General features: G+C 39.0%; 101 protein-coding genes and 1 pseudogene (1 of these 102 running past the window's edge). 49 read left to right on the top strand and 53 right to left on the bottom strand.

From position 1 onward, the window contains the following. The 11 genes from GSF09_RS11935 to GSF09_RS11885 all read right to left on the bottom strand — a co-directional run. On the bottom strand, positions 1-920 hold the 5' portion of the coding sequence (locus GSF09_RS11935; RefSeq protein ID WP_159801715.1) for a restriction endonuclease subunit S. 397 nt of this gene lie to the left of the window's left edge; the window shows 920 of its 1,317 coding nt (coding positions 1-920); it begins with the start codon at positions 918-920; its stop codon lies beyond the left edge, outside the window. Continuing rightward, on the bottom strand, positions 913-2,529 hold the full coding sequence (locus GSF09_RS11930; protein WP_159801713.1) for a class I SAM-dependent DNA methyltransferase: 1,617 nt from the start codon (positions 2,527-2,529) through the stop codon (positions 913-915). Before GSF09_RS11930 ends, GSF09_RS11935 begins: the two co-directional genes overlap by 8 nt. A 5-nt stretch (positions 2,530-2,534) precedes the next feature. After that, positions 2,535-5,609, bottom strand: a complete 3,075-nt coding sequence (locus tag GSF09_RS11925; RefSeq protein WP_159801711.1) for a type I restriction endonuclease — start codon at positions 5,607-5,609, stop codon at positions 2,535-2,537. 97 nt (positions 5,610-5,706) lie between these two features. Next, complete coding sequence (locus tag GSF09_RS11920) at positions 5,707-6,450, bottom strand: hypothetical protein (RefSeq protein WP_159801709.1); 744 nt, start codon at positions 6,448-6,450, stop codon at positions 5,707-5,709. Between the two features lie 107 nt (positions 6,451-6,557). Next, complete coding sequence (locus GSF09_RS11915; RefSeq protein WP_159801707.1) at positions 6,558-7,442, bottom strand: type I restriction enzyme HsdR N-terminal domain-containing protein; 885 nt, start codon at positions 7,440-7,442, stop codon at positions 6,558-6,560. A gap of 168 nt (positions 7,443-7,610) precedes the next feature. Continuing rightward, on the bottom strand, positions 7,611-7,790 hold the full coding sequence (locus GSF09_RS11910) for a hypothetical protein (RefSeq protein ID WP_159801705.1): 180 nt from the start codon (positions 7,788-7,790) through the stop codon (positions 7,611-7,613). A gap of 23 nt (positions 7,791-7,813) precedes the next feature. Continuing rightward, positions 7,814-8,521: a hypothetical protein gene (locus GSF09_RS11905; RefSeq protein WP_159801703.1), complete on the bottom strand. Its 708-nt coding sequence runs from the start codon at positions 8,519-8,521 to the stop codon at positions 7,814-7,816. Continuing rightward, the gene (locus tag GSF09_RS11900) at positions 8,511-8,753 is read right to left on the bottom strand and encodes a hypothetical protein (protein ID WP_159801701.1); all 243 of its coding nucleotides are present in this window, start codon (positions 8,751-8,753) and stop codon (positions 8,511-8,513) included. Before GSF09_RS11900 ends, GSF09_RS11905 begins: the two co-directional genes overlap by 11 nt. Before the next feature lie 26 nt (positions 8,754-8,779). After that, a complete protein-coding gene (locus tag GSF09_RS11895; RefSeq protein ID WP_159801699.1) occupies positions 8,780-8,971 on the bottom strand; it encodes a hypothetical protein in 192 nt (63 codons plus the stop codon). A gap of 169 nt (positions 8,972-9,140) precedes the next feature. Continuing rightward, entirely contained in the window at positions 9,141-9,404 is a 264-nt protein-coding gene (locus GSF09_RS11890; RefSeq protein WP_159801697.1) for a hypothetical protein, read from the bottom strand. Positions 9,405-9,728: 324 nt separating this feature from the next. Then, a complete protein-coding gene (locus tag GSF09_RS11885) occupies positions 9,729-10,013 on the bottom strand; it encodes a hypothetical protein (protein WP_159801695.1) in 285 nt (94 codons plus the stop codon). Positions 10,014-10,030: 17 nt separating this feature from the next. On the opposite strand from GSF09_RS11885, the gene GSF09_RS11880 reads away from it, so the two are divergent. Genes GSF09_RS11880 through GSF09_RS11870 form a run of 3 tightly spaced genes read left to right on the top strand, consistent with a single transcriptional unit; the run spans position 10,031 to position 17,072 of the window. After that, on the top strand, positions 10,031-13,054 hold the full coding sequence (locus GSF09_RS11880) for a TonB-dependent receptor (protein WP_159801693.1): 3,024 nt from the start codon (positions 10,031-10,033) through the stop codon (positions 13,052-13,054). 1 nt (position 13,055) lies between these two features. Continuing rightward, positions 13,056-14,471 carry a RagB/SusD family nutrient uptake outer membrane protein gene (locus GSF09_RS11875; RefSeq protein ID WP_159801691.1) on the top strand — a complete coding sequence of 472 codons (1,416 nt, stop codon included), beginning with the start codon at positions 13,056-13,058 and terminating at the stop codon, positions 14,469-14,471. Between the two features lie 9 nt (positions 14,472-14,480). Further along, complete coding sequence (locus tag GSF09_RS11870) at positions 14,481-17,072, top strand: prolyl oligopeptidase family serine peptidase (RefSeq protein WP_159801690.1); 2,592 nt, start codon at positions 14,481-14,483, stop codon at positions 17,070-17,072. Positions 17,073-17,114: 42 nt separating this feature from the next. Here GSF09_RS11870 and GSF09_RS13850 read toward each other — a convergent pair whose 3' ends face one another. The 4 genes from GSF09_RS13850 to GSF09_RS11855 form a co-directional block, all read right to left on the bottom strand. Then, positions 17,115-17,390 carry a DUF6520 family protein gene (locus GSF09_RS13850; protein ID WP_370516001.1) on the bottom strand — a complete coding sequence of 92 codons (276 nt, stop codon included), beginning with the start codon at positions 17,388-17,390 and terminating at the stop codon, positions 17,115-17,117. A gap of 76 nt (positions 17,391-17,466) precedes the next feature. After that, positions 17,467-18,981: a MauE/DoxX family redox-associated membrane protein gene (locus tag GSF09_RS11865; RefSeq protein WP_159801688.1), complete on the bottom strand. Its 1,515-nt coding sequence runs from the start codon at positions 18,979-18,981 to the stop codon at positions 17,467-17,469. 167 nt (positions 18,982-19,148) lie between these two features. Beyond that, on the bottom strand, positions 19,149-19,394 hold the full coding sequence (locus GSF09_RS11860) for a hypothetical protein (RefSeq protein ID WP_159801686.1): 246 nt from the start codon (positions 19,392-19,394) through the stop codon (positions 19,149-19,151). Between the two features lie 8 nt (positions 19,395-19,402). Next, complete coding sequence (locus tag GSF09_RS11855; RefSeq protein ID WP_159801684.1) at positions 19,403-20,167, bottom strand: LexA family transcriptional regulator; 765 nt, start codon at positions 20,165-20,167, stop codon at positions 19,403-19,405. A gap of 87 nt (positions 20,168-20,254) precedes the next feature. On the opposite strand from GSF09_RS11855, the gene dinB reads away from it, so the two are divergent. The 13 genes from dinB to GSF09_RS11790 all read left to right on the top strand — a co-directional run bounded on the left by dinB (position 20,255) and on the right by GSF09_RS11790 (position 36,074). Then, the gene (dinB, locus tag GSF09_RS11850) at positions 20,255-21,409 is read left to right on the top strand and encodes a DNA polymerase IV (RefSeq protein WP_159801682.1); all 1,155 of its coding nucleotides are present in this window, start codon (positions 20,255-20,257) and stop codon (positions 21,407-21,409) included. A 2-nt stretch (positions 21,410-21,411) separates the two neighbouring features. Next, the gene (locus GSF09_RS11845; protein WP_159801680.1) at positions 21,412-24,489 is read left to right on the top strand and encodes a DNA polymerase III subunit alpha; all 3,078 of its coding nucleotides are present in this window, start codon (positions 21,412-21,414) and stop codon (positions 24,487-24,489) included. 67 nt (positions 24,490-24,556) lie between these two features. Beyond that, positions 24,557-25,168, top strand: coding sequence for an alpha-ketoglutarate-dependent dioxygenase AlkB (locus tag GSF09_RS11840; protein ID WP_159801678.1), 612 nt, complete (start codon positions 24,557-24,559; stop codon positions 25,166-25,168). A 96-nt stretch (positions 25,169-25,264) separates the two neighbouring features. Further along, positions 25,265-26,776, top strand: coding sequence for an SIR2 family protein (locus GSF09_RS11835; RefSeq protein WP_159801676.1), 1,512 nt, complete (start codon positions 25,265-25,267; stop codon positions 26,774-26,776). 409 nt (positions 26,777-27,185) lie between these two features. After that, positions 27,186-28,163: a S41 family peptidase gene (locus tag GSF09_RS11830; protein ID WP_159801674.1), complete on the top strand. Its 978-nt coding sequence runs from the start codon at positions 27,186-27,188 to the stop codon at positions 28,161-28,163. Positions 28,164-28,334: 171 nt separating this feature from the next. Continuing rightward, the gene (locus GSF09_RS11825; RefSeq protein WP_159801672.1) at positions 28,335-29,462 is read left to right on the top strand and encodes a hypothetical protein; all 1,128 of its coding nucleotides are present in this window, start codon (positions 28,335-28,337) and stop codon (positions 29,460-29,462) included. 11 nt (positions 29,463-29,473) lie between these two features. Further along, positions 29,474-30,484, top strand: a complete 1,011-nt coding sequence (locus GSF09_RS11820) for a hypothetical protein (RefSeq protein WP_159801670.1) — start codon at positions 29,474-29,476, stop codon at positions 30,482-30,484. Between the two features lie 53 nt (positions 30,485-30,537). After that, entirely contained in the window at positions 30,538-31,155 is a 618-nt protein-coding gene (locus GSF09_RS11815) for a hypothetical protein (protein WP_159801668.1), read from the top strand. Positions 31,156-31,239: 84 nt separating this feature from the next. Beyond that, on the top strand, positions 31,240-32,289 hold the full coding sequence (locus tag GSF09_RS11810) for a hypothetical protein (protein WP_159801666.1): 1,050 nt from the start codon (positions 31,240-31,242) through the stop codon (positions 32,287-32,289). A gap of 60 nt (positions 32,290-32,349) precedes the next feature. Further along, the gene (locus tag GSF09_RS11805; protein WP_159801664.1) at positions 32,350-32,664 is read left to right on the top strand and encodes a hypothetical protein; all 315 of its coding nucleotides are present in this window, start codon (positions 32,350-32,352) and stop codon (positions 32,662-32,664) included. A gap of 71 nt (positions 32,665-32,735) precedes the next feature. Further along, positions 32,736-34,568: a tetratricopeptide repeat-containing sensor histidine kinase gene (locus GSF09_RS11800; protein WP_159801662.1), complete on the top strand. Its 1,833-nt coding sequence runs from the start codon at positions 32,736-32,738 to the stop codon at positions 34,566-34,568. 24 nt (positions 34,569-34,592) lie between these two features. Next, positions 34,593-35,408 carry an alpha/beta hydrolase gene (locus tag GSF09_RS11795; RefSeq protein ID WP_159801660.1) on the top strand — a complete coding sequence of 272 codons (816 nt, stop codon included), beginning with the start codon at positions 34,593-34,595 and terminating at the stop codon, positions 35,406-35,408. 12 nt (positions 35,409-35,420) lie between these two features. Continuing rightward, positions 35,421-36,074, top strand: coding sequence for a response regulator transcription factor (locus GSF09_RS11790; protein WP_159801658.1), 654 nt, complete (start codon positions 35,421-35,423; stop codon positions 36,072-36,074). A gap of 134 nt (positions 36,075-36,208) precedes the next feature. Here the strand turns inward: GSF09_RS11790 and GSF09_RS11785 are convergent, their stop codons facing one another. The 3 genes from GSF09_RS11785 to GSF09_RS11775 form a co-directional block, all read right to left on the bottom strand. Beyond that, a complete protein-coding gene (locus GSF09_RS11785; protein WP_159801656.1) occupies positions 36,209-39,688 on the bottom strand; it encodes a T9SS sorting signal type C domain-containing protein in 3,480 nt (1,159 codons plus the stop codon). Between the two features lie 396 nt (positions 39,689-40,084). After that, positions 40,085-40,570 (bottom strand): 6,7-dimethyl-8-ribityllumazine synthase, encoded by a 486-nt coding sequence (gene ribH, locus GSF09_RS11780; protein ID WP_159801654.1) that lies wholly within the window; start codon positions 40,568-40,570, stop codon positions 40,085-40,087. Beyond that, positions 40,570-41,346 carry a tol-pal system YbgF family protein gene (locus GSF09_RS11775; RefSeq protein ID WP_159801652.1) on the bottom strand — a complete coding sequence of 259 codons (777 nt, stop codon included), beginning with the start codon at positions 41,344-41,346 and terminating at the stop codon, positions 40,570-40,572. Before GSF09_RS11775 ends, ribH begins: the two co-directional genes overlap by 1 nt. Before the next feature lie 146 nt (positions 41,347-41,492). On the opposite strand from GSF09_RS11775, the gene GSF09_RS11770 reads away from it, so the two are divergent. From GSF09_RS11770 to GSF09_RS11725, 10 genes are all read left to right on the top strand, one after another. Beyond that, positions 41,493-42,572 carry a DNA replication/repair protein RecF gene (locus GSF09_RS11770; protein WP_159801650.1) on the top strand — a complete coding sequence of 360 codons (1,080 nt, stop codon included), beginning with the start codon at positions 41,493-41,495 and terminating at the stop codon, positions 42,570-42,572. 5 nt (positions 42,573-42,577) lie between these two features. Beyond that, positions 42,578-43,243 carry a DUF2461 domain-containing protein gene (locus GSF09_RS11765; protein WP_159801648.1) on the top strand — a complete coding sequence of 222 codons (666 nt, stop codon included), beginning with the start codon at positions 42,578-42,580 and terminating at the stop codon, positions 43,241-43,243. Positions 43,244-43,272: 29 nt separating this feature from the next. Further along, complete coding sequence (gene murB / locus GSF09_RS11760) at positions 43,273-44,286, top strand: UDP-N-acetylmuramate dehydrogenase (protein ID WP_159801646.1); 1,014 nt, start codon at positions 43,273-43,275, stop codon at positions 44,284-44,286. Between the two features lie 70 nt (positions 44,287-44,356). Beyond that, positions 44,357-45,463, top strand: a complete 1,107-nt coding sequence (locus GSF09_RS11755) for a glycosyltransferase (protein WP_159801644.1) — start codon at positions 44,357-44,359, stop codon at positions 45,461-45,463. After that, positions 45,454-46,026 carry an RNA polymerase sigma factor gene (locus GSF09_RS11750; protein WP_159801642.1) on the top strand — a complete coding sequence of 191 codons (573 nt, stop codon included), beginning with the start codon at positions 45,454-45,456 and terminating at the stop codon, positions 46,024-46,026. The genes GSF09_RS11755 and GSF09_RS11750 overlap by 10 nt, the downstream gene beginning before the upstream one ends. A 153-nt stretch (positions 46,027-46,179) precedes the next feature. Next, complete coding sequence (locus tag GSF09_RS11745) at positions 46,180-47,031, top strand: energy transducer TonB (protein WP_159801640.1); 852 nt, start codon at positions 46,180-46,182, stop codon at positions 47,029-47,031. A 112-nt stretch (positions 47,032-47,143) separates the two neighbouring features. Next, on the top strand, positions 47,144-48,610 hold the full coding sequence (locus GSF09_RS11740; RefSeq protein ID WP_159801638.1) for a T9SS type A sorting domain-containing protein: 1,467 nt from the start codon (positions 47,144-47,146) through the stop codon (positions 48,608-48,610). A 129-nt stretch (positions 48,611-48,739) separates the two neighbouring features. After that, positions 48,740-49,627 carry a lipoyl synthase gene (lipA, locus tag GSF09_RS11735; RefSeq protein ID WP_159801636.1) on the top strand — a complete coding sequence of 296 codons (888 nt, stop codon included), beginning with the start codon at positions 48,740-48,742 and terminating at the stop codon, positions 49,625-49,627. A 31-nt stretch (positions 49,628-49,658) separates the two neighbouring features. Then, entirely contained in the window at positions 49,659-50,657 is a 999-nt protein-coding gene (gene gap / locus GSF09_RS11730) for a type I glyceraldehyde-3-phosphate dehydrogenase (RefSeq protein WP_159801634.1), read from the top strand. A 194-nt stretch (positions 50,658-50,851) separates the two neighbouring features. Beyond that, positions 50,852-51,664, top strand: coding sequence for a GEVED domain-containing protein (locus tag GSF09_RS11725; RefSeq protein WP_159801632.1), 813 nt, complete (start codon positions 50,852-50,854; stop codon positions 51,662-51,664). Between the two features lie 62 nt (positions 51,665-51,726). Here the strand turns inward: GSF09_RS11725 and GSF09_RS11720 are convergent, their stop codons facing one another. Next, entirely contained in the window at positions 51,727-52,539 is an 813-nt protein-coding gene (locus tag GSF09_RS11720; protein ID WP_159801630.1) for a purine-nucleoside phosphorylase, read from the bottom strand. Then, a complete protein-coding gene (gene lpxK / locus GSF09_RS11715; RefSeq protein ID WP_159801628.1) occupies positions 52,496-53,530 on the bottom strand; it encodes a tetraacyldisaccharide 4'-kinase in 1,035 nt (344 codons plus the stop codon). The genes GSF09_RS11720 and lpxK overlap by 44 nt, the downstream gene beginning before the upstream one ends. A 126-nt stretch (positions 53,531-53,656) precedes the next feature. Between lpxK and GSF09_RS11710 the strand changes: the two genes are divergently transcribed. From GSF09_RS11710 to GSF09_RS11680, 7 genes and pseudogenes are all read left to right on the top strand, one after another. Next, positions 53,657-53,902, top strand: coding sequence for a hypothetical protein (locus tag GSF09_RS11710; RefSeq protein WP_159801626.1), 246 nt, complete (start codon positions 53,657-53,659; stop codon positions 53,900-53,902). A 102-nt stretch (positions 53,903-54,004) separates the two neighbouring features. After that, complete coding sequence (locus GSF09_RS11705) at positions 54,005-54,226, top strand: hypothetical protein (protein ID WP_159801624.1); 222 nt, start codon at positions 54,005-54,007, stop codon at positions 54,224-54,226. Positions 54,227-54,263: 37 nt separating this feature from the next. After that, positions 54,264-55,358, top strand: a complete 1,095-nt coding sequence (locus GSF09_RS11700) for a Nif3-like dinuclear metal center hexameric protein (protein WP_159801622.1) — start codon at positions 54,264-54,266, stop codon at positions 55,356-55,358. Positions 55,359-55,360: 2 nt separating this feature from the next. Then, positions 55,361-56,140 carry a zinc ribbon domain-containing protein gene (locus GSF09_RS11695; RefSeq protein ID WP_159801620.1) on the top strand — a complete coding sequence of 260 codons (780 nt, stop codon included), beginning with the start codon at positions 55,361-55,363 and terminating at the stop codon, positions 56,138-56,140. Between the two features lie 37 nt (positions 56,141-56,177). Beyond that, complete coding sequence (locus GSF09_RS11690; protein WP_159801618.1) at positions 56,178-57,029, top strand: alpha/beta fold hydrolase; 852 nt, start codon at positions 56,178-56,180, stop codon at positions 57,027-57,029. 24 nt (positions 57,030-57,053) lie between these two features. Beyond that, a complete protein-coding gene (gene rluF / locus GSF09_RS11685; RefSeq protein ID WP_159801616.1) occupies positions 57,054-57,881 on the top strand; it encodes a 23S rRNA pseudouridine(2604) synthase RluF in 828 nt (275 codons plus the stop codon). Next, positions 57,865-58,065: pseudogene (locus GSF09_RS11680) on the top strand (alkylphosphonate utilization protein); the annotation flags it as partial. The gene rluF and the pseudogene GSF09_RS11680, both read left to right, overlap by 17 nt. Before the next feature lie 69 nt (positions 58,066-58,134). Here the strand turns inward: GSF09_RS11680 and GSF09_RS11675 are convergent. The 3 genes from GSF09_RS11675 to GSF09_RS11665 form a co-directional block, all read right to left on the bottom strand. Continuing rightward, entirely contained in the window at positions 58,135-59,019 is an 885-nt protein-coding gene (locus GSF09_RS11675; protein WP_159801612.1) for a bifunctional 5,10-methylenetetrahydrofolate dehydrogenase/5,10-methenyltetrahydrofolate cyclohydrolase, read from the bottom strand. 73 nt (positions 59,020-59,092) lie between these two features. Then, the gene (gene ffh / locus GSF09_RS11670) at positions 59,093-60,433 is read right to left on the bottom strand and encodes a signal recognition particle protein (protein WP_159801610.1); all 1,341 of its coding nucleotides are present in this window, start codon (positions 60,431-60,433) and stop codon (positions 59,093-59,095) included. Between the two features lie 114 nt (positions 60,434-60,547). Beyond that, the gene (locus GSF09_RS11665; protein ID WP_159801608.1) at positions 60,548-61,450 is read right to left on the bottom strand and encodes a hypothetical protein; all 903 of its coding nucleotides are present in this window, start codon (positions 61,448-61,450) and stop codon (positions 60,548-60,550) included. A gap of 263 nt (positions 61,451-61,713) precedes the next feature. On the opposite strand from GSF09_RS11665, the gene GSF09_RS11660 reads away from it, so the two are divergent. The 3 genes from GSF09_RS11660 to GSF09_RS11650 are packed head-to-tail and all read left to right on the top strand — an operon-like array spanning position 61,714 to position 65,710. Continuing rightward, complete coding sequence (locus GSF09_RS11660) at positions 61,714-62,235, top strand: RNA polymerase sigma factor (protein ID WP_159801606.1); 522 nt, start codon at positions 61,714-61,716, stop codon at positions 62,233-62,235. A 44-nt stretch (positions 62,236-62,279) separates the two neighbouring features. Further along, positions 62,280-63,173, top strand: a complete 894-nt coding sequence (locus GSF09_RS11655) for a FecR family protein (RefSeq protein WP_159801604.1) — start codon at positions 62,280-62,282, stop codon at positions 63,171-63,173. Beyond that, entirely contained in the window at positions 63,170-65,710 is a 2,541-nt protein-coding gene (locus GSF09_RS11650) for a TonB-dependent receptor plug domain-containing protein (protein ID WP_159801602.1), read from the top strand. The genes GSF09_RS11655 and GSF09_RS11650 overlap by 4 nt, the downstream gene beginning before the upstream one ends. Here the strand turns inward: GSF09_RS11650 and GSF09_RS11645 are convergent. From GSF09_RS11645 to argS, 4 genes are read right to left on the bottom strand one after another with little or no spacing between them, the layout of a single operon-like run. Next, the gene (locus GSF09_RS11645; protein WP_159801837.1) at positions 65,707-67,374 is read right to left on the bottom strand and encodes an MBOAT family protein; all 1,668 of its coding nucleotides are present in this window, start codon (positions 67,372-67,374) and stop codon (positions 65,707-65,709) included. The two genes, GSF09_RS11650 and GSF09_RS11645, sit on opposite strands and share 4 nt — an antisense overlap. Next, positions 67,374-68,789 carry a LysM peptidoglycan-binding domain-containing protein gene (locus GSF09_RS11640; RefSeq protein WP_159801600.1) on the bottom strand — a complete coding sequence of 472 codons (1,416 nt, stop codon included), beginning with the start codon at positions 68,787-68,789 and terminating at the stop codon, positions 67,374-67,376. The genes GSF09_RS11645 and GSF09_RS11640 overlap by 1 nt, the downstream gene beginning before the upstream one ends. Continuing rightward, a complete protein-coding gene (locus GSF09_RS11635) occupies positions 68,779-70,251 on the bottom strand; it encodes a hypothetical protein (protein WP_201309356.1) in 1,473 nt (490 codons plus the stop codon). Before GSF09_RS11635 ends, GSF09_RS11640 begins: the two co-directional genes overlap by 11 nt. A 14-nt stretch (positions 70,252-70,265) precedes the next feature. Beyond that, positions 70,266-72,050 (bottom strand): arginine--tRNA ligase, encoded by a 1,785-nt coding sequence (gene argS / locus GSF09_RS11630; protein ID WP_159801598.1) that lies wholly within the window; start codon positions 72,048-72,050, stop codon positions 70,266-70,268. A gap of 261 nt (positions 72,051-72,311) precedes the next feature. On the opposite strand from argS, the gene GSF09_RS11625 reads away from it, so the two are divergent. Further along, on the top strand, positions 72,312-74,729 hold the full coding sequence (locus tag GSF09_RS11625; protein ID WP_159801596.1) for a TonB-dependent receptor domain-containing protein: 2,418 nt from the start codon (positions 72,312-72,314) through the stop codon (positions 74,727-74,729). A 103-nt stretch (positions 74,730-74,832) separates the two neighbouring features. On the opposite strand, the gene GSF09_RS11620 is transcribed toward GSF09_RS11625, so the two are convergent. After that, positions 74,833-75,846: a 3-oxoacyl-ACP synthase III family protein gene (locus GSF09_RS11620; protein WP_159801594.1), complete on the bottom strand. Its 1,014-nt coding sequence runs from the start codon at positions 75,844-75,846 to the stop codon at positions 74,833-74,835. Between the two features lie 79 nt (positions 75,847-75,925). Beyond that, the gene (locus GSF09_RS11615) at positions 75,926-76,885 is read right to left on the bottom strand and encodes an ABC transporter ATP-binding protein (protein ID WP_159801592.1); all 960 of its coding nucleotides are present in this window, start codon (positions 76,883-76,885) and stop codon (positions 75,926-75,928) included. A 260-nt stretch (positions 76,886-77,145) separates the two neighbouring features. Here GSF09_RS11615 and GSF09_RS11610 point away from each other — a divergent pair, with 260 nt between their 5' ends. Then, positions 77,146-77,766, top strand: coding sequence for an outer membrane beta-barrel protein (locus tag GSF09_RS11610; RefSeq protein WP_159801590.1), 621 nt, complete (start codon positions 77,146-77,148; stop codon positions 77,764-77,766). A 68-nt stretch (positions 77,767-77,834) separates the two neighbouring features. Here GSF09_RS11610 and GSF09_RS11605 read toward each other — a convergent pair whose 3' ends face one another. Together GSF09_RS11605 and GSF09_RS11600 are read right to left on the bottom strand one after the other, a co-directional pair. Continuing rightward, entirely contained in the window at positions 77,835-78,530 is a 696-nt protein-coding gene (locus GSF09_RS11605; RefSeq protein WP_159801588.1) for an OmpA family protein, read from the bottom strand. A gap of 27 nt (positions 78,531-78,557) precedes the next feature. Next, positions 78,558-79,007, bottom strand: coding sequence for a lipocalin family protein (locus GSF09_RS11600; RefSeq protein WP_159801586.1), 450 nt, complete (start codon positions 79,005-79,007; stop codon positions 78,558-78,560). Positions 79,008-79,311: 304 nt separating this feature from the next. Here GSF09_RS11600 and htpG point away from each other — a divergent pair, with 304 nt between their 5' ends. Continuing rightward, entirely contained in the window at positions 79,312-81,195 is a 1,884-nt protein-coding gene (gene htpG / locus GSF09_RS11595; RefSeq protein ID WP_159801584.1) for a molecular chaperone HtpG, read from the top strand. A 46-nt stretch (positions 81,196-81,241) separates the two neighbouring features. On the opposite strand, the gene GSF09_RS11590 is transcribed toward htpG, so the two are convergent. Further along, on the bottom strand, positions 81,242-81,649 hold the full coding sequence (locus tag GSF09_RS11590; protein ID WP_159801582.1) for a thioesterase family protein: 408 nt from the start codon (positions 81,647-81,649) through the stop codon (positions 81,242-81,244). A 190-nt stretch (positions 81,650-81,839) separates the two neighbouring features. Between GSF09_RS11590 and dnaA the strand changes: the two genes are divergently transcribed. The 3 genes from dnaA to GSF09_RS11575 are packed head-to-tail and all read left to right on the top strand — an operon-like array spanning position 81,840 to position 84,447. Further along, positions 81,840-83,267 (top strand): chromosomal replication initiator protein DnaA, encoded by a 1,428-nt coding sequence (dnaA, locus tag GSF09_RS11585; protein WP_159801580.1) that lies wholly within the window; start codon positions 81,840-81,842, stop codon positions 83,265-83,267. Beyond that, the gene (locus GSF09_RS11580; RefSeq protein ID WP_159801578.1) at positions 83,267-83,734 is read left to right on the top strand and encodes a low molecular weight protein-tyrosine-phosphatase; all 468 of its coding nucleotides are present in this window, start codon (positions 83,267-83,269) and stop codon (positions 83,732-83,734) included. Before dnaA ends, GSF09_RS11580 begins: the two co-directional genes overlap by 1 nt. After that, entirely contained in the window at positions 83,731-84,447 is a 717-nt protein-coding gene (locus GSF09_RS11575; protein ID WP_159801576.1) for an SAM-dependent methyltransferase, read from the top strand. The genes GSF09_RS11580 and GSF09_RS11575 overlap by 4 nt, the downstream gene beginning before the upstream one ends. Here GSF09_RS11575 and GSF09_RS11570 read toward each other — a convergent pair. Further along, complete coding sequence (locus GSF09_RS11570; protein ID WP_159801574.1) at positions 84,444-84,875, bottom strand: DoxX family protein; 432 nt, start codon at positions 84,873-84,875, stop codon at positions 84,444-84,446. The genes GSF09_RS11575 and GSF09_RS11570 overlap by 4 nt on opposite strands. Positions 84,876-85,023: 148 nt before the next feature. Between GSF09_RS11570 and GSF09_RS11565 the strand changes: the two genes are divergently transcribed. Further along, positions 85,024-86,556: a SulP family inorganic anion transporter gene (locus GSF09_RS11565; RefSeq protein ID WP_159801572.1), complete on the top strand. Its 1,533-nt coding sequence runs from the start codon at positions 85,024-85,026 to the stop codon at positions 86,554-86,556. On the opposite strand, the gene GSF09_RS11560 is transcribed toward GSF09_RS11565, so the two are convergent. Both GSF09_RS11560 and GSF09_RS11555 read right to left on the bottom strand, forming a co-directional pair. Next, on the bottom strand, positions 86,553-87,650 hold the full coding sequence (locus tag GSF09_RS11560; RefSeq protein WP_159801570.1) for an alanine racemase: 1,098 nt from the start codon (positions 87,648-87,650) through the stop codon (positions 86,553-86,555). The genes GSF09_RS11565 and GSF09_RS11560 overlap by 4 nt on opposite strands. Then, positions 87,650-88,084 (bottom strand): GNAT family N-acetyltransferase, encoded by a 435-nt coding sequence (locus tag GSF09_RS11555; RefSeq protein WP_159801568.1) that lies wholly within the window; start codon positions 88,082-88,084, stop codon positions 87,650-87,652. Before GSF09_RS11555 ends, GSF09_RS11560 begins: the two co-directional genes overlap by 1 nt. A gap of 143 nt (positions 88,085-88,227) precedes the next feature. Between GSF09_RS11555 and nhaA the strand changes: the two genes are divergently transcribed. Continuing rightward, positions 88,228-89,430 carry a Na+/H+ antiporter NhaA gene (gene nhaA, locus GSF09_RS11550; RefSeq protein ID WP_159801566.1) on the top strand — a complete coding sequence of 401 codons (1,203 nt, stop codon included), beginning with the start codon at positions 88,228-88,230 and terminating at the stop codon, positions 89,428-89,430. Here nhaA and GSF09_RS11545 read toward each other — a convergent pair. Then, entirely contained in the window at positions 89,414-90,766 is a 1,353-nt protein-coding gene (locus GSF09_RS11545; protein WP_159801564.1) for a TIGR00341 family protein, read from the bottom strand. The genes nhaA and GSF09_RS11545 overlap by 17 nt on opposite strands. Before the next feature lie 176 nt (positions 90,767-90,942). On the opposite strand from GSF09_RS11545, the gene GSF09_RS11540 reads away from it, so the two are divergent. After that, positions 90,943-91,374: a hypothetical protein gene (locus GSF09_RS11540; RefSeq protein ID WP_159801562.1), complete on the top strand. Its 432-nt coding sequence runs from the start codon at positions 90,943-90,945 to the stop codon at positions 91,372-91,374. On the opposite strand, the gene GSF09_RS11535 is transcribed toward GSF09_RS11540, so the two are convergent. The 4 genes from GSF09_RS11535 to dapF all read right to left on the bottom strand — a co-directional run bounded on the left by GSF09_RS11535 (position 91,352) and on the right by dapF (position 94,539). Next, on the bottom strand, positions 91,352-92,005 hold the full coding sequence (locus GSF09_RS11535; RefSeq protein WP_159801560.1) for a peptidoglycan-binding protein LysM: 654 nt from the start codon (positions 92,003-92,005) through the stop codon (positions 91,352-91,354). The two genes, GSF09_RS11540 and GSF09_RS11535, sit on opposite strands and share 23 nt — an antisense overlap. 177 nt (positions 92,006-92,182) lie before the next feature. After that, positions 92,183-93,223, bottom strand: coding sequence for an endolytic transglycosylase MltG (gene mltG, locus GSF09_RS11530; RefSeq protein WP_159801558.1), 1,041 nt, complete (start codon positions 93,221-93,223; stop codon positions 92,183-92,185). Between the two features lie 12 nt (positions 93,224-93,235). Beyond that, the gene (locus GSF09_RS11525; RefSeq protein WP_159801556.1) at positions 93,236-93,763 is read right to left on the bottom strand and encodes a GNAT family N-acetyltransferase; all 528 of its coding nucleotides are present in this window, start codon (positions 93,761-93,763) and stop codon (positions 93,236-93,238) included. After that, entirely contained in the window at positions 93,757-94,539 is a 783-nt protein-coding gene (gene dapF / locus GSF09_RS11520) for a diaminopimelate epimerase (protein ID WP_159801554.1), read from the bottom strand. Before dapF ends, GSF09_RS11525 begins: the two co-directional genes overlap by 7 nt. Before the next feature lie 114 nt (positions 94,540-94,653). On the opposite strand from dapF, the gene GSF09_RS11515 reads away from it, so the two are divergent. The 3 genes from GSF09_RS11515 to GSF09_RS11505 all read left to right on the top strand — a co-directional run bounded on the left by GSF09_RS11515 (position 94,654) and on the right by GSF09_RS11505 (position 98,224). Continuing rightward, a complete protein-coding gene (locus GSF09_RS11515; RefSeq protein ID WP_159801552.1) occupies positions 94,654-96,042 on the top strand; it encodes a S1C family serine protease in 1,389 nt (462 codons plus the stop codon). Between the two features lie 146 nt (positions 96,043-96,188). Next, positions 96,189-96,554, top strand: a complete 366-nt coding sequence (locus GSF09_RS11510) for a hypothetical protein (RefSeq protein WP_159801550.1) — start codon at positions 96,189-96,191, stop codon at positions 96,552-96,554. 224 nt (positions 96,555-96,778) lie between these two features. Then, positions 96,779-98,224: a glyceraldehyde-3-phosphate dehydrogenase gene (locus GSF09_RS11505; RefSeq protein ID WP_159801548.1), complete on the top strand. Its 1,446-nt coding sequence runs from the start codon at positions 96,779-96,781 to the stop codon at positions 98,222-98,224. Positions 98,225-98,282: 58 nt separating this feature from the next. On the opposite strand, the gene GSF09_RS11500 is transcribed toward GSF09_RS11505, so the two are convergent. From GSF09_RS11500 to GSF09_RS11445, 12 genes are all read right to left on the bottom strand, one after another. After that, a complete protein-coding gene (locus GSF09_RS11500) occupies positions 98,283-99,161 on the bottom strand; it encodes a site-specific DNA-methyltransferase (protein WP_159801546.1) in 879 nt (292 codons plus the stop codon). Continuing rightward, positions 99,161-99,427 (bottom strand): hypothetical protein, encoded by a 267-nt coding sequence (locus GSF09_RS11495; protein ID WP_159801544.1) that lies wholly within the window; start codon positions 99,425-99,427, stop codon positions 99,161-99,163. Before GSF09_RS11495 ends, GSF09_RS11500 begins: the two co-directional genes overlap by 1 nt. After that, a complete protein-coding gene (locus tag GSF09_RS11490; protein ID WP_159801542.1) occupies positions 99,417-100,325 on the bottom strand; it encodes a type II restriction endonuclease in 909 nt (302 codons plus the stop codon). The genes GSF09_RS11495 and GSF09_RS11490 overlap by 11 nt, the downstream gene beginning before the upstream one ends. Beyond that, positions 100,300-101,220 carry a DNA adenine methylase gene (locus tag GSF09_RS11485; RefSeq protein WP_159801540.1) on the bottom strand — a complete coding sequence of 307 codons (921 nt, stop codon included), beginning with the start codon at positions 101,218-101,220 and terminating at the stop codon, positions 100,300-100,302. Before GSF09_RS11485 ends, GSF09_RS11490 begins: the two co-directional genes overlap by 26 nt. 136 nt (positions 101,221-101,356) lie before the next feature. Further along, positions 101,357-103,639 (bottom strand): aconitate hydratase, encoded by a 2,283-nt coding sequence (locus tag GSF09_RS11480; protein ID WP_159801538.1) that lies wholly within the window; start codon positions 103,637-103,639, stop codon positions 101,357-101,359. A 279-nt stretch (positions 103,640-103,918) separates the two neighbouring features. Next, complete coding sequence (locus GSF09_RS11475) at positions 103,919-104,302, bottom strand: hypothetical protein (protein WP_159801536.1); 384 nt, start codon at positions 104,300-104,302, stop codon at positions 103,919-103,921. Between the two features lie 131 nt (positions 104,303-104,433). Continuing rightward, complete coding sequence (locus GSF09_RS11470) at positions 104,434-105,387, bottom strand: MoxR family ATPase (RefSeq protein ID WP_159801534.1); 954 nt, start codon at positions 105,385-105,387, stop codon at positions 104,434-104,436. A 63-nt stretch (positions 105,388-105,450) separates the two neighbouring features. Continuing rightward, the gene (locus GSF09_RS11465) at positions 105,451-106,866 is read right to left on the bottom strand and encodes a peptidylprolyl isomerase (protein WP_159801532.1); all 1,416 of its coding nucleotides are present in this window, start codon (positions 106,864-106,866) and stop codon (positions 105,451-105,453) included. Continuing rightward, positions 106,850-107,701 carry a peptidyl-prolyl cis-trans isomerase gene (locus GSF09_RS11460; protein WP_159801529.1) on the bottom strand — a complete coding sequence of 284 codons (852 nt, stop codon included), beginning with the start codon at positions 107,699-107,701 and terminating at the stop codon, positions 106,850-106,852. The genes GSF09_RS11465 and GSF09_RS11460 overlap by 17 nt, the downstream gene beginning before the upstream one ends. Next, the gene (locus tag GSF09_RS11455; protein ID WP_159801527.1) at positions 107,701-109,677 is read right to left on the bottom strand and encodes a peptidylprolyl isomerase; all 1,977 of its coding nucleotides are present in this window, start codon (positions 109,675-109,677) and stop codon (positions 107,701-107,703) included. Before GSF09_RS11455 ends, GSF09_RS11460 begins: the two co-directional genes overlap by 1 nt. A 173-nt stretch (positions 109,678-109,850) precedes the next feature. Then, positions 109,851-111,767: an OmpA family protein gene (locus GSF09_RS11450; protein ID WP_159801525.1), complete on the bottom strand. Its 1,917-nt coding sequence runs from the start codon at positions 111,765-111,767 to the stop codon at positions 109,851-109,853. An 8-nt stretch (positions 111,768-111,775) separates the two neighbouring features. Continuing rightward, positions 111,776-112,705 (bottom strand): type IX secretion system membrane protein PorP/SprF, encoded by a 930-nt coding sequence (locus GSF09_RS11445; protein ID WP_159801523.1) that lies wholly within the window; start codon positions 112,703-112,705, stop codon positions 111,776-111,778. A gap of 179 nt (positions 112,706-112,884) precedes the next feature. Between GSF09_RS11445 and GSF09_RS11440 the strand changes: the two genes are divergently transcribed. Next, entirely contained in the window at positions 112,885-114,474 is a 1,590-nt protein-coding gene (locus GSF09_RS11440; protein ID WP_159801521.1) for a peptide chain release factor 3, read from the top strand. 64 nt (positions 114,475-114,538) lie between these two features. Here GSF09_RS11440 and GSF09_RS11435 read toward each other — a convergent pair. Beyond that, on the bottom strand, positions 114,539-115,343 hold an 805-nt coding region (locus GSF09_RS11435), incomplete at its 5' end, for a T9SS type A sorting domain-containing protein (protein WP_159801519.1).

The following is a 115,343-nucleotide window of genomic DNA, read 5'->3' as shown; positions in this document are numbered from 1 at the left end:
TTACCGGCAGTTGCTCCATACATCGCCATCAAAATAGTTTTTGCAGGGAACAATTTTGCACTTGAATTATTCATCCCCAATTCCGAAATGAAATTTTCAGTTGAAACGATAAATGCATTATTCAATTCACCGCTATTAATCCATGGAATAGTACCATTTTCATAAAATGCTTTTTCAGTGGATTTAGGTGTACCTCCGGAGCCTGTCTTAGCAATATTTCTGATTTTCTTTACCTCCCACCCCACAGGAATCTCCCTCTTCAAAGTCTCATTATACACCATCTTACCGCTCGATGATTTATAAGGCATTCCATTAGTGTCAGGAAAATCAAACTGTACAAACCAATAATCGTACAGCGTTTTGGCCATTGCCTCTAGTTCTGCATTGATTTTATTGTTCAAATCTATTTTATCATCCAAAACTGAAAGGACCGAAGCGATTTTTTGTTGGGTTGGTAGGTCTCTATAAATTATATCTATTTCACCAAAATTCTTCAAGATAATTCTTGGCAGTGCACTACCAGAAACATACTTTTTTGCAACTGTTTCTTTTACAGAACTGGAATGAAGATAATATTTCAAATAGGAAGGGTCAATTTTTTTTAAGTCTGGTCTAAGAATACCTATTGAAGATAGAATTGCTTGCTTTTTATTCTCCTTTACGACAAAAACATGCTTTAAGTAACTACCGTCCTTTGCTATCAGAATGTCATTTATTAAAGGAACACAATCATTCCTTAACATTTTTTCATATTCTTCCTCATTGATATATTTACAATCATCATAAGAAAAACCATCATGCTTCATATCCTTAACTGAAAGCATTGGAATACCTTTCTCAATGCCCACTGGACTATAATGAGAACCATCAGTAATTCTTTTGCAAACTGAATTTAACTTTACAAATTTGAAATTACTCATACCTCAATCCCTTTAACTGTTCCTGAATTTCTTGGTCTAAAGCACTCCCTTCTGCAAAAAGGTTTTGCAGGCGGTTTTGAAAACCGTTCATTTTTTCGGCAAATTCCTCAGCCGTAATATCTACATACTCAATTTTAACCTCAAAATACTGCCCCGCACTAAAGCTGTAGTTTTTGGCGACAATTTCATCTTTAGTTACTACTACAGAGAGGTCGGGTATAGCCTCCTTTTTATTAAAGGCTTCAATAATACGGTTTTCCTCGTCAGAGGTAAGCACTGTACGCTGGTTTTTTCCTTCTTTTACGGTTTCACCAAGCTTAGAGGCGTCCATTAACACAATATGCTCGCTATCAGCTTTTTTATCTAAAAACAATACTGAAACGTTGGTACCCGTACTGGCAAAAATATTACTCGGCATGCTTACCACCCCACGCAGCCAGCCGTTGGTTATAAGGCGTTCACGTATTTTCTTCTCAATACCGCTTTGTGCAGTAATAAAACCAGTGGGCACTACAATAGCTGCTTTACCTGTATCACTCAGTGAGTGCATGATATGCTGAATGAACAACAAATAAATAGCCATTGATTCTTTTTTGGTTTTCGGGATGTTCGGAATTCCCGCAAAAAAGCGCATTTTAAAAGCATCTTTTTCTAAATCAGCATGAAAGTCAGAGAAATCCAGCTTAAATGGCGGATTAGAAACAATGTAGTCGAACTTTTTGTCCAAATACGTAGGTTGTGCTATCGTATTAGTTTTAATGATATTCGGGATAGAATGCGTAAGGTTATTTAATATTAAATTTAAACGAAGCATATTGCTCGATTTCTGCGAAATATCCTCTGAGTAAATGGTACAGTTTTCTTCTCCAATCTCGTGGGCTATACTCATTAATAACGTTCCTGACCCCGCCGAAGGGTCGTACACTTTTACATCTTTTACCGGCTCCGGCACCATAATTTGCGCCATGATACGGGCTACAGCATGAGGGGTGTAATACTCGGCATACTTTCCGCCGCTATCGGTGTTGTAATCTTTTATCAGATATTCAAAAATGGTAGCAAAAAAATCGTATTTCTGTTCAAACATTTCCTCAAAACTAAACTCAAACAGCTTATTGATTAGAGCTTTAGCAAACGCGTCTCGCTGCGAAGAGTCAGAGATAAACTGCGTTAAATCGTCAAACAAACTGTCTTTGGCTCCTGTAAAGGATTTTACCGAAAATACTTCGGCGTTTTCAACTGAAACCTGTCGTAGTGTGTCGTCGAACGTCTTACCAAAATCAGAATCATTCTGGATGGTAAACAAATGCGAGATGAGGTGTTGTGGCCTTAACCGCGGAATATTAGGATCTAATGAATCTACTAAATCAGAATAGTCGTCTTCATTCAGGCTGCGTAAAGCTACCGAAAAATTCTCAGCTTCATTTAATGCGGGCATTTCCTGCTTGACGGCATACCTGAATTTATCATTCAGGAATTTATACAGGAATACCTGGGTAATGATTTTAAATTCGTTCCCGTCATTTCCTAAGCCATAGTTGGCACACACACTTTTTAGGTTATCTATAAGTGTCTTGGTTTTGGTCATGAAGTTAATGTCTTGGGTCATGTGTACTATCTGTATTGATACTGTTGTAAATATTCATTTGCAATTAAATTGGAAATGCTATTTTTTAATACCTGATCCATTTCAATCTTTTCTTTTTTCTTAAATTCCTGTACCACCAGTTGCAGGAGATAGCGTTTAAAATAAGCTTCGTTTTTCACTACATCTTCTTGGCTTTCCAGTTTGTTGTCTACTTGTTGCTTTACCTGCATTAAGGCTTTATGCAGCTGCAATTCTTTAGCATTTAGGATACCTTTCTCACTAAGCCGCTTGTGCACACGGGCATACTTGTCATCATTCTCATATTTGGCTTTTAGCAGTGCGTTCTTACGGTTCAGTTCTTTGGCACGGTCATAAATCTTTTGCAACAAATGCATGTTCTCCACCATGTCCGCCTGGGAAACTTCACTTAAATTTTTCTTTTTGAAAATACGCTCCAATTCTTCGCGCAAACTTACGAATTGCGGATCAATCTGGTCAAAATTATGCTGTAAGGATTCTCTTGTTTTGCGCAAAATATTTTTAAACTCATCAGCCAACACCAGTTCGCTTTCGTCTACTTTAATAAACTGAAACACGATGTCTTCTAAAGCAGTATTCAGTAAATTAGCCGATGCTTCCTCGTTACCAATACTTTCTAAGAAATTAAGGTTATCTAAACGATTTTGTGCTTCAGACAACAGGCGGTTCCAAATTTCAAAATCAGCCACGCCATCCAGCGCTTCGTAACCATTTATGGCGATAATGTTTTTGAGTTCTTTTGCTGTACGCAATGCTTTTATTAAGCGTAGTAACTCGTTCTTATCCGTAAGTTGAGCGATTTGCTGTGAAAACAACTCCCGGTTTTGTGTATCGTAATGAAATAAAGTCTCTTTGATTTCCTGTATTTCCTTCTGGATTTCTTCCTCGGTTTTAAACAGATGGGAATACATCTCCATTTCGTCCCCTAACTGCTCCTGTAACTCATCAAAATAGAGTTTATTGGTACGGTCAAATGCTTTGGAGATATCGGCAAAATCCACCACATATCCGTACTGATATTTTTTATACGGGCGGTTCACACGGGTTAGCGTCTGTAATAAGTTATGATCCTGAATCACACGAGCTAGGTATAATTTCTTTAATCGTTTGGCATCAAAACCCGTAAGTAGCATATTGTACACAAACAATATATCTACTTTTGCTTTTTTATAGGCTTTAATCAATTCCTTACGGACAGCTTTGTCATTTTCATCATGTAAAATTAAGGCTGCGGTTAATGTTGGTTCGTCATGTAAACCGTATTTAGCCTGGGGTTCTGCTGCCATTAAAAGGCCGGCATCGGTTTCCTGCACACCATATTTTTCCTGAAATAAACGGAAAAGCTCTTTCGCCTGGTCGGCCGAATCGCAAACCACCATACCTCCCAAAGTTGTGTCTTGCTGATCCCTTCGAAACTTTATTAGGTCTTTTGTAATGTAATCTAATAGGGGAGCTGCAAATTTCTGATGAGCATAAATTTGTCGCGTAGTAATATCGCCCTGCAGCACTTTGATTTGATCCATCACTTCTTTCATCTCGATTTTGAAGTTACCTTCAATTTGCTCACGGATAAGACGAAGGGTATACCCATCGGCAATGGACATATTGTAGTAGTACTTGTGGATGTAATTGCCAAACAGCAATTTCGAATCGTAGTCTTTAGCTACTTCCTTAAGTAGTGGCGTCCCTGTTAATGCGATCATAACAGCCGAACGGTCAGAATTAATAAGATGCCCCAAATAGCTCCCTTTAGGGTTATAGCTTCGGTGTGCTTCGTCTAAAAAGTAGACCCTTTGTACATTGATATCATACATAAGGTCTTTTGCAGAAACAGCATCTTCTGAGAACTTTTGTATATTCACGACAGTGATTTCAGGTTCTCCCGAATCGTTATGTAACGCCCCTACAACCTGCAAGTCTTTAATAAATTCGTCTTTAGAATTTACCTGCTTTACCCTTAAGCCGCGATTGGCAAACTCTCCCGAAGCCTGGATTAACAAATCAAGACGGTCTACGATAAAGTAGAATTTAGGGATGACTTGCTTCTTGGCGTAATAATCGGTTAGGTATTTAACATTGTAATAGGCCAATGCTGTTTTACCGGAGCCTTGGGTGTGCCAGATGATTCCCTTATTTTGCCCGGACTCCAATTTTGCTTCGATAGCCTGGGTAGCAAACAACTGGGGATAGCGCATGATGTGCTTCTGGTATGCAACTTTGCCGTCAGTATCTTCCTGCACATAAGCAATTGCATACTTTAATAAAAATTGCAGGCGTTCTTTACTAAAAAGCGAAGTTAGGATACGATTCGTTGGCGTATTCTCCTGTTTGTTCGTCAGGTATTCAGGACTATTTTTGATAACAATCAGGTTGTTATCTTTCAGCAATTCAATCTCTGTCTTCTCATCAATTGAAAGCAGCTTTTGCTTAACAGGATAATCTTCATCTTCCCTGAAGAAATTGAAATGAACCTGATCGTAAGACGGAGTTCCGTAGAATGCCCCAAAGACAGGGTCAACAATCCCGTCTTCGTATTCCATGTTATTTGAGAATACCAGCAACTGAGTGATATTGGCAAAACGGCGGAAATGTTTATTGGCAAAACGTGTATTGATACGGTTCCGTTCAGCGATAACACCTTCTTTATTGTGTGGTTTCTTAACTTCAATAAACGCTAAGGGCATGCCATTGATTAAAACGGTAATATCAGGGCGGAACTCTTCATCACCCGTTTTACAGGTTAATTCTGTAGTGACGTGAAACTCATTATTGGAAAAATTTGCAAAGTCAATCAGTTTCATTCCAGATGTGGCTACCACGCGCTCATAAAACTTCTTACCTAAATCTTCGTAATCCAGCTCCAGATTAATTTCATCAAGCAATCGCTGGGCTTCTTGCTCAGAAATATTATTTATGGCAGCTATCTTTGGAATAAAAATAGAGGGGAAGATATTGTTTTCTTCTATCCTAATCTGCTGGTTTAACGGAATGTATCTATATCCCAGGCGCATCAAATGCAGTAAAGCAGGAATTTTTACCCGGGAATCTTCATTAAACTTCATATAATAAGGGTTGATTCCCGTAAAAATAAGCATTTACATTAAATCATTAACAGAAAGTTGGGAGGTGGTAAGGGGCAAGTATGAAACTACTTTCCAATTAATCAACAAACTTTAAAATTAGACGCGCTACGGAACTGACACAGTCCCTGCAAAACTCAGCAAGCCATTTTTCAGACTGGTTGTCAAAATGAGATTCACTAAACTCATTCCTAGCATTTGAAACGCCATTGGTTATAGTAGGTATTAAGTTAAGTATCTGCTCAGGATATGCTCTATTCTCATCGTTAAGCCGCTTCTTAAGATGATCTCTTACAAGTGTTGATAATGAATTTAATTTATCGACACTTTTATGCTCTGGCAAGTGTTGTTGTACATAAGCTTTAAAAATTCCTTCAAGGCAGGTATATGCATAAGTGATAGTAAGATTAAATCTTTCATTAGTTATAGACTTGTCCATATCACGTACAACTTCCTCCAGTTTATTATAATTCCATACATCAGAAGGCACTATTGTTTTAGGAACCTGCTGTGAAAACCTGTATGCTAACTTTTCAAGTTCCTTAATTACCTGTGCGCTTGCACCTAATAAAAGTAAGTCTTCACGAAAATCATCTATAAAAAGATCTTCCTTTTTCCAGTCACTGTAAGTAGTTAGTAAAGTAATGAAAAACGAAAAAAAATCCTTGTAATGGTTCTGGAATATAATATTTAGCGCTATGACGATTGCCTGCTCTGAATCATAGGCTTCTACGTCCATTCCTAGACTATAAAATGTCCTGGCGTCTTTTGCATCGCGATATACAGATTGCCAAAATTCATCTATTTCAAGTTTGACACACATCCTGTGAAAATTATTTGATTTGAGGAATTCGCCAAGTTCCAAAGCTTTTAAATCTTCATTGAGTGCTTTTAATTTTGAAATAGGTTCAATCATGTCAATACTGTATACTATAGAAATTTATTTACTATAAGTGGTAAAAATATTTCCTTATCATTTTCCTGTAAGTCTTTGCCAACCCGGCAGTCTATATCCAAAAAGAATAACTCGTTAGCAAACTTTACAATTGTCCTTCCTTCAGGATTCCTTTGAACAAGCTTATTAAAAGCCTCCTCGGGAATCTTACCCTTAAGCTGCGGGAGATTGTCTTTATGAAAATCAAATGTCACAACATAGGAACTATCTCCGTATTCAAGCCCCGAAGACATTGTGTACTTATTATCATCCAGTTGCCCTATATGAAATGAAGGTACATTAGGAAATAGTAAGCTTGGAAAATCATCAAAACCAAGTCTTTTAAGATGCAGGCCGAAATCTTTGCGTACGTTATTTTCTGCATTCGTAAAAACATTATCAGGAAGTAGAAATTCCTTTAACTGGCTCCAGTAGCCAGGTAGGGCTCGGGTAGGGAAATGCAGAAGTGGTTTGTCAGTATTTATGCTGTATAAAGTAAAATATACACCATTACACAGTGCAAAATAGTTTACACGTACTTCACTATGTATTGCATAAGAATAAGCCTGTTCAACATGGACCGAATTAATTGTCGGTTCTGATGGAGATTTTGCATCCATTATCCAGGCAGGTTTTCCTTTGACTTCAAAAAGATAATCAGGTATAATGTAGATATTCTTTCGTTGAGAACCTATTGACACATAGGGATGCAGCAGTTTTCTGCTCCTGATAATCTGGTTGGGCAGTCCTGCAGAATAACCTAAACCTTTAATTATAGGTACAATAATTTCTTCCCGTACTGAATCTTCCTTAAACTCAGGATGATTTAACAAATCAAAATCAAATTCCTCCAGTATATTGTCGAGCTTATGTGTCTTCATTTAACTAATATCAGCAGTATTTAAGATTTCTACTTCTGATTTACAGTGTTATAAAATAAAAGTCAATGAGTGTTGCCAAGCATTCTCATAATAAAAAAGATGCTAGACATCTTAAAATACTGGCTTACCAGTTCCTCCAATCATATTAAGTGGGAGTCCCAAATTTGCTCAAGGCATCGGAAAAACAATACTACTGGTATCATTAAATTTTTCATCTTGTTTAGCTACATAAAACCAACCATCAGTTAAGCCTTGATATACTTCTGTTTCACATTTTGGGCAATTTGCTTTTTCAAGTTTTTTTTCTTCTGAATAAAACAATGAATTTTCATTAATTTCTAGTTCCAAGTTACAGTTTTTACAATCTAATTTCATTGCAATAAATGTTTAGGTAAAAATAATCTTTTTAAGGTATTAGGATATACTTGTTTTAGATAATTATCTCTGCAGTAGCAAGCACCTGAACAAGTTGGGCGAGTTAAAAATTTATTTTTAAGTGATGTATTATCACCTAATGTCTGTTTAAGGGCCGCTACAGCCTCGTTAAAAAGATGATAGCCCTGTGTTTCAACTCTAGGATCATCAACCAAAACTTGTTTTAGATAATCAAAGAGGACGGGGTCAGTTACATTCTTGATCGTAACCATCTTCCGTTGTCTTTCGTAATTATTCCAAGTATCTCTTAGCTCTTCAACACTTGAAAAATACTTTTGTTTCATAGTCATTTCTGCGTTCCAGTATTGAGGGTTGTCTTTTGTTACCCAAATATCGAAATTTTCAGTCAAAAGAAAATCTATCGAAATTTTGAAAGAAATTGGACCGTAGACATTCTGACGAGGAAAATATCCATGTAAATCAATTGTATCAATAAAAATATCATTCCATACATCGAAAACCTTATCTGAGTCATCTGAACCTTGTTCTGTCTGATAAAGTCCATGCTGTTCTACACCCCCTCTTGAAATCAATCCATTTGCTTCTAAAAATGTAATCGAAGTAGCTACTGTATTAGCATGATGTAATATAGTTATGTTTTTTTCCAAAAACAGTTGATGTAATAAAATGTTATCAAGCTTCATTCAATCCCAAAATTTCTTTCACCAACTGTCTATTAGCTGTAGATGCCGCTTCTAATAGTCTATTTTTTACATCGGAACTTAATTCTTCCGCGCGAAGTTTTCTTGACCTATTCATACCAGATGGATAATGGTTTGCATCATACTCGTGCAATATTTCCCCATCATCAAATAAAGTATAGTCATCATCTAGCCCCTTTTTCATCATCATAGATTTTGCAAGGATATTTCTCATATGCTAATTAATTAATTTAGCCTATTCTATGATCTTTTTAGATAATCCTCTATTTCTTCTTCAGTTGCTGGAGTAACTACCCACCAACCGTTTGTCATTCTTTCAATTGTGTAGCGACAATACGGACAAGTGATAGGTTCTCTTTCTTTGGTACCGGGCATTTGCAAATTATGTTCAGCAACATGAAAAGGTTTTCCACAAGATTGACATTTTTCCATATTAGTAATTTTAAATTATAATTAACTTACTTACAAAGTAAAGAAAGTAGTACTGTAAAATATACAAGTAAAAATACCTGTTTTAAATAAATGTTTAAATACCTATTAATAGGTATTTAAACTAAACAAAAAAAGATGCTTTCGCATCCTCTAATAGTCAAAGAAAAAATTATTTTTTCAGGTGTTTTTGTAATCTTACCTTGCGACTAATTTCATCATTAATTTCCTTTTGTGAAACAGTATTGACAAGTTTGAAAAAATCCTCAATGCTTATATTGAAATAATCACAAATTAAAAATAAATTTTCCAATGTGGTGTTTGGCATAGATTCTTCTCTTCCTGAATTCCACGACTTACTATATTTTAATGAAATTTCATTATTAAGATACTGTTGAGTCATAGGTTTCCCAGCAATAAGAACTTGAATTCTCAATCTCTTGAAAATTATTCCTACTGCTACTCTATATCTTATATTTCTAATTTGAAAATTCACATAGTAAAATAATTTATAAATTTTAACCAACACAACGACGTATATGTCGTTAAAAATTATTAAGTTTGTTTTATTCCTTCCTTAGGAAATTGTAATTTTGCGATACTTCAAAATATAATATGAAGCATTCGCTTTGAATCTCGTTCTCGAAAACTGGTACTTTAAGAACATGCGAGATGATAGGTGCAAATGCTCACGCCATACGGCGTGGGCTCACTTATTCGCATGTAGGTATACCAGTACCTCGAGAACGATAAGATGAGTTTAAACCCACGCCTCCTTTTTAGGAGTTACTACTTCACTCTCAGCTTGTATTCTTAGCGTTTTCTTTATTTTTTTGTCGGGCTTCGCAAACGTTGTAGTATAACCTTTAACCCGTTTTGCGTATGGTTTAGTTTTTACATAGTTAAGTAGGCCCGGCCTGTACTGGTATTCCTCGTTGAGTTGGTTGGGGAAAGGCCGGGTATCTTTTTTAGGTTCATAAAAAAGCCCCCCGTGTAAGTTTGGCGACCCACGGAAGGCATAGACCAATAAAACCCAATGTCTCATTAATCTTAACCAATGTTATGAAATTTATTTCAGCAAACAAAGGGCTAAGGGTGCTTTTCTATTCTCTTGCTTTAGCATCCTTACCAGTCAGTGCCTTAGCCCGGGCACATGCTTCACCAATTTCCGAAGCCTATTTTCAGCAAACCATTTCAGGAACCGTCTCCGATGGCTCAGGTCCCTTGCCGGGCGCGATAATTGTCGTCAAAGGTACAACGCGCTCCGTCGCAACGGATACTGAAGGTAATTATTCCATTGCCGCTGGTGTCGGTGATGTATTGGTATTTTCCTTTACAGGCTTTAAAACCGTTGAGGTAATTGTCGGCTCGCAAAATACTCTAAACATTATCCTTGAGGAAGATACTTTACAGCTTGAGGAGGTAACCATCAATGCCGGTTACTATAATGTGAAACAGAAAGAAGCTACCGGCAGTATTACTCGAATTACCTCGAAAGATATAGAAACACAGCCTGTATCGAATGTTTTGGCTACCATGCAGGGGCGTATGGCAGGGGTAAATATTATCCAGAATACAGGTGTGCCCGGTGGCGGTTTTGACATCCAGATACGCGGGCTTAATAGTCTTCGCTCCGGAGGGAATGCACCGCTCTACATTATTGATGGTGTCCCTTATGCATCACAGGCTATCGGTAATCCCCAGACATCTACAATTTTGCCAAATTCCACTAGTCCCTTAAACAGTATTAACCCATCCGATATTGAAAGCATAGAAGTGCTTAAAGATGCCGATGCCACTGCCATATATGGCTCCCGAGGTGCAAACGGTGTGGTATTGATTACGACCAAAAAAGGAAAGATTGGGGTTACAACATATACAGCCGGTATATCAAGTGGTTTTGGCAGTGTAACGCGCTTTGCCAATATGATGAAAACTCCCGATTATCTTGCTATGCGCGAAGAAGCCTTTGCAAACGACGGTCTTTCTGTCTACCCCGATAATGCCTATGATATCAACGGGACATGGGATAGAAACCGCTACACAGACTGGCAGAAAGAAATTACAGGTGGGACAGCCAGTATTACCGAAGCCTCAGCATCAGTTTCCGGCGGCAGTGAGCAGACACAGGCACTGGTCAGTGGAAACTTCAGAAGGGAAACTACTGTTTTTCCGGGTGATTTTGAATACAATAAGGCTAATGTCCATACCAATCTGAGGCACCAGTCTACGGATGAAAAATTTAAGGTTTCCTTCTCGGCATCCTATACTATGCAGGATAATGATCTTCCATGGAAAGACCTTACGCTCGAAGCGAGAGGCCTTGCGCCTAATGCCCCGGCGCTGTACAATGATGACGGTTCGCTTAACTGGGCAGACGGTACATGGGATAACCCGCTACGGAATCTGGAGGGGAAATTTAAAGCCAGGACCTATGACCTCATTGCTAATACAATGCTTACATGGAATATCTGGAAGGGCATTTCTTTTGGTACTTCTTTAGGTTTTACAGACGTGAGGCACGATGAAAGCAGGACATTGCCTTCTACCATATATAATCCTTCCTACGGCGCCGGTGCAGAATTCTCTTCTGTGTTTTTCAACACCACAAACAGGCAGTCGTGGATTATTGAACCGCAACTCAACTGGAAGCAGGAGTTTGGAAAGCTAAAAACAGAAGTGCTTGCGGGCAGTACATTCCAAAAACAGAATTACGATCAACTGGTGGTCTCAGGGATGGGTTTTCCAAGCAATGCCATGATTTACAACCTTGCAGCCGCCACAACAAAAACAGTAGTGTCAGACGACCAGAGCACCTATAAGTATCAGGCAATATTTGCACGCGCTAATTTTAACTATGACCGTCGGTATATACTCAATCTTACCGCAAGGCGGGATGGTTCCAGCCGATTTGGGCCGGGTAACCAATTTGCTAATTTTGGTGCAGCAGGTTTAGCCTGGATTTTCTCAAATGAAGAATTTTTAAAGGACTTTGCGCCGCTTAGCTTCGGCAAGTTGCGGGCTAGTTATGGTACCACGGGTAACGACCAGATCGGCGATTACCAATATCTTAATACCTATTCCGGAACAGGTGTGGGGTATAATGGTGTTATAGGATTGATGCCCACCAGGCTTTTCAATGAAAATTTTAGTTGGGAGACCAACAATAAGTTGGAGTTGGCACTTGAGGCGGGATTTTTAAGGGACCGTATCTTCCTGATTCTGAACTATTATGATAACCGGTCTTCGAATCAGCTTGTGGGAATTCCATTGCCTGGCACTACTGGTTTCAATACTATTCAGGCTAATCTTGGCGCTACAGTCCAAAACAAAGGGATTGAAGCGACCTTAAATACGATCAATTGGCAAACGCAGGATTTTTCATGGACAACATCTTTTAATATTTCTGCCGCCAGGAATAAACTGCTTGAGTTCCCGGGATTGGAAGAATCGACCTACCGTAACCAATTTGTAATCGGGCAGCCCACAAATATTCGCCTGCTCTATGTCTACAAAGGGGTAAATCCTGACACGGGTATTTATGAATTTGAAGATCTTGATGGTGATGGTGCTATTACTGCGGCGGGAGACAGGAAATCAATTGCGGATTTTAATCCCAAATTTTTCGGAGGGCTTCAAAACACCATTACATACAGGGGCCTGACATTTGACTTTCTCTTTCAGTTTGTGAAACAAAATAACTGGAATGAAAATTATCTGAGCAGCATGCCAGGTACTATGGCCAACCAGCCCGCCGGGGTGATCCAGCGCTGGCAGGAGCCGGGAGATAATGCGCCTTTTCAGCAGTATAGTACAGGGGTACAATCCGGTGTTTTCGATGCCTTTATGCGATATTCAGAGAGCACAGCCGCATTTAGCGATGCTTCTTTCATCAGGCTTAAGAATATTTCCCTAACCTACACCTTACCTGATGAGTGGCTAAAAGGGGTTAAATGCCGCCTCCGCCTCGAAGCACAAAACTTATTGACCATTACCTCCTACAAAGGTGCGGATCCAGAGTTCGGCACAGCAGGATTTCTTCCCCCTCTTAAAATGATAACAACCGGAATTCAAATTACATATTAGGATGAAAAATATAAAAGCAAAATTTATAAACCGTAATTATAGAAAGTTACTTTTCCCGCTGCAGTGCTTTGTTTTAAGCTTATTTATCACGCAGTGCGAAAGTTTCAATGATGTGGACTTACCCAATTCCCAACTTACGGGTCAGGCAGTCTTTGAAAGCACTACCACAGCAAATGCTGCAATGGCACATATCTATGCAAGCCTCAGGGATAGTGGTTTGCTGACAGGAAACTCCAACGGCCTTTCTAATCAACTGGGACATTATACTGATGAATTGGCCTTCTATGGTGCCTCAAGCCATTTCTCGGCTGCTTTTAGCAATAACAGCCTTATTCCCTCAGACCTTAATGTCCGTAGCATCTGGAATGACAGCTATAACCAGATATACGCCTGCAACGCTATTATAGAAGGTGTCCGTAATGCGCCGCTGCTCCCTGTTGGCGATCGGGAAAGATTAGAAGGGGAAGCCTTGTTTGTACGCGCTTTGGTACACTTCTATCTTGCCAACCTCTATGGCCCTGTTCCCTATATAACCACAACGGATTATAGTGTGACAAGATCTGCCACCCGTGTCCCTGTCGATGTGGTATATCAGAATGTGACTACCGATCTTCTGGCAGCCCTGCCATTGCTTTCTGATACCTACAGCAATCCGGAGCGGGTGATCCCGAATAGGAAAGTAGTACAGGCTTTTCTCTCACGGGTATATCTTTATAGTGGCGTATACGACCAGGCCATAGCCAGTGCCTCAATACTTATCGATGATACAGCTACATTCCAATGGGAAAGCGATCTGAATGATGTTTTTCTTAAAGACGCTTCTACTACAATATGGCAATTTTCGCCCTCACTTGCAGGGTCAAATACGCTTGAGGCTACAAACTTCATTTTCAACGCTGGGCCACCGCCGCTTGTTGCGCTTAGCCCGGCGCTCATGACGGCATTTGAACCCGGTGACATCCGGAAATCAGTCTGGACAAAAGAAATATCAAACGATAACGGGACGTGGTACCATGCTTTCAAATACAAACAGAATGCTGCAACAGCTTCCTCCGTTGAATATTCTATAGTGTTGAGGCTGGCTGAGCAATACCTGATACGGGCTGAGGCGTATGCGCGGCTGGGAGCAATAGAGGCGGCGAAAAACGACCTGGATCTTATCCGTGCCACAGCGGGGCTTCCGGCTACATCGGCAGAAAGCGCCGATGATATACTCTCAGCAATTCTTCAGGAAAGGAAAATCGAATTTTTTACAGAACACGGGCATCGGTTTTTTGACCTGAAGCGGTATGGAAGGCTGGATATTGATCTTTCCCTCGTAAAGCCGGGCTGGGATACGACCGATGCCTTGTGGCCCCTACCTGAAACAGAACTATTGACCAATCCAAATCTCGGAAATCAAAATCCGGGGTATTAATAATTAATTATGAACATTGTAGTAAAAAGAATTATATCCCTAAACACGATCCTGCCGCTTATTTTATTGATAAGTGCCGTATCCTGTGCGCAGCTTTCAAAATTGCCGCTAAAGGTGGAAGATTATGGTAAATGGAGTCATATATTAATTGGTGAACTATCTGACGACGGTACTTGGGGCAGCTATACACTTGCCTATGAAAATGGGCTGGATACGCTCTTTTTAAAAAATACCCGTAATCACAAAACATTCCCCTTTCCTTCATCAGCAAGCGCAGCATTTGGTAAAAGAACGTTTTCCGCTTTAGGCCGGGATAAAGTACTGCGAACGCACTCTTTTAAAAGCGGGAAAACTTTTGAGACAGCGGATATTCGTCAGTTTGAATATGCTCTTAAAAAATCGCTTATTATAGCTATGGGAGATGATAACACTCTTGTCGTTATGGACGAACAGGCACACAAAATCTTTAGAAAGGCAAATGTTATCCGTTTCGAAATATCACCCCAAAAGGATAAGCTTGCCTTGTGGCGCGTTGAACAGGGTAAATCGGCATTCTATTGTTTGGACCTGAATACCCTCAACCTGGTTCTGGTTCATGAAGAAAGCGAACAAAATATGGGTGGCATGCTTTGGAGTCAAAAAGGAGACAAACTTTTAAGCACAGCCTTCGATCAGGCTGCCGGCAAACTGACGGTACTGGTGTACGATATTGCCAAAAATAAAAAGACGCTTTTGGATAACAGCATAAAAAAAGAATATGCAGATTGGGAACTTCAGGTGGCTCATATCGATTTTGCTCCGGATGGGACTAAAGTATATGTCCAGTTCTATCCGTCACTAGACAGTGCTAGTAGTCCTGAAAGGGCAGAAATCTGGAACGCCAACGATAAAAGGCTGTATCCGTTAAGGGCAAGTGATCAGCCTGGAAAAAGACCGGAATCACTTTTTGAATGGACACCGGGTAGTGGCAAATTCAGGATGATATCAGGAGGGCAATATGCTTATTTTAGCCTCGCGCGTGATGGGAAACATCTTTTGGAATGGGATAAATTTGATAAAGAACCTCAATCAGATAAAGAAGCAAACAGGGATATTTATTGCAGGGATCTGGAGTCGGGCAAAGTGAACCTGCTTATTGATGATATTCCGGGAAACGAGCCAATGCTCTTACAATCTCCCAAAGGAGGTTATGTAACCTGGTATAAGGATGGGGATTGGCACCTGCATTCTTATAGCCATAACAGGACGACTGCTTTAGGAAAATTGCTAAAGACAAATGTCTCCATGCCATTGTATGATGTTCTGGACGAGCTTCGTCCTGTTGATCTCCTGTATTTTTCAGAAGATGAAAAATATGTATTCGTGCGTGATGGATATGATGTATGGATGGTTGAAGCTGCGACACTAAAATACAAAAGGCTGACCTCCGGACGTGAAAGGGGATTGAAATATGAGTTTGCGGCGGCTGCTCAAAAAATGGTTCCTTATAAATATAGCGGTTATTACACCAGGGTGATCAATACCGATAGTTCGATATTTTTTTCAGTATCGGATACCGAATCGCTAGATAGCGGATATTCGGCAATTGACCTCCAGGGCAGGGAAACAGTAATAGCATATGGCCCGCATAGCTTCACACAATTACGAATGGGTAGTACAGGAGATGTTTTTTATGTCAAAGAGGATTTTTATAGGCCGCCTGCCATAATCTATAAACCATCTATCGCTAAAAGGGAGCATACTCTGGTTGAAAGCAATACCCTCCATAGCCTATTCGAATGGGGAAGCGTGGAAAAAATCGAATACTACAGAAGTAATGGTAAGAAGATGAAGGCATTGGTGTATTATCCGGCGAACTTTGATAAAAGGAAGCAATATCCGATGATTGTGTATATCTATGAAAATTTATCAAAGAACTTCCACAGTTATTTGACTCCATCAGCTTCAAGCCCTATCGGATTCAATGTGCCCGACCTGTTGGCGCAGGGATATATAGTATTCCTGCCCGATACTGAATCGGAAAAAGCAAATCCGGGGCCGGCAAATTTGGACTGTGTTATTAATGCAGTCAACACCATAATAGCCAAAGGAAATGTGGATCCCGGACGGGTGGGCCTGTATGGCCATTCCCACGGAGGATATAAAACTTTTTACATAATATCGCAAACCGATATTTTTGCGGCTGCCATAGCCGGGGACGGTATTACCAATATGGTTACCGATTATCTTAGCATGAGTATCTTCAACATACCGCTCTATTGGCGTTATGAACACCATCAATTACGGATGGGAGAGGAACTTTTTAGTAACATGCAGGCCTATATTGATAATTCGGCGATCTACCACGCTGGTAAGATTAAAACACCGCTCATGTCCTGGTCGGGTAAGGAAGATTACCATGTCCTGAAAGAGCAGACCACACAAATGTATTTTGCCCTGAGAAGACAAGGAAAAGAGCATGTAATGCTACTGTATCCAAAAGAAGGTCATTCTTTAAGTGATAGGGCCAATCAGGTTGATTTACGCAACAAAATTGTGGATTGGTTTGCCTTCCATCTAAAGGGCGAACCTGAGAAAGAATGGATGCGGCCTAAAAAATAATACAAAGCGGTTTCTTGTGAAACCGCTTTGCTTTTTATTGCACTACGGCTGGATTTTCCAAAGCGTCGTAGCACAGGTGTTCGGAGCAGTTAGCTGATACAACTGTGTGCTGCCGGAGCGGCAAAGGTCAGAAGTTACCTGGACATCACACATTATCGATGACTGCTGACAGGGATTGAATGGATTCCCTGTCTGAATATGGCCGGGAACAAATGGGGCCGCATCAGCGCTTGCCATCGATGTGGTCGTGAATGCTCCTGTAATAGCTATGGCAAACACGCCCAGGCGTGTTAAGCCTTTTACAAAATTGTTTTTCATAATTTATAAAATTAAGTTGTGATCTACTCTTTTTTCAGGTTTTCGATCTAATCCCTGATACATGGCCTTGTATGCGTTACCTCACATATTCCGATGTGATATTCTTTCCCAATCTGTACTTAACAATCGAGGTCCCGACCATTGCGTAGAAAGCGTCTTCATAAACAGCGAAAGTCCTAAGCTTTTTGCCCTGCTCATGATAAACATAAAAGCTGGCCAGGTATTTTCCCTGTTCCATGTTATAGACATCTATGGTACTGGACTCTTTTCTCATATTTGTTGGCTCGAACCGGCCAAGATTAATGGATTGAACAAATAACAGGTTTTTATATACTGTACTGTATTTATTGACGATTAAAGGCGGTGCTGATAATTGGGTAAACCCACTTTGTTTTGAAGTAGCAACTTTTATCTTGGCAATTGAATTAGTATCTATCGTATGGCCTTTATCCAGATGCTGTAGCCGGGGGTCAGTTATTAAGTATTGGTTACGATAGCGGTATACATAGATGAATTTTTTCCAGTGCTGCTCATAGAACATATCACCATCGGTATCGAATACCCCGTCTATTTGTGCAGTCAATATATTTTCGGAATTAAATGCTTTTGCTTTTTGAAGGCGCTGCCTGCTCAGGTAATTTTTACCTGTTTTGGTGCTGACATTACGGGTTATTATTGTATTGCTGTCAATTATTACGGCACTGTTGAAAAATTCAGGTGTCTTCTTAAAACTCCTGATTTTCCAATCATTCTTAAAACCATAAATAATCTCCGGGACGGTTCCGTCGTAATAATAAAAATAAGGAGGGTTAACATATAATGTCAAATAAGTGTACTTATTATCAGTTAATGGGAAAGCTACATCTTTAGTGCGGATTAGAGCAAGCGCAGTATCTATTTGGGTAATTCTTTGAAAGGCTTTACTGTTCCCTAGATAAAGTTCATTATTTTCAATACCAGCGATATAATAGGTGTTATATTTTAAGTCGAGGACTTTCCCTTTGCGTGCAGTGGCCGGAACAAATTTCCTTATGAAAGGATTGGATTTTGAAAGCTTATTCTCAGAGGCGTTATAGAACTGTAGCAATATAAATACAGAAAGAACAAAAGTAAATAACAGCCCTACCGGTATCAAAACAATTTTTCTGAATCTATTCTTACCTGCTTTTGAAGGCCAATTAAGAAGAAATACGCCAACGGCTCCAAGAAATATGAACACCATATTGAATAATAGATGTTGGCGCCATCCTAATTTCTCAAGTATACCGCCACAGGAGCAGGGTATATAAGAACTGAAATTCAGGATAATGTAGATATACGCGGTAAAAAAACACATTAGTAGAAATGCGAAGTAGAGCGCCCATATTCTTAATCTTGGTAGTAACAGGGCAATGGCTATTATAATTTCTGATATGGGAACCACCCATCTTAATAGTGAGGCATAAGCACCAATGAGAGGTGATTGTCCTAGCTGGATTGAGAAATCATCGAATTCTAAAAGCTTGCTTACTGCCGCATAAACAAATAGCAATATGTAGAGCAAACAGATAATTTCGACTGTTATTTTCCTGAAAGAAGGTATTGGTTTCATATCCTGCAAAATTTCATGCTAATAGCATCCAAAGTAAGTTTGCATTAGCAGGATTATTTAGAGCCAAGGTATGTTTTAGCTACTGATAAACACATAGCCAAAACAAGCCAAAATACTTCAGAAACAGTCATTTAAAAATAACACTGCTTATGCCATCATAGTAAGATTTACAGGATCGTCGCAACGTCAGTCAGTGCTTCTTCGCTAAGAAATGAAGAGATAAAAGTAATGGCATCATCCTTTTTCATGGAAGGTGTGGTAAAATAATGGATATAGAAATCTTCCCCATCATCATCGAAATGGATGATATCGGTGAAAGACTGTGCAATGAGGCTTCCTTTTAGCTTGCGTATTTTTCGTTCGGTAGCGGTATCAATATCTTTTGGTATCCTTAAGCGTATAGTTGTAGTCATCAATCTGATTATTGTAAATGCTTCAAAGCTTTTATCTCATTACGGAGGCTGTTAAACATATCGCGGATGTTTTGCGGCTCCAGGCTGTCCGGCTCAAATTCATTGGTGGCGATGCTGCAGGCATATTCCCATATTTCCAACACATCGGAGGCCCTGACCGAATAAGGCTCGTAGAAAGAATTGTCGGAGCTCAGTACCAGGCTGTTCTTGCCGTTCTTATTCAGGCGTTTGTATACAATGCCCTCGTTTTTGGTCAGCAGGATATAGGTTCTGCCATCGCGTACTTCCCCAAGGCTTTCCACATACTTTCCGATAATGAAGGAACCGTCCCTGTGGGGCGGCATGGAGTCCCCGGACACAGGAAAAGCCCTGAACTTTCCGTTTTTAAGGAAAGGCAATGATATTTGCTGCAAGCCTTCGATGAATTCGGGGTCACTATACCCATTCAGGTAGCCCGCCTTGGCTTTCTGGGGTATGATCTCTATTGTATTTTCCCCGCCCGTGTCTATGGTAATAGGTAGCAATATGCGGTTGTCCTCAAGTTTCAGCAGCCCATCCATATCGATCTTGCGCAGGTCGACATTCAGCAGCAGGTCGATGCTTACATGGTAAAATTTGGAAATGCGTTTCAGTATATCATAGGGGGCTTCAGAAGTCCCGGACTCATACTTTACATAGCGTGCACGCGCGATTAGGAGCGCTGTGGCAAGCTTTTCCTGAGAGATGTTCTTTTGAATCCTCAGGAACCTGATGTTGTCGGAAAATAAAGACATACGCGAATTGTTGCTATTTGGAACAGCAAATATATATTATTTTGTTCTAATCTGGTCTAATTTTGTTCTGTACTAAATGCTATGATTATGGAACGCTCGGTGGTACATATGGACCTTGATACGTTTTTTGTTTCCTGTGTAAGGCTGCAAAACAGTGCCTTAGAAGGTATCCCCCTGATTGTCGGCGGTGGTGACCGCGGCGTGGTGGCTTCCTGTTCTTATGAAGCAAGGAAGTTTGGCGTGCATTCCGCGATGCCGATAAAAATGGCCCTCAGGCTGTGCCCTGAGGCGAAAATAGTAAAGGGCGATATGGAATTGTTTTCCCGCTATTCCAATACCGTTTCACAAATTATAGAGCAGCGGGCACCGGTCATGGAAAAAGCCTCCATCGATGAATTTTACCTCGACATCACTGGTATGGATAAGTTTCATGGCTCGTACAAATGGACTAATGAACTATCTGCTACCGTCACCCGTGAAACAGGTTTACCGATCAGCTTTGCGCTCTCGGTAAATAAAACGGTATCCAAAATTGCGACCGGTGAAGGGAAACCCAAAGGCAACCTGGAAATACCACAGCCCATGGTACAGCAGTTTTTAAATCCCTTATCGATCCGTAAAATACCGATGGTCGGAGATGCTACTTTCAAGTTGCTGTCCCGTATCGCCATCCGCAACATCCAGACCCTTGCCGAAATGCCTGTAAATGTGCTGCAGGAGATGATCGGCAAGAACGGTATTGAATTATGGAAGAAAGCAAACGGTATCGACAATACCCCGGTGGAGCCGTATCGGGAACGTAAATCTTTATCGACCGAAGATACCTTCCATCAGGACACTACAGACATGGTATTCCTGCGGTCCGTGCTCTGCACCATGGTGGAAAAATTAGCCTACCAGCTCCGCAGCGAGGGCTGGCTTACCTCAAACGTGACCGTAAAGATCCGGTATTCCAATTTTGATACTGAGACAAGGCAGGTCACCTTAGCCTATACGGCATCGGACCATACGCTCACTAAAGCCGTACTCGAAGCCTTTGAGAAACTTTACCAGCGCCGTATGAGCCTGCGCCTGGTAGGGGTACGCTTCAGCAAACTGGTGCGGGGTTCCTACCAGATCAACCTGTTTGAGGACACACAGGAAATGATGTCTTTGTATCAGGCGATGGACAAAATAAAAAACCGTTTTGGTACTAATGCGGTAATGCGCGGCAGTGGTATCTTTCAATCAAAAGTGCTATAAGTATGTACCTTAACTGCCATTCTTTTCACAGCCTGCGTTATGGTACCATCCCGGTCAGCGAGCTGGTAGCCCAGGGAAAAAGCCTTGGTGTTACAGCTATGGCACTCACGGACATCAACACGGTGACCGGCATTTATGAGTTTTATAAAGCCTGTAAGGAGGCCGATATAAAGCCCTTAGTCGGTATGGAATTCCGGGAGGGGCACAAACTGCTTTATATCGCACTTGCAAAGAGCCGTCCCGGGATTGGTGAGGTCAACCGCCATCGCACCAAATACAACCTGGAAGGTTTGCCCATACCTTCCATCGCACCCGGTTTCAATGAGGTAGTTGTAATTTATCCTGTTGAGAATGTCCCGGATACGCTGCGAGAGCATGAATTTATAGGTATCCGCCCTGAAAACCTCTCGCTCCTGATCCGCCCTGAATGGAAAAGCAGGCTTTCTAAAATGGTGGTGCTGCAGCCGGTGACCTTTCGCAGCAAAACCGAGTACAACCTGCACCGGATATTGCGGGCTATTGACCTCAACACGCTGGGAAGCAAACTAACCCCTTCTGACTATTGCGGTGCGGATGAGCAGGTGGCGCCCCCGGAAGAGATCATGGTACGCTACAGCCAATACCCGCAGATAATAGAAAATACATTTGCCCTTATCAACAACTGCCATTTTGAGTACCAATTCGGCGTGCCAAGGAATAAAAAGCATTACACGGCCAACCGTGACACCGATCTCGAATTATTGACCAGCCTGGCATATCAGGGACTGGCAAAACGTTATGGCACCGATAATGTTGCGGCGCGGGAACGGGTAGAAAAGGAACTCAAAGTGATTCACCAGTTGGAATTCAGCGGTTACTTCCTGATCACCTGGGACATCATCCGCTACAGCAATACGATGGGATTCCTGCATATAGGACGTGGCAGCGGAGCCAATAGCATTATAGCGTACTGTCTGGGTATTACCGATATCTGCCCCCTGGAACTGGACCTGTATTTTGAGCGCTTTTTGAACCTGAACCGCAAAAGCCCACCGGATTTTGATATTGACTGGTCCTGGAAAGAGCGCGATGTGATACTGGACTATATCTTCAGGCGCTATGGTGCTGAACACGTGGCTTTTTGCGGCACGAATGTCGAGTTCAAATACAAATCCATTTTCAGGGAAGTGGGTAAAGTCTTTGGACTCCCAAAAGAGGAACTGGATGCCTTATCGGGTACTGCCATGGACCAACATGATAAAAATGAAGTGGTCCGGCTGGTGCACCGGTATGGGATGATGATGGAGAAATATCCCAACCAACGCTCGATGCACTCCTGTGGCATATTGATTTCTGAAGACCCGATAACGGATTTCACCGCATTGGAAATGCCGCCCAAGGGTTTTCCAATCGTACAGTTTGATATGCATGTAGCAGAAGAGATTGGCTTTGATAAGTTCGACATCCTCTCCCAAAGGGGGATTGGGCATATTGATGATACAGTCAAGCTCATCAAAAAAAACCGTGGCGTTACCGTGGATATCCGCGATACGTCCCTTTCTAAAGACGAAGCTGCGTGTAATGAGTACCTGGGCAAGGGAAAAACGATTGGGTGCTTTTATATTGAAAGCCCTGCCATGCGGGGGCTGCTCAGAAGGCTGAAATGCAACAATTACAAAGTACTGGTAGCCGCTTCGTCAATCATCCGCCCCGGCGTTGCCCAAAGCGGGATGATGAAGGAGTACATCTTCCGACATAATTATCCTGATAAGTTTGAATATTTCCACCCGGTTTTCGAGGAGCAGCTCGGTGAAACCTATGGCATTATGGTTTACCAGGAAGATGTGATCAAGATCGCCCTGCATTACGGCGGGTTGGCAGCAGCCGATGGGGATATCCTGCGCAGGGCCATGAGCGGTAAGGGACGTTCCAAAGCAGCCTTACAGAAAGTTAAGGATAACTTTTTCGCTTCGTGTGCAGCTAAAGGGCATCCTGAACAGCTGAGTACTGAGATTTACCGGCAGATAGAGTCCTTCGCAGGATACTCATTCTGCAAGGCACACTCGGCATCCTATGCCGTAGAAAGCTACCAGAGCCTGTACCTGAAAGTACATTATCCTATCGAGTTCATGGTCGCGGTTATTAACAACCAGGGTGGCTTTTACCGTACCGAAGTGTATGTCCATGAGGCGCGGATGTCAGGGGCTGCGATCCATAATCCCTGTGTAAACAAGAGCGAAGTGGAGACTATGTTGTATGGCAAAGATATTTATTTGGGCTTCATGCACCTTCAGGGGTTGCAGGGGGAGGTTGCAAAATGTATTGTGGAGGAACGTCTGGCTAACGGGCAATACGCTTCTTTGGAAGACTTCATAAAGCGTGTGCCTATCGGGATTGAAGGGCTGCAGCTTTTGATTTATATCGGGGCGTTCCGCTGTACTGGTAAAAATAAAAATGAGCTTTTGGTCACAGCCCGCCGTATCATGATGAACTTTAAGCCTGAGCACCGCCAGCCGCAGCTGCTGCCGGAACCCGTTCGCGAATACAAGCTTCCGGAACTGAAACGCTCCCCCTTTGAAGATGCTTTTGATGAGATTGAACTTTTAGGCTTTCCGGTATCGGTAACGCCCTTTAATCTTTTGAAAACCGGTTACCGTGGTGATGTTATGGCATGTGATTTGGTGCATCACCATAAGAAGCAGGTAAAGATGCTGGCGTACCTGGTCTCCCGCAAGCATGTACCTACAAAAATGGGCGCCATGTATTTCGGCACATGGATCGATGCTAACGGGGAGTTTTTCGATACAGCCCATTTTACAGGTAGCCTGAAAGAATATCCTTTTAAAGGCGGAGGCTGCTATTTACTGTTGGGTACCGTGGAAGTGGATTATCATTTTGCTACGATTACCATATCCAAAATGGAGAAAATGCCTTTTATTGCCGACCCGCGCTACAGGGAAACCGATGCCGAAAGCATGCTTACACAGGAAAGGCTTCGCGAAGACGTTTCCATGACACACCGTGCCCCATACCCGCAGGAACAGGAGATTAACCTGCCAAGGCATAAAATGAATACGACAAAGGAAAAGAAAGAAGGATGAAAAAGACAGCAGGCGATGTAGATTGATTTCAAGCCTGGAGCGACTACAACCACTAAAAATTACAGCTATGACACTTTTTAATGATACCGACCTTTTTATAGTGGGCACCAGCCCAAAGAAATACTTTGACCTGCCGGATTTAGAACTGATGCAGTATGATGGCTTTATATTAAAAGAAGATGCTGATCATTACTATACAGAGTTACTTCGCAACACGCCATGGCATCAATACCAGATGCCCATGTATGATAAGGTGGTGACGGCACCGCGAATGATTGCCTGGTATGGGGAACAGGAAGAAGCCGGTGAAGATACCCAGCCATGGACACCGGAACTTTTAGAGCTTCGGCAAAAAGTTGAACAGGAAACCGGACTTAAATTCAACGCGGTACTTTTAAATCTATACCGCGACGGGAATGACAGTGTGGCCTGGCATTCGGATAAAGAGCATAAGATCGGTAGCAACCCTAATATAGCGTCCTTAACCTTTGGTCAAACCCGTCCCTTTCGCTTTCGGCACAAGACCAATAAGGAAATTGGTCAGATTGAAATACCGCTGCATCATGGGACATTGCTTTTAATGTCTGGTACTACTAATACCTTTTGGGAGCATCATATACCAAAATCATCAAAAGAGATGTTGCCAAGGATTAACCTTACTTTTAGGCAAGTCAAATAAATACTTTATATCTCAAACTGTTCACTTTAGTTAAAGTGGGAAAATTTATCTTACTTTAAATTCTTAATTTTAGTCATTATAATTTTCCTTTCAATAATGGATAATAAATTGTTTATAAAAGAGATAGTAAATGGGATTGCTTCATTTAAAATTATACCATTTATTGGTGCAGGAATGAGCAAATCTTGTGGTGCCGCTGACTGGTCTGAAGCTATTAGCAACCTGAAAAAAGAGCTGCAAACTCCAACCGATAGCTTTTTAATGGTTGCCCAAGAATACGAAGCTAAATTTGGAAGATCAGCATTAATTTCTAAATTAGAAACTCTGTGTAGGTTAGAGATGCTGGATTCAACTTCATTAGATCTACATCTCAAAATACTGGCAATGAACCCGCCAATAGTTTATACGACCAATTATGATGAAGCTATTGAAACGGCGGCGAAATTGTTAAGGCGACAGTATAAGAAAGTCGTTTCATTAAAGGATATTATCGAAACTAAACACGGAGAAAAGCAGATTATTAAATTTCATGGGGATTTTTCTAACCCGGAGAAGATTGTTTTTACCAGAAAGGATTATGATAAAAGATTGAAGATTGAGGATGATCCTTTGGATATTCTTTTCAGAAGCCACATTCTGGGCAAAAGTGTATTGTTTTTAGGATACGGATTTGGAGATGAAAATATAAAATATATATTTAAAAAACATACGGAGTTATATGGACTTGAAAACCTCCCAAAATCATATATCATATCATTTGACCATAATCCTGAAAAAGAACAATTTCTTCGCAATCATAATGTAATTACACTGAGACTAGATTCTGTTTCTCAATTTGCCAACCTGATTACTGAAATCAACTCCGAAGTTTTTAAAGTAAGCGTTGACAATGAAATGAATGCATTCTTCAAACCGTTTCCGAGTGTCATGTTTTCTGGTTTTGACCTTGTAAACTTAAGGGATTTTGTCGATTCTTCTAATTACACAAATAACGAAAAGTATAATAAGATAAGATCCTCTCTTGAAGGCAAGTTATTTCCTCAAGACATTGATGATGATATGTATGCTTTTTTTGAGACTGTATTGTCAGGAAATTATGATAACAGTGTTAAAGAGGCAATTCTGGTGGCCAATAATCACATTAGATTCAACAATCCGGGTAACACTATAAAGTTGTGTTTCGATTTCCTTTCCTTAACCGAGAACCCGTACTTTCTGATTGATTTTAGAGACGGCAGCAACTGGATAGATGCGCTCATGAGCTTCGAGCAACTATTGAGTAATCTATATCAGGATAGTGAAGAAATTTCTAGAATCGGGAGTATGATGATTATTGGGTATCTTGAAGCGGCTAAAGGTGAAAAAAAGCAACTGTCTTACAACCAGCTTGACCGTATGCTCTCGATGCTGCGGTCTTTTAAATATGAAGAAATTGACGAACCTAAAATGGGTTTCAGCAAAGAAAATATCAATAGACTTATTAATCACTACCTTAGTATGCATGATTCTTCGCTGCGCGCGCGACATGAACACAGTTTTACTAGGGTTCATTCGTTGCAAGAAATTAAAAACAGTATCCTCGGAAACCTTCCTAAAGGCTTACTTTAATCATGTCAATAGAAGTTGTCGTCTGATTAGTTAAACTCAAGTGTGATAAAGTTTCGACTTTTTATAAATTTTACAGATAGATGTTTAACTTTGTATAAGTTACCGGTTAAAACACATTTTGAGTAAAACGGTGAGTGTTTTTCAAGTTCAGTCTATAATTTATTGATATAAAAGTATTTGTGGTGGTATGGATGCGTCCTGCCACCCCGACTAAAAGCCTTCAATGGCGAATCAAAGCTCGAAAATAGTAACTATTTTCGGGCTTTTTCTTTTAGGGTATAAATGTAATCGGCTATTAAATAATTAGGCGGTAAATTCCATTATAAAAAAGCGATACTAGTTATCAATATTTTAAAAGATTTGGTGAGTTATTTTATATTTGTAAACCATTCTAAACTTTTGTATAAAAGTGAAACATATAAGAACATTTACAATATTGATTGGCTTCATTATATTGACTATCTCTGCAAAAGCACAATCTAAGTACCAACAAAGTAAACAAGCTACTGAATTAAACAAAGAAATATTTAAAATCATCAAAAAAAACTCTCTTTTTTCTGATGACTTGAATTGGAAAGAGATAAAATCAGAAAGTACGACACTGGCATTTACTGATAATGACTCCATTAACGAGCAATTGATATTTGATTTTTACAAACAAAAATTGAGAGCAGTAGGAGACAAGCATTCTTTCTTTATTTCTTCCAGGACGATAAATGAAATCAGTAAAGCACCGATGGCCGAAATGCCGCAGGGAGAATATTTAGGTGATGGAATCGGATGGGTAAAAGTGCCAAGATTAATGACATTTGATGAGAAAAAGGATATTGAATTTGCCAATTCTATACGCACTATCATTGAAAAAATTGACACAGAAAATACAATTACAGGCTGGATTGTTGATTTACGCCATAATGGCGGCGGAAATATGTGGCCAATGATTGCGGGATTAAATGCATTAATTGATGACGGTACAGCAGGCTATTTCGTTCAGGGGAAAACCAGAACGCCCTGGCCTAATGAAAACGGCAAAATTTTAGGAAAAACCAAATCTGTCAATACTTATAAAATCAAAAATAATAAAGTGAAGATTGCAGTTTTATTTGATGCCCAAACAGGTAGTAGTGGTGAAATGACTGCTGTTTCTTTTTTAGGATTGCCAAACGTAAAATCTTTTGGGCAAACCACTTCAGGATATATTACTGCTAACCAGACTTTCCCGTTGTCTAACGGTGGGCAGCTTTTATTAGCCACAACCTATGTAACAGATAGAACAGGAAAGGGTTATAAGGGAGGAATTATACCGGATGTAACGGTAGACGATTTGTCAAATACTAAAAATGATAACGTTATTAAAACAGCTGCTAAGTGGCTTAACGAAAACTAATTTTCAATATTTGAACAAACCCTTATCTAAAACAGATTATCTTTAATCAATAATCGCTTAAGAATTTAAAAGCATTTTATACTGCCGATAACTAAAAATGGTGCATCTGCCCTATTCTTTGGCATACCTCTTATTGGGTAATATTACCAACATCAATTTAATAAGAATGGTATGAAAACAAAATTAGTTATTACAATGGCATTTTTTATGGTATTGGCAACAGTCAATGCCCAAAGTTTAGGTAATTTTAAACCAAAAGAAAACAGGGGGGCTTATGGCCCCAGAAAGTTTACCTCAAAAGATATTTATATTGCAAACTTTTCAGTCAACTTTCAACTGTATAACCTTAAAACAGCCACTACAAAAGGTGGATTTGCCGGCAGGGTGCTGTCGGGGAGTACAAAAGCTTCTTTAGCTGTTGGTTTAGATGTGCCTGCTGCAACCCTACAGCAAATTACAGACGAAGCCTATCAGCAATTTGTTGCCGACTTAAAAGCAAAAGGATTTAATGTACTTAATGGCGATGCCGCAGCTAAAACAAAATATTACGAAGGCTACCAGCGGTTTGAAAATATGGAGATGAGCCTTTCTGAGGCTCCGGGAATGGTTACTGTTTATCCATCAGGTGCCGTTTTCTTTGTGAAAGGATTTACAAATGATGGTAAAAAGAAACAAGGCGGTGTTAGCGGTTTCCTTAATCGTAGTATGAATGACGATGGGCGCAACAGCATCAGCAACGAAATCAGCACATATACAAAACTATCATCTGAATTGGATGATGCTACTATTGTAAATGCTGATATGTACATATTGTTCCTGGATGTAAAGAAACCCTATCAGGGCAATGGCGCAAATATTACAGCAAATACCAATTTACGCCTTGCAGCATACGAACATATTACAAGCCGCGTAACTAATAACTCTACAGCTTCCCGATTAGGGCTTACGGGAAAATCCAAAGAAAAAAAATACCTCTGCGTTTCTGCAATTGACTTTGTTTCCGGGCGGAATAAAATTGGGGGCTCACCTATAGGAACCTATTCAGGGATATTAAAAGACGACCTGCAAATAAATGATGTAATCGGAAAAGAAAAAATAGAAGCTTATGCCAAAACCAATCAGGATTACATAGGGACTGAAACTGCTTTTGGAAAGGTTTATCGCGCAGATAACATTTCAGTAGAAAATACTGCATTGATAAGGACTGATGCGCAAAAGTATGAAAAAGGTGTTGAGCAGGCTGTTATCAAATTTCTATCCCACCATGTTAATGAGTTTAAGACCAAATTTTTTAAGTAATTATTTATAGTATGAAATTTACCGATATAAAAATATGGTCATCTGTATTGCTTGCACAACTCCTCCTGGTATCGTGCAGTAAAAACGAGGATAATCCCGGCGGGCAGCAAACTATGCAGGCTAAAACCATTGAGTGGGAAGTTTTCCATGAGCTTGATACAGATGAAACAATCAGGAATTTTGCCATTACCGATGATGCGAAATATTTATTTTACACTAACGGGCTAAACGGCATTTACCGCATAGATTTAGCCACCGGAAGCAAAACAACATTATTTGCCCAGCCAACAGGATCATCCTATGTACACTTTATCAATGAAAAATTATATTTGCTCTACGAGAAAGGCTATAAAAGTTATTTTGCTGTTTCGGATGATTTAGGGGCAAACCTAACAGAATATGAAGTAGGCGCTTATACCAACTATGCTGCAGGATGGTACCAAGGCACTTTTATGAAACTGATTGTAAACCGTATGTTTATAACGCCCGATGGCGATTTAATACTTCCCCACATAATGGACAAGGCTAATAATGCCACTTATCTTCAAGACAACAAATTAATTGCCATTTCTACTGACGGTGGGGCAACGTGGAGCCGTAAAGACTGCGAACATTCCTATATTTCGGCCAAGCAGGGAAACCGTCTTTTTGCTATAAGCGAAGGCTGGACAGGTGTAGAAACATTTGCTTCCAAACTCTTTCATTCCGATGATGAGGGCACAAACTGGCAGGGATCTACACTTAGCTACAGCCCTCAGGCAGTGGACAGGGAAAACAACCTCATTGCAGGTTCAGGAGATAAAATTCAAAAATTAAAAGGTAATTCCTGGAGGGTTTATACCTGGGAAGGACAAACTTCATCTATGGATGGTTTGGTATTTTTAAGCGGGTTGAAATATGGCGGGGTAAGAGGGGATGACCCTAACGGCAGGCAAATGGATGATATAGAATTTGATGCCGACAATTATATATATGTTATAGGAAGGAACATGACAAACATTTGCAGGACTAAGCTGAATTAAACCGGCAGATAAAACTTATTACCTTCTTAGAATCAATACGAAAAGAAATTTACATGAAATCCATGTTTTATATGCTGAAACAGCCTGCTGCGTATTACAGGCAATGGGATTTTTTAATTTTTACATTATTAACGCTTCTTTCTGTATTGAACGGGCAAAGCAGCGTTTTTTATCTTCTTTATTTCTTTTGGTGGAATGAACTAATACGGCTGGTTGTAGATGCGTTTTGCTATAAGGGTAATAAAAATGCTGTTTATGAAAGTGGGCACGCTTTTGAAATTGGTACGGGTTTATTTTTAATGGGTATCTACTGGGTATTCCTTGTAGCATTTTTCGGTTTTATAGCCGCTTCGGGAAATTCGGAAATTATTGTTGCCAATATGGGTGTTCTGTTTCTTCAGAACAGGTTTTTTAACGCTAATCTCATTTTTGTTTTGCTTGAACGCCTGTACCTGCACAAAAAGCAGCAGCCGGTTAAAGTTTACAAGGGGGCTTTTAACCCTAATACCATAGTGCTCCATATCTCTATAATTATAGGCGCAGTATTGATGTTTTTTGTTGTAAAGAACTATCCTGAAACTTTTACTCCCCATAACCAATGGGGTTCAGCAGTTATTATTTTACCCTTTTTACTGTTACGGATGTTGGCACAAAAGCTAATTACGGATTAATCATTTTTAAGTATAATACAATCAATGGGTAGAAAATATTTATCTTCACTTTAAGGAAAAGGGAATTGTTATTAAAAGTTTTTTATGAAAAAATTATCCCGTATCATTTATGTATTCTGCACTTTGCTAGTACTGCTTTTTGCAAAAAATAGTGTTTTCGCCAATGCCGCACAGCCCGGTATATGGAATGCAGGCGGTACAGTCTTCACAATGTTATACCCCGAAGACTCTCTCACATTTAAAAAAGTGCAGATGCGGCAAGAACATATTTACATTCAGCTTTACAAAGGTTTTGCTGTAGTTAAAGGCACTTATCTTTTCCGCAATACAACTGGCGAGCAACTCAGGTTTAAAATGGGCTACCCAGTAAATGGTATCTATTCGGGTGGCGATTATAGCATTAACCAGATTACACTTGACTCTTTAAGCCAATTTAAGATTAAAGCAGGTGGAAACCGGCTCCCTTTGCTAAAAGAGCCAAATACACAATATGAAAATATCCGAAACTTTAGCAAAAACTGGATGGTATGGGAAATGACATTTGACCCTAACGAAAACCAAACGGTAGAAGTATATTTTATTGTTAACACCAATCAGGCAAAAGTAACTGAGGGGTATAAAAGCGAACGCACAAATGCTTTTATTTATCTGCTGGAAAGCGGAAGCGTATGGCATCAGTCAATCGAGGAAGGTAAATTTTATATCCAATTAATGGACGGCCTGACCCCTAAAGATGTACAGGGGCTGTCATCGGGCTTTGAGTTTCAGTATAATGAAACGCATCGGCTATACTATGGAACAAAAAACAACTTTTCGCCCACACCCATAGATAACCTGATTATAACTTATTATCAATACAATGAAAATTTTTCTTTTGAAAATGCTGTCAGCATACCTGACAACTTATTTACAGGTATTGAGAATTTAAGCCGAATGCCATTAGAAAACCTGACCTATACCAAAGCCGAAACTGGCGACCCCTACCGGGTAGGAACTACTTTTGGGGAATCTTTTTCTGCTTTGCTGACATTGTTTGTTATCTCAGCCCCATTTATTATCGGGGCTATTGCAGTAGGTATTGCTATATGGGCAGTAGTAAAATGGAATAGAATCAGAAGAAGAAAGAAAATGTAAAATCAGCATCCTCAATCATGAGTGTTTTTGTGTGGGTAGGTCACTTAATATCAATTTACTATGATACCTTTAACTTTATTATTTATAATAATTATCGGTTTGCTATGGCTGGTAGTGCAATTACTTCAAAATTTTTTTGATACATACAGTAACTTAGATGAAAACTGTTATGCCAGTGATTGGAAAAACATACGGGAGAAGCAACGTAATATGATTTACCTTGAGAAAACCAATAAAGAAGTTAGCTGCACTATAAGCAACCGGCTCGTGGAATTACAAAAATTACCTGCTTTGCAAACACAGGAAGAAAAACCTGAAATACTGATAATCAAATTAAAACAATTACTGCAGTCGTCACTAAATTTACTGAAATAATGAGAACATTGTAGTAGCCGTTACAAATAAATTTTATTTTTATAATATAAATATTTGCAATTAAACCTAATATGCATTTAAACAGGGTTATAATAATCATCTGCCTAACGGTATTTTCGTTAAATGCGTATGCCCAAGAACCGGCCTTGACAGACAGCATCAGGCAATCCGTTAAAAAGGAAAGTGATTACAAAAAGAAAATTGCTATCCTGCAAAAAAATATAGGGGAAATTTATACTAATAAATACGATGAAACCATCGAGCTTGCGCGATTAGGCTATAAGCTTGCCAACCTAAACAATGACAAAGTAAATAAAGGTGATTTTCTGCGGGTTATAGGAGTTTCATTTGCTAAGAAAGGCAGTATTGACAGTGCATCAATATATTACCATAAAGCACTGGATGAATTGCAAAATAGCGGCAACAGTGAAAAATTAGGATTGCTGTATGACGATATGGCAAGACTGTACCGCAAGCTAAGGCAGCCCAAACGCGCCCTGGGCTTTTATGAAAAAGCACTAAAGCTGTATGAAGCTGAAAATAACCTGGAAGGCATTGCGCGTATTAATAATGAAAGCGGAGTGGTTTTCAGGGATGAAGGAGATTATACTGAAGCCAATAAGCGTTTTGAAAAATCCCTGCAAATCCAGCGTCAGCGCAATGATTCGGTAGGCATTGGCTATGCATTGGAATTTATCGGCTATAACCAACTGCTGCTTAAAAATTACAAAAAGGCTGAAAGCTATTTGCAACAAGCATTGGAAATCCGAAAAAAGGGGAAGGATGATTTTGCTTTAATGCTAAGCTATACAGCCCTTGGGGAATATTATAAAGAAACAAGGCAATATTCAGTTTCCAATGAATACTTTAAAAAAAGTAATACCATAGCAAGGAAAATTAAGTTTGCCGATATACAGCAGTATAACTACCGGCAGATAATGGAAAATTATGAAGCACTCAATAATTTTAGGGAGGCTTTTTACAGCCTTAAAGCATTTAATACATTAAATGACAGCATATATAATGCTGAAAAATTAAGGAATGTAGAAGAAATTACCACTAAATATGAAACTGCCGAAAAAGAAAAACAGATCCTGCAGCACAAGGCACAGATTACAAATCGCAATTTTTGGATTTTTGGCCTTGTAGCCTTAGCTGTCATCATCGGATTGATAGGCTTTCTTCTTTATAAGCAACAGCTGCTTAAAAACATTAGGCAGCAAAAAGACAGCGAACTGAAACTGGCACTGGAAAAAATTGAAAGCCAGAACCGTTTGCAGGAACAAAGGCTGGCTATATCGCGGGATTTGCACGATAATATAGGCGCACAATTGTCATTTATTGTTTCGGCAATTGACACTATTAAATATTATATGTCAGGCAAAAATGAAAAGCTGACACACAAACTGGATACTATTGGTGCCTTTGCCAAAGAAACCATACAGGAATTGCGGGATACCATTTGGGCAATGAATAAATCAGGTATTACATTTAAAGATTTACAGGCCCGCATTGCTAACTTTATTGAAAAAGCCAAACAATCGCAACATGATATCAGCATTTCATTTACAATGGATGATAACATTTCAACAGATTTTAAATTCACTGCATTACAGGGGCTTAATATTTTTCGTATCATACAGGAGGCAACCAACAATGCCCTTAAACATGCTGAAGCCTGCCACATTATAATCCGTATTTTAAAAAAAGAAAACAGCATCTGCTTCGTGATTCAGGATGACGGGAAAGGTTTTGTGGAAAATGAAACAGAAACCGGTAACGGATTGCTGAATATGAGAAAAAGGGCCGAAGCATTGGGAGGTATGCTTGATATATCTTCAATACAAGGAAAAACGAGCATATTTTGTACTATCCCGGATTTTGAGGCGTCTGATAAATTATAAATAGTAATAATTCAAAATTAAACCATGAAAGTTATTTTAAGTTTTCTCTACATGCTTGCTGCTCTGGCAGGCTGTTCCAAGGTTTCACAACCCAACGACCCTATACCGCCACACGAAACTTTTACCATACAGTCCAAACATGTTGGTGAAGAACGTATTATTAATGTATGGACTCCGGAGGGTTATAAAACCAATACCGACTCCCTGCCTGTTATGTATATGGCAGATGGGGGAATAAAAGAAGATTTCCCGCATATAGCTAATACCCTGGCAAAATTAATAAAAGAAAAAAAGATTAGCCCTTTAATTTTAGTTGGTATTGAGAATACGCAAAGAAGAAGAGATTTAACAGGGTTTACCGAAGTGGAAAAAGACAAGGAAATAGCGCCGGTAGTGGGTGGTTCTGAAAAATTCAGGGCTTTTATACAGGAAGAACTTTTCCCCGAAATTGATAAAAGATACCGTACAACAAATGTGAAAAGTATTATTGGCGAGTCTGCATCAGGGCTTTTTGTAATGGAAACATTTTTCCTTACCCCTGAAATGTTTGACAATTATATTGCATTTGACCCTTCTTTATGGTGGAATAATCATTATCTGGTAAGAACGGCAAAGGAACATATGGCAAAGTTTCCAGAGGATAAGAAACGTTTATGGTTTGCAGGTTCCAATACTGAAGATATTGCCCCGTTCACGCAAAAATTAGCCGAAATTTTTAAAGCCGAAAACATGCCTAACCTGACATGGAAATATTCAGATGAACCAAAAGAAAAGCATTCTACCATTTTCAGAGCTGCAAAAGAGAAAGCTATAATATGGACATTAACCGGTACAGAATAACAAGGCCAATTGATGAAAGCACGCATTGCTATTATAGAAGATAATAATTTCCTCATAAAAAGTGTAAAGGAAAAACTTTCTTTTTTTGAAGGTATAAGCATTTCGTTTACGGCTAATAACGGTGTGGAATGTATGGATAAACTGGGCAGGGATAACCGAACCGATTTAATACTTATGGATATTGAAATGCCAAAAATGAATGGTATTGAAGCCACAGCTTTGGCAAAGCAAAAATACCCCCAGATAAAAATTATTATCCTCACTGTATTTGATAACGATGATAATATTTTTAAAGCTATTCAGTCCGGAGCAAGTGGTTATTTATTAAAAGATACTGCACCACAGGCCCTGTATGATGCTATCATCCAAACTTTGGAAGGCGGTGCTGCCATGACACCATCTATTGCATTAAAAACACTTAATCTTTTGCGTTCCCCGTTACCTTTGCATAATGATGAGGAAGAAGATGAAACCATAAAGTTAACAAGCAGGGAAACTGAAGTCCTGGAACAGTTATCAACTGGCTTGCCTTATACAGCTATCGCTGAAAATTTATGTGTTTCACCATCCACTGTACGGAGGCACACAGAAAATATTTACCATAAATTACAGGTACATTCCAAAACCGAAGCCATTGCGCTGGCGAAAAAGAAAAGGCTTATATAATTTTAAGCCTTCCCTACTCTTATTTTGTGATTGAATGAAACATAGTAATAAAGTATATAAAATATTTCATGCAATTATTAATATAAAAGGGTTCGATAAACGAACCCTTTTATAATTTATTTATTTAAACTTTATTAATAAATAACCTTTTTACTTACAGTACCCGCCTCTGTATTAGCCTTAACAATTAAAGGCTGTTTGGCAGGCTGTAAAGAGCTAACCGTAAGTTCAGCAGCATTTATATTATCAGCTGCGTATAATAACCTTCCTCTAAGGTCAAATACGTTTACACTTTTTAATAGCTGGCTTCCTGAATTTACCACAAGATTAGTTCCGCTTGTATATACTATAACAGTATTGGCATTAAATGATGGATTATCCGTGCCTAATGCTTCATTTACATATACTACTTCAAACCTCTCCGCATAAATACCTGCATCAGTAGTAAAACTGTAATCGCCGTTTTTAAGGTTATGCGTTACATTAAGCATGTTGTCTTTCAGGAAAATATCCTGTCCTGCAAATACACCCGCAAAGCTTTTCAGGCTTATTGTATAGTTCCCCGCTTCGGTTGCTTTAAACTCTAATGGTACAATATCTGTATCTTCAAATTGAGCACGTGCCTGTATGGCCAGCTTCACGTCATTTACCTTTGTATAAAGCCTTACTTTACCATCATTTAACAACCTTCCATCCCAGCCATAGTCAAGTCCAGTAGTTGTTACATCGGTATAGCCTATTACAGCCTGTGAAAAATCTGCTGAACTATCATTTTTGCTCATGTTCAGCTTTATGGTTGATATTCCATTGCCACTATCCTGGCCCGGCTGATGCCTGAAGAATTGGTTATTATTAACTTCCCTCCTCATACTGTTGGTAAAAATAAGGCTGGCAGCATTTTGCTTTGCCTTTACAAAAAAGCCCTGCCCAGGGTTTAACACCCAGTTTTGCTGGTTGCCGTCCTCAAAAGCATCTCCACCTGTATCACCATATTCAGGCTGTGAAGTATTAGCCGTATATGCAAGTTTAGTTATAGTGGCATAGCTTGTACCGCCGTTACCGTTTTTCTTTCTCCAAAAGTAAAGCGCACTGGCGTTATCAATTGCATTTATGTTAATATCAAAAAAGCTGTGGATATTTATTGGAGATGGAAACGGGTTACCCACCATATTATAATAATCGCCACCTTCAGTTAATGTAACGGTTACAGGTGCATTGTTAAGCTCTCCTACAAACTTACCCTGAAAAACAAGGGTAGCAGTACCGGCATCATAGCCCGCTGCCGGGTCTGTATTTGGCATACGGATCATATAACCGTTACCCGGTACAAAATTGTTAGATGGATTAATAGCTACATATTCTGAATCTATAGGGTTGTATGTGTAAAAACGGTTTGAAAGTGTTTCCTCTGAAAATTCCTGCAGGTTTTGCCCTGTAACGGGAGCCGACCATATTGTATAATCCTGCCTGAATAGGGGATTGCTGTTTTTCCATACAGTAAACTCCCCTTGGTTATCTACTTCATTTTCCTGAATTATATGTGCGTTATTCTCCACCACAAAGTTTTCTGCTCCCGTATCATTATAAATACCATTGCTAACCCTTAAGTTGGCACCTGATTTTACAGTGAATATACCGCTTGCTATCCTTAATGTCTTAGCCATAAAAATTCCATCCTCCTCTGTTCCTTCGCCAAAATTGTAATCAGCATCAATAAGAACGTCATCGGTTAATGCAGGTACATTGGAAGCAACACCATCCTGCATCCATCCATTGGATGTCCATACAACAGGATTAAGTGTAGTTGCTGAAACATCATTGGAATTATCAGAAACTGCACTGCCTGAAACTGCCCTTACCCTGTAATAGTAGGTTGTATTTGCATCAAGGCCCGTTACTTCATAAGATGTAACATTACCTACATTTAAATTGGCGTAGCCATCTACATAATACGGTACAGCTATATCAAGTGCAGTAAGTTTTAAGTCATCAATTATAGTTCTGTTACCTGAATTTACAATCTCGATATATATATCGCCTACTACATTTACTGGTACTGAAAAAATAGTTGCGTTGGTTGATGATACGGTTATATCGCCGCCATACTGTTCTCCATTAATAAATACCTGTAGTGTAGAATTACCTGTATAAGCCCTTGCATAACTAAATTCAATTTGGGCTAATCCACCTGCAATAGGAGTAATATTGGTTAATGAACCTGTCCTTATAGTTATGGCATCTCCATTTAACGCTTGGTCTGTCCTTGTATCTGAAACTTCCCAAGTAATGCTGTTTACACCCGTCCAGCTACGTGTTAAATAAGTACTTATATTCCCACCACCAATACTTGTAAAAGTTTCAGTGAAAGAATCTCCCGGTTCAGAAGTTTCAAAAGCATTGTCAGTAGCTACATCCAGCCTGTAACTTGTTGCACCTGCAGCAGCCTCCCAATTGGCAGTAAATGACGTATTGGTTGTATCAGTTGCAGCAACGGCTACAGGAGTATCAACAGCCTCGGTAGTAAACTGCATTTGTGTGCTGTATCCCATACCACCACCATTTACAGCCAATGCTTTATAGTAATAGGTTGTACCCGGAGCCAATCCTGATAATGATACAGAAAACAGGCTACCTGAAAGGTTTGTACCTATTACTATAGTACCTTCACCATCGGCAAAACCTGCCTCGGTACTGTATGCAACACCGTAATTAGTTACGGCACTACAACCAATATCACCAATCATTGCCGACAACTGTGCAGATACAGCAGTTATAGAAGAAGCTTCCAAAGCAGTAATTTCAGCAGTTGTTATTTCATTAATTACAATATCTGAACCATTATTATTTAAACTGAAAGTGGCAGGAGCACTATTTACAACCCTTACTCTATAGTTACCGGCAGCAAGTGCTGAAGGCAAGGTTGCAGTAAGTGGGCTTGATGTACCTGAAACAGTCAATAAATTAGAGGTAGCATCATTTGGAAAAATACCTGAAGCATTTGATAACTGAACACCAAAAGAACCTGTAAAACTTCCTGTTGTAGTATAAGCTACACTTATATTGTTTGGCTGGGTATTACAAAACGGTCCATAAGAAGCTTCGGTTGTAACTATACTAGGCCCTGTAATTTCATTACCGGTTATGGTAATATCATCTATACCTGCACCTACGCCATCACTTGTACCTCCCATAGTAAACCTTATTTTTACCTGGGTACCATTATAACTGCTTAAATCAAAAGCCTGTTGCGCTACAAGGCTGGTTGATGTAGGCCTTCTTGTTCCTAAAACTGTCCAGCTACTGCCATTATCTGTAGATATAGATACTGTAATAGTATTTTCCGCAGTACTATTACCTCCATACGTCCTTGCTGTAAATACCAAACTTTCACCTGTATAGGTATTAAAGTTCATTGCAGGAGTAATTGTAGAAGAGGTTGCTTTGAGTAGCTGCAAATAAGTACTTCCAGCAACGTCCGTATCTGTCCAAGTGGAAAATCCAGATACCTGATTCCTTACAGGTATAATATCAGTTTGTGCAAATGCAGCCAGACCTGTAAATAATAACAGGAAAAAAGCAAATGGCTTAAAAATTTGATGTAATGTTTTTTGCATAATTACATTAGTTATAAAATGAATATTTCAGGTGATTTATCATGCTTAAATAAAATCAGGCAAAGATATTTAATTTTATTTCAGTAAGTTATTATTTTGTAAATCATTCATTATTTAAATATTATTTTATTGTTAACAACTCATTAACTTTAAAGTTTATACAGGATATTCAATTAAAAATACACTTCGCAAACAGGCGGAATTACTGCATTTATTATCTGCCAACCCTTATTTAAAGTTTTATTAACGCCTAAAAACCTGTTAATAAATAATTTATAATAAAATAGATATTCAAAAAAAGCTTATTCAAAATAGTAATAGCAGTAGAAATATTGTTGGTATTTATCAATAAAAAAGCCTTCCAAATGGAAGGCTTTTTTATACTTATAATAACTATTACTTTTTCCTTAAATAAGCCATTTTAATGGCCGCCACAGCACCCTCGGTGCCTTTATTACCATGCTTCCCGCCACTCCTGTCTATAGCCTGCTGCATAGTATTATCAGTAAGCACACAAAATATAACAGGTACATCTGTCTGCACATTAAGGTCTTTAATCCCCTGGGAAACAGCTTCGCATACAAAATCAAAATGTTTTGTTTCCCCCTGTATAACACTGCCTATAGCAATAACCGCATCTACATTTTGGGTTTGCAGCATTTTTTTAGAGCCGTAAACAAGTTCAAAACTTCCCGGTACATGCCAGGTTACTATATCATCATTATTAACACCATTTTCCAGCAGCGCTTCAACCGCGCCTTGATGAAGCCCGGAAGTTATGGTTTCATTCCATTCAGAAACAACAATCCCAAACCGAAGGCCCTTCGCGTTTGGGATTGTGTTTTTATCATATTCGGATAAATTCCTGTTTATTGTAGCCATTATTCAGCAAGTGCTATATAAGCATCAATATTTACTCCCTGAGATGTTGTTTCATATTTCTCTTTAATCTCAGTAAAATATTTTAGTGCCTCAGCTTTTTTATTCATTGTTAGTGCAAGCTGGCCTGCTTTTAAAAGAAATCTTGGTTTTGTAAAACTATCATCGCTTATGCTTATAGCTTTGTTATAAAACTCAAGTGCATCATCATTTTGCTTAAGCTGGGCAAAGGCATCGCCTGTTGCACCCCTTGCCATAGCATTTAAAACCTCATCTTCAGAATTAAAGTTTTCAAGATGTTCTACAGCTTCTTTGTATTTACCTGTATTAAGGTATGCCATGCCTGCAAAATATTCAGCAATATTTGCAGCGTCAGTACCTGAATAGTTTTCTATAATACCTAAAAATCCAAGTTTGCCTTCTCCCCCATTTAACGAAAGGTTATATAAAGAATCGTTAGCCGACTGTGCATCTACAGCCTCAGTAAAATACTGCTGTGCCTGGAACATTTCGGTAGCAGCCTCTTCTTCTTTAGGAGTTACTAAAAATTTGTCATATAATAAATAGCCAATGGTTGCTATTGCAATAACAATAACTACCCCAAAAATAATTTTCTGGTTCTTTTCTACCCATTCTTCCGTTTTGGAAGCACCTTCATCAAGAGTGTTAAATACTTCTGCCGTGGTACTTTTACCGTCAAAATTTTCCTCTGCCGGTTCTACGTCATTTACCTCTGCGGGCTTTGGTGCTTTATATCCTCTTTTGTTATAAGTTGCCATTTATTTTATTTTAGTGAGCCGCAAAAATAAAATTTTTATTGAAAATTAAAATATCTTTTTATCGATATTTTTCAATAATTTGCAGGTCCTTTATAAAAACAGCACTTATTATACAAGGTTCTCACTATCAAGAATTCATTTTGCCAATGTACCTGAAAAACTTATCGCTGCTTAATTATAAAAACATTGCCGAGGCGGATTATGAATTTGATTCCAAGATAAACTGCTTTGTAGGTAAAAACGGTATTGGCAAAACAAATGTGCTGGATGCTATTTATCACCTGGCCTACGGTAAAAGCTACTTCAACCCGCTTGCCGTGCAGAATATAAAGCATGGTGAAGAATTTTTTGTAATAGACGGCACTTTTGAAAAAGATGGCAGGAATGAACAGGTAGTGTGCAGCCTTAAAAAGGGACAGAAAAAAGTTTTAAAAAGAAACGGGAAAATATATGATAAGTTTTCAGAGCACATAGGCTTTATCCCGCTGGTGATAATTTCACCCTCAGACAACGACCTTATTACCGAAGGCAGCGAAACAAGGCGTAAATTTATTGATAGTGTAATATCGCAACTGGACAGCATATACTTACAACAGCTTATCAATTACCAAAAAGTGGTAAACCAGCGAAATGCCCTTTTAAAATATTTTGCACTGAACCATACTTTTAACCGCGACACCTTAGATATATATAATGAGCAGCTTGATGTAATGGGCCAGGAAATTTTTGAAAAACGTAAAAGTTTCCTTCAGGAATTTATACCTATTTTTAACAGGCACCACCAGGCAATAACCGGTTTGGCAGAAAACGTGAGCCTGGATTATGAAAGCCAGCTCCACGAAAAAAGGCTTGCAGCGCTCTTGGATGAAAATCTCAATCGCGATAAAGTATTACAATACACCTCAACAGGTATCCATAAAGATGACCTGTCTTTTGAGATTGAAGGCCATCCTATTAAAAAATTCGGTTCACAGGGGCAGCAAAAATCATTTTTAATAGCACTTAAACTGGCACAGTTCGACTTTATAAAAAAACAAAGCGGCGTTTTGCCTTTACTTTTATTTGACGATATTTTTGACAAGCTGGACGAAACAAGGGTAGAAAAAATTGTGCAGATGATAAACGATAAAACCTTTGGCCAGATATTCATATCTGACACACACCCGGAACGTACTGAAAATATAGTGAAGGCAACACACCAAAGCTACCGCATTTTTAATTTATAATTATTATGGTAACACCCGAAACCCTGAAATTTTTAGAAGACCTTAAAAATAATAACAACCGGGAATGGTTCCAGGCCAACCAGGACAGGTATGAAAAATTTAAACAAAATTACAGGCAGCTAACCGAAGCTTTTATTGAAGAAATGGCTAAGGGCGATGATACATTAAAGCATCTTGAATTTAAGGACTGTACATTTCGCATAAACCGCGATATACGCTTTAGTAAGGATAAAGCCCCTTATAAAACCAACATGGGCATCTGGATGTCGGCAGGAGGTAAACGCTCATGGACTGCCGGGTATTATGTGCATATTGAAAACGGTAACGGGTTTATTGCCGGCGGTATACACCAGCCTGATGCAGAGGTATTGAAAAAAGTTCGGAGGGAAATAGACGGCTTTTATGAAGACCTTGAGGAAATACTTGCTGATAAAGATTTTAAAAAAGTTTACGGCAGCCTTGATAATGAAAATGCTCTAAAATCGGCACCAAAAGATTATGATAAAAACCACCCGGCTATTGAGTTCTTAAAGCTTAAAAGCTTTACCGCAACCGCAAAACTTGATGATAAAGATTACAATAGCAGTGATTTTGTAAAGCAAACAGCTAAAAAACTTTTAGTGCTGAAGCCTTTTACACAGTTTTTAAACCGCGCACTTGCTACAGAATAAACCTTAATTTTGCACCGTTAATTTCATTTATGGAAATCCAGACCAATTACCCATTAAAATCCTATAATACTTTTGGCATTGCTGCCTTTGCCAAAGAATTTGTAGCTGTGAATACCATACAGGAACTTGCACAGGTTTTAAAACAAAACCCGGGCAAACCTCTTTTTATTTTGGGTGGTGGCAGCAATATGCTGCTGACCAAAGATATTGATGCACTTGTTATACATATAAACCTTAAAGGCAGGAAAATAGTAACTGAAGATGAAGATACTGTACAGGTAAAGGCAATGGCAGGCGAAAACTGGCATGAATTTGTTTTATACTGCATAAGCCATGATTTCGGCGGGCTGGAAAACCTTTCCCTGATTCCGGGCAACGTTGGCACTACCCCAATCCAAAATATAGGAGCCTACGGCACAGAGATAAAAGACACCTTTATTTCATGCGAAGCTATGGACATTGCAACACAGCAGCTAAAAACGTTCACTAAAGAGGAGTGCGAATTTGCGTACCGGGAAAGCATCTTTAAAGGCAGGCTTAAAAATAAGTATATAATCACTTCGGTTACTTTCGGGCTTACAAAAACCAATCATAAAATAAACACTTCTTATGGTGATATAGCTGGCGAACTTACCAAAAAAGATATAGCGGTACCAACTATAAAAGATGTTAGCGATGCGGTAACGGCTATACGCCGCAGTAAACTGCCCGATCCTAAAGAAATAGGCAACAGTGGCAGTTTCTTTAAAAACCCTGTTATACCACGCCAGGAATTTGACAAAATTTACCTTAAGCATCCGCAGATGCCTTTTTACAATGTATCGGAAACAGAAGTAAAAATACCAGCAGGATGGCTTATTGAACAAAGCGGTTTTAAAGGCTGCCGCTATGGCGATGCAGGCGTGCATGCAAGGCAGGCACTGGTACTTGTAAACTATGGCAACGCCACCGGAAATGAACTGCTGAACCTCTCAAGGCAGATACAGGAAACGGTTTATAATAACTTTGGCATACACATAGAAGCAGAAGTAAATATTATTTAAACCTTTTTTAGTACTTCAATAAGTAATTGAATGTAAATTTGCACCACAAATATAAAACGGGTAAGCCTATATGCTCAACATTATTTTTTATGTATTTACGGGAGTTGTTTTGATACAGCTGCTATACTATTTTGGTATATTCGGCAAGTTTGCCTTTGCAAAACAGCAAACTGCTACCCCAAAAAGAATTCCGGTTTCTGTTATTGTATGCGCCAAAAATGAAGCAGAAAATGTAAAAAAATATGTACCATTGCTGGCAGCCCAGGAGTACCATGATTATGAAATAGTACTAATAGACGATGCTTCTACCGATGAAACCCTTGATATTTTTGAGGAGTTTGAAAAACAATATCCAAACATAAAACTGGTAAAGGTTGCCAATAATGAGGCTTTTTGGGGTAATAAAAAATATGCCCTTACACTTGGTATTAAGGCAGCTACCAAAGAATACCTGCTCTTTACCGATTCTGACTGCTACCCTACCGATAAAAAATGGATTGCAAACATGGCATCGCAGTTTACAATGCAAAAAACTATTTTAATAGGATATGGCGGTTATGAAAAAGTAAAAAACTCATTTTTAAACAAAATAATACGCTTTGACTGTGCCCTTACTGCCACCCAATATTTTGCCTGGGCAAAGCTTGGCAGGCCCTTTACAGGCGAAGGCCGTAACCTTGCTTATAAAAAGGAAGAGTTTTTTAAGGTAAACGGATTTATAAACCACATGAATATCCGCGCAGGTGAAGATGCATTGTTTATTAATGAAGCGGCGCATAAAAAAAATACCGCTGTTTGCTTTACACCGGAAAGCTTTACATTGAGTGAGGCAAAAAAAACATATAGTGCATGGCTTGCCCAAAAAAGAAGGGAAATATATACCGCACGTTTTTTTAAGCCTTTTGACAGGTTTCAGTTGCGCCTGTATTTCCTTAGCCAGTTGCTGTTCTTTGCGCTTGCAATAACCCTGCTTGTTTTACAATTCGACTGGAGGTTTGTAGTACCCGTAATAGGGCTGCGCTATATTGCTGCTTGGGTGGTTATGGGCTATAGCTGTGCAAAGCTTAACGAAAAAGATACCACATACTGGTTCCCGGTTATTGAAATAATGCTTATCTTCACTCAGGTTAATGTGTTCTTCAGCAACCTGTTTTCAAAACCGGTACATTGGAAATAAATTCTCAAATAGTACAAAAAAATATAGAAAAGGCAAAAAATGGCGACCAGGTTGCCTATACTTTTTTGCTTGATTTTTTTTGGAATGAAGTGTATGGCTTCATGCTGAAACGCACGCAAAATGAAACCGATACTGAAGATATTGTTATTGAAACCTTTTCCAAGGCATTTGACAGGATAAGCACATACAACCCCGAATATGCCTTTAATACCTGGCTTATAGCCATAGCCAAAAATGTGCATATTGATATGCTCCGTAAAAAAAGGTCTTCTTTATTTGTAGAGATAAATGATGAGGATGACAGGAAGGCTTACAATATACCGGATGATGCGCTTTCGGCAGAGGATGAGCTTATTAAAGAACAAAACCTTTCGCGCCTGTTGCACTGCATAAAGCAAATGAAACCCCAATACCAGGAAGTAATCCAGCTACGGTATTTCCAGGAAATGAGTTATCAGGAAATAGCTGCGCAGCTAAATGAACCCCTTAACAATATTAAGGTAAAGCTTCTGCGTGCCAAAAAACTGCTATCAGAAATTATTAAGGGAAAGCAGGATTGCTAATTCCTAATGCCACTGGCACATTTTTACCTATTCTTTACTTCATTTAGTTCAGGTGAATTAAATGCAGCTATTTAATAAATAACATACAATAAGTCCGTCTACTAAAACGTTTTAGTAAATATAACTTATTCACCAACCTAAAATCATCTTATTATGTCAAAAGTAAGCGTATTTAACCCCGGATGGATAGACCTTGTTTTTGAAGGCCGTAACAAAGAATACGGAGCGTATAAGCTGCGTAAGGAAGACCCTAAAACTACACTGATTGCACTAATTTCAGGTGTTGCTTTATTATTTATACTGATAGGTATTCCTGCTGCTATCAATCATTTTGGCAACAAGCAGCCTGCTCCTGAAAAACCTACTGTTATTGATGGAACTGTAGTACTTTCAGAAGTACCTTTAAAAAAGCCTGAGCCGCCAAAGCCTCCTAAAGCCGAGCCGCCCGCACAGGCTGCAGCCACAGCGCCTGCATCATCAACACGGCAGGAAAAATTCCTTCCACCCGTTGCTGCACCTAATGTTCCTACTGATGTTGCACTGCCCTCTATAGAGGACTTTAAAAATGCAAACCCGAGCAGCCATAATGACGAAGGAGATAACAAAGGAAATATTGCTATTGGCAGCAACGGCTCATCAACAGGTACAGAGAATGGTACCGGGACTACACCCTCTGTTGGTGATGACGACCTTGTAAGCAGTTATGCTGTAGATAAAATGCCTGCTTATCCCGGCGGGATTAAAGAATTTTACGACAGGGTAGCACAAAATTTCAGGCCACCCCATACAGATACTGCATTAACATTAAAAGTATATGTTTCATTTATAATTGAGAAAGACGGCACCATGTCTAACATTAAAGTACTTAAAGACCCTGGATATAATTTAGGCAATGAGGCCGTAAGGGTTTTAAAATCTATAAAAACAAAATGGGAACCCGGCTACAAAAATGGTAAAAAAGTAAGGACAGCTTATAATTTTCCAATAACGGTAAATATAAAATAGAAAGTAAAGCCCTATCCAAAAGGGCTTTTTTTCTGCAACTTAACAATTTATTAACAATAGCTCTTTCGGTACATGTCTATCTTTATGTTTTATCAACATAAATTGTAAGACTATGAGCAAAAAACTACTATTTATTCTTTTTCTTTTTGTGGCGCCGTTTGCAGCCAGTGCACAATATACCACCCCTGGAACAGGAGTTAACTGGTCGTTAAACGACCTGGTTGCCAATGCGCCTTCAGCCATTACCTTTGCAGATGGTATTTATACCATTAATCAGGATATTACTATTGCAGCAACAGATGCACTTGTTATTGAAGAAGATGCTGCCATACAAATTGCCAGCGATGTATTAATTACTGTTGCGGGCAGCTTTACGGCAGATTCAGACAATATAACCATAACAGCAGTTAATAATAACGAGCCTTATGAGGGCTTCCGTTTTGAAGATACCTCATCGGGATATTTCCACAATACAACAATAACCTATGGCGGTGGAATAAGGGTACTAACACCAAATTTTGAAATGGATGCATGTACTGTATCCTACCATGTTTCAGGTGCCGCAACAGGCTCTGCAGTATCATTTTCCACAGGCAGCCCTGTAGTAAAAAATTCGACTTTCCTGTTTAATGACCTTCCTGCATTCAGTTCCGGGGCCAACCAGGAAGTTTCAGCCCTGATATTAAACAATTACCTTGAAGGAAACGGGCAAAGCAACCAAAACAGGCCACAAATAAACATGGGGCCAAGTGGAAACGATACCCTCAGGATAGTGGGCAACACTATTAAAGGCGACCCGGCACTTACAATGGTGGGTGGCATAGCGGCTTCCAGCCTGCTGGGAACTATTAATAAAGTAATTATAGATAATAACACTGTTTTTGATAACAGGTATGGCATAACAGTAGTGGGCGGGGCATCATCAGGCTACATAAGAGGCAATATTATTGAAAATAACAACACCCAGAACGTACCTGCGCAGGGCGGCAGCGGTATATCATTATCTGCTTCGGGAGCAGGGATGAATATCATTGCGTCCGATAACCAAATCCGCGGTAACCTTTGGGGCATTACAGTAATATCGGCAGCAAGCATTAACCTGGGTAATACTGATCCTGCTAATTATAATCCCGGAGGCAATGTTTTTTCCAATAACGGTAACGGCGGGCAAATTTATGCTTTATACAACAACACCCCATACACAATATATGCTATGAATAATTGCTGGATTGAAGGTGAAGAACCAACAGGAGTTGAAGTTGAGAATGTAATTTCGCATTCAGCGGATAATGCTTCTTTAGGCGAAGTAATATACACCCCTTTTGGTTGTAACCTTTCATCTCCGGAATATACTGTAAGAAACAACGAGATATATCCTAACCCAACCAATGGAAATTTTACTGTAAACAGTATCGGCAATGGTAATGCAAAGATTTATAATATATCAGGCCAAATGGTATATGAGCATGAACTTACTGAAGGAGAAAACACATTCCGGCTTTCACTACCGTCAGGGATTTATATAGTAAAGACCGAATCGGGTGGAAAAAGCCTTACTGACAAACTGATTATAAAATAACAAAAAGAGGCTTTTGCCTCTTTTTTTATTATAATGCATTTACAGGGATAATACTGTGGGAAAGGGTTAACAGCAACCACTTAATTAAACCAAAATAATACCGTATCTTTGCCACTTAAAGTTTTTGTTATGGAAACTATACTTGATACCAAACCTGTAGCGGCAAACGGGCAATTTACGCAAAAACCGAAATGGCTTAGGGTAAAGTTACCTACAGGAAAAAAATATACAGAATTAAGGGGGCTTGTAGATAAATACAAGCTTCACACTATATGTACTTCGGGCAGCTGCCCAAATATGGGCGAATGCTGGGGCGAAGGTACTGCTACTTTTATGATACTGGGCAATATCTGTACACGTTCCTGCGGCTTTTGCGGCGTTAAAACCGGTAGGCCGGAAACGGTAGACTGGGATGAACCCGAAAAGGTAGCGCGCTCTATAAAGATAATGAACATTAAGCATGCTGTTATTACCAGTGTTGACAGGGACGACCTTAAAGACGGCGGCTCTATTATATGGGCTGAAACCGTTAAGGCCATAAGGAGGATGAACCCTGCCACCACGCTTGAAACACTTATACCTGACTTTCAGGGTATAGAACGTAATATTGACCGTATAGTGGCTGTAGCACCCGAGGTGGTTTCACATAATATGGAAACTGTAAAGAGGCTTACCCGCGAAGTGCGCATACAGGCAAAATATGAACGTAGCCTTGAAGTATTGCGCTATCTTAAGCAAAAAGGCATTAACCGTACTAAAACAGGTATAATGCTAGGGCTTGGTGAAACTGAAGAGGAAGTAATACAAACCATGCATGACCTTCGTGATGTAAACCTTGATGTACTTACCATTGGGCAGTACCTGCAGCCCAGCAAAAAGCACCTTCCGGTTAAGGAGTTTATTACGCCTGACCAATTTAAAAAATATGAGGAAATAGGGCTCGACCTTGGCTTCCGCCATGTTGAAAGCGGTGCGCTGGTGCGTTCCTCCTACAAAGCCCAAAAACATATTTTATAATAGTTAACAATTTTAGTTAACCGTTTAAAGAATGACCAAGAAAACAAAAATTGCCATTAACGGTTTTGGCCGTATTGGCAGGAATCTTTTCCGACTGCTGCTGTGCAACGAGGCTATTGAAGTGGTTGCAATTAATGATATTGCCGATACGCGTACAATGGCGCATCTGTTAAAGTATGACAGTATTCACGGTATATTACCCTTTGATGTATCTTATACCGAAGACAGCCTGATTGTAGATGGAAAGAAATACCCTTTTTTTACCGAAAAAAATATCTCCGGTTTAAACTGGACAGCCACAGGTGTAGATATAGTTGTGGAATGTACCGGAAAAATAAAAACACTGGAGCAGGCAGGACAGCACCTGGCTTCGGGTGCTAAAAAGGTGATTCTCTCCGCACCACCGGAAGATGACCGTATAAAAACTATTGTTTTAGGAGTTAATGAACAGATACTGGATGGCAGCGAAACTATAATTTCCAACGCAAGCTGTACTACCAATAATGCCGCACCAATGATGAAAATTATTAATGACTTGTGCGGTATCAGGCAGGCTTATATAACCACTGTGCACTCCTATACTACAGACCAGAGCCTTCACGACCAGCCCCATAAAGACCTGCGGAGGGCCCGTGGTGCGGCACAATCTATAGTGCCTACAACAACAGGGGCAGCAAAGGCACTTACAAAAATATTCCCGCAGTTTAATGGTAAAATAGGCGGTGGCGGCATACGTGTGCCGGTACCCGATGGCTCACTTACGGACATAACCTGTTATGTGGATAAAGAAGTTACCATAGCGGAAATAAATAATGCTTTTAAAGAAGCATCTGAAAATGGCCTGAAAGGCATTTTAGCCTACACTGAAGACCCGATAGTATCGGTAGATATATTAGGCAACAGGTATTCCTGCCTTTTTGATTCGCAATTAACCTCGGTTATAGATAAAATGGTAAAAGTGGTGGGCTGGTATGATAACGAAATTGGATATTCATCAAGAATAATTGATTTAATTAGTCTTATAAAATAGCTATACCATTAATTATCAATATTGTTAATTCAAAATTTATCGTAGTTAATTAAAGAATTCACTAAAAATATTGTTCTGATTTAATTTTTACTAAAAATTGATTGTTTAAAGTATTTTAATTTTTAAAATTCTGAAAGTGAGATAATTATATTTATATTTAATCCAAAATTAAGTATAACATAATTCTTTTGCTTATGAACAAAATTACTTTCAAAAAAAATGAAGTACAAATTAAAAAATTAGCTGGTAACGTAGAGTTATTTCTTGTGTTTGTATTTTTAGCAGGCAGCCATGCAGTACAATCTCAAACCTATTGCGAACCTTTTTTAGATTGTACAGACGATGATTTGATTCTTAATGTATCAATATCTACGCTTACAAATGCAAGTACCTGCGGAGTTGACGGCTATAATGATTTTACTACTTTACCCGCCCCTGTACTTACAACGGGCACAAGCTATCCAATTGCTGTAACTGTTGGCGATGGCTGGAGTAATGAATCAGTAAGTGTGTGGATTGACTACAACAGTAACGGAACTTTTGAAGCATCGGAGTTTACATTTATCGGAGTTGGCAGCGGAAGCGTAGTAAATGGTAACATTTCAATCCCTTCTTCGGCTACATCAGGAAATAAGAGGATGAGAGTCAGGGTGGCCGCGGTTGGCTCCTCGGGTGCAACCTCTGGTCTTGCCTGCGATGAGGATCAAGAATATGGTGAAACAGAAGATTACACTGTAAACATCCAATCTAATGCAGGCAGAGATGATATTACAAAAATGAAGCAGGTAATCGCCTATAAATCTTCTGGCGCAACTGTAGTTGAAACACCCTATAACATAATTACAAGTGTAAAAATTTATGACTTGTTAGGTAAGCTTGTATATAATCAGGATAATATAGGGCTTTCTACTTTAAAAATAGAAACAGGTAATTTAAGCAATCAGGTTTTAATACTTAAAATTGCTACTGATGATGGCAGTGTAACATCAAAAAAGATAATTAATTAAAAATTAATAGTATAAAATGCTGTCTTTTCAGAGAGCATTTTATACTATTTTATCATTTTGTCTTAATACTTAATTATCAGTTCTTTAATTAACTCACGTACTTTGGGTTCCGCATTTTGTGCTGCCTGCAATACCTCTTGGTGATTTACCTCATCAATGTTATCCTCATCCCCCATATCGGTAATTACAGATATACCAAAAACTTCCATGTCCATGTGTTTGGCCACAATAACCTCCGGTACGGTTGACATGCCCACGCAGTCAGCACCCAAAACCTTTACCATACGGTATTCTGAAAGGGTTTCAAAAGTGGGGCCCTGCAGCCCGAGGTAAATACCATCTTTAACTTCAATATTCAGGTTTAGGGCAAGCTCTTTTGCCCTGCTTATCATTTTACGGCTGTAAGGCTCGCTCATATTGACAAAACGTGGCCCGAAACGCTCATCATTCTTTCCGCGCAAAGGATGCTCAGGCATCATATTGATATGGTCATAAATAAGTACTATATCCCCTACTTTATAAAATGGGTTAACGCCTCCCGAAGCATTGGACACAACCAGTTTTTGTACGCCAAGAAATTTCATAACCCTTACCGGGAAAGTAACTTCTTTCATAGAGTAACCTTCATAGTAATGAAAGCGCCCCTGCATGGCTACAACTTTTTTGCCGCCTACAGTTCCAAAAAGCAATGCTCCTTTATGCCCCTCTACGGTAGAAACGGGAAAATTTGGTATTTCATTATAAGGCAACATATGCTCAATCTCCAGGTCTTCTGCAAAGCCTCCAAGCCCTGAGCCCAATATTATGCCATATTCCGGTTTAAAACCGGTTTTATTTATTATAAACTTTATTGTTTCCTGTACTTGCTCCCACATAGTTTAAAATAGTTTGGTTAAAGTTATTGCCGTCTTTTATAAAGGACGATTTTATAGGAAGATAGTAAAGCCTGTTATCCGGCAACCTGCCGGCCAGCCTTACATAATCTTTTTCGGTTGTAATAATTATCCTGCTTTCAGATAATTTTAGTATATCCTCTATATCCTTTTCAGTAAAGTCATGGTGGTCAGGATAACTTTTGCAGATATCATTTTCCTGCCGCAGGTATTTAAAAAACGGCTGGGGTTTGGCTATGCCTGCCAAAAGCAGTTTTTCCTGGTTCTTTACTTCATTTATAGATATAGCCTGGCTGCTATTGTAAATTTCAGTATCATACTCTATAAAAGTAAAATATACTTGTTGATGCTTTGCAGGCTTTAGTTTCTTTATAATATTTTCCTGTTCGGCTTCCGTAAGGTTTGGCGGGCATTTTGTAATAATTATAATATTTGCTCTTTTTGCTCCGCTCCTGCCCTCCCTTAAGTTTCCTGCCGGCAGAACAAAATCATCAGGATACAGGTCGCCATAAGCCGTCAGCAAAATATAAAATCCCGCTTTTACCCTTCGGTGCTGGTAAGCATCATCCAGCAGTATCACATCTGGTGAAAGTTTCATAAGGTTTTCAATACCATTCTTGCGGTTGGCATCAACCGCAACCAAAATACCCGGAAATTTTTTATGGAACTGGTAAGGCTCATCACCCAGTGTATGCGCTGTTGCATCAGCATCTGCCAGTATATAGCCCTGTGTTTTGCGTTTGTACCCCCTGCTTAATACAGCTACCCTGTAATTATCCTTTAAAAGCCGTATAAGATATTCAGTCTGCGGGGTTTTGCCTGTACCTCCTGTGCTAAGGTTACCTACTGCAATTACAGGAAGCGGGAAAGACCATGATTTTAGCGTGCCATTATTGTAAAAAATATTTCTTACACGGGTAATGCCCCAGTATAACAAAGAAAAAGGGAGAAGTATTTTGCGCAATAATTTCACTATAACAAAAATACTGTTTTCTCGGTTTAATAACAGGCTGCTGACTTAAAAATACCCGCCATTAGGTATTTTTTAATAGTAACACGCTGTATAATTTAGCCACACTAACACTTAATACCTATTATTATGAAAAAATTAATCTTATCTGTAGCTGTCCTGGCTATAATGACAGTGGCAGCCTGTTCATCTGATGACGATGGCGGAAAATCTAAAGAAGGCTGTGTTACCTGCAGCATTACTTTTGAAGATGGAAGCAATACTAAAGAAGTTTGTAATGTAGACGGAATTGCTTTTGATGACGGCGACGATACTGGGGTAGATTATGATGACTATGTGGCAGGACAGGAGTCTTTAGGTTATAATTGTAATTAAACACAAGCTGGCTATCAGCCGGCTTTTTTCATAATATTTTACTAAAGGCTTTTCAGGAAGCCCAGTATTTTGTTTCTTTTGTTAGGCTAATTATTAAGTATTATGAAAAAATTATTATTCTCTTTAGCAGTATTTTCTGCAATTACATTTGCAGCATGCTCATCTGACGACGATAACAACACAGGCGGCAGTGCGTGCAGGACTTGTGAAATTGCGGGTGAAGATTCCTACAGGGTGTGCAGGGGTACTAACGGAAATGCTTTTGTAGATGACACCGACACCGGGGTTGAATATGGTGAATACCTTGACAGCTTCTGCGGATAGAAATACATTCATTATATTTGGTTAGAAAATAAACCAAATGAAAATAAAGGATATTATTGCCATACTTGAAGAAATGGCGCCACTATCTTATGCGGAAGATTTTGATAACACGGGGCTGCTTACAGGAAACGCTGATAATGAAGCCACGGGCGTGCTGGTTTGCCATGATGCCCTTGAAAAGGTTATTGACGAAGCTGTTTTAAAAAATTGTAATTTTATAGTAAGCTTCCACCCCATACTTTTTTCCGGGTTAAAAAAAATAACCGGGAAAAACTATGTGGAGCGCGCACTTATAAAAGCCATAAAAAATGACATTTCTATTTATGCCGTCCATACTGCGCTTGATAATCATAAGCATGGCGTAAACAAAATAATGTGCAATGCACTTGGGCTGCACAGTACCAGGATACTTATTCCCAAAGAAAATTATATAAAGAAACTGGTAACATACACCATACCCGAAAATGTAGACAAACTCCGTAATGCTTTATTTAATGCAGGCGCAGGAAATATAGGCAATTACGAAAACTGCAGCTTCAGCTCCCAGGGGCTGGGCACCTATCAGGGTAATGAAGACAGCAACCCTGCCATTGGAGAGCAAGGTGAATTTGTGGAAGGCAAAGAAATTAAAATAGAGGTAACCTTTGAAAAGCATCTGGAAAATAAAATACTAAAAGCCCTTTTTGCACACCATGTGTATGAAGAGGTTGCCTATGAAATTTACAGCCTTGAAAACAAGCACCAAAATATAGGGCTTGGAATGATTGGCGAACTTGAAAACGCTATGGCAGAAGAGGACTTCCTGCAAATGGTAAAGGAAAAAATGCAGGCAGGCGGAATAAGGCATAGTGCATTTACAGGAAAAAAAATAAAAAAAGTGGCAGTTTTAGGCGGTTCCGGGAGTTTTGCCATTAAAAATGCAATAGCAGCAGGCGCAGATGCTTACATTACTGCCGACCTGAAATACCACCAGTTTTATGAAGCGGAAGGAAAGCTTTTGCTTGCCGACATAGGACATTTTGAGAGTGAACGCTATACAAAAAATTACATAGTTGATTATCTTATGAAAAAAATCCCTAATTTTGCAATCATTTTATCGGAAGAAAATACAAATCCAGTTAAGTACTTATAAATATGGCGAATACCAAGGAATTAAGTGTTGAAGAAAAGTTAAGGGCACTTTATGATTTACAGTTAATTGATTCAAGGATTGACGAAATTAGGAACGTAAGGGGCGAACTGCCGCTTGAAGTGGAAGACCTTGAAGACGAAGTTGCAGGATTAACCACAAGGCTTGAAAAACTTAAAAACGACCTTGAGTCTATTGAAGACCAGATTAAAGAAAAGAAAAATGCCATAGATGAGCACAAGGCTTCGATAAAAAAATACAGCGAGCAGCAAAAAAATGTACGCAACAACAGGGAGTTTAATTCCTTAAGCAAGGAAATTGAGTTCCAGGAACTGGAAATACAGCTTGCCGAAAAACATATAAAGGAAATGAAAGCTTCCATAGAACATAAAAAAGAAGCCATTACCCAGTCGGAAGAAAAGCTGGAAGCTAAAAAAACCCATCTTCAGCATAAAAAATCTGAGCTTGATGCTATTATGTCTGAAACTGAAAAAGAAGAAAACTTCCTTCTTGAAAAATCAGCCGAGTACCAGCAGCAGATTGAAGAAAGGCTGCTTAACGCTTATAAAAGGATAAGGGGCAGCGTGAGAAACGGCCTTGCAGTAGTATCTATTGAAAGGGGCGCTTCGGCAGGTTCTTTCTTTACCATACCGCCGCAAACACAAATGGAAATTGCCAGCCGCAAAAAAATTATTACCGACGAACACAGCGGAAGGATTTTAGTGGACAGCGCACTTGCCGATGAGGAAAAAGAGAAAATGGAACAGTTGTTTTCCAAAATATAAATAGCAAACCCCGCAATGCGGGGTTTTTTTAACTGCCATGCAGAAGTTTTTTACCTATTTACTTAAAAAAGGGCTGGGTTTATATATTAACTTACTTAGTTATGTAGCACCAAAAAAGGCAAGCCGTATAGCCTATAAGTTTTTCAGTGAGCCCCGGGACGGGAGGTTAATTAAGGAGCAATTACCCGATATCCTCAGGGAAGCCGATGCTGAAATAATGACGCATGACTCTTTTGTTTTCCAGGTTTACACATGGCAGGGCAAACATAATAAAACCCTGTTGCTTGTACACGGTTGGGAAAGCAATGCCTCACGATGGGAGCAGTTTATACCCTACCTTAAAAACTCAGGCTATACTATTATTGCACTTGATGCGCCTGCACATGGGTTATCATCAGGCCATGAATTTACCATACCGCGCTATGCCGAATTCATCAATGTTATCATACACAAATACAAGCCTGAATATATGGTAGGCCATTCTTTAGGAGGTGCTACGGCATTATACTATCAATCGCATTACCCTAATGCTATTATAAAAAAACTGGTTATAATGGGCGCACCCTGCGACCTAAATACTATTCTGGCGAATTATGCAGGTATTTTAAGCCTTAACAACAATGTTTTTAAATTACTTAAAAAACACTTCTTTGACCATTTCCGGATTAAGACCGATGAGTTTTCCGGAAGCCTTTTTGCCTCAAAAATAAACGCTAAAGGATTATTGGTACATGATGTAAAAGATGAGGTAGTAAATTTCAGGGAAGGAAAAAAAATAGCAAAAGCCTGGCCCGATGCCGAGTTTTATATAACAAAAGGGCTTGGCCACAGCATGCATGATGATGCCCTGTATAATAAAATCTATTCCTTTCTTTTTAAAGAAGAATAATACAGATAATTGTATTTTTACATTATGGCAGAAGAACTGAAAAGGCTTAATAAATATATTTCTGAAACAGGTTATTGTTCCCGCAGGGAAGCCGATAAGCTGATTGAGGAAGGGCGTGTTACCATAAATGGCAATACTGCTATTATGGGCACTAAAATAAGCATTGATGATGAGGTGCGCATAAACGGTAAATTAATTAAGGAAAAAACAGGTAAACACACATACCTTGCTTTCAATAAACCTGTGGGTATTGAATGTACTACCAATCAGGATGTAAAAAACAATATAGTTGATTACATAAATTACCCGGAGCGGATATTCCCCATCGGCAGGCTTGACAAGGCCAGTGAAGGACTTATTTTCCTGACAAATGATGGCGATATTGTAAATAAAATATTACGCGCACGCAATAATCACGAAAAAGAATATATTGTAACTGTAAATAAACCAATTACCGACAGGTTTATACAGCGCATGGGTAATGGCGTACCCATATTAGATACAGTTACGCGAAAGTGCAAAGTAGAGCAGGTTAGCAAATATGTATTCAGGATAGTACTTACACAGGGGCTTAACAGGCAGATACGCCGTATGTGCGAATATCTGGGCTATGAGGTTACAGCACTAAAGCGCATAAGGATAATTAATATATCGCTTGATGTGCCTTTGGGCCGGTACAGGGATTTAACCGCTGCTGAGATAAAAGAATTAAACAAGCTTATTGCACCAAGCAGTAAAACAGAAGAAGCCAGCCTGCCAAAACAAGCTGTGAAACCAGCCAATAACACGAACAATACCAATAAAATAAACCACAATAACAAAAACAATGGAAGTAAAAGACAGCAACGGTAACATATTAAATGATGGCGATACCGTAACCGTAATCAAAGATTTAAAAGTAAAGAGTTCATCTGCCGTAATTAAACGCGGCACCACCGTTAAAAACATACGCCTTACAGACGACCCTGCCGAAATAGACTGCCGCGTTAATAAAGTGGCTATGGTACTTCGCACAGAGTTTGTGAAGAAATCATAATACTGTAAAAAAAAATAACATCCTGAAAAATACCTTTTAGGATGTTATTTTAAATTATAAAATCAGATTTTAATTTCTGTACTTTCTTTGTTCTCTTGCCAATAAGGTGTTTTTTAAGAGCATAGCAATGGTCATAGGGCCTACTCCGCCTGGTACAGGCGTTATAAATGATGCCTTTTTGCTTACATTTTCAAAATCAACATCACCTGTTATTTTATACCCTTTTTCAGATGTTTCATCGGCAACACGGGTAATGCCCACATCAATAACCACGGCATCATCTTTTATCATTTCCGCTTTCAGGTAATTAGGCACGCCAAGTGCTGTAATAATAATATCGGCCTGTGTGGTTATCTGGTTTATATTTTTAGTATGGCTGTGGGTTAATGTTACTGTACTGTTACCCGGAAAGCCCTTGCGCCCCATTAATATACTCATGGGCCTGCCAACAATATGGCTGCGCCCTATCACTACTGTATGCTTTCCTGTGGTTTGCACATTATAACGCTCCAGCAGCTCCAGTATGCCAAATGGCGTTGCCGGTATAAAAGATGTCATATCCAGTGCCATTTTACCAAAGTTTTCAGGATGGAAGCCGTCCACATCCTTACTTGGGTCAATAGCCATAATCACCTTTTGGGTGTCAATTTGTTTTGGCAGTGGCAACTGTACTATAAAGCCATCAATATCATCATCCTGGTTTAGCTCCTCAATTTTTTTAAGCAATTCCATTTCTGATGTTGTGCCGGGCATCCTTACCAGCGTAGATTCAAAACCCACCCGCTCGCAGGCTTTTACCTTGCTGCCCACGTAGGTAAGGCTGGCACCATCATTACCCACTATAACCGCAGCAAGATGGGGCACCTTTTCCCCCTTTTCTTTCATTTTGTTTACTTCGGCAGCAATCTCGTTTTTAATGTCTTCCGAAGTTTTTTTACCATCCAGTAATTGCATTGTGTGTTGTATTTAGTTTAGAATAGAATACCAATTAAAAAGACGCGGTTACCCGCGCCTTTATGTTTTATTGTTATGGCCTCATCCCTTTCATGCCGCCCATCATCCGCATCATGTTCCTGGCACCGCCGCCCTGCATCATCTTCATCATTTTGCTCATCTGGTCAAACTGCTTCAGCAACTGGTTAACCTGCTGTATTGATGTACCTGAACCTTTAGCTATCCTGTTTTTCCTTTTGGCATCAAGTATTGAAGGCTTGCTGCGCTCTTTAGGTGTCATGGAATGGATTATTGCCTCAATATGCTTAAAGGCATCATCTTCAATCTCCACATCTTTAAGGGCTTTGCCTGCTCCGGGTATCATGCCTACAAGGTCTTTCATGTTACCCATTTTCTTTACTTGCTGTATCTGCGAAAGAAAATCATCAAAGCCAAATTCATTTTTGGCAATTTTCTTTTGAAGCTTGCGGGCTTCTTCTTCATCATACTGTTCCTGTGCCCTTTCCACAAGCGATACTACGTCGCCCATACCAAGAATACGGTCGGCCATACGGTTCGGATAGAACACGTCTATCGCTTCCATCTTTTCGCCTGTACCAATAAACTTAATAGGTTTATCTACAACCGACTTAATTGAAATGGCTGCACCACCACGGGTATCACCATCCAGCTTGGTTAATATAACACCGTCAAAATTAAGCCTGTCATTAAATGCCTTAGCAGTATTAACAGCATCCTGACCTGTCATGGCATCAACTACAAAAAGTGTTTCCTGTGGGGTTATAGCCTTATGCACATTGGCAATTTCGTTCATCATTTCCTCGTCAACCGCAAGGCGGCCGGCGGTATCCACAATTACTACATTAAAGCCATTTGCCTTGGCATGTTCAATAGCATTTTGCGCTATTTGTACCGGGTTTTTATTCCCTTCTTCCGAATATACCTCAACACCTATCTGTCCGCCTACTACATGTAGCTGGTTAATAGCCGCAGGACGGTAAACGTCGCACGCTACAAGCAAAGGTTTTTTATTTTTCTTGGTTTTTAAATAGTTGGCAAGCTTTCCTGAAAAGGTTGTTTTACCCGAACCCTGCAAACCTGACATTAAAATAACCGAAGGGTTGCCCGAAAGGTTAATGCCTGTGGCATCGCCCCCCATAAGTTCGGTAAGCTCATCTTTAACTATCTTAACCATCAACTGGCCCGGCTGTAATGTAGTCAATACATTTTCGCCCATAGCTTTTTCCTTAACCCTTGTGGTAAAGTCTTTTGCTATTTTAAAGTTAACGTCGGCATCAAGCAATGCCCTGCGTACTTCCTTTAAAGTATCGGCTACGTTAACTTCGGTAATTTTACCGTGCCCTTTAAGTATATGTAAAGCTTTATCTAACTTATCGCTTAAATTATCAAACATAAACTGTGATTCTTTTATAGAGGTGCAAATTTAAGGATTTGATTTTGAAGTTAGGAACTTATAAATAAAAAAACCAGCCTGATAAGGCCGGTTTTTACTAAAAACGAAATTTATTTACAATGGCTTAAATGCAAAATCTATATAAGGTACCATTCCATAGTCAGGATTGGTACTGCCGCCCCCGCCATAAAAACGCGCCTGGTGTACCGTTATGCCATTGGCGGTTGCGGGCAGCATAGTAGATAAACCCCATCTTACCGTACCTATGCCCTGCCCTTCGGCATATGAGCCAATAGAACGTTTAATAGTATAATTTTCATTTGCGTTAATACTTACTTCCGGTATGGAAACATACTCCATAGCAGTATCAGAAAAACTGTGGTTACCTGAATATACCACATTATCATTACCATCCAGTATTTCTATAAGGTATGAAACAGATGCTGTTTCACCTTTGTAGCCTATACTGCATATTGTTCCGCCCTGGTCTGAACTGAATGTGTACTCATGCGTAAATGTATCCATTGTGAACTGCTCACCACCGCTAAGGCTGTTAAATAATTGAGTATATGCCGTGTTTTCTGTATCACATTCTTCTGATGCATTTTCACATTCCGAGATTTCGTCCTGTAGTGCCGACAGGAATTCGTCATTTGAGTTTACTGTTATTAACTCTCCGCCAAATCCATTTATTGACAAAGGATATTCAAAAGCATAAGACTCATCAAAATCAAGTTGGGCAATAAGGTCTTCCAAATCGGTTTCTTCATCAATAACTATTGTACCATCCGGCTGGTTGTCAGAATCATAAACAAGTATAGTTACAGGCAGGTCAAGGCTCACACAATCGGTAAGGTTTGGGTTAAGTGCCAATGCCGATAATAACGAAGTTAACTCAGAGCTAAGGTTCAGCGCATCAGGATCGGCACTTACAGTCCCAGAATCATCATCGCTGCAGGATGCCGCAATAAATCCTGTTAAGACAAAAGCTGCTAAAAGTTTGAAAAATTTGTTCATATAAAGTGTTTTAAGTTAGTTTAAAGCAATGAGGTAAAGAAACCGGCTCGGAAATCAAGCCGGTTCTTTGGAAAAAACTTGAATATTTAAAAAAACACAACTACTCAATTAATTAAAATGACGGTTTATTATAAAAACATTTAAAAATAAAAATACCCTACCGTAATTTAACAAAAAAAATGATTTTATAAACTATCCAAGTTATAGCACATTGCCTTTGCAGGTATATTTTTTTTTATAATTTAACGCCCAATTACAGCACCATGAAAAAAATTGCGCTTACCGGTATCTGCGAAGAAAAAATGTTTTCTGCTTTTTTCAGCAAGCATGCCAAAACCCTGCGCAATTACCTTTTTTATAAATTTGGCAATGAAGACCAGGCAGAAGATGTTGCGCAGGAAGCCTTTATTAAGCTATGGCAAAATTGTGCCGATGTGCCGCCCGAAAAAGCAAGATCATTTTTATACACAGTAGCCAATAACACTTCCTTAAACCATATAGCACACCAAAAAGTGGTACTTCAATATGCAAAAAAAACAGGGGCAAATGCTACAGACGGGCAAAGTCCTGAATTTTTGATGGAAGAGGAGCAATTTAAAATTAAACTGCAAAATGCTATAGGCGGACTTACCGAAGCACAGCGCACCGCTTTCCTGCTGCACCGGATAGACGGAAAAAAATACCATGAAATAGCCGATATATTAGGAATAAGCATAAAGGCTGTAGAAAAAAGGATACATGGCGCCCTGGTAGAATTACGAAAACAAATTGAAAATATAAGGTAGGGATTTTTATACTATAACTGTTTAAGCAAAAAAGGAATATTGAGATGAAAGATGATGTTACACTTGCCAGGTGGCTTAACGGAGAAATGGATGAAAATGAACTGAGGGAGTTTATGGCTTCACCCGGCTTTGAAACATACAGCAAAATAAAAGAATATTCTGCACAGCTAACAGCTCCTAAGGGAGATATGGACTTGCTTTACAACCGCATAGAAAAGCAGAGAAACAAGCGCCGTATAAGAAAATTAAATCCGTGGGTGGCAAGAATAGCTGCAGTGCTTGTTATTACATTGGGCTTAACTATGTTTTTTTATGCAACGCATACCACTACCGTAACCACTGCCCATGCAAGCCGATCGGAATTTTTATTACCTGATGATTCACAGGTTGTGCTTAATTCAGGAACCGAAGTGGAATACAGGAAATGGAACTGGCAGAATAATCGCGAAATTGAACTGGATGGTGAAGCTTTTTTTAAAGTAGCCAAAGGAAAAACTTTTGATGTTATAACCGATTTAGGCACTATTACAGTGGTAGGCACACAGTTTAATGTTAAGGAGCGTGGCAACCGCCTGGAAGTTTCCTGTTTTGAAGGCAAAGTTAAGGTTTCCTATACTGGCAAGAGCATTTTATTGCTGCCGGGTAAAAGCATTATAATTGAACATGGCAAAGGCGCTGTAGCCACCATAAATATAGAAAACAACAATCCGGGATGGATTAATAATGAAGCGGAGTTTTATAAAGAAACTCTGGAGGGCATAACTAAAGAAATTGAAAGGCAGTATAATGTGGAAATTTCCATACCTTTAGTACCGGTTAAGCGTTTTACGGGGACTATTCCCACCAATGACCTTAACACTGCCCTTGATATTGTAAAAACTGTATATCACTTAAAATCTGAAAGGGCAGGTAATAAAATTATACTGTCTGCTGAATGAGGTTAAACACAGGATGTATTTTAAGCATACTTTTATTTTTTTTAATTGTCCCCAAGTGCTTAGGGCAGGACGAAAAGAAAAGTATTGAATTAAAAAAAATCCTGATTGATATTGCTGAAAAACATAAAATTAAGTTCAGCTACCTTGAGGAAGATATATTTGGGCACAGCATATTCCCCCCGCCCGGTACCATGCCGCTTAAGGCCAAACTGGTGTATATTACCAACCGCACAGGCCTTAACTTTAAACAGAGCAGCAATAATATTTTAATTTTTTCAGGTAGGCTGCCGCAAAAAAAAATATTTTGCGCTTACCTTACTGATGAAATAGGACAACCTATTGAAAATGCCGTAATACAGTACCGAAACCAACAAAAAATTGTAACAGGTACCGATGGCTATTTTGAATTACCCCAAAACCTGCCGGATACGCTTTATATTGACCATTTGGGATACCAGCCCCTTAAAGTGGTTACTGATTATAATGAAGCGGACTGCCAGAAAATAGTTTTAATACTGGACATACTAATGCTGGATGAGATAGTAACAGAACGCTATCTTGCCAAAGGAATCTCCAAACTTAAAGATGGCGGTTTCAGTATCCAGCCTAAAAAATTTGGGATACTGCCGGGGCTTATCGAGCCCGACGTGCTTTTGGCAATGCAGCAGCTGCCGGGCATAGGCAGTATAGATGAAACGGTTTCCAATATTAACGTAAGGGGTGGCACACATGACCAGAACCTATTTTTATGGAATGGCATACGCCTTTTCCAGACAGGCCATTTTTTTGGGTTGATTTCCGCACTTAATCCTAACCTGGGACACAGCATAAAAATTTATAAAAACGGTACGCCCGCGTTATATGGCGATAGTGTTTCAAGCGTGGTGAATATTTCCTCGCGTTCCAATGAAATAGGTGAAACTTCGGCAAGTGTAGGGAGTAATATGATAAGTGCTGATGCTTATACCAATATAAAACTTTCAGAAAATACAGGTGTTGAGCTTTCTGCCCGACGTTCCTTTACTGATGTACTTGATTTTCCCACTTATAATAAATATTCGCAGCGTATTTTTCAAAATACCGTTGTAACCCAGTTAAATAACAGTACCGATGTAAACTATAAAAGTGATAAGGAATTTTATTTTTATGATTTTACGGGGCAGTTTCATCAAAAATTTAAGGGGGGCAATACGTTATATTTTAATATTATTGGCATAAACAACAACCTCGACTTTACCGAAGGCACTATTACAGAAACCAACGTAGTTACCAAATTGAGCAGCCTTGACCAGCAGACACTGGGAGGGAATATTGCATGGAATAAAAATTGGGATGATAATAAAAGCATAGGGCTCTCTTTGTATGGCTCGCGTTATAATGTTGATGCTACCAATGCCTCCATTGAGTCAAACCAGGTAACCCGGCAGCACAATGAAATTTTTGATGCAGGGCTGAATTTTACATTCAGTAGTCCGTTAACCCGCACTATAAAGCTAAACAGTAGTTACCAATTTAATACTACTTCTATTAATAACCGTGATGAAACAAATTTAGTAACGGCTTCAACTGAAATAAGTGAAAATATAGATATACATGCACTTTCAGGGGAAATGGAATATCATACAGATGGCAATAATTTATACACAAGGCTGGGTATGCGTTTTAATTACATAACGCAGTTTGATATGTTTTATGCCGAACCCCGCCTGCAGGCTAATTATCTCATAAATGGCAATTGGCAGATTGAAGTGTTGGCAGAACAAAAAAGCCAATCCCTGTCTCAGGTGGTAGAACTGCAAAATGATTTTCTGGGCATAGAAAAAAGGAGATGGACACTTGCCAATAATAATGATATACCTGTACAGAAGAGCAGACAGGCTTCTATCGGGGCGACCTATAAAAACCGTGGCTGGCTTATTACTATTGATAACTTTTACAAAAAAGTGAATGGTATTACTACAGGCGGACAGGCATTTCAGGATCAGCATGAAGGGTTGCAGGCTACCGGCAGTTATACCGTTTATGGCACAGAATTTTTAATACAAAAACAGTTTCAAGATTTTTATGCCTGGTTGGGCTATACATGGAATAATAACAGGTATAATTTTAAAGATTTCCCCACTTCCAGCTTTCCAAGTAATTTCCAGATAGCACATACCATAAATTCAGCAGTGGTTTATGAATGGAAAAAACTGGAGCTTGCTTTGGGCTCAAGGTGGTTTTCGGGCAGGCCCTATACTGCACCCTTAAGCAACTTTCCTGTTTATGGCAATAACGGCAGCCCTGCAGTATCCTACTCCCAACCCAATGCATTTCATATAGGGAGTTTTATGCAGTTTAATTTTTCTGCTAACTACACCCTTCAGATAGCTGAAAAATATAATTTACAGTTAGGGTTATCCATACTTAATATTTTTAACAGGCAAAATATTATTAACCGTTATTACCGTATTAACCCTGAAACAGAAAATATAGAAAGGGTAAATACCTATGCACTGGAAAGAACACCAAATGCACTTATAAAATTTAGCTTTTAAAACTGAAAGTAAATAAAAGGCTGTGGCCCTGCGGAAGCTGCCGCATAAACAAGCCAGTAAACAAAACCTAATAAAACTGCTTTCCCTGCAAGTGGCGTCCTGTTAAAAGCCTGCCTCATGGCATTTATTATGCTTTCAGGTAAAAAATGCCAAACATAGCCTGCAAACATCAGCATAAAAACATTTTTATAACCCATAATTATAGTTTGCCACTGCTGCGGGTTAAAGGTTACTTTGGTAATATTATCCAACACATCCATAGCTGTAGGAAAATCCTTTGCCCTGAAAAATATCCAGCAAAATGCTACAAAATGAAAAGTAAGCACCACCGAAACAAAATGCCATAAAGCACCTGCTGCTGTTTTCTTTGCATCTTTTTTAGGGGGAAAAAATTCCATAAATATTTTATGCACGGCAAGTGCTATACCGTGCAGCGCACCCCACACAATAAACCGCAGGCTTGCCCCATGCCACAAACCACCCAGCAGCATGGTGGTAAGCAGGTTGCTATTGGTGTACATGGTTTTCTCTTTATTTTTTGACAGCATAAAGGTGAGTATAAAAACCAGCAATGCACTTACCCCTATAATTAAAGGCCAGTTGCTTGTACCTGAATATTGAATACCCCAAACTATAAGCCCGAAGAAAAATAAAGCCGGAAAAAGGAAACCGGCAAATGAGCCATGCCTATTCCCTCCAACAGATATATATAGAAAGTCCTTAAGCCATGTTGATAAGGATATGTGCCACCTGCGCCAGAATTCGGTTATGCTTGCCGATTTATAGGGAGTATGGAAGTTAGGCGGAAGCTCAAAACCTAAAAGCAGGGCAATACCGATAGCCATATCCGAATATCCTGAAAAGTCACAGTAAATCTGTATAGTGTAACCATAGGAAGCCATAAGGTTTTCAAAAGCTGTATAGCTATTAGGCGAATCAAAAACACGGTCAACAAAATTTACCGATATATAATCTGAAATAACAGTTTTTTTAATAAGCCCTCCAATAATAAGGAAAAGCCCATAATTTACATCCTGTTTGGTGATAGACAGCTTCTCGTAAATTTTCGGGATAAAATCTTTAGCCCTTACTATAGGACCTGCCACAAGCTGGGGGAAAAAGGAAACAAAAAACAAATAATCAAGGTAATTTTTTGCAGGCGTTATTTCCTTACGGTAAATTTCTATAGTATAGCTTATGGACTGAAAGGTATAAAATGATATACCCACCGGCAATATAACATCATAAAAGGAGAATTTACCACCAAAAAGGTCGTTATAATTGCCTATAAGGAAATTAGTATATTTAAAATACCCTAAAAAAGTAAGGTTGATTATTACACTAAACCAAACATATAACTTCCGCTGTAACTCTCTTGTTTCCCGGTATAAAAAATAGCTTAAGGTATAATCTACTATTGTAGTAAACAACAGCAGCAGGAAATACATTCCGCTGGATTTATAGTAAAAGAAAACAGAGAAGCAAACCACATACAAAATACGCAGATGAAATGTTTTCCTAAGCAACAGGTAAATACCGTAAAACACAATAAACAGTCCCAAAAACAGCCCTGTATTAAATAGCAGAGGCTTCTTAGGGTTGTAAGTAAACCACTCCTGCACATCCTGCCAGCCCACGTGTGGCAATATATCTGTAAACTGCATCAATCCCTGTTGTTTTTAAAATTCTGGTAGGCTTTTAAAAAAGCTTCTGAAAACATCTCTCCCTGTTTCTGATATCCCTGTACTGAATAATGAACCCTATCGGATGACATTAAGCCCTTTGCAGCGTTGCGCTTTACACCAAATAATCCCCCTAGCTCTGTAAACATATCCCACGAAGCATAATGTTTTACTGTTTCCTGCATCAGTATGTTTTTTGCATAGTCGGCTACAAAAGTATTTGGGTATTTCCGTTTAAATAAAGAAGGCGGCGGTGTCATTACCAAAATACAGGCATCGGGGCAAGCACTGCGCACATTATCAATAAATATATTCAGCTGTACCATGTACTCTTCCGTAGTAAGTTTGTCAAATGATTCATTTGTCCCTAATGAAACAACCACCATATCAGGCTGCAAAACAGGTAATTGTTTAAAGAACAAAGGATACTTATTATAGTCAGATGCCTTTGCGCCGTTAACTCCGATATTGTGATATATAACGCCGGGAGAATCTTTTTCCAGCACTATCCCATTTAAATTATATTGCTTCGCATCCTTATTTGGCAAAAGGTATATTTTATCCATGCGTTTTACGCTATGGTAATAAAAATTTTCGGTAGTATCAGCAGCCAAAGGCAGGGGAATAAATTCTGAACGCTTTATTTCCTTTTTTTCCATTTCCTGTGTTGGGATAGATAATGTTTTACCTGCCCTGATATTATCAGTACGCAAACCATTGGCATTTTTAAGCTGCGTTACGGTAATGCCATATTTTCGTGCAATAGTGCCTAACACTTCGCCCCTTTTTATTTTGTGGGAAATCTTTTTAGGTACTGTTGATTCTACCACAATAGTTTTGGAGCTTGTGGCAATATCAAAATCCTGTGTTACACCCGGGGTAATAACCTTTATAGTATTAAAATTATAAGCCGTATCCCTAATGGTCATCTCAATAATAAAATCTTCTTTGGTAACCAGTGCAATACCGCTAAGCCCTACCTGCATGCCCTGTTCGGGCGGATAGATGTTCCGCCTGCTGTCCCACGAAATATTGGAGGAGTATCTTATATAGTCGCTGCCATTTGTTTTTGCAAGCCTGTGCGGAAAATTAAAGCCACTGCCGGCATTTCCAAAATGTTCCTGCAGCATTTTGCGTATTGTACCGCTAAACAGGTCGGCCTGGATATGGGAGTCGCCAATATGAACAATATTTACTTTTCCTGCCTTTTGCTCTTCAAGGAGGCTGAGTTTTTCGAAGAGCAGCTTTAATGCCGATGTATTGGTTATAATGTTATCGGGCACCACTTCAACAGAGTCTATAATTATACTGTCCGTAGCTACTTCTGTGCTGTCGGTTTGAGAAAAACAGTTGGTTAAAGTAAGGCTAAGCAGCAGGGCTAAAAAACTATTCCGCATGGGTAGAATCTGTATTATGTATTACCGAATCTTTTTTTACCGGCTGCGGTTTTGACTTGGCAGGCTTAAAACCTTTAAGTTTTTTATACTGCTCATAACCATTATTTAACTGGTTATAAATAAAATCAGCTATTTTTTTGGAGCCCCGGAAATTAAAATGAGTATAATCCTTATTAGCAAGTGCGGGTACTTCTTCCACCCATTTTACCATAGAGCCATCGCCGCCCATTAGCATATAAAGGTTAACAAAACCCGACTCTGTTTGCACAGCATATCTTTTCTGTGCTTCTGTTAAAGGCACAACAGCCGAATCGGTTTTCATCTCCATTTCATATTTGGTAGATTTATCCGCAGTTGATATAATCAGTACGGCAGTACCCGGAAAACATTCCCTTATATGGTCAACCACCTTTGCCATGCGCTTTTCATACCACGAATAATTATAGGAACCGTAATTAAGTACGTTTGTGCCGTAATGTAGTATTATAAGGTCATAACCAAGTTTTTGGTTAAAAGCCTTCATCAGCCTTGTATTAAAAATGGAAATAGGCAGCCCTGAATTACCCCGATTGGAAAAATTATCTACATGCACGCCTTTGCCGTCATCAAAATTAAAACCGTAAAAAGGTATTGAATCGGCAGCAATAAATTCTGCCCGGAATGACTTTAAGTTTCCGTTGGCTATAGTAAGTGTATTAAGCTGTTCGGCAGGGTTCAGCTTTTTATACAAGGTATCTGCTCCTGTAATAACAGCTATACTTGCCTGTGTATTGCCCGACTTACCGTAATATAATGTTGGGTTATTAAGCTGTGCTGTATGCCTGCCGTTAGTAGCCCTGTATTTTACCCATACCGGGTTTACAGTATCATGCTTTGTAAAAAATACATGCCCGTTTACGCCAAAGGGTACTTTGGGATGCTTAATGTTAAGATATGACTGGGTTTTCCAGTTTGACGAAAACTGGTGTGTGAGCGTACTCCTTGAACCCGCCGATTCTGAAGTGATATTTACAAAGCCCACACCTTCTCCGCCAAAACGATCCTGGAGGCTTGTCCGCAAATCTTTCACAATCATATCGCCGTCTGTCATGGAGTCACCAAAATAGGCAATACGCACATTGCCCTGCTGCCTGTTTTCAAGCTGAAGCAGTTTCTCGTAAAAAGATATTAAGTGCTGGTAGCCTTTGTAATTTTCAAAAGTCTCGGCCGGAAACTGTATGCCGTTATCTTTTTTAAAGGTAATTTTGGCATTGCTAAGAGTGTCCTTGCCTTTTCTCACCACAGTGTCGGTAGTTTCCTGTACCGCCTCAAGCAAAAGGCTGTCGATTACCACATTTTTGGTAGTGGGTGCGCTTTCCGTAAAAATTTTGCGGGGCAAAAACTGCCTGAATACCACAAATGCAATTACAGACAATACAACTATTGTAAATGACTGTATAAAATAAGGCTTATTATGGCTCACAAAAATCCTGTTTATTACATTCTTTCAGGCACACCTATACCCAACAGGCTGAATGCAGCCTTTATGGTTTCTCCCACTTTTTTGGAAAGCTGTACCCTGAATATCTTTTCCTTCATTACCTCTGCCCCTAAAACCGATACACTTTGGTAAAAGGAATTGTATTCCTTAACAAGTTCATAGGTATAATTGGCAATTTGAGCCGGGCTGTGGTTTTGTGCCGCACTCTGTATAACCTCCGGAAACTGTGCTATAATCTTAAGCAGTTCCTTTTCTTTTTCATGCAGGGAAACATCTGTGGCAGATATTTGCACGGTATAGTCAAAATCTGCCCTGCGTAAAAGCGACTGTATCCTTGCATAGGTATATTGTATAAACGGCCCGGTATTACCTGCAAAATCCACCGATTCTTCAGGGTTAAACAGTATACGCTTTTTAGGGTCAACTTTTAATATATAGTATTTTAAAGCACCAAGGCCAATAATATTGTAAAGGCGCGCCTTATCTTCGACAGAATATCCCTCAAGCTTACCCAGTTCTTCTGAAATCCTGGTGGCGGTTACAACCATTTCATCCATTAGGTCGTCAGCATCCACAACAGTACCCTCACGGCTTTTCATTTTCCCGCTTGGCAGGTCAACCATCCCATAAGAAAGGTGATAAAGGTTTTCGGCCCAGCTATAGCCAAGTTTCTTTAAAATAAGGAACAGTACTTTAAAGTGGTAATCCTGTTCATTCCCCACAGTATATACCATACCCCCTACATCAGGAAAATCTTTTACCCTTTGTATGGCAGTACCTATATCCTGTGTAATATAAACAGATGTGCCATCACTCCTAAGCACCAGTTTTTCATCCAGCCCTTCATCAGTAAGGTCTATCCATACAGAACCGTCCTCCTTTTTATAGAAAACGCCCTGTTTAAGTCCCTGCTCCACTACATCCTTCCCTAAAAGGTAAGTATTGCTTTCGTAGTAATTTTTATCAAAATCAACACCAATATTTTTATAGGTTTCATCAAAGCCCTTATAAACCCAGCCATTCATTTTTTCCCAAAGGGTAACTACAGCAGCATCTCCTGCTTCCCACTTGCGAAGCATTTCCTGTGCCTCCTGTAGTATCGGGGCTTGTTTTTTGGCTTCTTCTTCAGTCAGGTCTTTGCCTTTTAGCTCCTCAACCTGCTGCTTGTATGCCTTATCAAATTCCACATAATAATGCCCTACCAGTTTATCGCCTTTTATACCGGCAGTTTCCGGGGTTTCACCTTTGCCAAACTTTTCATAGGCCAGCATACTTTTACAAATATGTATTCCCCTGTCGTTAATCACCTGGGTTTTATAAACCTTTTGCCCTGCAGCCTGCAATATCTGTGCTACCGAATAGCCCAATAGTACATTACGCACATGGCCAAGGTGCAGCGGCTTGTTTGTATTTGGTGAGGCATATTCTACCATAACTGCTTTCCCACTTGTTGATGGAACTGTAAAGCCAAAATTTTCCTCGCCTTTTATATCATTAAGCAAGCTGATATAATAAGCATCTGAAATAACAATATTGAGGAAACCCGAAACAACATTAAATTTTTCGGCTATTTCAGTATGCTGTGTAAGATATTCCCCTATTTTACTGCCAAGTTCTGCAGGATTGCTTTTTAGCTGCTTTAGCAAAGGAAACAGCACCATGGTTATATCACCTTCAAACTCGCGTCGGGTAGCCTGTAACTCTATAGTATTAACAGTAATACCGAACAAAGCCTGCAAGGCTTCCTGAATTTTTGAAGTAAGTATTTGTGATAATGCCATTTGTATTTCTTTTAAAGCGTGCAAAGATAAACATAAATTAATAACCCCTTTACAGGATGGTTCTTAAAAATATTTTAATTCGCCTGAATTTTAAATTAAAATTTTTCTTTAAAAGTATGTAACAAAATACATACTTATATGTCTTATGATAGTAATGCATTAAAATAAAAAATAAATTTTGCATTAAAAGGTACTTTGTATTGCATATTAGTAATTAAAGTAATACATTTGCCTCATCAATCATCAATCATTTAAACGGACATGAAATTTAAATTGCTTTTTACACTGCTTTTTTTTGGCAGTATGCTTACTGTATATGCCCAGAATAACCCCGGAAGCATATCCGGTAAAGTGGCAGACAGGACAACTAAAGAACCCTTACCCTATGTTAGTATTGTAGTGAAAGAAAACAATACTGTAGTAACCGGCGGCATAACAGATGACAAAGGTGAATTCATCATAAAAAACCTTCCACTTAATAATTATACTGTAGAAGCCCAGTTTATGGGGTTTAAAACAGCTTCTTTAAATGCTGCGCTCAGTGATGGAAAAAAAGAGGTTAACTTAGGAATAATACTACTTGCCGAAGAAGCTACTATGCTGCAGGAAGTGGAGATAGTAAAGGAAGTTTCAACCATTGAACAGAAACTTGACCGTAAAGTAATAACCGTAGGCAGGGATTTAACCACAGCAGGCGGTACGGCTTCTGAAATAATGAATAACATACCCTCTGTAAATGTTGACCAGGATGGTAATATATCATTACGTGGTAATGCCAATGTAAGGATACTTGTAGATGGCAGGCCAACCAATATCAGCCCCGCACAGCTATTAAAACAAATACCTTCAACATCCATCAAAAAAATTGAACTGATAACCAATCCAAGTGCCAAGTACAATCCGGAAGGCATGTCGGGTATAATCAACATCATACTGCATAAAAATTCCAACGACGGCTTTAACGGCAGTTTTAATTCAGGTATTACCTTTGGTGAAACACCAAAGTTCAATAACTCCCTAGATATGAATTACCGCAGGGGTAAAGTAAACTTTTTTGCCAATGCAGGCAGTAATTTCGGTAAATATTTTAACGGTGGTAACGTAACAAGGAATGATATTAACTTATTGCAAAAAATTGATGTTACCAATGACAATGAAGGAGTGTTGGGCAAAATAGGCATGGATTATTATATAGATGACAAAAACACCATTTCCTTTTATACAAACCAGAATTATTATACAGGCGAGGCTACAATAAATACAGATGTACTGTATCCTGATGGGAATGATACCAATTTAATGCAGCAATCTTTACTGGACGGCGACAACTGGAATAACAGCTATAATATTGCCTATAAGCATAAATTTGACAAAGAAGGCCATACGCTTGATTTTGAAGCTAATTACAATGACTCTAAGAGTACACAAAGTGTAGATTATAATACCATTTATGAAGGTGCGGGCGAAGAAACATTTTTTGACGACCTTACTGATAAGCGCCAAAATGCTACAGCAAACCTTGACTATGTTAATCCGCTGAGCGAAAAAAGCACTTTAGAATTGGGCGCCGAAGCAAGGGTTATAAGGACAGATAATGAATACCATACCAATAACCCTGCGCTGGATGCATTTCCTGAACAGCAGGATGTGGAATATACTTATGATATGGATATTTATTCTGCTTACGCAACCTTTGGGCAAAAGTTTGAAAAATTTAGTTATCAACTGGGCGCACGCCTTGAAAGCTATAAAGTAAGCGCAAATTTTAACCGTGGGCAAAATACTTTTAAGGACGATTATATTACAGTTTATCCATCGGCTTATTTAACCTACAGCCTTAACGAAAAAAATATGTTCCAGCTTAGCTACAGCCGCAGGGTTGACAGGCCAAGCATTGAACAGACGAAACTGATAAGGGAGTTTTCAACCCCATTGGTTACTGCCTATGGAAACCCTAACCTAAGGCCGCAGTTTACCAATTCTGTTGAGCTTAACTATACAAAAATGTTCGGGCAGGGCTCATCTATAACAGGTGGTGTGTACTACAGGCTTATAAATGACGAGATAAACCGTGTACTGTACCCGAATGAGACTACTCCTGACAATGACCAGGACCAGATAATGAGTTTTGACAACTTTGACAATAACAATGCATTCGGTTTTGAAATATCAGCCAACTACCGTATAGCAAAATGGGTTGATATACAGCCGGCTATAGATTTTTCAAGTATTTCACAAAAGGGGCTTGTTGCTACAGTAATGCCTTCAGGTGAAACTGAAATGGTAACACGCGAAATTACAGCCAATGCATTTAATGCAAGGCTTAACGGTAACTTCAGGGCTAACAGCAGGCTAAGCTTCTTATTGTTCGGTTTTTACAGGGGACCAGTAAACGGCGTGCAGAACAACAGCAAGGAAATGTATAAAATAGATTCGGGTGTACGATACACACTCCTGGATAATAAAATGTCTTTAAGCCTTAGGTTTAATGATATGTTCCAAACCATGCGCTATGCATTTGATTCGGAAAGGCCGTGGCCGCAAAATGGTGAGTTTACCTGGGAAAGCCGTACTGTTTATTTTGGACTTAATTATATGTTTGGCGGTGGTAAAAACAGGGCTATGCAAAGAAAGTACCGTGATGACAACACGAAACAAACAGGTGGCGGTATGTTTTAAAAAAGGATTTTCATCAATCAATTAATGTTTTTCATATTTAGGTTTAGTAGTTAGTAAAAACCCCGGATAATCCGGGGTTTTGCTTTTTTATCTGAAAATAGAATTACCACCTTATGATGGCACTGCCCCAGGTAAAGCCGCTGCCAAATGCTGCCAGCACAACCAGGTTGCCCTGCTTTATTTTTCCCTGCTCCCAGGCTTCAGTCAGTGCAATAGGCACAGACGCTGCTGTTGTATTGCCATACTTCATTATGTTATTAAATACCTTATCATCGGTAAGCCCGAACTTCTGCTGGATAAATTGCGAAATCCTTAAATTAGCCTGATGGGGTATCAGCATGTTAATATCCTTAACCTGCAGGTTATTGGCTTTTAAGCCTTCCAATATAACCTCGCTAAAGCGCACTACGGCATTTTTAAATACAAACTGCCCATTCATGTAGGGGTAGTAACTTTCATCATCCGGATTATTTTCAGCAATAATATCCGTTACCCATCGTTTGCCCATACCCGGTGCAATTAAAGCCAGTTCTTCGGCATACTGCCCTTCGGAGTGCAGGTGGGTGGAAAGTATTCCTTTAGAATTATCTTCCTCACGTGTAAGTACTGCAGCACCGGCCCCATCACCAAATATTACCGAAACTGCACGGCCCCTTGTAGTCATGTCCAATCCTGTGGAGTGCAGTTCGGAACCAATAACAAGTATATTTTTATACATACCTGTTTTAATAAACTGGTCGGCTACCGAAATTGCATATACAAACCCGGAGCATTGATTTCTTACATCAAGTGCCCCTATTGTCCTTTTCAGGCCCAAATCCCTTTGCACCAAAACGCCGGGGCCAGGGAAATAATAGTCAGGGCTTAATGTTGCAAATATTATAAAATCAATATCATCTTTATCTACCCCGGCCCTTTCAATAGCAATCTTTGCAGCCTTAACCCCCATAGTAGTGGTTGTATCGCCGTCACCTTTTATTACATGCCTGCGCTCCTGTATGCCGGTACGTTCCTGTATCCACTCATCATTTGTATCCATTAACCTGGATAAATCATCATTGGTAACAACATTATCAGGGACATAATATCCCAATCCTGAAATTTTTGAATTATACATTAATTATATTTTTTATAAAAACAAGGATGTAAAAATACACAATATGCAATAAAAAATGCTAATTTTAAAGATGTTATAACTATCCAAAAGCATTTCTGTCCACTGCAAGTGTAACTTCTGAGTTTGGCGGCAGTTCTTTATAATGCTCAAAAAAAACAACCTGCCTGTTAAGCGCAGCCTTGATAAGGTATCGGTTGCCTTTAAAATAAGATTGCCTTACGGTTACACTTAAGGGCCCGTTTTCCGTAACTTTCAATTGGTGCGGATAAATCAACACCGTTTCCTCACTATTTTGTGTAAGGGTAAGCAATTCAAGCTTTATTTCATTAACCTCGCCAAATAATGAGGCTGAATATTTATCCTTAGGATTATAGTAAATTTCTTTTGATGGCGCTTTGTCTAAAAGCCTTCCCTCTTTAATTACAATAGTTTCATCTGCAAAAGAAAGTGCATCCGTGCTGTCATGGGTAGCTACAATCACCGTTATGCCCTTTTGTTTCAGGTAGGCAAACAAATTGCGCCTAAGTGCATTTTTCCTAAAATTATCTATGTGGCTAAAAGGTTCATCAAGCAGTAAAACCTCAGGTTCAAGCGCAAGCACTTTAGCAAGCGCAATACGCTGCTGCTGCCCGCCACTAAGGTACTTTGCCTTAACATCGGCAAAATCACCCATTTCAACAATATCAAGCAGCTCCTTTGTGCGTTGCTGTTTCTCTTCAGGATAAAAGTTAGATAAAAAACTACCTACATTTTCAGCAGCAGTAACATAAGGCATCAGGTCAAAATCCTGTGCCAGGTATTTCATATAAGGCATGCCTGGTATAAGGTAAAATTTAGGCCCGAGTACCTGCTCATTTTTATATGTTATTTCCCCACTATTCAGGTCATACAACCCATATATAAGTTTAAGCAGTGTGCTTTTACCGCAACCGCTTTCCCCTATAACCGCTATATTTTGCCCCTGCCTTACAGAAAAGCTTAAGTTGTGAATAATGGTTTTATCAGTATATCCGAATGTTATGTTTTTAACAGTAAGCATTAAACTAAAATTTGTGCAAAAGTATTTAAATACTATCAATAACAATTGCCCTGCCAGTATATTATGATGTTTTTAAAGCTTTAGGATTTAACCTAAAAACAGTTTAATTTATTTTTCAACATATTTAATTGATAATTATATAATTATCATATATATTTGCACGCATCTTAAACCCCGGAAGATTTATATTAACAGAGTATTAACCGTTTACTATAGCTATTATAGTATTTTTGCAAGAATTTTCCACAAACAAGGTTTATATGGGCAGAAAAATTACATCACTATTATTTTTACTGATTTCAGTAACAGCATTTTCACAATTCAGGAGTTCCGAACAATACTCTATTGAGGGTGACTTTGGCCTTAGCGGGGCAATGAATCCATCAATGAGCGGGCTTAATCACTTAGGGGTAGGCTTTAGGTATATGGCTGACGACCTTTGGGGATTTAAGGGCGACCTGGCAAGTGACAGGTTCAGGGAATCAGGCACAGAAGCAGGAACCAACTATACAAGGTTTTCTGTACAAGCTGTTTATAATGCCGGAAGGGCATTATATGTACCGGATATGACAAATGGTTATGTAAACTTTTTGGTGCATGGTGGTGTGGGTTACTCCTACCTAAAATCAACCCGTAAAAGCGGTATAGATAATATTGGTAATGTAATTATAGGTGTTACACCCCAATTCTACATCAGCAGCCGTTTAGCAGTACATTTAGATGCCTCTTATATATTTAATATAAAACAGCATTATGATTTTGATGGCTTTTATCATGATGGCGGCTTGGAAGAAAGCGGATTTGTAGGGCAAATGTTTACAGCGTCAATAGGCTTAACATTATATCTTGGCCGCAATGGTTCTGATAACGACTGGAGATAATAATCTTTAAACATATATAAAAAAAGCTGCCCTTAAAGGCAGCTTTTTTTATATACATACAGCACAATTTATTGTTTAGCTTCTTTTTGCGCGTCTTCTATCATCTTTTCATTTGCAGTAATTGCAAATTCAACACGCCTGTTTTTACTCATTCCTTCTTTAGTGTCATTGCTTGCAATAGGGTCGGCTTCACCCTTGCCTATGGTAGTAAATCTTGAAGAACTTAATCCTTTCCCTGCAAGGTAAGATTTTACAGATTCCGCCCTTTGTTCAGACAATTTAAGGTTATAGTCATCAGCACCGCTGCTGTCAGTATAACCGAATATCTGAATGTTTGTGTCAGGATATTCATTAAATACCGGTACAAGCCTGTCAAGATTTGCCTTTGCCTTAGAGGTAAGTGAAGATTTGTTAAGATCAAAATTCACAGAGTTTTCTCCAAGTGTTAGCTTAATCCCTTCCCCTACTCTTTCAACCTCAGCACCAGGTAAAGTCTGTTCAATCTTTCTTGCCTGTTTATCCATACGGTTACCAATAACCCCGCCCACAGCACCACCTACAGCACCACCTATAATGGCACCCAGTGCCGTATTGCCGCCTTTACCAAGATTATTACCAAGCACGCCGCCTATTACAGCACCTGATGCTGCGCCTATAGCTACACCTCTTTGGGTATTATTCGTATTTTTTACTGCTTCACACGAAACGAAACCTGCACTGAATAAGAATGCAAATGACAGTGCATAAATTTTTATTGTCTTCATATTTTAAATTTTGATGTTTTTATTGACTTACATTTTCTGGAACTGGTACACAACCTCTACATTAGAACCGCCTACAGATACATTATCCACAAGCTGGAAAGAGCTTTGTGTTTGGTTCCTTAGCTTTAAGTAATAGCCCTGTGTAACCCTTTTGGCTTTTTCTCCCTCGGTTATCTTAAGGGTAAAGCTGCCTTCTTTTGTTACAGACCATACAATCGGGCTGCTGAAAGCAGGGCATCCGGCTTTGCCTAAACTCATTTCGCCCTTATTATTGTTAGATACAAATTTCCATGAACTGCCTTCAAAACACTTAGAGTCGGCAATGTCAAATGAATTTACTTTTATATAATCCGATCCCGGATAAGTAACCTGGGTAATTGTCCAGTTACCGTTAATGCCACCCTGCGATTTGGTGTCAAGCGACGAACAGGAAGAGAGCAGGACTACAAATACCCCTGCTAAAAATAACTTTTTCATACGTTTAGGTTTTTGTCAAAAAATGGTATTGAAATTAATCATTCACTGATTAAAGTTACTAATTATAAAAGATACATTACAAAGCAACCGTTCATTTTTAACAGGAATTTTACGTGTATAAATTACTTATTAGTGAATACTATTAATTAAAACAACATACTGTAGGCTTTTGGGCAGTATGCTAATCTTTTCTTAAACATTATAGTGTTTAACAAATTGAACATCTCAAAGTGTCAATTTGTCACATAAATAATATTGGTATCTTATTTGAAAAAAAATGTGCAGCAACATAAAACATTTAACTATGGCAACAGGAAAAATTAATGTTTCAGTAGAGAACATCTTCCCCTTAATTAAAAAATTCTTATATAGCGACCACGAAATCTTTTTGCGTGAACTGGTATCAAATGCTACTGATGCCACTTTAAAACTAAAACACCTTACAGGCATTGGTGAAGCTAATGTAGAATATGGCAACCCTATTATTGAAGTTAAAATTGATAAAGAAAACAAAAAGCTTCACATTATAGACCAGGGTATTGGTATGACCGCAGAAGAGGTTGAAAAATACATTAACCAGGTTGCTTTTTCGGGTGCTGAGGAGTTTCTTGAAAAATATAAAGACAGCGCCAAAGACGCAGGGATTATAGGCCACTTTGGCCTTGGCTTTTATTCTGCCTTTATGGTGGCTGAAAAGGTTGAAATAATTACTAAGTCATACAAAGATGAACCTGCAGTACACTGGATATGCGACGGAAGCCCTGAATTTACATTAGAGCCGGCTGAAAAATCAGAGCGCGGCACAGAAATTATCCTGCATATTGCAGAGGATTCCACTGAATTCCTTGAAGACTACAGGGTAAGGGAATTACTTAAAAAGTATAACAAGTTTATGCCGGTGCCTATTAAATTCGGCACTAAAAAAGAAACCCTGCCAAAACCGGAAGATGCACCGGAAGACTATAAAGCAGAAGAAATTGAGATTGACAACATAATCAACAATCCTGAGCCCGCCTGGACTAAACAGCCCGGCGACCTGAACGAGGAAGATTATAAGGCTTTTTACCATGAGCTATACCCAACCCAGTTTGATGAACCTCTTTTTAATATACACCTTAACGTTGATTACCCATTCAACCTTACGGGTATTTTATATTTCCCTAAGCTTTCAGCCGATTTACAGGCTCAAAAGGATAAAATACAGCTATACCAAAACCAGGTATTTGTTACCGATAATGTAGAGGGTATTGTACCGGAATTCCTTACACTCCTTCGCGGTGTTATAGACAGCCCTGATATTCCGTTGAATGTATCACGTTCTTACCTGCAGGCTGACGGCGCAGTAAAAAAAATATCAAACTATATTACACGCAAGGTAGCCGATAAGCTTAAATCTTTATTTACTGAAAACCGTGAGGATTTTGAGAAAAAGTGGAATGATATTAAAATAGTACTGGAATATGGTATGCTGAGCGAGCCTAAATTTTATGAAAAGGCAGGTGCATTCATGCTGTACCCAACTGTAGATAATAAATTCTTTACGCTTGATGAGCTGAAAGAAAAAATTGCCCCGGCACAAACAGATAAGGATGGCAAGCTTGTAGTACTTTATGCATCTAACAAAGATGCACAGCACAGCTATATTGCCGAAGCAAGGGACAAAGGCTATGAGGTACTACTACTGGATTCGCCAATAGTATCGCACCTTATACAAAAGCTGGAAGGCGACAATGAGAACCTTACTTTTGCCCGTGTGGATGCCGACCATATAGATAAGCTCATTAAAAAAGATGATGAGCAGATTTCCAAGCTAAACGATGAAGAGAAAGAAAAGCTTAAAACTGTTTTAGAAGAAATTGTACCAAAGTCAACTTATACAGTACAGCTTGAGGCTATGGACAGCCAGGCGGCACCCTTCCGTATTACACAACCTGAATTTATGCGCCGGATGAAAGAAATGAGCGCTACAGGCGGTGGAATGTTTGGTATGGGCAATTTGCCTGAAATGTATAACCTGGTAGTTAATACAAACCATGAACTTACAGGCAATATATTAAGCACAGATGATAAAGAACACAGGGAAGCACTGGTTAAGCAGGCACTTGACCTTGCAAAACTGTCGCAAAACCTTTTAAAAGGCGAAGAACTTACAGCATTTGTAAAACGAAGTTTTGAGCTTATTAAATAAAATCATAAGTTTCAACAAAAAACCGCGGGCTACACCCGCGGTTTTTTTATTTATCTGCTCCCTTTATCTTTTCCAGGACATAGCCCGGCGGCATAACAGGCTTGCCGGTTTTCATATCTACAAACACAAGTATTGAACTGCCTGTTGTTAATAACTCAGTGTTTTCATTGTATATTTCATATTCAAATTCTATCTTAACTGACTGTTGTTTTTTAAAAATTGTACGCACGGTTAAAAGGTCGTCATACCGTGCCGGCTTTTTATAATTTAACACTAAGTTAACAACTGGAAGCATAATTCCCTGCTCCTCCATAAACCTGTAGCTAAGTCCCAGATTACGAAGCCATTCTACCCTGCCCATTTCAAAGTATTCCGCGTAGTTGCCGTGATAAACCACACCCATCTGGTCGGTTTCGGCATACCGTACACGTACTTTAATTTCATGAAAATTCATATTTATTTTTTGTTAAATTTGTTTTAAATTTATCTAAATAATGCTTACAATTTTTTTTTAAAAAAATCAATACACCTAAAGTTTTTTTTTAAAAAAATTTGTTTACATATTTGTCTTCCCAACAGGAATGATAATTCTTTCATTCTTCAATGTAAGACAACTTTTAATAAACGTATAATATTCAGTATTTATGACTAAAACTGCGCAATCGGTATGGGAAAACTGTCTTATTTTCATAAAAGACAATATTCAGGAGCAGGCATACAAAACCTGGTTCGAACCTATCCGGGCAGTTGAGCTTACTGATAACGCCTTATATATACAGGTACCCAGCAAGTTTTTTTATGAATGGCTGGAAGAGCATTATGTAAAGCTTTTAAAAGTTGCACTAACCAAAGAACTTGGAAACGGCGCAAAGTTACTCTATAAAATTAAGATGGAAAACACTTATGGCAGCAAGCAGCCTTTTACAGAGCAGCTGCCCAGTGCCCACCGTGCGCCTGTAAAACCACAGGAGGTTGATGTACCTTTGCAAAATAAAAACCCTGAACTTAAAAACCCTTTTATAATTCCGGGCATAAGGAATTTAAAAATAGAATCGCAGCTTAACGCCAATTACAGTTTTGATAACTTTTTTGAAGGCGACTCTAACCGTTTGGCACGTTCGGCAGGTATGGCCGTAGCCAATAAGCCGGGAGGCACATCATTTAACCCGCTTTTAATATTTGGCGGCGTGGGCCTTGGCAAAACCCACCTTGCCCATGCAATAGGCGTTGAGATTAAAGACAAATTTCCTGACAAAACAGTTTTATATATATCGGCAGAAATTTTTACACAGCAATATATAGATTCGGTAAAGCGCAACACAAGAAATGATTTTATCCATTTCTACCAACTTATAGATGTACTTATAATAGACGATGTACAGTTCCTTTCAGGCAAGACAGGAACACAGGATGTTTTCTTCCATATATTTAACCACCTGCACCAAAACGGCAAACAGGTAATTTTAACTTCTGATAAAGCACCTGTAGATATGCAGGATATAGAACAAAGGCTTTTATCAAGGTTTAAGTGGGGGCTTTCTGCCGAATTGCACCAGCCCGATTATGAAACAAGGATTTCTATACTAAACAATATACTTTACAGGGACGGTGTTGAAATGCCCGAAGAAATAATTGAGTATGTTGCTAAAAATATAAAAACAAATGTGCGCGAACTGGAAGGGGCAATTATCTCCCTTATTGCACAGTCTTCCTTTAACAAAAGGGAAGTAACCATAGACCTTGCAAAGCAGGTAGTAGAAAAATTTGTAAAAAACGTAAAGCGCGAAATATCTATAGATTACATACAAAAAGTGGTTTCAGATTATTTCCAGCTTGATATAGATACACTACAGTCAAAAACAAGAAAGCGCCATGTAGTACAGGCAAGGCAGCTTGCTATGTTTTTTGCCAAAAAATTTACAAAAGCGTCGCTTGCCAATATCGGCTCGCAAATTGGCGACAGGGATCATGCCACTGTATTACATGCCTGCAAAACTGTAGATAACCTTGTAACTACCGATAAGCAATTTCGTAAATTTGTTGAGGACATCAACAAAAAACTATCCATATAATGCCCGTTAAAATTTTAATGGTATGCCTGGGTAACATTTGCCGTTCCCCACTGGCAGAAGGCATATTGCAGTCTAAACTGCCGGCAGGTAAATTCATGGTAGATTCTGCAGGCACGGGTGGATGGCATGCCGGGCAAGAGCCAGACAAGCGTTCTATAGCCGTTGCAAAAACCCGTGGGCTTAATATAAGCTGCCAAAAGGCGCGCCAGTTTAAAGTGAGCGACTTTAAGGAGTTTGACCATATTTATGTCATGGATTCCTCTAACCTGAGGGATGTTTTAAAGCTTGCCCCTGATGAAGCGGCTAAAGCTAAGGTAAAGCTAATGATGGATGAAATGTTTCCCGGAGAAATGGTTGATGTTCCCGACCCGTATTTTGGAGGGCCCGAAGATTTTGACAGGGTATATGATATGCTGGAACAAGCCTGCGCCATAGTTGCCACAAAACTTATAAAAGAACATTCATGAAAGTAATGGGTAAATTATACCTGCTTCCTGTTCCACTGGGCGTTGATGCCGAACCTAAAGCGGTTTTACCGGAAACAGTGGCACGCAGTATTGAATTTATAGACCATTATATTGTTGAAAATGAAAAAACGGCACGCCGCTTTATAAAGGCAATACTTCCTGAAAAGAAGCAGCCTGAACTTAAAATATCTGTTTTAAACAAACATACCGAACCCACTGAACATTACGATTTTATAAAGCCCTGCCTTGAAGGCTATAATATAGGGCTTATGAGCGAAGCAGGATGCCCGGGCGTTGCCGACCCCGGCGCAGCTATTGTAAAAATAGCGCATGAAAAAGGCATACAGGTAGTGCCACTTGTGGGGCCATCTTCAATACTATTAGCCATAATGGCATCCGGTATGAATGGCCAAAGTTTTGCTTTTAATGGATACTTACCTATAGAGAAAAGCGAAAAGAAAAATGCACTTAAAAATTTTGAGAAACTTTCGCATGATAAAAACCAGTCACAGCTTTTTATAGAAACGCCTTACCGTAATAATAAGCTGCTGGAAGATATTTTAAATACACTGCAGCCATCAACCCATTTGTGTATTGCTGCAGATATAACACTGGAAACCGAGTATATAAAAACAAAAACGGCTGCACAGTGGAAAAAGGAAAAGCCTGACCTGCACAACAGGCCGAGCATTTTTATCATACATAAGTTTTAATTCCTCCTTTGGGAAATTGCTAAATCCAGCGACCATTTTCCACTGCCTTTTACAAAAAGGAAAATACTTCCCAGCAGCATAGCCCAGTCTAATTTGCTTCCATGCAGCAGTCCCCATAAACCTTCCTTTATAAATATATCAGCTTTGGCTGCTGCAAATGCTGAAAAAAGTATTAAAACCAAAGGTATTACAGCCAACCGGGTCAACAGGCCCATAAGGATTAATATACTGCATACAATTTCAAATACACCTACCATTAAACTGAAAAACTCAGGGGCAGGAAAGCCCAGGTTTTTAAACCTTACTTCTCCCCATAACTCAGGAAAAAACAATTTTTGGAATCCTTCCACTAAAAATACCCCACCCACCATCAGCCGTATTAAGATTGTTGTTTGTGATGGCAAAGTTTGTAGTACAGGTAATTTCATGTAAGTTTTTTCCACTAAAATAATTAAAAAAATTACATTAAAAATTTTTTATTAAGAATAATAATACAATTTTAACCTTATCCCGCTTTTATAGGTTTAGGTTATTAATTTGTACTTTTGCCGCTTCTTTAAAATTAAGTGGTAATATATGAAAGCTGGTAAACTGTTTGACTTTTCGCAAAAAGTAAATTATAAAAATGAAATACTTGCCGGGCTTACAGTAGCCATGACTATGATACCCGAATCTTTATCATTTGCCATACTGGCCGGTTTCCCTCCACTGGTAGGTTTATATGCTGCTTTTATAATGGGTTTGGTTACGGCTGTTTTTGGCGGCAGACCGGGGCTTATTTCCGGTGGCGCAGGGGCAACCGTTGTAGTCCTTATTGCTCTTATGCAGTCGCATGGTATAGAATATGTTTTTGCGGCAGTAGCACTTGCAGGAATATTACAGATTCTGGTAGGCCTGTTTAAGCTGGGGAAATTTATAAGGCTTGTGCCGCAGCCTGTTATGTATGGTTTTGTAAACGGTTTGGCTGTTATCATATTTATGTCGCAACTGGAGCAGTTTAAACAGGTGGCAAACGGCAGCGTCAGCTGGCTGGAAGGTGCAGCTTTATATATAATGCTGGGGCTAACCCTGCTTACCGTAGCCATTGTTATTTTATTCCCTAAAATCACCAAGGCAGTACCCTCATCCCTCGTAGCCATAATAATAGTATTTATTGTAGTGATGGCTTTTGGTATTGATACACGTACTGTTGAAGACATAGCTTCTGTACAGGGCGGCTTTCCACCATTTCATATACCGGAAATAAGTCTTAGCCTTGAAACGCTGCAGGTTATTTTTCCTTACTCCCTGATTATGGCTGCCGTAGGGCTAACAGAAGGACTGCTAACCCTTAGTCTTGTAGATGAAATTACCGGCACCAGAGGTAACAGTAACCGGGAATGCCTTGCGCAGGGCGGCGCAAATATTTTAAACGGATTTTTTTCCGGAATGGGCGGATGCCCCATGATTGCACAAACCTTAGTGAACCTTTCTGCAGGGGCAAGGGCAAGATTGTCAGGTATAGTGGCAGCATTAACCATTTTAATTATCATTCTTTTTGGCGCGCCAATAATAGGAAAAGTACCTATGGCTGCACTTGTTGGCGTTATGGTTATGGTAGCCATAGGTACCTTTGAGTGGGCCAGTTTTAAAGTAATCAATAAAATGCCCCGACACGATATAATTACCGGTATACTGGTAGCGGTTATTACCATTTGGCTGCACAACCTTGCACTTGCAGTACTTATAGGCGTAGTAATATCAGCACTTGTATTTGCATGGGAAAGTGCCAAGCGCATTCGCGCCCGGCACTATATTGATGATAATGGTGTAAAGCATTATGAAATTTACGGCCCGTTGTTTTTTGGCTCAACAAGTGTTTTTACAGAAAAGTTTGATGTAGCCGGAGATCCTGATGAAGTTATAATTGATTTTAAAGAAAGCCGCGTAGCCGATATGTCAGCGATTGAAGCCTTAAACTCCATAACACAGAAATACCACAATGCCGGCAAAACCGTACACCTGAAACATTTAAGTGCAGACTGTATGCGCCTGCTTAAAAATGCCGAGGCTGTTATTGATGTGAATATTATTGAAGACCCAACCTATAAAGTTGTGAGCAACAATTAAGCATTTACCGGTTGCCCTTCTTTATTTATAACCCGTTTTTCAATATACCTTGAATTCATGATGCGTACTATACCCATATAGTCCATAGTAAATTCAATGAGGTCGCCAACTTTATAATTATTAGGGTTTTCGCCTAAATCAAGCACTACCATATCAGAAGTTGCGCCTGCATACTTAATATCGGTATCTGTAGGGTCAAGATGCTTCATACCGATATCCAGCAGGCCGATATCAATAATAGCCCTGACAGTAGTCTTACCATAAAGCTCTTCCTTAAAAGTTATATTTTCGCCCTCAAGGTTAGTACCCATTTCGCCTGACGGTACCAAAGGCTTTTCATAAAGCTCAATAATTTCAGCATATAGCTTAAAAATATTATTCTCCATATTTTCAAACTTGCTGTTGTTATAAACATCTGTCCCCATAAACAGGGTTTCACCTACCCTGAAGTGGTTAATGCCTTTAGGTATCAGCCCCTGTATTACAAGTGGTATGGTAACTGATGAACCCCCGGAAATGAAAGGTATATTTACATTAAACTTGGTTTCCACAAGTTGTTTATAAAGGCAGAGTTGTATCAGTTTATCGTTATTGGGCAACACACCATAAAGGCAGGATAGATTAGTCCCCAACCCGATAATCTCTATATTATCCATTTCAAAAACACGGGCATAAAAATCTATAAAATCCTCTCTCATAACGCCCTCCCTAAGCTCGCCCAGGTCAATCATTATAATAATCTTATGGGTTACATTTTGCTTCTTGGCTTCATCAGAAAGCATTTTAATTGTACGGAAATCAGTATTCATACTGATATCGGCATATTTAATTACATCTTTAATAGCGCCTTTGGCAGGAGGTTTTATATAAATGGTCTGCGCATTTTTATCAATGCTTTTAATGGCTTTAAGGTTACTTATACGCGAGTCTGAATACTGGCTTATACCCATGCGTAAAAGTTCAGTAAGGTATTCTTTATTGCCGCATAATATTTTTGTTACTACCGACCAGTCAATATCATGTTCCCTGAAAAAATTATTCAGGTAGTCAAAATTCTTTTTCAGCTTAGCTGCATCCAGTGTTATAAATGCCATTATTTTACCTGTTTATACCTCATTTCAAGGTATTTGTTAGTAAAACCAAGATTTTCATACAACTTTTTCGCAGGGTTATCAGGCTCTACATGCAGTGCAATATCACCTGCAGCAGCATCCAGTGCTTCCTGCATAAGTTTTTTACCTATGCCCTGCCCCCTGTATTCCGGGTCGGTTGCAATATATACCAATATATTTTCCGGTATATAGCCCCCCATTCCTGTTTCATTTATCACAACGGCACCTACTATTTTATCATCCATAGTGGCAACCAAAATCATACCGCCTTTTGCAAAGGCATAGTTTATAGCTTTATTAATATCATTTTTAGGATCTCCATATTCCTGCAGGCTTTTAAATAAAAAGTTTACTACATCATCCTGTGCGCTTTCTGACAGTTTTTCCTGCGGTGAATACTTTTGAATTTTTATCATTATTTACTTTTTTAATTTACAAAAAATGCAAGATAACTCTTTCAAAAGGGATAAGAAAGCATTAAATGTTAAAATACCCTAAAAACTGGTGTCAGGCATGGCTTTAGCGCATCTAAAACGGTTTGATTTTGTATTTTTGCACCATGGCAAAATTAATTAACCTTAAAACATTCAAGGAATTTTTCAGTTCCTCATCTGCGGGAGGTATATTACTCCTTATTTGTGTAGCAATATCTTTATTTATAGCCAACACTAACCTGGCTGAAAGTTTTGAAAGCATACTTGAATATAAAGTAGGCTTTGAAAACGATACAATACAATTAAGGTATCCTGTACTGTTATGGATTAATGACGGCCTTATGGCAATATTTTTCCTGCTGGTAGGCCTTGAAATTAAAAGGGAAATTGTTGAGGGCGAACTTTCATCCCTGCGCCAGGCATCGCTGCCTGTACTGGCCGCCATTGGGGGGGTTGCAGTGCCTGCACTTATATATACTTTTTTTAATAACTCAAGCCCTGACACCATACATGGCTGGGGCATACCCATGGCTACCGATATAGCCTTTGCACTGGGAATACTTTCGCTTTTAGGCGATAAAGCACCTACAGGCCTGAAAATATTTCTTGCAGCCCTTGCTATTGTTGATGACTTAATGGCAATATTGGTAATAGCCATATTTTATTCATCTGAATTGCATTTAACCTATCTTATGTATGCTGCCGCGGTATTTGCCCTGCTGCTTATTTTTAACCGCATTGGCATAACTAATATATTCTTTTATATAATTCCCGGAATTGTAATGTGGTATTTAATACACCATTCCGGCGTTCATGCTACTATAGCAGGTGTACTTACAGCTTTAACGCTGCCCACTACTGATGATGATAAAGAGTCTGCCCTTGAAAAGCTGGAGCATGCACTTACCAAGCCTGTTAACTTTATTATCATGCCGATATTTGCCATAGCAAATACTAATATCACATTTGAATCGGGCATGGCAGAAGGGCTTGCAAGCAATTTAGGCCTGGGTATAGTATTAGGATTGTTTTTAGGGAAGCCTGTTGGTATATTCCTTATGTCATACCTTTCAGTTAAAACAAAAATAGCAGAACTGCCTGTGGGCACAAACTGGACTCATGTATTAGGGTTAGGATTGCTGGGAGGCATCGGCTTTACCATGTCAATATTTATAGCCATACTTTCCTTTAAAAGCCTTGATTTCCAGGCTGAGGCTAAATTTGCGGTATTAGTAGCCTCTGTACTTTCAGGTGTTTGCGGCTTTATGCTGCTAAGCCTTTACAACAAAAAGCAAAAGAAAAAACTGGAACCTATTTCCGCTTCTTAGCTTTGTTATTGTCAGGTGGTGTTTCATCCTGCTTGCGGAACAACGTTACATTTTTTACCGAAAGGCGCTCATTAAGCCAGTTCCTGAATTTATTAAGGTCATCTTCGGCTATACCATTACTGCTTTCATAAATCACTGCAGTTACAGGTATAATACTGTCTTTGGCAGTTACAAGTTCATGGTTGGAAACTGAAAGCGCGGTTACCGATGGAAAAACTGTTTTTGCTTCTTTTAAAAGCCTTACATTATCAAACTTATTTTTTGCGAGTTCCTTTTCAAGCTGTACAATTTTTACATCTTTTTCATTCAGTTCATTTTCACTGCTTTTTATCTCATTCAGTATATCACCCTTCAGTGCAGAAAGCCTGTCGGTGCTATCCTGGCGGATAATCAGCTCGCTGCCTTTCAGGTACTTGTTTTCATTCAGCTCTTTATTCAGCTTGCTTATTTCTTTTTGCTCAAATCGTTTTGATAAAAATGCCAGTTCTATTTTTTTAGGCTGTGCCTTAAAGTTAGTTTTTTTAAACACTACCGTGTAACCCTTTTGCGTAAACTCGCTATCAATAAAGCTGTCGGCATTCTTCTTAAACTGCTGTTCCCTGTAAAGGCTGTAGGCAAGGTAGCTGCTGGGCACCAGCATAGCTATAATAAGTATTGTTACCGTAATCCTTACCTGCTTTTGCTGTTTTTCATTAACCTGCTTTTTGGGTGGGTATTTAAGGTATTTAATTATTAAAAACGTAGATATACCAATAAAAACACAGTTGATGCAGTACAGGTAAAAAGCTCCTAAAAAATAACCCCACTGACCGGTAGCCAGCCCATAGCCCGCTGTACAAAGCGGCGGCATTAAAGCTGTAGCAATAGCCACACCCGGTATAGGATTTCCCTTTTCTGTCCTTGTAACAGCTATAACCCCTACTACACCGCCAAAAAATGCTATAAGTATATCATATATATTGGGTGATGTACGTGCCAAAAGTTCTGACTGAACATCTTTAAAGGGGCTTACATAAAAATATAGTGTAGAAACCGTAAGGCTCACCAAGGTAGAATTAAGCAGGTTTTTAAGCGACTTGCGCAAAAGTGTAAAGTCATAAATACCCAAAGCAAAACCAGCACCCACTATAGGCCCCATTAAGGGAGATATTAACATTGCGCCAATAACCACAGCCCCGGAATTTACATTAAGCCCTATGGAAGCTATAATTATTGCGCAGGCAAGTATCCATAGGTTGGCACCTTTATAGCTTATATTCTTTTTTACGCTTTCCAGCGTTTTTTCCCTGTCATCCTCACCGTCATGCAGGTTGAATAAGGCAGTAAGTTTATTCATAGTATTAAGTACCCGTTTATCTACATGCCAATTTATTATTTTTCGGCTACTCTTACAAAACAATTAATAAATAAGAGGGAATTTTTAATAATTGTATTCAGTGAAATGATAACTAAATAATTATTTAATACTTATTTTCATAAAATTAGTTAATTTAGTAGGCAAATAAACCAAACATGCCCCTCTCACCTGAAATTGTAATTTTTATAGCCTTAATTGCTGCGCTTGTATTGTATTTGGCGTATATACGGCCAAAGGCTAAGCAGCAAAAATTGCGGCTTATGACACGCTACAGGAAAATAAGGAACAAATCCTTATCCCTCCAGGATAAATTAAGCGGCTATATACTGGCTAATGATAAGCTGAATGATACGTTTTTAAAAGGTACTACATATGGCCAGTACCTTGAAGCTTTAAAGCAGGAGTATGCTTTACACCTTGGGGAAAGGATGTATCTTGAAATACAATCGCAAAACAAGGTTATGCCAATGCGCAAATTAAACAGGAAAATTGATATACAGGAACAACGGTTGAAAAAAGTGGAAAAAGAACTTTCTTTCGTGCCTGATAAACCTGTAATACCAATTAAGAATCCTGTGGTACTTTAGGCTGCGGATTAGCTATAATGTTGGAGGTATCATACCCCCCGAATTTTTTTATATAACTTTTAAGGGAAGTACCAAAGCCATCGCGAAAACCCCTGTTTCCGTTACTGTGCAAAAACTTTTTTACAGAATTGGCACCTGCAAGGTGTGCGGCAGCTAAAAGGCCTGATTCGGTAATTTTTATTCCTTTTATAGTTTTACCGTCAAACTGTTCTATCTCCCTCCTTAGCTCCCATTTGTTTTTGGAAAGCAATGCCTTAAAGGCTTTTTCCTGTAACCTGGGGTTATTTAAAAACTCTTTTGTATCATAAATACCAATGGCGCGAAGTGTAGTTTTACCAAACTGGTATTTACCCATATAGCCATAAGGATTAACCAGCTTATAAAGCCCCTGCGATTCTTTTATGGCTATTGCCTGCTTAAAACCTATGAATGACTTACCTGTAAAAGGCAGTACAAGGTTTACTTTAGCAGTTTCATCTATAGTAGGAACGGTAGAATTAATGATTTCATCTTCGGCTAAGTGAAAGCCTTCGATTTTTCCAAATTGTTTAGCTTTATTGGTTTTAAAACCAGAGCTGATTGTTGCAATAAAAAGGATTAAACCTAAAAAATATGCCCATTTTTTTATCATAAATATTGATTTCTCACGAGCTGTCACCTCAGTGAAATTTCACAGCGGGCAAAGATATAAAAAATCACTTAATTGAAACACAATACTTTAGCAAAAATATTAACTTTAACAAAACATTATAACAAACAACAGGTAACTGAAAGGGGATTAAATTGTTTATTTAACTACCCAAAAGAGCTACCTTTTGATACCAAGTTTATTTACCCACGCTACATATTTTTGGCGGTTAACTTCATGTTGCGCGGCGGTAACAGCAAATTCATGATAGCCGATATTGGTAACACTTGCGCAAAAATAAATGTAATTATGCTTTTCAGGATTTAATACTGCATCAATAGCAGAAATATCAGGCATAGCTATGGGCCCCGGTGGCAACCCTGCATATTTATAGGTATTGTATGGAGAGTCAATAGTAAGGTCTTTATACAAAACCCTTTTAATTACCTGGTCATAATCACCTGTCTGTTTTTTTATGGCATATATAACCGTCGGGTCAGCTTCAAGCTTCATGCCCTTTTCAAGGCGGTTAAGGTAAACACCTGCAACACGAGGCCTTTCATCTGCCTTTACAGTTTCCTTGTGTACTATTGATGCCAGCGCTGATACTTGCAAAGGCGTAAGCCCAAGCGCTTCTGCTTTAGCCTTCCTTTCCGGTGTCCAGAATTTCCTGTACTCTTTAGCCAATTTTTCCCTCACATTATCTGCCGGGGTATCCCAAAAAAACTCATAGGTATTAGGAACAAACATGCTGAGTACGTTATCCTCGGTAAAACCGTTTTCCTGTAAAAAGGTTTTATCTGTAAAAGATTTCAGTAGGGCAAGGCTGTCCGGCTCAAGCTGCTGCGCAAGCCTGCCTGCGGCCTCATACAGTGTTTCCTGATTATTAAAGGAAACATTTACAGGAACGGGCTGGCGCAACGAGTTTATAATATCATTGCTGTTCATGCCGCTCCTTAATATAAATTTTCCTGACTTAACGTTGCCGGTATAACTTTTCTTTTCGGCAACCATCCGAAAACGCTCCATATCTTCAATATAGGGCTTTACAATTTCCTCAACCTCATTGTAAGTAGCCCTGCTGGGAATATAAACCGCCACTTCCCTTTCAGGAAAAGCTGTATTGGCCGAAAATATATCCTTATAAATTAAATAACCGTAAATGGTGGCACCTGTTATTACCACAAGGGAAACTATCCCAATAATCCTTCTTAGTTTCAATTCCTGGTATGTTTAATGTTGAATTAACTGGTATAAAGCTTCGTCAAAATAAGCATTATCCCTTCTGTTCCAGTCCTTTTTAATTCCTGCAAACTGAAAGCCAAAAGTAGTAAAAAGACTAATACTTGCAGTATTTGCAGTATCAATATTTGCATAAAGCTGGTGCAGGTGCAGCTTGCTGAATGCATAATTAATCAGCAGCCCCAGTGCCTGCCTGCCAATACCCTTATTTCTTTGTTCGGTATTATACACAATGATGCCTACGCCTGCCCTAAGGTTCACAGGGTCAAAATCATAAAGGTCAATAAGCCCTACTGCGTCAAAAGAGCCCTTATAACAAATGGCAAGCCGCAATTGCTTTGCTTCATATATATCCTGCCGTGCATTTTCAAGATACTGCCTTATTAAAAAACGGCTGTAAGGCACTACAGTATTGCTAACCTCCCATATATCCTCATCATTCTCTACCCGGCTGATAAACTCCAGGTCTTCCGGCTCCAGTGCCCTCAAGTAAACAGTATCACCCTGCAATGTTACCATTCGGCATCACCTTTAAATACAAATTTTGCCGGCCCGGTAAGAAAAACATTTTTAAACTGCCTGCCGTTTTGTGTAAACGACACTTTAAGTTCACCCCCGGGAGTTTCAAGTACAACTGCATCTGCCGTTGTTTTACCCAGCATTTTCATGGCTATGGCCACAGCCGTTACACCCGTTCCGCAGGAATAGGTTTCATCTTCCACCCCACGCTCGTAGGTTCGCACTGAAAATTTGTCAGCCTCTTCCTGGCTTACAAAATTTACATTAGAGCCCTTATCACCATACAGGCCGCTATAACGTATATTCGCCCCTACCCCTTTTACATCAAAAACATCAAGCTTGTCCACCATCTCAACGTGGTGTGGTGAGCCTGTATCTAAAAAAACATAGTTTTCATAAACTGAAATGGTATTTACATCCTTCATTTGTAGTGAAACAATGCCCTTTTCATCAATAGTTGCACTATGCCTGCCGTCTATTGCCATAAATTCAGCTTCATTTTCTATAATATCAAGCTGGTGTGCAAAAGCCACTATACACCTGCCCCCGTTACCGCACATGGTACTTTCATTTCCATCAGAATTATAATATACCATACGAAAATCGGTAACATCATCGTTTTCTAATAAAATAAGTCCGTCTGCACCAACGCCAAACCTGCGGTGGCAAAGATGGCTTATAAGTTTGGTATCATTTTTGGGAAAAGTATTCTCACGGTTATCAACCATTATAAAGTCGTTTCCGGTACCCTGGTATTTATAAAAAGTGTGCTGCATTTTTTACAGAATAGTATGGCAAAAGTACAAATATAAACGACATGCAATTAGGCTGTAAAACCGTTAACTTATTTATTAACATTTAACCATATATTTTAAATACTGTTTACAATTATGAAAAGAATTTCAAGTTTATTCCTTGTGGCATTACTAAGCGGTGCCACTACACTTGGAGCTTATAAACTGGTATTTGATGATAATGCTGAAACCTCTGTCATATCAGTTGCTCCTGAGCAAAACCAATACAACAGGGCTGTGAGCCTTGGCGCGGAAAATGTAGATTTTACCGAAGCGGCCGACAAAGCCGTTCATGCGGTAGTACACGTTAAAAATGTTTCGTATGCCACTGTTTCCGACAATCCGTGGAATTATATTTTCGGCTATCGCGGCGGGCAGCAGCAACAGCCGCAAATAGGAACCGGATCCGGTGTTATAATTACTGCCGACGGCTATATTGTTACCAACAACCACGTAGTACAAAATGCTTCAGAACTGGAAGTAACACTTAACAATAACAAATCTTATAAAGCTACACTTGTAGGCACCGACTCTAAAATGGATATAGCCCTGCTGAAAGTAGATACCAAAGAAAACCTACCATATGCCACCTTTGGCAATTCAGACAATATAAAGGTAGGCGAATGGGTTTTGGCAGTAGGTAATCCATATAACTTAACTTCAACGGTAACGGCTGGTATAGTTTCCGCAAAAGCAAGAAATTTAAGTAAAGACGGCCTGCAGTCATTTATACAGACAGATGCTGCGGTTAACCCCGGTAACAGTGGCGGCGCTTTGGTTAACACACGGGGCGAGCTTATAGGTATCAATACCATGATTACCTCTATGACAGGTTCCTATGTGGGATATTCTTTTGCTGTGCCATCTAATATCACCCGTAAAATTATTGAAGACATAATGGAGTTTGGCAATGTGCAGCGTGGCGTGCTTGGCGTGCAGGGCGGGGAACTTAACAGTTATGCCTCTAAAGAGCTTGGCATAAGCGAAACACAGGGCTTTTATGTAAAAGATGTGGTTAAAGGCTCCGGTGCTGAAAGAGCAGGTATTAAAAGCGGCGATATAATCGTTAAAATTGATGACAGGACTGTAAATGGCTTTTCTGACCTTAATGCCGCTATAGTTACCAAACGCCCTAATGATGTAGTAAAGGTGGGAATAAGCCGTGATGGTGAAATGATTACCTTACCGGTACGCCTTACAAAAAATGAAATATACAGCTATAGTGGCTTAGACCTTGAAGACCTTTCGGCTGCCGATAAGAAAAAACTAAAGATTGGGTATGGTGTAAGGATTAAGGAAATTACAGACGAAAGGTATATGCCTTATTATGACGAGTTAAAAGGAGGCATAATACTTAGCGTAGATAATGTAAAAGCAAAGGATATTGAAACCGTATCAGATATACTTTCCAACAAAAGGCCTAACGAAACCACCCGTGTGGAAATGATTACCGCCAATGGGCAGCTGGTTAGGTTCCTTATATAAATAAAACAATCATCTTACTTATATATTGTTTATTGTTAAAGCCTCCTTCGGGAGGCTTTTTGCATATATAAATCAACATTATAATAACATAAAGTAAATACAGTTTGCAGGCCGTTTGGTTACTTTTGAGGCAACTAAAAAATTACATGAAGAAAAAAACAGTCAGGAAACTTGAGCTGGTACTGCATTTCCTTACAATGCTTCTTTTGCTTATTAAAGGCTTTGATGAAATAAGCCGCAAGCTATACTTTCCCGGCGGAATAATTACCGGGCTTGCACTTATAGTACTCACTATCCTGTTTTTTTGGAAACCGCTGAAAATAAAACCCAAGCAGGCACGCATAATATGCTATTATGTAGAGTCGCCTGCATTATTACTTACAGCATATATGTTGTACCTTGAGCAGAAAGAATTTTTGCCACATATCTTTTTTATAGCCGGTTTTATGTATCCGGCTGTTGGCTTTATTTCTTCCAAAAAATTCAAGAGGCTAAAAAAAGCAGCATTATAATAAATAAGCACTTGCTGTTTTAATTATAATATTATAACACAAAACAGCATTAACATGCAGATAAAAACATGTTTTACAATTTAAACAATATTAAATCATTATGTTTTAACAGTAAACCCTAAGTATTAAAAATAAATACTGCCGCCAGCAAAAAAAGTTTTACGAAAACGTTTGAAATCTATACTTTTGCACCAACAACAACACTAAACAAATTCTTTATCTTCATGAACAATAACGTTTTATACGAAAAAGAACTCTCTTTTCAGGCAGACAGGAGAAGAGCAGGCGTTGAATTCATAAAAATTGTGAGCGACCTGTGGTATGATAAGTCAATTGAACTGGTACTTTTCAGGAACCAGCTAATCGACAGGAACGTGAGCGACATAATAAACCTGCACGAATATGCAGGGGAATTTGTGCAAAAGCCAATTAATGTTTTTGACACTGTGGAAATAGCCCGCGCTATACAAACGCTAGACCTGCCGCCTTCCCGCCTGGACATAGGTAAACTTACTTATGAATACCACCTTGAAGATGACAAGTACAACGATGCAACAGCATTTGTTCATGATAAACTTAAAAACGCAAAAGAAAAAGGCGGCATACAGCCTAAGGATGTTGTATTATATGGCTTTGGCCGTATAGGCCGTATCCTTGCCCGCGAGATGATGTCGAAAATAGGGAAAGGCACGCAACTTAGGCTAAGGGCAATTGTAGTTCGCGAAAAACCAAATGCTGAGCTGCTTGAAAAAAGGGCTTCTTTATTGCGTTACGATTCTATCCATGGAGATTTCCAGGGCTCTGTTATTGCTGACCCTGAAAATAATGCGCTTATAATTAACGGCACGACTGTTCACATTATCAGTGCCAATGCTCCCGAAGAAATTGACTATACCCAATATGGTATAAACAATGCGCTTGTAATAGATAATACCGGTGCTTTTAAAACAGATGAAGACCTTAAACGCCATTTAACAAAAGGGGCTGAAAAAGTATTGCTTACCGCTCCCGGAAAAGGTGTTCCAAATATTGTATATGGTGTTAACCATAATGATTATGACCCGGATGAGGTAGATATTTACTCTGCCGCTTCTTGTACCACTAATGCAATTACACCGGTACTAAAGGCAGTTGAGGACACGCTTGGCATTGTAAAAGGGCATCTTGAAACCATACATGCCTACACAAACGACCAAAACCTTGTGGATAACATGCACAAAAAATACCGCCGTGGCCGTGCCGCTGCACTTAACATGGTTATTACCGAAACAGGTGCAGGAAGTGCTGTAAGCAAGGCATTACCCTCTTTAACAGGCAAGCTGACATCTAATGCAATACGCGTACCGGTACCTAATGGGTCGCTGGTAGTGCTTAACCTTGAAGTGGAAAGGGCAACCAATATAGCCGAGATTAATGAAATTATGAAGCATTATGCGCTTGAAGGTGAACTGGTAGAACAGATTAAATATTCCTTAAGCAACGAACTTGTATCGTCTGATATAGTTGGTACTTCAGCCCCGTCAATTTATGACAGCAATGCTACTATAGTTTCAGCCGATGGCAAAAATGTGGTTCTATATGTGTGGTATGATAATGAGTATGGCTACAGTCATCAGGTTATACGCCTTGCAAAGTACATTGCCAAAGTACGCCGATATACTTACTATTAATAGTTAAATCAACTAACTTTTTTATAATTAAATCCGTCTTATGGAAAAGGCGGATTTTTTATAAAATTAACTCTGCAGAATAATTAATTTGAGGCTCTTCTAATAAGAGCAGGTTCAATTCATTTTTTGAATTAAACCCACTTATTTTTTCTCTGTACTGATTTGCAATATTAAGATCCTCAATTTCAATTTTTCTATATTTACTTATTTTTAGAAACTCATCGTTCAAATCAATTCCTAGAAATCTCCTATTAGACAAATTAGCAGCAATACCAGTAGTTGAACTTCCTGTAAAAGGATCTAAAATCCAAGCATTAGGTTTCGTAGAAGCTAAAATTACTCTAGTGAGTACAGATAAAGGCTTTTGAGTTGGATGTTTACCACAAGACTTTTCCCATCTTGCAATTGCTGGTAGTTTCCATACATCTTTCATTTGCTTATTTCCATTCAAATGCTTCATCAATTCATAATTAAAATAATGTGGAACTTTTTCATTTTTACGAGCCCAAATTATTTGTTCAGTTGAGTGAGTAAAATATCTACATGAAAAGTTAGGAGGAGGGTTATTTTTTTCCCAAGTAACTATATTAAGTATTTTAAAATTTAATTCGATAAGAATTTGCCCTATTGAAAATATATTATGCATTGTACCGCTTATCCAAATAGTTGCATCTTCTTTCATTTTGTCTCGCACAAGAGCAAGCCATTTTCTGTTAAAATTATTAATATAATCAAATCCATGTGATTTATCCCAATCTCCTTTATTAACACTTACGATTTTACCATTTTGTATAGATAATCCATTATTAGATAAAAAATAAGGAGGATCTGCAAAAATCATATCAAATTTATGCTCGAACTCTGGCAATATTGACATTGAATCCCCTTCAAGTAAATAAAAATTCTTATCATCTGATTTATAAAAAGGTATGAGCATTATGACTGGTAGCTATCGAGTACACCATGATAATATCCTAAAGAGTATGCTGCGTGAGGGCTTCTATGTCTTCGTTGTCCCTTTTGGCTTTCCTCAATATTATCAAGGATGCTTTCTAAATTAATATTTTCTGCTCGCAATAAACCATATTTGTAACCTGCTTCATATGCACAAGAGGCACATTTATGTCTACCTACTCCACCTTGGTCTATAGGTAATTCCTCTACAATTGTATCAGTATGTGAGTGTTCTTTTTTACAAGCCATTATATTGTGGTATTTCTTTTAAAACTCCATTTTTTAACATTTCTAAATTTAATAAAAAATCTGTTTTATCGAAATATTCCCTCAATGGTTTTAAAGCAGTCTTCCAACCTGCCCCGTCAGTTATCCAAATAAAAAATATATTTTGAGCATTCCATGTTTCATGCATTTTTACATATTCCGTCGCAGTAGATTTTAGTTTAGAACCTCCACCTCCATAAAAATTACACTCAATAAAATAAAGCTGACCATTTTTATTTATAGCAAAATCTAATTGTCTCGATGATTTATCAACTTGGATTTCTATACCCCATGTATCTTTTATTTTTGATGTAGTTGCTTGAGGTATGTAGGCTATATCCATCTCTTCACAAGTTTCTTGAACATATTTTTCTACAATTGCCTCCATTAACGATCCTCCTCTATTCTTCCTCCCATTACTATCGAGACCAACCTCTACACCCAAAACGTAATCAACAAAGTTAGTAACATGCTTACTTTTAATTAAATCTGCTAAACCCGAATGAATAAAAAATTCCGTAAGATCAATACAGATCTCATCGGTTATTTCACAATTAAAATTATATTTTTTATATATGAAATCCGAAGTATCAATTAAAACATCAACCGATAACTCCCTAATAGCTATCAATACTGGAAATGTCTTAACAATTTTTGGATATTCTTTTATTAAGTTAAAAACCTCTGTTTCTATATCATCCTTACCTATAAGAAAATTTAATAGATGTAGTTCTTTTTCAATAGGAGCTATATTAGCTAAAACTTTTTTCCAATTAACAAAATAATCCCATTGAGTAATTTTTTCTTTAAAAGTGTTTGTTATACTTTCAAACAAATCATCTTCATTTTGAATATTAAGCAATTGACAAAGCTTGTTCATTATTATAATTAGTTATTAGTAGTTCTGTGAGCCTGCCTCTTTTTGCTGGATTTGCGTTAATGGTTCTTCTGGCACTTACTCGAGAAATATTAAATTCACAATAAATATCGTCAAAAAAATTGTCATTTACCTCATTATTTCTAACGTCCGAATTACTAAGCATCCAATAATGATCTAATGAATCAAGCTTTCTACAAAAATCTCTCAATCGAATTTGTTCATAATCTCCAAATTCTTCTTTAGCATAAGAGTTAAAACTAGATGTATTACTCAACGGCTTGTATGGGGGATCAAAATAAAAGAAAGCAGGTCTCTCTACATATTGCAAAATAGTTTGATAATCTCCTGTAAATATTTCAACTCTTTGCAATGCTTTACTTACATTTAATATATTATTCTCATCACAAATCATTGGCTTCTTGTAACTACCAATAGGCACATTAAACTGATTGTTTCTATTTACACGATATAAACCGTTGAAACAACTCCTATTTAAAAATATAAATAGCGCTGCTTGGATGATATTATCTTCTGAACGAATATTAAATAGCGTTCTTTTTTCAATATAATATTCCTTCTTTTTTAAATCGTTTGTTGACAACTCATGGTATTCTGCCTGAAAAATTTTCAAGATAGAAATCAACTCCGAAGGATATGATGCTATTACTCTGTATACATTAGTTAAATCTGGATTAATATCATTAATTATAGCCCTCTCAATTTTAGGAAAATTATTAAGCACCGAAAACAAGACTGCTCCACTGCCAACAAAAGGCTCAATATAACTAAACTTCTGATTTAAAAAGCCTTTGGGCAAATTATCATGAATAGTATTTAGTAATTGTGTTTTCCCTCCAGCCCATTTCAAAAAGGGTTTTGCCAATTTAGTTGTCATATATTAGTTTTAAATAAACATACTTTAAAAATAGCTTTCTGCATTGAAAGTATCAACCTTTATGAGTAATATTATTAACAAAAAAACTCCCAATCTTTCAATTGGGAGTTTTTACCACTATATAAACTAAAAATTATTAAGCTTTTACTTCCTCGCCCCTGCTTGCAGCAGCAATAAGGTTAAGTGCCGAACCTGCCACAAACCAACCTATTTGGCTTTCATTGTAGCTATGGTTAGCTATAATAGTATCTTTAGATCCGTCATCATGAACTACCTCAATAGTTATCTGCCTGTCAGGTGCAAACTCTTTAAGGTCGGTAAAGTTAAATGTATCATTTTCCTGTATTTTGTCATAATCCGCCTCATTAGCAAATGTAAGCGCAAGCATACCCTGCTTTTTAAGGTTGGTTTCATGAATACGTGCAAACGATTTTACAATAACAACTTTAACTCCCAAATGCCTTGGCTCCATAGCAGCATGCTCGCGGCTTGAACCTTCGCCATAGTTATGGTCGCCCACAACAACGGTAGGTATTCCTGCTGCTTTATAAGCACGCTGTACTGCCGGCACAGCATCATATTCACCTGTTAACTGGTTTTTAACCAGGTTTGTTTTCATGTTAAAGGCATTTACCGCGCCAATAAGCATATTGTTGGAAATATTATCAAGATGCCCGCGGAAACGCAGCCAGGGGCCTGCCATTGAAATATGGTCGGTAGTACATTTACCAAATGCTTTAATAAGCAGCTTAGCACCCATTATATTATCGCCATTCCATGGATCAAACGGTGCTAAAAGCTGTAAACGTTCTGATTCAGGGCTTACTTTTACCTGGACTTTAGAACCGTCTTCAGCCGGTGCCTGATAGCCTGGGTCATCAACTGCAAAACCTTTCGGAGGCAATTCATGGCCTGTCGGCTCATCCAGCATTACTTCCTCACCTTCTTCATTAATAAGTTTGTCTGTTAAAGGGTTAAAACCTAAATCTCCTGCAATGGCAAGTGCCGTTACAAGCTCAGGCGAACCTACAAATGCCAGTGTATTAGGGTTACCGTCTGCACGCTTGGAAAAGTTCCTGTTAAACGAGTGTACAATAGTATTACGCTCTTCTTTTTCAGCACCTTCCCTGTCCCACATACCAATACATGGGCCGCATGCATTTGCAAACACAGTTGCGCCTATTTTATCAAATGTATCAATAAAGCCGTCGCGCTCTATAGTATAACGCACCTGTTCAGAACCAGGGGTAATGGTAAACTTAGCCTTAGGCTTAAGCTTTTTATCGGCTGCCTGCTGTGCAATAGATACAGAACGTGATATATCTTCGTAAGAAGAGTTAGTACAAGAACCTATAAGGCCCACCTGTACATTTAAAGGCCAGTCATTTTTAGTGGCTTCTTCCCTCATTTTAGATATTGGCGTAGCCAAATCGGGAGTGAAAGGCCCATTAAGGTGCGGCTCAAGCTCAGAAAGATTTATTTCAATAACCTGGTCAAAATATTTTTCAGGGCTTTCATAAACCTCTTTATCAGCAGTAAGGTAGTCAGCCATTTTAGCAGCTTCATCAGCTACATCGGCCCTGTTGGTAGCACGAAGGTAACGGTCCATAGACTCATCATACCCGAAAGTAGATGTTGTTGCCCCTACCTCTGCACCCATGTTACATATTGTGCCTTTACCTGTACATGACATAGCCCTTGCACCTTCACCAAAATATTCAATAATAGCACCCGTACCACCTTTTACGGTAAGTATGCCGGCTACTTTAAGTATAACGTCTTTAGGGGCAGTCCAGCCACTTAGCTTTCCTGTAAGTTTAACCCCAATCAGTTTAGGAAATTTAAGTTCCCATGCCATACCGCTCATAACATCTACAGCGTCGGCACCACCCACACCAATGGCAACCATACCAAGTCCGCCCGCATTAACAGTGTGAGAGTCAGTACCTATCATCATACCGCCCGGAAATGCATAGTTTTCAAGCACTACCTGGTGAATAATACCTGCTCCCGGTTTCCAGAAGCCTATACCATATTTATTTGAAATTGAAGAAAGGAAATCAAATACTTCATTACTTTGTTCCTTTGCCCTTTTTAAATCGGTTTTAGCATCAATTTTGGCCTGTATAAGGTGGTCGCAGTGCACAGTTGTAGGCACAGCAACTTTATCTTTACCTGCATGCATAAACTGCAGCAGTGCCATTTGAGCCGTTGCATCCTGGCAGGCCACCCTGTCCGGGGCAAAATCTACATAGTCCTTCCCTCTTGTAAAAGCCTGGGATGGAGTGCCCTCCCATAAGTGTGAATATAAAATCTTTTCGGAAAGTGTAAGCGGACGGCCAACAAGTTCCCGTGCTTTATCCACACGCCCGGCCATATTGGCATACACCTTTTTGATCATTTCAATATCAAAAGCCATAGTAAGTAATTTTTGTTCATTTGTTTAAAAAGTCTGTAAATTTACTAATTCTTAAATCAATTAAAAAATTTTTAGCGTTTCTTTAGTTTAATGGAAATATTATTTGGAAACATTCTATTTTGATGAATAAAATGTAATTTATTTAAGATATGAAACGTTTTTTTTAGGAATTATCAAAATATGAAATTTATATTGATGATTTATAAATAAATCTATTAAAAACAAAAAACACTGTAAAGCTTTATTTACAGTGTTTTTTGTTTTAATGCCGATTATCACTTAAAAAGTAACCGTCAGTTCATTTTCATTATATATAGTTTTTGCCCTGGCATATTTATATACCATTGCAAATGCCATTAAAAAGCCAAAAATAAATATACCTCCGGCCATGCCTAAAAAGCTTAAAGCACCGGTTGTAACTTCTTCATACTTATAAAAATCTGAAAGTACTGCAAGGATCATGTAAGCTGAGATTAATCCGAGAGTAACACCATATACAAGGCCCAAAACCCTATGCTTATAAAATAATTGCAGGAATAAAAGCCAGGTAAATAAAATAGCAATATAATTGATATGACCTGATGTGGTATAGTTATCAATTATCCAAAAAATTCCAAGCCCGATAAAAAACACTTCGGGCAATAGCTTAATCAATTTTCTCATTGTAGTTTTTAGTTGTAAGGTAAAAATATAACTAAAAAATAATCTATTTATTATTTAGTACATAATTTTATCAACTATTTAATAACAATAAAGAAATATATTACCCAATAAGCAAATAAAAAAGCTGTTAATTAAAACAGCTTTTTTATTATTTCTTCTTCACTGATACCTTCAGCATCAGCTTTGTAATTTTTAATAATGCGGTGCCTTAAAATCCCCGTGGCAACTGCCTGTACGTCTTCTATATCCGGCGAATACTTTCCATTAAGCGCTGCATGGGTCTTGGCTGCCAGGACAAGGCTTTGCGAAGCTCTGGGCCCTGCGCCCCAATCAAGGTAAGTGTTTACAAATTCATTTGCGAGCCCGCTGCCCGGCCTGGTTTTGCCCACAAGCGTAACGGCATATTCAATTACATTATCAGGAACAGGTATCCTGCGTATTAACTGCTGGAAGTCTATAATTTCCTGTGCAGTAAAAAGCGGGGTTATAGTAGCCGAAGTATCTGTAGTGGTACTTTTAACCACCTGCACTTCTTCGGCAAATGTGGGATATTCCAGTTTTATGGCAAACATAAAGCGGTCAAGCTGGGCCTCCGGTAACGGGTAAGTACCCTCCTGCTCTATGGGGTTTTGTGTAGCCAGTACAAAATAAGGCAATGAAAGCTTATGGTGGTGCCCTGCTATGGTTACCGCCTTTTCCTGCATGGCTTCAAGCAGTGCAGCCTGTGTTTTAGGCGGTGTACGGTTTATCTCATCCGCAAGGATAATATTAGAGAAGATAGGCCCTTTAATAAATTTAAACTGGCGGTTTTCATCCAATATCTCGCTGCCCAATATATCAGACGGCATTAAATCGGGTGTAAACTGGATTCTTTTAAAATCAAGCCCCAATGCCTGCGAAATTGTATTTACCATAAGTGTTTTAGCCAAACCGGGTACTCCTACAAGCAGGGCATGCCCACCTGAAAAAATGCTGAGTACAATCTGGTTTATTACTTCCTCCTGGCCTACAATAACTTTTGCTATCTCCTGCTTAAGCATTTTTTGCTTCTGCACTAAATTCTGTATGGCTGCTACGTCTGACATAGTATAGGTTTATAGTTAATTAAGAATGAAGCTGTCAAACTTAATAAATAATATTTTAGCAGGTTATTTTTTAACCCAGTTATTGGCAAACTCACAATCGCGGTATTCACCATTAACTTTTATATAGGTTTCCTTTATTTTTTCATCACTCCATTTACCTATAGCTTTTAGCTGCTTTTCTTTAAGAGCAAGGTCTTTAATTTTAGTATAATCCTTGGCATAATCGGCAACGTGCTCATCATAACGGTTTAAAACAGTCATGATTTTGTAGCGCTGCCCTGATGCGGCATCTTCCTCATATATAGGTAATGAAATCTCGTTATCTTTAAGGTCGGCTATATCATTATAAAGTGTTGGATCCATCTTTGTAAGTTCAAACCTTGTTTCCAGCGTACGCGGGTTTAATAAAAGCCCTCCGCTGTTACGGGTTTCCTTTTCATCAGATTCTGAACGCGCTGCATCTTCAAAAGATATTTCACCGGCTATTATCCTGTTCCTTATCTGTTCAATTTTTTCCTTTGCAGCCTTTAATGCCTCCGGCGTTACTTTTGGCTTCATTAATATATGCCTTACATCAAGCTCCTGCCCCCTTATTTTTTCTACGTAAATAATATGAAATCCATATTCCGTTTCAAAAGGTTCAGATATTTGTCCTTCATCCGTGCTGAAAGCCGCTTCCTTAAACTCCTTAACCAGCATAGACTTCCTATTCATTTTAATAAAACCACCCCTTGATAGTGTTCCCTTATCTTCAGAATATAATACTGCCTTACTGTAAAAGCTTGCACCATCCTGAACTTCCTTTTTAATCTGCTTTAGTTTGTCAATTACCTTTTGCTTTTCTTCCTGTGAAACTTCAGGCGTTATAACAATCTGGGCAACTTCCATCTCTGCACCAAAAACCGGAAGCTCATCTTTTTTGATATTGGCAAAAAACTGTCTTACCTCTTCGGGGGTTATTTCCACCTCATCAACAATTTTCTTTTGCATCTGCTCTATAAGCTTATTGGTTTTGATAATCTCATAGAGGTCAGTTTTAAAAGCCTCAAGATTTTTTTTCTTGAAATAAGCAACCATTTTATCTACAGAACCCAAACGCTCTACAAAATTATCTATCTGCCTGTCCAGGTAGTCATTTATCTCGGCATCACTTACTATAATACTATCCTGTATAGCCTGGTGCGCATATAGCTTATCTTCCATCAGCTTGCCCAGCATCTGGCAGCGGCTTATGTCCTTAACAGGTATGTTTTGGGCCTGGTACTCCCTGTACATCATGTCAACGTCAGAATCCAGAACAACATAATCGCCCACTACAGCTACAACACCATCTACTTTAATCCTGCCTTTTTTGGCAGTTGGCTTAACACTGTCTTTAGCAGATTCCTGGTCTTTAATTATTTCCTGCGCCTGCAGGGTTAAAGTACCGGCAAAAAACAATGCAGCCATAAAGGCAATACCTTTATTTATAAATTTCATATTTCCTGTTTTTAATCGCATCATCCGTTATCTCTTTTTCAAATTTCTTTATTAACTCCAGCTTCCTGTTATTTATTATAAGCTGCGTAAGTGTTGGCTTTATCAGTTCAAATGGTGAAACCTGGTTTTTTTCCAGCACCTTCTTTATTTTAACAATATAAACATTTGTAGAGTCAGGGTACTGATAGGATATGCCACTGCTCACATACTTGTCAAAATTCTCGGGTGTTATAAAGGGCAGCTTCCTGTACACCTCATTAACATCTACCCAGGTTGTATCATTAAACGCATAGCTTTTAAACTGTATGGCTATATTGTTTAATGATTTTACATCTGCCTTCCTGCCGCTTAAAAATTTACTTTTAATTGCTGCAAATTTAGGATAATCTTTATCAAGGCGTATATATTTTAATTTTACCAGCGGGCTTGTAGTCCTGAAGTTGTCTTTATTGGCGGTATAATATGCCTTCAGCTCTTCTTCTGTTACCAGTGTATCCACACTCCGCTTTACAATTTCCTCTATATAAGCCGATGTATATAAATCAACCTTATACTGCCGTATCAGGTTATTAAACTCTTCCTGTTTCTCCTTATTAAGGTTAATCTCAGCAGCATCATACAAAAGCTTTTGCGAAGCCCAATGGTCAATATAGCTTTTTACTATGGCAATACTGTCTTCTTTAGGTGTACCAGCAGGCACAAGGTTTTGTAGATCTTCATTATATAAATAAGAATTATTTACCCTGGCCACCGCTTTGGTGTCGGTTTCATTACCTGTATTGTTACATGATAACAGTAGAGCTGCACCCAATAGCAGCAATGCCCCTTTAAACATTACTGGTTCAGTTGTTTTTTAACATGGGCCAAAACATCCTTGTCCACCTGTATGGTAAACTCTTTTTTGAGTTCGCCAACCCAGTTGCTTTCAAGATATTGCTGATAGTCATTAACAACCCTGCCTTTACTCTCCTCAAAGGTTTTTGGCCCGGCAGGCATTACCTCATTTACTTTAACCACATAATAATAATCGCCTTCCTTAACTACATCCGAAATACCTTCCTTCCATTTATCCAGCTTCGGCAACGCCTCACTCTCTTTTTCAAAAACGCCGCTTTTTTCCATAACATGGACTTTATTATCCACATTTAGTTCTTTCTTAATATATTCAGCATCTTTACCCTTCTTAAGATATTTCTTGGCTTTTTTAATTACATCTTCTTTTGTTGAAGAAAATACATCGGCATTAATCCTTTCATTCCACTGATATTTATTTTTATTTGCTTCAAAAAAGTTTTTCAGCCCAATGGTATCCGTTTTTGCCTTTTCCCATATTTCTTTCTCCATCAGGTCAAAAAGCAATAATCCGTCACGGTATTCCTCCATTACTGCAGCAAATTCAGGGAATTCGTTTTCAAGGTTTTCATTATAATACACATTAAGCTGTTCATAAGTAAAACGCTCAAATAGCACGTCAGCAAGCCTGCTTAAGGGCTTAACTGTAAAACCTGCCCTTTGCTGGCTGTTTACATAAGACAGAAAATCTTTAACCGTTAGTTTTTTATCGTTGTTGATAGTCAGGACAACCTGGTTCATTAGGGCTTCGTTTACCGGAAGCTCCCATGTTTGTGCATATAGCTTATCATTAAACTGTTTTGCAGCCGCCGCAAAAGCTTTAGCATTTTTAGTTACAGTATATTTCTTTTTTAGCTTATCTGTCATTGATTCAGCAATAAGCCTTGAGCGCTCATCCCGCCTTATCCTGTTTTCAATTTCATCCTTTACATCTGCAAAAGGTTTAACCGGCTCCTTTTTAACCAGCTTTACAATATGCCAGCCAAATTGTGTTTCAAAAGGTTTTGAGTAATCCCCCGGCTGGTTGAGTGCAAAAGCCTCATCTTCAAACTCAACAGATGTAAGCTCTCCCGAACTGAAAGTATTGAGAAGACCTCCATTTCCCGAAGTTGATTTATCATCAGAGAACTGTTTGGCAAGGCTTGCAAAATCTTCGCCCTGCTGCAGCTTCCTGTAAATATCCTCAATAGTAGATTTTGCTTTTGCGTTCTCTTCTTCTTTTTCGCTTTTAGGTTTTACTATCATTATGTGGGCTACGGTAATATCGCCCCTGTTATCCCTTATATCATTTACTTTTATAAGGTGGTAGCCAAAACGCGACTTTACAGGTTTGGAAACCTGCCCTTTCGGCGTATTGTATGCGCCTGTTTCAAAAGGATAAACCATCCTGAACGTTGAAAAATAGCCTAAATCGCCATTATTTTCCTTTGCGGAAGGATCTTCTGAATACTGGGCTGCCAATTTGCCAAAATCTTCTCCGGCTAATGCTTTTTTACGCACCTCCATGGCCTTATTATAGGCTTTAAGAGTATCTGCCGGCGAAGCGTTTTCATCAACAATAAATAAAATATGGGATGCTTTTATTTCCTTAAGCGAGCGACTGTATGCCTCATCAATAAGCCCTTGGGTAACTTTAGTATCGGTAAGGTAGTTCTTGGCAAGCTGCGTGCGGTATGACTTTAATTCAGCCTGGTATTTTTTGCCTTCCTGAAGCCCCAGCTTGTTGGCTTTATTAACCTTTAGCTTATATCCTATAAATAAATCAAGGTAGTTATCAAGGTCTTTTTGCGAGTCGTCTTTTACAAGGTCAAGGTTTTTATTATATACCCTTATAAATTCATCTGTATAATACGGCTTACCGTCAATAGTGAATAATACTTCTTTTTTTGTACTGTTTTGTGAAAAAGAAACCGCCGTAATGAACAAGGATAAACCTAAAAGAACTTTTTTGAGTTTCATTATTTTATAGTTTGTAATACTTAATGTTGTTTACTAAACGCAGGTATTACACAAAAATTATACCCTGCTTTTTTGCAATCAACAAAAATAGTAATTCAGCAACACTAAACAATAAATTACCCTTATTATGTTTTAAAAACGTATAGTTACTCTATTTCAGGGTGTTTATAAAGCTATTTACGCACAATTATAAATTCAGACCTCCTGTTTTTAAGATGCTCCTCTTCAGTACAATCTGCCCCGTTTCCACAATTATTTATAAGCCTGCTTTCCCCATAACCCTTAACGCTTTCAATACGTTGTGAATTAATATCTTTTGAAAGTATATAATTATAGGTAGCCTGTGCGCGGTTCTCTGAAAGTGTGCGGTTATAATCATCATTCCCCCTTGAATCCGTATGCGATTCTATTTTTATAACAACATCAGGAAAGTTTTCAAGCACATAAACCACCTTGTTAAGTTCTGCAGCAGCCTGCTCATTTATATTGTATTTATCAAATTCAAAATAAATAGGATTAATGGCAACATTCTCTATGCCATTTTCCCGAACCACCAAATCATTATAACTGTCAAGCCAGAAATCAACATCTTTTGTTTCACCGCTATTATTTGGGATAATAATTTCCTGCTGTTGCCTAGTGTGCCCCTGTTTAGCTGCGGCAACAGAGATATCCTGGCTGCAGTCAAGTGTTATTTTATAAGTGCCGTCAGGCAGGGTCAATGCAGTGGCAATTTCACTACCGATAGTATCCTTAACGGTAATAGTTACACCTACTACAGGGAGTTTTGTTTTCTTATACCTGACAGTGCCCGTAATAGTATAATTGCATTTTTCCGGTTGTTTGGTAAAATAATAAATATCATCATCCCCTTTTCCGCCATCTCTGTTAGAGGAAAAGTAGCCGAATGTCTTTTCATGGTTAATAATAAAGGAAAAATCATCTTTACTACTGTTTATCGGCTTTCCTAAGTTTTGAGGTATGGAAAAGTTATTATTCTCCTCTATACTGCTTTCAAAAACATCAAGCCCGCCATATCCATAATGGCCGTTTGACGAAAAATATAGTGTATTACCCATTATAAAAGGGAACATTTCTTTACCGGGCGTATTGATTTCAGAGCCGAGGTTAATGGGCTTGCCATAGGTATTATCGCCTGTTATCTCCACTTTGTATATATCAGTTTCACCATACCCGCCTGGCCTATCAGAGGTAAAATAAAGCCACCTGCCATCGGCTGATAAGGCAGGGTGCCCGTTGGAAGAGTTTATTTCATTAAAAGGAAGCCTCGGCATCTCTGTAAACCCATCATTTTTAATAACCCCCTTAACTATTTCTATATTATTAGTCCCGTTGGCAGCATCGTCCCTGCCACCATAGCGCTTTACCCTGTTTGCAGTAAAATATACGGTTGAAAGGTCAGTCGAAAATGTAAGCGTGGCATTATGGAATTTAGTTTGTGCCTTGGGCATAAAACGGCTTTTATTATATAAATTGCCATTTGCTGTATCCCTGTCAGCTATAAACATTTCAAGGAAAGGCTGCCCATTCCATGAGTATAGCTTTTTCCCTATACTGTCACCCGCAGATGAGTAAACTATTTTATCGCCATAAAAAGCTGTGCCAAAATCGGCCTTGGATGTATTGGCATCAATATTATATACACTATAAGCAGAAATAGTTGTATTAAGGCTGTCAGCATGCAGTTTTTGCTTCTTATATATTTCCAGCCATTTACTGTTACTTTTACGCAGGTAAGCCTCCATAAGTTTATCTGCTTTTGCATACTGCCCGGCTATACGAAGCAGGCTGATATAACGGTAAAAATGTACTTCATTAAACTCACTGCTCTTTAGCTTATCATACCACTTTAATGCTTTTTCTGCTTCATTTAAATAATAATAGGTATCAGCTATCCTTTGCATTGTCCGGTAAGAGGGTGTGCTGTCTTCTTCAAGATAATCTTCATAAGCCCTTGCGGCCTCCATATAGGCATATTCATTAAAAAGCTTATCTGCCTTTTTCAACTTTTGCTGTGACAAAGCTGAAAAGCAGCATAATAAGGTTAGTAAGAATATACTTTTTTTCATGGCTTCATTTAAAAAAATCGTGGTGATTTCATGCGCGTTGTTTTGGGCTGTAAGCTGAATTTTAATATAAACTCATGCGAGCCGTTATTGTATTTATTAAGCTCTGTAACCGAATAATCGTAGGAATAGCCGGCAAAAATACTGTTTGTTATCTGGAAGCCGGCTAGGGCACTCACCGAATCATCCCAACGGTAGGAAACGCCCAATGTAACTTTTTCCTGCAAAAGGAAATTAGCTGAAAAATCGGCAGTTACCGGTGCGCCCGATACAAGTTTTGCCAACACCGCAGGCTTAAATTTAATATTGTCTGTTATAGTAAAAACATAACCGCCAATAATATAATAATGCAGCCTGTCGGCAACAGTGGCTTCCTCAATATCATCATACCGCTCTGAACGTATAAAATTGGGAATGGAAAATCCTGCGTAACATTTATCAGTATAATAATAAATACCACTTCCCAAACTTGCCCTTATCCTGCTGTTTATATTATCATTAAGCAAAGGGTCGCCTTCCTGGTAAAATTTTCCCCTTGACCAGTCAATACTCAAAACCCTGGCTCCCATTTTTAACCCAAATGCCAGTTTGGAAGTATATCCAAGTGGAATTATATAAGAAAAGTTTCCGTCAACATAAAACTCGTCAGAAGGGCCAATCCTGTCATTTACGGCACTAAGCCCTACTCCTATCCTTTCACCAAAAATAGGCGTGTGTATTGAAAAGGCCTGTGTCCTGGGTGCACCATCAATACCAACCCACTGTGTGCGGTGCAGCAAAACAGCATCGGGGCTGCCTGCCGTGCCGGTATAGCCGGGATTTACCGTAAGTGTATTATACATATACTGGGTATATTGCGGTTCCTGTTGTGTATATGCCTTTAAAGGAAGGCATATATAAACAGGAAACAATACAGCCAGCATCCTGGTAAAAATTTTCATGGCATTGCTTTACTCAATTGCTGTAAGTGTAAAAATAGTATTTTCAGCAATATCAGCTATGATAATGCATTAGTTTTTAAATTACAGGCACTTCAGGCTTAAGTTATATATTTAATATTGCCCTAAATCCAATCATAAAAGTTATTTTTGCACGGTTTTTAATAAAACACAAATAATCAATGAGTTTTAAGCAGGAAATAGAAAAAAGGCGCACGTTTGGCATTATATCGCACCCCGATGCAGGTAAAACCACATTAACCGAAAAGCTTTTGCTTTTTGGTGGTGCCATACAGGAAGCAGGAGCCGTAAAGAGCAATAAAATAAAAAAAGGGGCAACAAGCGACTTCATGGAGATTGAGAGGCAAAGGGGTATCTCGGTTGCCACGTCAGTGCTTGCCTTTAACTATAAGGACAAAAAAATAAACATACTCGACACGCCCGGTCACAAGGATTTTGCCGAAGATACTTTCCGCACTCTTACTGCGGTTGACAGTGTGATTGTGGTAATTGACGTAGCAAAGGGTGTTGAAGAGCAGACCGAAAAACTGGTTGAGGTTTGCCGTATGCGAAATATACCTATGCTGGTTTTCATCAACAAGCTGGACCGTGAGGGTAAGGATGCTTTTGACCTTATGGATGAGGTAGAGCAAAAACTGGGGCTGCATGTAACACCTTTAAGCTTTCCTATAGGAATGGGTTATGATTTTCAGGGTATTTACAATATCTGGGAAAAGAATATAAATCTGTTTAGTGGCGACAGCCGAAAAAATATTGAGGAAACCATAGCTTTTGATGATATAGCATCGCCGGAGCTTGAAAAAATAATCGGTGTAAAGCCTGCTGAAAAGCTTCGTGAGGAACTGGAGCTTATAAGCGAGGTGTATCCGGCATTTAACAGGCAGGAGTACCTTGAAGGAAAATTGCAGCCGGTGTTTTTCGGCTCAGCATTGAACAATTTTGGGGTGCGTGAGCTTTTGGACTGTTTTATTGAAATTGCCCCTACCCCAAGGCCAAAAGACTCGGACACACGTACAGTACAACCTGACGAAAATAAATTTTCAGGTTTTGTATTCAAGATACATGCCAACATGGATCCCAAGCACCGCGACAGGCTTGCTTTTGTCAAAATAGTGTCGGGTAAATTTGAAAGAAACAAACCTTACCTGCACGTGCGCCTGGGCAAAAACCTGAAGTTTTCCAGCCCGAATGCTTTTTTTGCAGAGAAGAAAGAAATTGTGGATGTATCTTATCCCGGCGATATTGTTGGGCTTCACGATACAGGGAATTTTAAAATAGGTGATACCCTTACCGAAGGTGAAACTATGAGCTTTAAAGGGATACCGAGTTTTTCGCCTGAGCATTTCCGTTACATAAATAATGCTGACCCAATGAAGGCCAAGCAGCTTGAAAAGGGTATTGACCAGCTTATGGACGAGGGCGTGGCGCAGTTATTTACGCTTGAAATGAATAACCGTAAGGTAATTGGTACAGTTGGCGCACTGCAATATGAGGTAATACAATACAGGCTGGAGCATGAATATGGGGCAAAATGCTCGTATGAAAATTTTCCTGCCTATAAAGCCTGCTGGGTAAAGCCTGATGACCCTAAAAATGAGGAATTTTCAGAATTCAGGAGGATTAAGCAGAAGTTTCTTGCGAAAGACAAATACGGCCAACTGGTATTTTTGGCAGACTCAGCCTTTTCCATACAAATGACAGAGCAAAAATACCCAAGTGTAAAGCTTTATTACACTTCTGAATTTGATTAGTATTTTCACTATATTAAAAAGCCTCCCATTAGGGAGGCTTCTTTTTTTGAATATGTAAATTAAATTAATCCTTTACGATTTTTATTGTTCTTTCACCTTTACCTGATGTAACCCTTAAAAGGTAAGTGCCTGCCTGCAGGTGCGATAAATCAACTTTACAATCTGTAGCGTTTACCTGCTTATCGGCAACAACCTGCCCAAGCATATTAAATACTGAAACGGTATTTATTTCACCTGCAAAAGAAAGATTAAGTTCATTCTTCACAGGATTGGGATAAAATTGCAGTTGTGATAATGTAAAAACATCAGTTGCCATAATTTCACTTACCGTAACAGCAAGGAAATCACTTATACACTCTCCCTCAACCTGTGCTGCATAGTATGTAGCCTGGTCAACAAGAGGTGTTGTATCAGCAAGCATTATTGTAAGCGCTTCGTCTTCATACCAAGCAACATTAGTTCCTGCTACTTCAAGGTCAGCAAGGGTTTCTCCTGCCGTAAACTGTTGCGTTTCGCTACCTGTAGGAGCGTCCGGCACAGCGTTTACGGTTACCTCAACGGCAGCTCTTGTGCTTTCACAAGTCCCAACTAGCTGTGCTACATAATACGTACCTGTGGTAAGTACCGTATCATCCGCTAATGCCTCTGTGCTGGTTTCGTCGGCATACCAAAGTACATCTTCAATATCGGCCTCCAGTTCACCTACCGTACCATTACCGCAAAATACCTGTGCAGCAGCTACCGGAGCAACAGGCAGTTCATTTACAGTTACCTCAACGGCAGCTCTTGGACTTTCACAAGTTCCAACTATCTGTGCTACATAATATGTACCTGTGGTAAGTACCGTATCATCCGCTAATGCCTCTGTG

Origin of the sequence: Flavobacterium sp. MK4S-17 (assembly GCF_009848495.1) — a bacterium.
Taxonomy (GTDB): Bacteria; Bacteroidota; Bacteroidia; order Flavobacteriales; family Flavobacteriaceae; genus Flavobacterium.
The sequence above is the reverse complement of the archived record's forward strand: the minus strand, read 5'-3'. Positions and strand labels throughout refer to the sequence as shown.

Coding starts and splice junctions, on each gene's coding strand:
- GSF09_RS11695 (WP_159801620.1), top strand. CDS start 55,361: ATGGCGAATACCAAGGAATTAAGTGTTGAAGAAAAGTTAAGGGCACTT.
- GSF09_RS11450 (WP_159801525.1), bottom strand. CDS start 111,767: ATGAAAAAAAGTATATTCTTACTAACCTTATTATGCTGCTTTTCAGCT.
- GSF09_RS11880 (WP_159801693.1), top strand. CDS start 10,031: ATGAAATTTATTTCAGCAAACAAAGGGCTAAGGGTGCTTTTCTATTCT.
- GSF09_RS11600 (WP_159801586.1), bottom strand. CDS start 79,007: ATGAAAAAGTTATTTTTAGCAGGGGTATTTGTAGTCCTGCTCTCTTCC.
- GSF09_RS11555 (WP_159801568.1), bottom strand. CDS start 88,084: ATGATAAAAATTCAAAAGTATTCACCGCAGGAAAAACTGTCAGAAAGC.
- GSF09_RS11590 (WP_159801582.1), bottom strand. CDS start 81,649: ATGAATTTTCATGAAATTAAAGTACGTGTACGGTATGCCGAAACCGAC.
- GSF09_RS11620 (WP_159801594.1), bottom strand. CDS start 75,846: ATGTATAATTCAAAAATTTCAGGATTGGGATATTATGTCCCTGATAAT.
- GSF09_RS11645 (WP_159801837.1), bottom strand. CDS start 67,374: ATGCAGTTTACAGATATATTGCCACACGTGGGCTGGCAGGATGTGCAG.
- lipA (WP_159801636.1), top strand. CDS start 48,740: ATGGAAACTATACTTGATACCAAACCTGTAGCGGCAAACGGGCAATTT.
- GSF09_RS11785 (WP_159801656.1), bottom strand. CDS start 39,688: ATGCAAAAAACATTACATCAAATTTTTAAGCCATTTGCTTTTTTCCTG.
- GSF09_RS11650 (WP_159801602.1), top strand. CDS start 63,170: ATGAGGTTAAACACAGGATGTATTTTAAGCATACTTTTATTTTTTTTA.
- nhaA (WP_159801566.1), top strand. CDS start 88,228: ATGGCAAAATTAATTAACCTTAAAACATTCAAGGAATTTTTCAGTTCC.
- GSF09_RS11560 (WP_159801570.1), bottom strand. CDS start 87,650: ATGGCATTTATAACACTGGATGCAGCTAAGCTGAAAAAGAATTTTGAC.
- GSF09_RS11820 (WP_159801670.1), top strand. CDS start 29,474: ATGAAATTTACCGATATAAAAATATGGTCATCTGTATTGCTTGCACAA.
- GSF09_RS11740 (WP_159801638.1), top strand. CDS start 47,144: ATGAGCAAAAAACTACTATTTATTCTTTTTCTTTTTGTGGCGCCGTTT.
- GSF09_RS11440 (WP_159801521.1), top strand. CDS start 112,885: ATGAGTTTTAAGCAGGAAATAGAAAAAAGGCGCACGTTTGGCATTATA.
- GSF09_RS11810 (WP_159801666.1), top strand. CDS start 31,240: ATGAAAAAATTATCCCGTATCATTTATGTATTCTGCACTTTGCTAGTA.
- rluF (WP_159801616.1), top strand. CDS start 57,054: ATGGCAGAAGAACTGAAAAGGCTTAATAAATATATTTCTGAAACAGGT.
- GSF09_RS11505 (WP_159801548.1), top strand. CDS start 96,779: ATGAACAATAACGTTTTATACGAAAAAGAACTCTCTTTTCAGGCAGAC.
- GSF09_RS11445 (WP_159801523.1), bottom strand. CDS start 112,705: ATGAAAATTTTTACCAGGATGCTGGCTGTATTGTTTCCTGTTTATATA.
- murB (WP_159801646.1), top strand. CDS start 43,273: ATGGAAATCCAGACCAATTACCCATTAAAATCCTATAATACTTTTGGC.
- GSF09_RS11545 (WP_159801564.1), bottom strand. CDS start 90,766: ATGAATAAACTTACTGCCTTATTCAACCTGCATGACGGTGAGGATGAC.
- GSF09_RS11640 (WP_159801600.1), bottom strand. CDS start 68,789: ATGCGGAATAGTTTTTTAGCCCTGCTGCTTAGCCTTACTTTAACCAAC.
- htpG (WP_159801584.1), top strand. CDS start 79,312: ATGGCAACAGGAAAAATTAATGTTTCAGTAGAGAACATCTTCCCCTTA.
- GSF09_RS11500 (WP_159801546.1), bottom strand. CDS start 99,161: ATGCTCATACCTTTTTATAAATCAGATGATAAGAATTTTTATTTACTT.
- GSF09_RS11605 (WP_159801588.1), bottom strand. CDS start 78,530: ATGAAGACAATAAAAATTTATGCACTGTCATTTGCATTCTTATTCAGT.
- GSF09_RS11725 (WP_159801632.1), top strand. CDS start 50,852: ATGAACAAAATTACTTTCAAAAAAAATGAAGTACAAATTAAAAAATTA.
- argS (WP_159801598.1), bottom strand. CDS start 72,050: ATGGCATTATCACAAATACTTACTTCAAAAATTCAGGAAGCCTTGCAG.
- GSF09_RS11480 (WP_159801538.1), bottom strand. CDS start 103,639: ATGGCTTTTGATATTGAAATGATCAAAAAGGTGTATGCCAATATGGCC.
- GSF09_RS11745 (WP_159801640.1), top strand. CDS start 46,180: ATGTCAAAAGTAAGCGTATTTAACCCCGGATGGATAGACCTTGTTTTT.
- GSF09_RS11490 (WP_159801542.1), bottom strand. CDS start 100,325: ATGAACAAGCTTTGTCAATTGCTTAATATTCAAAATGAAGATGATTTG.
- GSF09_RS11455 (WP_159801527.1), bottom strand. CDS start 109,677: ATGAAACTCAAAAAAGTTCTTTTAGGTTTATCCTTGTTCATTACGGCG.
- GSF09_RS11795 (WP_159801660.1), top strand. CDS start 34,593: ATGAAAGTTATTTTAAGTTTTCTCTACATGCTTGCTGCTCTGGCAGGC.
- GSF09_RS11535 (WP_159801560.1), bottom strand. CDS start 92,005: ATGATAAAAAAATGGGCATATTTTTTAGGTTTAATCCTTTTTATTGCA.
- GSF09_RS11515 (WP_159801552.1), top strand. CDS start 94,654: ATGAAAAGAATTTCAAGTTTATTCCTTGTGGCATTACTAAGCGGTGCC.
- GSF09_RS11875 (WP_159801691.1), top strand. CDS start 13,056: ATGAAAAATATAAAAGCAAAATTTATAAACCGTAATTATAGAAAGTTA.
- GSF09_RS11900 (WP_159801701.1), bottom strand. CDS start 8,753: ATGAGAAATATCCTTGCAAAATCTATGATGATGAAAAAGGGGCTAGAT.
- GSF09_RS11460 (WP_159801529.1), bottom strand. CDS start 107,701: ATGTTTAAAGGGGCATTGCTGCTATTGGGTGCAGCTCTACTGTTATCA.
- GSF09_RS11755 (WP_159801644.1), top strand. CDS start 44,357: ATGCTCAACATTATTTTTTATGTATTTACGGGAGTTGTTTTGATACAG.
- GSF09_RS11855 (WP_159801684.1), bottom strand. CDS start 20,167: ATGTCTTTATTTTCCGACAACATCAGGTTCCTGAGGATTCAAAAGAAC.
- GSF09_RS11580 (WP_159801578.1), top strand. CDS start 83,267: ATGCCCGTTAAAATTTTAATGGTATGCCTGGGTAACATTTGCCGTTCC.
- GSF09_RS11475 (WP_159801536.1), bottom strand. CDS start 104,302: ATGAGAAAATTGATTAAGCTATTGCCCGAAGTGTTTTTTATCGGGCTT.
- GSF09_RS11540 (WP_159801562.1), top strand. CDS start 90,943: ATGCCCCTCTCACCTGAAATTGTAATTTTTATAGCCTTAATTGCTGCG.
- GSF09_RS11495 (WP_159801544.1), bottom strand. CDS start 99,427: ATGGCTTGTAAAAAAGAACACTCACATACTGATACAATTGTAGAGGAA.
- GSF09_RS11675 (WP_159801612.1), bottom strand. CDS start 59,019: ATGCAATTACTGGATGGTAAAAAAACTTCGGAAGACATTAAAAACGAG.
- dapF (WP_159801554.1), bottom strand. CDS start 94,539: ATGCAGCACACTTTTTATAAATACCAGGGTACCGGAAACGACTTTATA.
- GSF09_RS11765 (WP_159801648.1), top strand. CDS start 42,578: ATGGTAACACCCGAAACCCTGAAATTTTTAGAAGACCTTAAAAATAAT.
- GSF09_RS11805 (WP_159801664.1), top strand. CDS start 32,350: ATGATACCTTTAACTTTATTATTTATAATAATTATCGGTTTGCTATGG.
- GSF09_RS11800 (WP_159801662.1), top strand. CDS start 32,736: ATGCATTTAAACAGGGTTATAATAATCATCTGCCTAACGGTATTTTCG.
- ribH (WP_159801654.1), bottom strand. CDS start 40,570: ATGGCTACAATAAACAGGAATTTATCCGAATATGATAAAAACACAATC.
- GSF09_RS11790 (WP_159801658.1), top strand. CDS start 35,421: ATGAAAGCACGCATTGCTATTATAGAAGATAATAATTTCCTCATAAAA.
- GSF09_RS11710 (WP_159801626.1), top strand. CDS start 53,657: ATGAAAAAATTAATCTTATCTGTAGCTGTCCTGGCTATAATGACAGTG.
- GSF09_RS11625 (WP_159801596.1), top strand. CDS start 72,312: ATGAAATTTAAATTGCTTTTTACACTGCTTTTTTTTGGCAGTATGCTT.
- ffh (WP_159801610.1), bottom strand. CDS start 60,433: ATGTTTGATAATTTAAGCGATAAGTTAGATAAAGCTTTACATATACTT.
- GSF09_RS11870 (WP_159801690.1), top strand. CDS start 14,481: ATGAACATTGTAGTAAAAAGAATTATATCCCTAAACACGATCCTGCCG.
- GSF09_RS11655 (WP_159801604.1), top strand. CDS start 62,280: ATGAAAGATGATGTTACACTTGCCAGGTGGCTTAACGGAGAAATGGAT.
- GSF09_RS11865 (WP_159801688.1), bottom strand. CDS start 18,981: ATGAAACCAATACCTTCTTTCAGGAAAATAACAGTCGAAATTATCTGT.
- dnaA (WP_159801580.1), top strand. CDS start 81,840: ATGACTAAAACTGCGCAATCGGTATGGGAAAACTGTCTTATTTTCATA.
- GSF09_RS11845 (WP_159801680.1), top strand. CDS start 21,412: ATGTACCTTAACTGCCATTCTTTTCACAGCCTGCGTTATGGTACCATC.
- GSF09_RS11770 (WP_159801650.1), top strand. CDS start 41,493: ATGTACCTGAAAAACTTATCGCTGCTTAATTATAAAAACATTGCCGAG.
- GSF09_RS11920 (WP_159801709.1), bottom strand. CDS start 6,450: ATGTGTGTCAAACTTGAAATAGATGAATTTTGGCAATCTGTATATCGC.
- GSF09_RS11860 (WP_159801686.1), bottom strand. CDS start 19,394: ATGACTACAACTATACGCTTAAGGATACCAAAAGATATTGATACCGCT.
- GSF09_RS11825 (WP_159801672.1), top strand. CDS start 28,335: ATGAAAACAAAATTAGTTATTACAATGGCATTTTTTATGGTATTGGCA.
- GSF09_RS11565 (WP_159801572.1), top strand. CDS start 85,024: ATGAAAGCTGGTAAACTGTTTGACTTTTCGCAAAAAGTAAATTATAAA.
- GSF09_RS11775 (WP_159801652.1), bottom strand. CDS start 41,346: ATGGCAACTTATAACAAAAGAGGATATAAAGCACCAAAGCCCGCAGAG.
- GSF09_RS11470 (WP_159801534.1), bottom strand. CDS start 105,387: ATGTCAGACGTAGCAGCCATACAGAATTTAGTGCAGAAGCAAAAAATG.
- GSF09_RS11690 (WP_159801618.1), top strand. CDS start 56,178: ATGCAGAAGTTTTTTACCTATTTACTTAAAAAAGGGCTGGGTTTATAT.
- GSF09_RS11835 (WP_159801676.1), top strand. CDS start 25,265: ATGGATAATAAATTGTTTATAAAAGAGATAGTAAATGGGATTGCTTCA.
- GSF09_RS11660 (WP_159801606.1), top strand. CDS start 61,714: ATGAAAAAAATTGCGCTTACCGGTATCTGCGAAGAAAAAATGTTTTCT.
- GSF09_RS11575 (WP_159801576.1), top strand. CDS start 83,731: ATGAAAGTAATGGGTAAATTATACCTGCTTCCTGTTCCACTGGGCGTT.
- GSF09_RS11815 (WP_159801668.1), top strand. CDS start 30,538: ATGAAATCCATGTTTTATATGCTGAAACAGCCTGCTGCGTATTACAGG.
- GSF09_RS13850 (WP_370516001.1), bottom strand. CDS start 17,390: ATGAAAAACAATTTTGTAAAAGGCTTAACACGCCTGGGCGTGTTTGCC.
- GSF09_RS11925 (WP_159801711.1), bottom strand. CDS start 5,609: ATGAAGTTTAATGAAGATTCCCGGGTAAAAATTCCTGCTTTACTGCAT.
- GSF09_RS11615 (WP_159801592.1), bottom strand. CDS start 76,885: ATGCTTACTGTTAAAAACATAACATTCGGATATACTGATAAAACCATT.
- GSF09_RS11895 (WP_159801699.1), bottom strand. CDS start 8,971: ATGGAAAAATGTCAATCTTGTGGAAAACCTTTTCATGTTGCTGAACAT.
- GSF09_RS11465 (WP_159801532.1), bottom strand. CDS start 106,866: ATGAAATTTATAAATAAAGGTATTGCCTTTATGGCTGCATTGTTTTTT.
- GSF09_RS11525 (WP_159801556.1), bottom strand. CDS start 93,763: ATGGTAACATTGCAGGGTGATACTGTTTACTTGAGGGCACTGGAGCCG.
- GSF09_RS11510 (WP_159801550.1), top strand. CDS start 96,189: ATGAAGAAAAAAACAGTCAGGAAACTTGAGCTGGTACTGCATTTCCTT.
- GSF09_RS11885 (WP_159801695.1), bottom strand. CDS start 10,013: ATGAGACATTGGGTTTTATTGGTCTATGCCTTCCGTGGGTCGCCAAAC.
- GSF09_RS11485 (WP_159801540.1), bottom strand. CDS start 101,220: ATGACAACTAAATTGGCAAAACCCTTTTTGAAATGGGCTGGAGGGAAA.
- GSF09_RS11840 (WP_159801678.1), top strand. CDS start 24,557: ATGACACTTTTTAATGATACCGACCTTTTTATAGTGGGCACCAGCCCA.
- GSF09_RS11930 (WP_159801713.1), bottom strand. CDS start 2,529: ATGACCCAAGACATTAACTTCATGACCAAAACCAAGACACTTATAGAT.
- gap (WP_159801634.1), top strand. CDS start 49,659: ATGACCAAGAAAACAAAAATTGCCATTAACGGTTTTGGCCGTATTGGC.
- GSF09_RS11705 (WP_159801624.1), top strand. CDS start 54,005: ATGAAAAAATTATTATTCTCTTTAGCAGTATTTTCTGCAATTACATTT.
- GSF09_RS11610 (WP_159801590.1), top strand. CDS start 77,146: ATGGGCAGAAAAATTACATCACTATTATTTTTACTGATTTCAGTAACA.
- GSF09_RS11905 (WP_159801703.1), bottom strand. CDS start 8,521: ATGAAGCTTGATAACATTTTATTACATCAACTGTTTTTGGAAAAAAAC.
- GSF09_RS11700 (WP_159801622.1), top strand. CDS start 54,264: ATGAAAATAAAGGATATTATTGCCATACTTGAAGAAATGGCGCCACTA.
- GSF09_RS11665 (WP_159801608.1), bottom strand. CDS start 61,450: ATGAACAAATTTTTCAAACTTTTAGCAGCTTTTGTCTTAACAGGATTT.
- GSF09_RS11720 (WP_159801630.1), bottom strand. CDS start 52,539: ATGTGGGAGCAAGTACAGGAAACAATAAAGTTTATAATAAATAAAACC.
- dinB (WP_159801682.1), top strand. CDS start 20,255: ATGGAACGCTCGGTGGTACATATGGACCTTGATACGTTTTTTGTTTCC.
- GSF09_RS11915 (WP_159801707.1), bottom strand. CDS start 7,442: ATGAAGACACATAAGCTCGACAATATACTGGAGGAATTTGATTTTGAT.
- GSF09_RS11570 (WP_159801574.1), bottom strand. CDS start 84,875: ATGAAATTACCTGTACTACAAACTTTGCCATCACAAACAACAATCTTA.